We start from the raw sequence: 110,048 nt of genomic DNA on the forward strand, positions 1-110,048 counted from the left end.
TCAAGGAACGCCTTGAACTTGATCTCGCGGTTGCAGAGGATGTCCGGGTTCGGCGTGCGTCCGGCCTTGTACTCGGCCAAAAAGTGCTCGAACACGTTGTCCCAGTACTCGGCGGCGAAGTTGGCGGTGTGCAGCTTGATGCCAATCTTGTCGCAGACAGCCTGGGCATCCGCCAGGTCGTCCATGGCGGTGCAGTATTCCGTTCCGTCGTCTTCTTCCCAGTTCTTCATGAACAGGCCTTCCACTTCATAACCCTGCTCGATCAGCAGGAGAGCGGAAACGGAAGAGTCCACGCCGCCGGACATGCCGACAATGACGCGCTTCTTGGATGTGTCAGAAGGGGCTGGATCACGCATAGGGATTCAATGAGTGTCTTGAAAAAGGACGCGATTCTAGCAGGCTCGCGGCCTCAAGGCTAAAGAGAAGGGCGGATCAGTTCGAGGCTGAAGTGATGACCGGCCAGATAATCGTCGATGCAACGGATGATCAGCTCGCTGCGCCAGTTGTCGCGCTGGGCGATTAATTCGTCGCGGGTCAGCCACTTGGCGCCGACGATGCCGTCGTCGAGCTGGTAGTCCGCGTTGTGTTTTACCGCTTTGGCGCTGAAGCACACGCGCTGGTAAGTCACGCCGTTGCTCGGCGCGGTGTACAGGTAAATGCCGATCACGCCGGTGGGTTCAACATCCCAGCCGGTTTCTTCGAGTGTCTCGCGGATGGCAGCGTCGATCAGGGTTTCGTCCGGGTCGAGATGGCCGGCGGGCTGGTTCAGCACGTTACGTCCGGCCTTGTGTTCTTCGACCATCAGGAAACGACCGTTGTCCTCGACGATGGTGGCAACGGTGATGTGGGGGAGCCATTCCATAAAACCTTCCTCAATCTATTGGTTGAAACCCAATCCCATGTAGGAGTGAGCCTGCTCGCGATAGCGGTGTGTCAGCCGCCATTAATGTTGAATGGTATACCGCTATCGCGAGCAGGCTCACTCCTACAGGGGATTTGTGTTGTATTCAGAAACACAAACCCCGGCACAAGGCCGGGGTTTGTGATGTTCCCTTTACAACCTTAAACCAGCGCAGCAATCGCCGCGTTGAGGGTTGCGCTTGGGCGCATGGCCTTGCTGATCAGATCGGCATTGGCGTGGTAGTAACCGCCGATGTCGACTGGCTTGCCCTGAACGGCGTTGAGCTCGGCAACGATGGTTGCTTCGTTCTCGGTCAGGGTTTTGGCCAGGGTCGCGAACTGCGCTTGCAGTGCAGCGTCTTCAGTCTGGGCAGCCAGGGCCTGAGCCCAGTACATCGCCAGGTAGAAGTGGCTGCCGCGGTTGTCGATGTTGCCGACTTTGCGCGATGGCGACTTGTTGTTGTCGAGGAACTGGCCGGTAGCCTGATCCAGAGTTTTCGACAGTACCAGTGCTTTCGGGTTGTTGTAGTTCACACCCAGGTGCTCAAGGGAGGCTGCCAGTGCGAGGAACTCGCCCAGCGAATCCCAGCGCAGGAAGTTCTCTTCAACCAGTTGCTGCACGTGCTTCGGAGCCGAACCGCCGGCGCCGGTTTCGAACAGGCCACCGCCGTTCATCAGCGGCACGATCGACAGCATCTTGGCGCTGGTGCCCAGTTCCATGATCGGGAACAGGTCGGTCAGGTAGTCGCGCAGTACGTTGCCGGTCACCGAAATGGTGTCCTTGCCTTCGCGGGTGCGCTGCAGGGTGAACTTCATGGCGTCGACCGGCGCCATGATCTGGATGTCCAGACCGGTGGTGTCGTGATCCTTCAGGTAAGCCTGAACCTTCTCGATCACTACGCCATCGTGAGCGCGCATCGGGTCCAGCCAGAAGATCGCTGGAGTGCTGCTCGCGCGAGCGCGGTTGACGGCCAGTTTGACCCAGTCCTGGATCGGCGCGTCTTTGGTCTGGCACATGCGGAAGATGTCGCCGGCTTCAACAGCCTGTTCCATCAGCAGGTTGCCCTTGCTGTCGGTGACGCGAACCACGCCGTCAGCCTTGATCTGGAAGGTCTTGTCGTGCGAGCCGTACTCTTCGGCTTTCTTCGCCATCAGGCCAACGTTTGGCACGCTGCCCATGGTGGTCGGATCGAAAGCGCCATTGGCTTTGCAATCTTCGATCACGGCCTGGTAGATGGTCGCGTAGCAACGATCCGGAATCACTGCCTTGGTGTCGTGCAGCTGACCGTCGGTGCCCCACATTTTGCCGGAGTCACGGATCATTGCTGGCATCGAGGCGTCGACGATAACGTCGCTCGGCACGTGCAGGTTGGTGATGCCTTTGTCGGAGTTGACCATCGCCAGCGATGGGCGAGCAGCGTATACCGCGGCCATGTCAGCTTCGATCTGAGCTTGCTGCTCGGCCGGCAGGGCCTTGATGCGCGCGTACAGATCGCCGATGCCGTTGTTCAGGTTGAAGCCGATCTCGGCCAGCACGTCAGCGTGCTTGGTCAGGGCGTCTTTATAGAATTCGGCAACGATCTGGCCGAACATGATCGGGTCGGAGACCTTCATCATGGTCGCTTTCAGGTGAACCGAGAGCAGCACGCCTTGAGCCTTGGCGCTTTCGATTTCAGCAGCGATGAACGCGCGCAGGGCGTTTTTGCTCATCACGGCGCAGTCGAGGATCTCGCCGGCCTGAACGGTGGTTTTTTCTTTCAGAACGGTAGCGGTACCGTCCTTGGCGATCAGTTCGATTTTCACAGCGTCAGCGGCGTCGATCAGGGCGGCTTTTTCGCTGCCGTAGAAATCGCCGGTGCTCATGTGAGCGACGTGGGACTTGGAGTCTTTGGCCCAGGCGCCCATTTTGTGCGGGTGCTTGCGCGCATAGTTCTTCACCGACAGCGGTGCGCGACGGTCGGAGTTGCCTTCACGCAGAACCGGGTTCACGGCGCTGCCCTTGACCTTGTCGTAACGCGCCTTGGCGTCTTTGTCGGCGTCGCTGGTCACGGTTTCCGGGTAGTCCGGCAGGTTGTAACCCTGAGCTTGCAGCTCTTTGATCGCGGCTTGCAGCTGTGGCACCGAAGCGCTGATGTTCGGCAGCTTGATGATGTTGGCTTCAGGCGTAACGGCCAGGTCGCCCAGTTCGGCGAGATGGTCGGCTACGGCTTTGTCGCCCAGTTGCTCGGGGAAGCTGGCCAGAATGCGCGCTGCAAGAGAGATATCGCGGGTTTCCACGGCGATATCGGCCGAGGCGGTGTAAGCCTCGATGATCGGCAGCAGGGAATAGGTGGCGAGGGCTGGAGCTTCGTCGGTGAAGGTATAGATGATCTTCGAGCGGGTGGGCATATTCGGATTAACTCTCTCTTCTTTGCTAAAGCGTGCGCAGAAACTCGAGGGGCGCCGGGTAAGCGCGTTCGTTCAAAGTCATCCATGAACCGAATGTCGAGAATCTTCGCGGTGATGTTGGGTGCATCAGTAGAGCGTCAAGCAGTCGGACTGCGGTAACAACCCGACCAATCAGGCGGAAAGTCTCGTGCTAGAGAGGCCAGCCGTCGTGACCCTGTGGTCAGCGGGCGGCATTATACATAGGTAGCTGGCAATCTGCCGATGGTTCATATGCAACGATTCTCGTCCATTGGTCTAAAGGTCGCAGGGCAGGGTGGGGCGTAGAGTCGTCGCGAATGCTTGAGTTTGGCGCTTTTCCCTTTGCTTTCAGGCTTGTACGAAACGAGATGTAGCCGCGCCACGAACAGAGGGTTTGCGTGTTGATTTAACTGGGTTACGCTCGAACCAAGCCAGATGTTCAATCCAAACAATGGAGTTCAGCATGGGTTACAAGAAGATTCAGGTTCCAGCCGTCGGCGACAAAATCACCGTCAATGCAGACCATTCTCTCAATGTTCCTGATAACCCGATCATCCCCTTCATCGAAGGTGACGGCATTGGTGTCGACATCAGTCCGGTGATGATCAAGGTTGTCGATGCTGCAGTTCAAAAGGCATACGGCGGTAAACGCAAGATTTCCTGGATGGAAGTCTACGCCGGGGAAAAAGCCACTCAGGTTTACGATCAGGACACCTGGCTGCCTCAGGAAACCCTGGACGCAGTCAAGGATTACGTGGTTTCCATCAAAGGCCCGCTGACCACCCCGGTCGGTGGCGGCATCCGTTCGCTGAACGTGGCCCTGCGTCAGCAACTCGACCTGTACGTCTGCCTGCGCCCGGTGCGCTGGTTCGAAGGCGTGCCAAGCCCGGTGAAAAAGCCTGGCGACGTCGACATGACTATCTTTCGCGAGAACTCCGAAGACATCTATGCCGGCATTGAGTGGAAGGCCGGTTCGCCGGAAGCCACCAAGGTCATCAAATTCCTTAAAGAAGAAATGGGCGTCACCAAGATCCGTTTCGATGAAAACTGCGGCATTGGCGTCAAGCCGGTTTCGCTGGAAGGCACCAAGCGTCTGGCACGCAAGGCCCTGCAATATGTGGTCGACAATGACCGCGATTCGCTGACCATCGTGCACAAAGGCAACATCATGAAGTTCACCGAAGGTGCCTTCAAAGAGTGGGCCTACGAAGTGGCCGCCGAAGAATTCGGTGCGACCCTGCTCGACGGCGGCCCGTGGATGCAGTTCAAGAACCCGAAAACCGGCAAGAACGTTGTGGTCAAAGATGCCATCGCCGACGCCATGCTCCAGCAGATCCTGCTGCGCCCGGCCGAATACGATGTGATCGCGACCCTGAACCTGAACGGCGACTACCTTTCTGACGCCCTGGCGGCGGAAGTGGGTGGTATCGGTATCGCACCGGGCGCCAACCTGTCCGACACCGTGGCGATGTTCGAAGCGACTCACGGTACTGCGCCGAAGTACGCCGGCAAGGATCAGGTCAACCCGGGTTCGCTGATTCTCTCGGCCGAGATGATGCTGCGGCACATGGGCTGGACTGAAGCGGCGGATCTGATCATCAAGGGCACCAACGGCGCCATTGGTGCCAAGACCGTGACTTATGACTTCGAACGTCTGATGGAGGGGGCCAAGCTGGTTTCGTCTTCGGGCTTCGGCGATGCGTTGATTTCGCATATGTAAAACGCGGGCACATAAAAACCGCCTGACTCGATGAATTGAGTCAGGCGGTTTTTTATGGCCGGGTGTCTTGGGCGAGGTTGCTCAGCTCACGACTGCAGCGTGGTTGATGCCACTGGTTGCGGCGGCAGCGGCTCCTGCTGCACCCACAGCTTCATCCACTGTGTTTTTGTCCTGAATCGCGATTGCGTGCAGGCCTTTGGGGCCTTGAAGGAGTTCGAAGTACACCTCTTGGCCTGCCTTCAGGGTTTTATAGCCTTCCATCTGGATAGCCGAGTAGTGGGCAAACAGGTCTTCTGTCTGGCCGTTCTCGATAATGAATCCAAAACCCTTGGCATTGTTGAACCATTTCACCTTGCCGACAGCCATGCTCAAATCCCTCTGCAACAGACTCCATCGCTGGAGTATCATCCAATTCATCCGCAATCTTATTCGTTAAAAGAATTGACTCCGCGGATCTTTTTTACCCACTGTGGGTTCTATTGGTTGTAACACCGTTTTCCCGATAGTCAAGGTGACCGGGCAGTCGGAGTTGAAAACGTGGACAGCCGCCCCCACCACTGTATTTGCACAACTGACGAACCTTTCTTTCCATGCATGCAATCAGCCAGATTCGACTAACATTCAATCAGGATCGCCCGCTTCTCCAAAAGGATCTTCCACAGGAGCACGACGACGATTCGGCAGGCGTTGCTGTTCAGGAAGCAAAGCCTGCGTTACAGGCGCCGCCGATGTACAAGGTGGTTTTGTTCAACGATGACTACACACCGATGGATTTCGTCGTCGAAGTGCTCGAGGTGTTTTTTAACCTGAATCGCGAGCTGGCGACCAAGGTCATGCTGGCCGTCCACACAGAAGGACGGGCAGTATGTGGAGTGTTTACCCGCGACATCGCCGAGACAAAGGCCATGCAGGTCAACCAGTACGCCAGGGAAAGCCAGCATCCGCTACTCTGTGAAATCGAGAAGGACGGTTAATCGCCGACCACTTGGGTATGAGGTGAAGCTATGTTAAACCGCGAGCTCGAAGTCACCCTCAATCTAGCCTTCAAGGAGGCTCGTTCGAAACGTCATGAATTCATGACCGTCGAACACCTTTTGCTGGCCCTATTGGACAATGAGGCTGCCGCCACCGTTTTGCGTGCCTGTGGCGCAAACCTCGACAAACTCAAGCACGACCTGCAGGAGTTCATCGACTCCACCACGCCATTGATCCCCGTTCATGACGAAGATCGCGAAACCCAGCCAACCCTGGGCTTCCAGCGTGTACTGCAACGTGCTGTTTTCCACGTACAGAGCTCGGGCAAGCGCGAAGTAACCGGCGCTAACGTGCTGGTTGCCATCTTCAGTGAGCAAGAGAGTCAGGCAGTGTTCCTGCTGAAACAGCAGAGCGTTGCGCGCATCGATGTCGTCAATTACATCGCACACGGCATTTCGAAAGTGCCGGGGCATGGCGATCACTCTGAAGGTGAACAAGATATGCAGGACGATGAGGGCGGTGAGTCTTCTTCTTCAGGCAATCCTCTGGATGCTTATGCCAGCAACCTCAACGAACTCGCGCGCCAGGGTCGCATTGATCCGCTGGTCGGCCGCGAATCGGAAGTCGAGCGTGTCGCGCAGATTCTCGCGCGCCGGCGTAAAAACAATCCGCTGCTGGTCGGTGAAGCAGGCGTGGGTAAAACCGCAATTGCCGAAGGCCTGGCCAAGCGCATTGTCGACAACCAGGTGCCGGATCTGCTGGCCAACAGCGTTGTTTACTCGCTTGACCTTGGCGCTCTGCTCGCAGGCACCAAATATCGCGGTGATTTCGAGAAGCGCTTCAAGGCGCTGCTCAATGAACTGAAAAAACGTCCGCAGGCGATCCTGTTCATCGACGAGATCCACACCATCATCGGTGCCGGCGCTGCGTCCGGTGGCGTGATGGATGCCTCGAACCTGCTCAAGCCGCTGCTGTCGTCTGGCGACATTCGCTGCATCGGCTCGACCACGTTCCAGGAGTTTCGCGGCATCTTCGAAAAGGATCGTGCCTTGGCGCGTCGCTTCCAGAAGGTTGATGTCGTCGAGCCGTCGGTGGAAGACACCATCGGTATCCTGCGCGGCCTGAAAGGGCGTTTCGAGCAGCATCACAACATCGAATACAGCGATGAGTCGTTGCGCGCTGCTGCTGAACTGGCCTCGCGCTACATCAATGACCGGCATATGCCGGACAAGGCCATCGACGTGATCGACGAGGCGGGCGCCTACCAGCGTCTGCAACCGGTCGAAAAACGTGTGAAGCGCATTGAAGTGCCACAGGTCGAAGACATCGTCGCGAAAATCGCGCGGATTCCGCCGAAACACGTCACCAGTTCCGACAAGGAATTGCTGCGTAACCTGGAGCGTGACCTGAAGCTGACGGTGTTTGGTCAGGACGCAGCGATCGATTCGCTGTCGACTGCGATCAAGCTGTCGCGTGCCGGCTTGAAGTCGCCTGACAAGCCAGTTGGTTCGTTCCTGTTCGCAGGTCCGACCGGTGTTGGTAAAACCGAGGCTGCGCGGCAATTGGCCAAGGCGTTGGGGATCGAGCTGGTTCGCTTCGACATGTCCGAATACATGGAGCGTCACACCGTATCGCGTCTGATCGGTGCGCCTCCAGGCTATGTCGGTTTCGACCAGGGCGGTCTGTTGACCGAGGCGATCACCAAGCAGCCGCACTGCGTATTGCTGCTCGATGAAATCGAGAAGGCGCATCCGGAAGTCTTCAACCTGCTGTTGCAGGTGATGGACCACGGTACGCTGACCGACAACAACGGGCGCAAAGCGGACTTCCGCAATGTGATCGTGATCATGACCACTAACGCCGGTGCCGAAACGGCCGCGCGGGCTTCGATCGGTTTCACCCATCAGGACCACTCGTCTGATGCGATGGAAGTGATCAAGAAGAGCTTTACGCCGGAGTTCCGTAACCGTCTGGACACCATTATCCAGTTTGGTCGCCTCAGCCATGAGGTCATCAAAAGTGTGGTGGACAAGTTCCTTACCGAGCTTCAGGCGCAGCTGGAAGACAAGCGTGTGCTGCTTGAGGTCACTGATGCCGCGCGGAGTTGGCTGGCGGCGGGTGGTTATGACTCGGCGATGGGCGCACGTCCGATGGCGCGTCTGATCCAGGACAAGATCAAGCGTCCGTTGGCGGAGGAGATTCTGTTTGGCGAGCTGGCCGAGCATGGCGGTGTGGTTCACATCGACATCAAGGATGGTGAGTTGACGTTTGACTTTGAGACTACGGCAGAAATGGCCTGATGGCCTTGGATCAAGAGGGCGCCTTCGGGCGCCTTTTTGTTATTGGTCGTTTGGGGTTTTTGGGTGAATATCCGTTGCTGCGGTGATGGCTGATTAGGGTTTCGCCCTTACGGCGACTCACTTTTTTTCAAACGCCAAAAAAAGTAAGCAAAAAACGCTTGCTCCTACGTGCGGCCCGCTCGCTGGGGCTCGGGGTTCCTTCGCTGCGGGTTCGATCCGGGCGCAGCGCCTACGGTTTGCTTCGCTGCACCTCCTCTCGCTGTGTTTGGCTGCGCCAAACGGTCGCTGCGCTCCCACGCCCGGATCAATCCCTCCACTCAGCCTTCCGACGTCGCCTTACAGATCAAAAGCTGCAGCCGAGCTAACGCTCATCCTGTTGAGTGGTGAAGAGCAACAGCGTGTTCGGCTTTGGTTTTGTGGTGGATTCGCCCCTCACCCCAGCCCTCTCCCGAGGGAGAGGGAGCCGATTTGTGGGCTTTTCAAAGCCTGAGTTCAACGCGGTATCGCACGTCGGCGTACTTCTGCCAAACACCTCGATCAGTCCCCTCTCCCTCCGGGAGAGGGCTAGGGTGAGGGGCTTTTGATCTGATTCAGAATCTGAGTTCGGCTCGGTATTTCACGTCGGCGCACCTCTCCCAAACACCGCGATCAGTCCCCTCTCCCTCTGGGAGAGGGCTAGGGTGAGGGGCTCTTGATCTGGCTTTTGATTTGGCTTGTGATCTTGCTTTGGCTTTTGATCTTTTGCCCCATCGGCAGGCCGAGCGTAGGTGTTCATCCGGGGGTAGGCGCGCAGCGCCGTGCGGCGAAGCCGCATTCATCGAGAGGAGGTGCAGCGAAGCAAACCGTAGGCGATGCCCCCGGATGGACACCGTAGCGAGGGAACACTGAGCCTAGGCGAAGTGCCGTACGCCAGGGGCAAAGCCTTTTGGTTCCTTTTTGGCGTTTGAAAAAGGGACTCGCTGTAAGAGCGAAACCGCCAGCGGCCGCACCCGAAAAAACGGATATGCCCCCAAACCCCAAACCCAAACCCCCAAAACGCAGACAAACAAAACGCAGACAAACAAAAACGCCCGGCATAAACCGGGCGTTCTGTATTGACTTGATTAACGAGCGCGGTAAGTAATGCGCCCTTTGCTCAAGTCATAGGGCGTCAGCTCGACGCGCACTTTGTCACCGGTAAGAATACGAATGTAGTTCTTGCGCATCTTGCCGGAAATATGCGCGGTTACGACGTGCCCATTTTCCAACTCCACACGAAACATGGTGTTGGGCAGGGTGTCGACGACAGTGCCTTCCATTTCGAAGCTGTCTTCTTTCGACATGCAGTAAAGCCCTCGGTATCCAATGAATGGCCCGGTGCAACTGCGCCAGGCAAAAGCGGCGTGCATTGTGCCCGAAAAATGGTGTTTACGCCAAGGGGTTTACGGCTTGGGTTTAGTTGAGGATGACCCAGCGCTGATTAATCAGCAATTCGATGGGTCGGTATTGCGTCTTGTAGCTCATCTTTTTGCAGTTCTTGATCCAGTACCCGAGGTACACCGCCTCAAGCCCGAGGTGCTGTGCCTCGGCGATTTGCCAGAGGATGGCAAATCGGCCAAGGCTGCGACGCTCTTCGTCGGGTTCGTAGAAGGTGTATACGGCGGACAAACCGTTCGGCAGTAAATCGGTCACCGCCACGGCGAGCAACCGTCCGTCGAGTCGGAACTCGTAAAACCGCGAGAAGGGCAGATCGCGTACCAGAAAAGTCGAGAATTGATCACGGCTCGGCGGGTACATGTCACCGTCGGCGTGGCGTTGTTCGATATAGCGCTGGTACAGATCGAAATATTCTTCGCTGAACTGCGGCTTGGCCGGGCGCACCTGCAAATCCGTGTTGCGCTTGAAAATCCGCTTTTGCTGACGATTAGGCGTGAACTGCGCCACCGGAATGCGCGCAGGCACGCACGCATTGCAGTTCTGGCAATGCGGGCGGTACAGATGATCGCCGCTGCGACGAAAGCCCATTTCCGACAGGTCTGCGTAGACATGCACATCCATGGGCTGGCTCGGATCGAGAAACAGGGTTGTGGCCTGCTCCTCGGGCAGATAACTGCAAGAGTGAGGCTGAGTGGCATAAAACTTCAAACGCGCCAACTCGGTCATGATCAACCCTCGGGATAAGCTGGTGAGATAAGTGTAAGCCAAGCGCGCAAAAGTCGCTCAGCAAACCCAGGTGGCACGATTGGGTTGATCCAAGTGATGAGCCAGGTATTCGGCGAATTGCTGGCGAGGAATCGCCCGCGCGCCGAGGCTGTGCAGATGATCGGTGGGCATTTGACAGTCGATCAGCACGAATCCCGAGTCTTTCAGATGGCGCACCAGGGTGGCAAAGCCGAATTTGGAAGCATTGTCGGCGCGGCTGAACATTGATTCGCCGAAAAACAGTTGGCCCATTGCCAGGCCATACAGTCCGCCGACCAGCTCGCCCTGATCCCAGACTTCCACGGAATGGGCGAAGCCGCGGCGATGCAATTCAATGTAGGCATCCTGCATGGCTTCGGTGATCCAGGTGCCGTCGGCGTAATCCCGGGGTGCAGCACAGGCGCGGATCACGGCGTCGAAGTCCTGATCGAAGGTCACTTGATAGCGTTTCTGACGCAGCAGTTTGCCGAGGCTGCGCGAGACATGCAGTTCGTCGGGAAACAACACTGTGCGCGGATCCGGTGACCACCAGAGAATCGGTTGGCCCTCGGAAAACCACGGAAAACAGCCATGACGATAAGCCTCGATCAAACGATCGGCGGACAGATCGCCACCGGCGGCGAGCAATCCGTTGGGGTCGCGCATGGCCTTTTCCAGCGGTGGAAAGGTCAGGGAGTTACGTTGTAACCAAGTCAGCATGGCATCCGGGCTTGCAGAAGGGGTGGGCGGGGCGAGCTGTTGGGCTCGCGGTAAAGTGTGCCGCTAAACGTTGCGAATGTCGTCTCGATCCTGCGCGACGTTCGCCGCATTGCAACTTGGCGAGACGGACGCGGTCGTAACCGAGCGCTGGCCCGGTGCCTGGCCGGCATGGCGAGCGCTCAGCGACAGTTCAGAAGGTCTGGATGGCAATGCTTCGCTACGTTCATCAAATACACCTCATAAGCCTTTGTCACAAAAGACAATGCGTGCTCAAATTGAAGCGCAGGTTTTATGCGCTTGGCTATGCTCAATGCTGGGGTTTGAAGCATGGCATCCGACGCACAAACCCGTACAATACCGGGCTGTTACAGAATATTCGCCGGGCACTGTTTTGATACCTGTGTTTATAAAAGCAGCAGCGCAGTGTTAAAAGTAGTCTCAGTTGTGCCCGTCAACTTTTTACCTGCCTGGATTGGGCAGTTTTTTATCGTCATTCAATAGATGGACGCGCCTCGGGCGCAGGAAAAGAAGCGTTTTGAAGAAATCCACCGAAGCACCAAAAACCGTCGTTCCGCTCTGGCGCCAACAGTTGCACTACCGGCTCAAGGAAGGTGCATTGATCGCCATCGGTGCCTTGTGCCTGTTCCTGATGATGGCTTTGCTGACCTACGGCAAGGACGATCCGGGCTGGAGCCACAACAGCAAGATCGACGACGTGCAAAATTTTGGCGGCCCGGCGGGCTCCTACAGCGCCGACATCCTGTTCATGGTGCTGGGTTACTTCGCCTACATCTTCCCGTTGCTGCTGGCGGTCAAGGCCTACCAGATCTTCCGTCAGCGCCACGAGCCGTGGCAGTGGAGCGGCTGGCTGTTCTCCTGGCGTCTGATCGGTCTGGTGTTTCTGGTGCTGTCCGGCGCTGCGCTGGCGCATCTGCACTTTCACGCGGCCTCGGGTCTGCCGGCGGGTGCCGGTGGTGCGCTGGGCGAAAGCCTCGGCAATCTGGCAAAGAACGCGCTGAACATTCAGGGCAGCACGTTGCTGTTCATCGCGTTGTTCCTGTTTGGCCTTACAGTATTTACCGACCTGTCGTGGTTCAAGGTGATGGACATCACCGGCAAAATCACTCTCGACCTGTTCGAACTGTTCCAAGGTGCGCTCAATCGCTGGTGGTCGGCACGTACCGAACGCAAACAACTGGTCGCGCAACTGCGTGAAGTCGACGATCGCGTGCATGACGTGGTCGCGCCGACGGTCACCGACAAGCGTGAGCAAGCCAAAGTCAAAGAACGCCTGATCGAACGTGAGCAAGCCCTGAGCAAGCACATGTCCGAACGCGAGAAACAAGTGCCGCCGGTTATCGCCCCGGCCCCGGCCAAGGCGCCTGAGCCAAGCAAGCGCGTGCAGAAAGAGAAACAGGTGCCGTTGTTCGTCGACAGCGCCGTGGAAGGCACCTTGCCGCCGATCTCGATTCTCGATCCTGCGGAAAAGAAACAACTCAATTACTCACCGGAATCCCTGGCGGCAGTCGGCCATTTGCTGGAGATCAAGCTCAAGGAGTTCGGTGTCGAGGTTACGGTGGATTCGATCCATCCGGGCCCGGTGATTACCCGTTACGAAATCCAGCCGGCCGCCGGCGTAAAAGTCAGCCGTATCGCCAACCTCGCCAAAGACCTTGCACGTTCCCTGGCCGTGACCAGTGTGCGGGTGGTCGAGGTGATTCCGGGCAAGACCACCGTCGGTATCGAGATCCCCAACGAAGACCGGCAGATCGTGCGCTTCTCCGAAGTGCTGTCGACGCCTGAATATGACAACTTCAAATCGCCGGTCACCCTGGCACTCGGTCATGACATCGGCGGCAAACCGGTCATCACTGACCTGGCGAAGATGCCGCACCTGCTGGTGGCCGGTACCACCGGTTCCGGTAAGTCGGTGGGTGTGAACGCGATGATTCTGTCGATCCTGTTCAAGTCCGGCCCGGAAGACGCCAAGCTGATCATGATCGACCCGAAAATGCTGGAACTGTCGATCTACGAAGGCATTCCGCACCTGCTGTGCCCGGTCGTCACCGACATGAAGGACGCTGCCAACGCTCTGCGCTGGAGCGTTGCCGAGATGGAGCGCCGCTACAAGCTGATGGCAAAGATGGGCGTGCGAAACCTGTCCGGCTTCAACGCCAAGGTCAAGGAAGCCCAGGACGCCGGCGAGCCGTTGAGCGATCCGCTGTACAAGCGCGAAAGCATTCACGACGAAGCACCGCTGTTGCAGAAGCTGCCAACCATCGTTGTGGTGGTCGACGAGTTCGCCGACATGATGATGATCGTCGGCAAGAAGGTGGAAGAACTGATTGCCCGTATCGCCCAGAAGGCGCGTGCCGCCGGTATTCACTTGATCCTTGCAACCCAGCGGCCGTCGGTGGACGTGATCACCGGTCTGATCAAGGCCAACATTCCGACCCGTATGGCGTTCCAGGTGTCGAGCAAGATCGACTCGCGAACCATCATCGACCAGGGCGGCGCCGAACAATTGCTCGGCCACGGTGACATGCTCTACATGCCGCCAGGCACCAGCCTGCCGATCCGTGTTCACGGCGCGTTCGTCTCCGACGATGAAGTACACCGTGTGGTCGAAGCGTGGAAACTGCGCGGCGCACCGGAATACAACGACGACATCCTCAACGGTGTCGAAGAAGCCGGCAGCGGTTTTGAAGGCAGCAGCGGTGGCGGCGACGGCGATGATCCGGAAGCCGACGCGCTGTACGACGAAGCTGTACAGTTTGTGCTGGAAAGCCGTCGCGCCTCGATTTCCGCGGTACAGCGCAAGCTGAAGATCGGCTACAACCGCGCCGCCCGGATGATCGAAGCCATGGAAATGGCCGGGGTCGTCACCTCGATGAACACCAACGGTTCCCGTGAAGTCCTGGCTCCAGGCCCGGTACGCGACTGATTGCAAACGCAAGAGGCGGGACAATGATGTGCCGCCGCTCTCCCAACGAGTATTCAAGAGGACTCCCATGCGTCTTATCCGCATGCTGCTGCCAGTACTGGCGCTGACCACTCTCACGGCCCACGCCGATGACAAGGACGTGGCGCGTCTGACCCAATTGCTGGAAACATCCAAGACCCTGAGCGCGAACTTCTCGCAGCTGACCCTCGACGGCAGCGGCACGCAGTTGCAGGAAACCACCGGCAACATGACCCTGCAGCGTCCGGGCCTGTTCTACTGGCACACCAATGCGCCGGCCGAGCAGACCATGGTGTCTGATGGCAAGAAAGTCACCCTGTGGGACCCGGATCTGGAACAGGCGACCATCAAAAAGCTCGACGAGCGTCTGACCCAGACCCCGGCGCTGCTGCTGTCCGGTGATGTGTCGAAGATCAGCCAGAGCTTTGATATCAGCGCGAAAGAGGCGGGCGGTGTGATCGACTTCACCCTCAAGCCGAAAACCAAGGACACCCTGTTCGACAACCTGCGTCTGTCGTTCCGCAACGGTCTGCTTAACGATATGCAACTGATCGACAGCGTCGGCCAGCGCACCAATATCCTGTTTACCGGGGTCAAGGCCAACGAGCCGGTGCCAGCCTCCAAGTTCAAGTTCGACATCCCCAAGGGTGCCGACGTGATCCAGGAATAAACCCAAAGCCCTTTGTAGGAGTGAGCCTGCTCGCGATTCGATTTGTCAGTCACATCTTCATCGTCTGACCCACCGCTATCGCGAGCAGGCTCACTCCTACAGGGTCAATGATCGGCAAAATAGAGGTTTCAACGCTACGTGATGGATCTGTTTCGCAGTGCACCGATTGCCCAGCCACTGGCCGCGCGTTTGCGGGCGACCAATCTGGATGAGTACGTCGGTCAGGAGCACGTGCTCGCTCGCGGCAAGCCTCTGCGTGAGGCGCTGGAGCAGGGTGCCCTGCATTCGATGATCTTCTGGGGTCCGCCGGGCGTGGGTAAAACCACCCTGGCGCGGTTGCTCGCGGAAGTCTCCGATGCGCACTTCGAAACGGTCTCGGCAGTACTCGCCGGGGTCAAGGAGATCCGTCAGGCCGTTGAAATCGCCAAGCAGCAGGCCGGCCAGTACGGCAAGCGCACGATTTTGTTCGTCGATGAAGTGCACCGCTTCAACAAATCCCAGCAGGATGCGTTTCTGCCTTACGTTGAAGACGGCACGCTGATCTTCATCGGCGCCACCACTGAAAACCCTTCGTTCGAACTCAACAACGCCTTGTTGTCGCGTGCCCGCGTCTACGTGCTGAAAAGCCTCGACGAAGCGGCGCTGCGCAAACTGGTGCACCGCGCGCTCACCGAAGAACGCGGTCTGGGCAAGCGCAATCTGACGCTGAACGACGAAGGCTTCCAGATGTTGCTGTCCGCCGCCGATGGCGATGGCCGGCGTCTGCTCAATCTGCTGGAAAACGCCTCTGACCTGGCCGAGGACAACAGCGAAATCGGCACCGAGCTCCTGCAAAGCCTGCTCGGGGACACCCGTCGGCGTTTTGACAAGGGTGGCGAGGCGTTCTACGACCAGATCTCGGCGCTGCACAAATCGGTACGCGGCTCCAACCCCGACGGCGCGCTGTACTGGTTTGCGCGGATGATCGACGGTGGTTGCGATCCGCTGTACCTGGCCCGGCGCGTGGTGCGCATGGCCAGCGAAGACATCGGCAACGCCGATCCGCGCGCCCTTAGCCTGTGTCTTGCAGCGTGGGAAGTGCAGGAACGTCTCGGCAGCCCGGAAGGCGAGTTGGCCGTGGCTCAAGCCATCACCTATCTGGCCTGTGCGCCGAAAAGCAACGCGGTGTACATGGGCTTCAAAACCGCTCTGCGTGCCGCCGCTGAAAACGGCTCGCTGGAAGTGCCGCTGCACCTGCGCAATGCGCCAACCAAACTGATGAAACAATTGGGCTACGGTGACGAATACCGCTACGCCCACGACGAACCGGACGCCTACGCCGCCGGCGAAGACTACTTCCCGGAAGAGCTTGATCCCATCCCGTTCTACCAACCGGTGCCGCGCGGCCTGGAGTTGAAGATCGGCGAGAAGCTCAACCACCTCGCTCAACTCGACCGTTTAAGCCCTCGGCAGCGGAGAAAATAGTGCTTCCATTGATCGTTGCGGTCTCCGTCGGCGGTGTCGCCGGCACCTTGTTGCGCTTCGCCACCGGCAATTGGGTCAACGCCAATTGGCCGCGGCACTTCTATACCGCGACGCTGGCCGTTAATATCGTGGGCTGTCTGTTGATTGGCGTGTTGTACGGCCTGTTTTTGATACGCCCGGAGGTGCCGATCGAGGTGCGCGCCGGGTTGATGGTTGGCTTCCTCGGGGGGCTGACGACTTTTTCATCCTTTTCACTGGATACGGTGCGCTTGCTGGAAAGCGGGCAAGTGCTGCTGGCCCTGGGCTATGCGGCACTCAGCGTATTCGGCGGGCTGCTCGCGACGTGGGCTGGCCTGTCTTTGACCAAACTTTGATAACGAGAAACCGACATGCTCGATTCCAAACTGTTACGTAGCAACCTTCAGGACGTAGCGGACCGCCTGGCTTCCCGTGGCTTTGCCCTGGATACCGCGCGCATCGAAGCGCTGGAAGAACAGCGCAAGACCGTCCAGACCCGCACCGAAGCACTGCAGGCTGAGCGTAACGCGCGTTCCAAATCCATCGGTCAGGCCAAGCAGCGCGGCGAAGACATCGCGCCGTTGATGGCGGACGTCGAGCGCATGGCGGGCGAACTGAGCGCCGGTAAAGTCGAACTGGACGCGATTCAGACCGAACTGGATTCGATTCTGCTCGGCATCCCGAACCTGCCACACGAGTCCGTGCCGGTTGGCAAAGACGAAGACGACAACGTCGAAGTGCGCCGTTGGGGCACGCCGACTGCATTCGAATTCGAAGTGAAAGACCACGTGGCGCTGGGCGAGAAGTTCGGCTGGCTGGACTTTGAAACCGCCGCCAAACTGTCCGGCGCGCGTTTCGCCCTGTTGCGTGGACCGATCGCCCGTCTGCACCGCGCACTGGCGCAGTTCATGATCAACCTGCACGTCAACGAGCACGGCTACGAGGAGGCTTACACGCCTTATCTGGTCCAGGCCCCGGCACTGCAAGGCACCGGTCAACTGCCGAAGTTCGAAGAAGACCTGTTCAAGATCGCTCGCGAAGGCGAAGCCGATCTGTACCTGATCCCGACCGCCGAAGTGTCGCTGACCAACATCGTTGCCGGCGAGATCGTCGATTCGAAACTGCTGCCGATCAAGTTCGTTGCCCACACCCCGTGCTTCCGCAGCGAAGCCGGTGCGTCGGGTCGCGACACCCGCGGCATGATCCGTCAGCACCAGTTCGACAAGGTTGAAATGGTTCAGATCGTTGAGCCGTCGACCTCGATGGAAGCGCTGGAAGGCCTGACCGCCAACGCTGAAAAAGTCCTGCAACTGCTCGGTCTGCCTTACCGTACGCTGGCGCTGTGCACCGGCGACATGGGCTTCAGCGCGGTCAAGACTTACGATCTGGAAGTGTGGATTCCGAGCCAGGACAAGTACCGCGAAATCTCCTCGTGCTCGAACTGCGGCGACTTCCAGGCCCGTCGTATGCAAGCGCGTTTCCGCAACCCGGAAACCGGCAAGCCGGAACTGGTGCACACCTTGAACGGCTCCGGTCTGGCCGTAGGCCGTACGCTGGTTGCCGTGCTGGAAAACTACCAGCAGGCCGACGGTTCGATCCGTGTGCCGGACGTACTGAAGCCGTACATGGGTGGCCTTGAGGTCATCGGCTAAATGAAATATCTGCCGCTGTTTCACAACCTGCGCGGCAGTCGTGTGTTGGTCGTCGGTGGGGGGGAAATTGCCTTGCGCAAATCCCGCCTGCTGGCCGATGCCGGTGCGCTGCTGCGGGTGGTCGCACCTGAAATCGAAACGCAACTGCGTGAACTGGTCGTCGCCTCTGGTGGTGAATGCCTGTTGCGCGGTTACGTTGAGGCGGATCTGGACGGTTGCGGGCTGATCATTGCCGCTACCGACGATGAGATGCTCAACGCACAGGTTTCTACCGATGCTCACAAGCGCTGCGTGCCGGTCAACGTGGTCGATGCGCCTGCCTTGTGCAGCGTGATCTTCCCGGCGATCGTCGATCGTTCGCCGCTGATCATCGCGGTGTCCAGCGGCGGCGATGCGCCGGTGCTGGCGCGGTTGATTCGCGCCAAGATCGAAACCTGGATTCCGTCGACTTATGGTCAGTTGGCCGGACTCGCCGCGCGTTTCCGCAATCAGGTGAAAAGCCTGTTTCCGGATGTGCAGCAGCGTCGTGGTTTCTGGGAAGACGTGTTTCAGGGGCCGATTGCCGATCGCCAACTGGCCGGACAGGGCGCCGAGGCCGAGCGTCTGCTGCAAGCCAAGATCGATGGCGAAGCCATGGTCACCACCGGCGAGGTGTATCTGGTTGGCGCGGGCCCGGGCGATCCGGATCTGCTGACCTTCAAGGCTTTGCGTCTGATGCAGCAAGCCGACGTGGTGCTGTACGACCGCTTGGTCGCGCCAGCGATTCTTGAGCTGTGCCGTCGCGATGCCGAGCGGGTCTACGTTGGCAAGCGTCGGTCTGATCACGCCGTGCCGCAGGATCAGATCAACCAGCAACTGGTCGATCTGGCCAAGGCCGGCAAGCGCGTGGTGCGGTTGAAGGGCGGCGATCCGTTTATCTTCGGCCGTGGTGGTGAAGAGATCGAAGAACTGGCCGCTCATGGCATCCCATTTCAGGTCGTGCCGGGTATTACGGCGGCCAGTGGTTGCGCGGCATATGCCGGGATTCCGTTGACCCATCGTGATTACGCGCAGTCGGTGCGTTTTGTCACCGGGCATTTGAAGGACGGTTCCACTGATCTGCCGTGGGTCGATCTTGTCGCGCCGGCGCAGACGCTGGTGTTTTACATGGGCCTGGTCGGGTTGCCGGTTATCTGCGAACAATTGATCAAGCATGGTCGTTCAGCCGATACCCCGGCGGCGTTGATTCAGCAGGGCACCACGGTCAATCAGCGCGTCTTTACCGGCACGCTGGCTGATCTGCCGCGACTGGTGGCGGAGCATGAAGTGCATGCGCCGACACTGGTGATCGTTGGTGAAGTGGTGCAACTGCGCGAGAAACTGGCGTGGTTCGAAGGGGCTCAGGCGCAGGTCTGAGTCAGATCAAAAGATCGCAGCCTTCGGCAGCTCCTACATGAGAATGCGTTCCCTGTAGGAGCTGCCGAAGGCTGCGATCTTTTGCTTTTTGCTATTAACCCTTCAACCAAACCCCTTTCCCAGCCAGCCGCGCCCGATCATGGGCCACGGTGAAATCCTGCTCCGGCCCCTTCGGCACAACCCCCGTCGGGTTAATCGTCTTGTGACTGCCGTAGTAGTGATTCTTGATGTGCTGGAAATCCACCGTCTCGGCAATCCCCGGCAACTGATACACCTCACGCAGCCAGTTCGACAGATTCGGGTAATCGGCAATCCGCCGCAGGTTGCACTTGAAGTGCCCGTGATACACCGCGTCGAAACGAATCATCGTAGTAAACAAGCGGATGTCGGCTTCGGTCAGGTACTCACCCGACAAGTAGCGATTGGCACCCAGTACCTGCTCCAGATGATCCAGCTCGGCAAACACCTCATCGAACGCTTCTTCATAAGCCTGTTGCGACGTCGCAAAGCCTGCGCGGTACACACCGTTGTTCACGGCCGGATAGATTCGCTCGTTCAACGCGTCGATCTCGCCGCTTAATGGCGCTGGGTAGAAATCCAGATCATTGCCGGTCAGATCATCAAACGCGCTGTTGAACATGCGGATGATTTCCGCTGATTCATTGCTGACGATGCGTTTGAGCTTCTTGTCCCACAGCACCGGCACAGTAACGCGGCCGGTGTAATCAGCCGTGTCGGCGGTGTAGCGTTGGTGCATGAAGTCGAAATCATCAAGCTTGTCGCCGGTTGAGCCGAGCGCGGTGTCGAAGGTCCAGCCGTTTTCCAGCATCAACCAACTGACCACCGAGGCGTCGATCAGACTTTCCAGGCCTTTGAGCTTGCGCAGGATCAGCGTGCGATGCGCCCATGGGCAGGCGAGGGAAACGTAGAGGTGATAGCGCCCGGCTTCAGCGGCAAAACCACCTTCGCCGCTGGGACCGGGTTCGCCGTTAGCGGTGACCCAGTTGCGGCGCTTGGCCTGTTCGCGCTGGAACGCGCCGTCCTTGCTGCTTTCGTACCACTTGTCCTGCCAGTGGCCATCGACGAGTAAACCCATGATCAAGACTCCGTAAACCAATAATCGTTGGAGTCGAGTCTATTCCGATGAGTTCGAACAAAAAGCGCAAAGATCGGGCGTGAATGATCGGTTAAATCGATTTGTTCCGCGCGGCCCAGTACTGCTCGGCGGTTGCGAAGGCTTGCTCACGGTTTTGACCGAGGCCGCGCAAGGCCAAGGCCATAGTCGCAATCAAGGCCATATGCGGGTAACTGTCGACCACCTCACCACGCCACACTGCTTTCAGATGTTCAACGTCCAAAGTTGCCGGTTTGACGTGGCGTTGCGCCGACAATTGCGGCCATTCCTCGTCCCAGCTCTCGCCGCCGGTGGTGCCGTAGAGGTGACTGTCGGCATCCGGGTTGATCTCGATTTCGCCGCCATCGCCTTTGACCACAATCGCCGTGTCGCCGAGCAGGCCGCTGGCATCGCGATGCACCGCCTGATAGCCGGGGTGGAAGATGCTTTGCAGGCCGCAGCGTGCGCCCAGCGGATTGAGAATCCGCGCCAGGGAATGAATCGGCGAACGCAGGCCCAAGGTGTTGCGCAGGTCGATCATGTTCTGCAACTGCGGCGCCCAGTCCACCAGCGGCATGAACGCCAAGCCACCGTTATCCAGCGCCGTTCCGACCTGCTGCCAGGTGCGGCACAGCGGAATGTTCAACTCGCCGAGCAGTTGCTCGCTGTAGAGCCGCCCGGCCGTGTGTGCGCCGCCGCCGTGCATAAAGATGCGCACGCCGTTCTGTGCCAGGCATTTGGCCGCCAGCAGATACCACGGCAGATGGCGCTTCTTGCCGGCATAGGTCGGCCAGTCCAGATCGACGTTCAACTCGGGTGCCTGCAAGCGCTCGCGCAGGGCTTCGGTGAAACCAGCCATCTCCTCGGCACTTTCTTCCTTGTGCCGCAGCAACATAAGAAACGCGCCCAGCTGGGTGTCCTCAACTTTGTCGTCAAGGACCATGCCCATGGCTTCCCGGGCTTCTTCGCGAGTCAGGTCGCGGGCACCGCGTTTGCCCTTGCCGAGAATGCGCACGAATTGGGCGAACGGGTGTTCGGCAGGGGTTTCGAGGGTCAGTGCTGGAAAGTCGGTCATAAGCAATTCGTCGGTTTGGGCAGGCCCGCCAGTTTCGCGGCGAGTTTGGCGGGAGTGCCTTTGAACAGTCGGTTCAGGTGCAGGCTGTTGCCTTTGTCCGGGCCGAGTTTCAACGCGGTGTATTTGATCAGCGGCCGTGTGGCCGGGGACAGCTGGAATTCTTCGTAGAAGCTGCGCAACAGTTCGAGGACTTCCCAGTGTTCGGCGGTCAACTCGATCTCTTCGGCGGCGGCGAGGGCGCTGGCAACGTCGGCAGACCAGTCGCTCAGGTCGACGAGAAAGCCGTCCTTGTCCAGTTCGATGGCGCGGGCGCCGACGGTCATGGAATTCATAGCCAGCTGTTGACCTTGTCGTGGTGGATCGACAGTTCGACGAAGGCCGGGTAATCAATGGCCTCAGCCCAGTCCGGGACTTCGATGGCGCGAGCCTGTGCATCTTCGGCCAGAACGAACAATTTGATCTGGCGGCTTTGCAATGCGCTAAACGGTGCGGTGCCCGCTTGCAACGCATAGACCGCGTCGCCGGACAGCAACAAAGCATCAGCGCTGCCGATCAGACGCAGACAGCTGGTCAGGCGATCGTCGCCGAACGGGGAATGAGACAACACATGCAAAGTCGACATCAGAGGGTAATCACCTGGTCGTAACGGTCAATAAGGGCGGTGATTTGCTCGGCGGCGAGCGGCTGCGCTTCGTCCAGCGATAGAGTGCCGAGACCGCGAGTACTGGCACTCTCTGCGCAGTAGAACAACTCTTCGACACCAAACATCGGTAGCGCTTGCAGGTTAGCGCTCAAATCTTTCTGCTGCAGGACCTTGGCGTTCTGCCCGGCAGCCAGTTGCAGCACGCCATCATCGAGAAACAGCAAGCCAATGGGCAGGTCAAAGGCGCCGCCGGCCAGCACAATGTCCAGCGCTTCGCGAGCCGCCGGGCCGGACCACGGCGATTGACGGCTGATGATCAACAGGGATTTGGCCATCTCACGCACCTCCGAAGCAGATCAAGCGGTCAGCGTCTTGCACGGCGTCATGCAACTGACCGAGGCCGGACAATTCCCACGGCGCGCTGACCGAAATCGCTTCACGCTGGTAGCGCTTGGCTTCTTCGCTGTTCAGCACACCGCGACGCAGGGCGGCGGCGATGCACACCACGCCGTCCAGATTCTGCTCGCTGATGAAAGTGCGCCATTGTTTGGGCAAATCCAGTTCGTCCTGCGGAGTGACGACCGCATCCGAAGCGTTATAAACGCCGTCCTGATAGAAAAACAGCCGGACAATCTCATGCCCACCGGCCAGCGCAGCCTGTGCAAACAGCAGGGCGCGGCGCGAGGAGGGCGCATGGGCGGCGGAAAACAGCGCAATGGCGAACTTCATGACGGACTCGATCAGCAAAACTGCGGCCATGATAAAGCTTTATCGAGGCTGCCGCGAAACCCAAGTTGTACTCAGGCCCCTGTGGGAGCGAGCCTGCTCGCGAAAGCGGTGGGTCAGGCGATAAACAACATTGAATGTGCCGGCCTCTTCGCGAGCAGGCTCGCTCCCACAAGGATTTGTATAAGAGTCCATTAGCGAGGCATATAGCCCAACTGCCAGCGCCGCGGGATTTTCAGCGAGAGCAGCCCGATCATCGCGGCCAGCAACCCGCTAACGAACATCGCCTTCAGTCCCAAATGATGTTCCAGCACCGCCCCCAGAATCGCGCCGATAAACATCCCGCTCCATGGCACCAGTTGCACCCGCCAGCCACTGCGTCGTTCGCCGAGCATCCAGCGGCCCAGCCCTCGTCCGAATCGCGACAACGCGCCGGTGACATAGGTGAGTCCGACCGGTAAGCCATTCACCTCTTCGACGGCCGCATTGAGCATGCCCATTGCAACGATCGCCGCCAGCAACGCCGGCAGTTGGGTGTCGAAAGGCCAAGCAGCCGCCGCGCACAGCAGGGTGGCGATACACAGCAGCAGTGGCAACGCCCGACGTCCGCCGAAACGTGCAACGACCACCCCCAAGGCATTCCCGACGATAAAAGTTACGACGAGAATCACCAGGCGCACGGTCAGCCCGATATCGCCATCACTGATCGCCACGGCGAGTCGGGTGGTGTTGCCGCTCATGAACGAGACGAAGTCGCCGCTGGCCATAAAGCCAATGGCGTCGGTCATCCCGGCCAGCACCGAGAGGCTGGCCACCAGCGCCAGACCAATCCGCCCGCGCCACTTTTGTGTGTGCAGATGGCCGGGGCTGGCGCGGTGAGTCGAGGCGGATGGCAGCATGAGTGCGGTGTCCTTGGGCGACAGTTACGGTTCTATGCCATACAGATCGCAATACTCCAGCCAATCCATCCCGGCCATTTCCGCGACTTCACGGTGAACTTCCAGCCGCTGCGCCTGATACTCCTCAGGCGAGTCAGCCGTCAGTTGCAGGGTCAACTCCCAGGCAAACAGCCCGAGACTTTCCGCTTCGGCCTCAAACGCTTCATGCAGTCGCTCTTCACGATATTGCGCTTGAGTTTCGCCTTTGGCCTGGGCCAGCAACGGGTTGAGGTGATCGAGGGTTTCGCGCAGTTCGGGACGCGCGTCGAGAAATACTTTCAGGGCATGTTCATGTCGCTGGTCGGTAGGCGCCATGTGTTTTCCTTGTGAGGCTGATGACCTTAGGTTGCCGCAGCGGCCCGCGCGTGTCGCGCTATAAATGCAGTAAAGCAGAACGATTTCTGCTGCTGCGGTGATACAGTCCGCTTTTTTCTGAATGAGCGAATGCAATGCGAATTCTGATGGTAGCGCTGGCAGCAACGCTGCTGGCCGGTTGCGCAGGCTCGGTGATGGACGATGCTCGCACCAAAGCCCCCTATAAAGTACTGACTTCGGACAAAGCCGAGAAAGTCGTCGCCCAGTGTGTGCAGTTCGGCTGGCAGGACGAGGCGGTGTTCGGCGTGGACGCGGCGGCGTATCTGGAACCGCGCAAGTCGGGCGGGACGACGGTGTATACCCGGTCGGCTGAGTCGTTTGTCGATGTGATTACCGAGGCCTCGGGTACGACGCTGAATTACTACGCGCAGAAGGATGACTTTGTCGCCAAGCGCCGGTTGGCGGCGTTGGCGACCTGCCTCTGATCACGCGTTGACGCGGCTGTCGGCATCGCGAGCAGGTTCACTCCTACCGAGGAATGCATTCCAAATGTGGGAGCGAGCCTGCTCGCGAAGGGGTCGGTACATTCAACCTACAAGTCGCTTCTGGAAAAAGTGCCGCTTGTGCCCCGGCGGATAATCGACAATCTCCCCAAACTGGCTATACCCCAGCTTCTTGTAGAACTCTGGCGCCTGAAAGTCGAACGTGTCGAGCCATGCGCCGATGCAGCCTTTCTCACGCGCCAGCTCTTCGGCCATGTGCATCAGCTTCGAGCCAATTCCCTGGCCCCGGCCTGCTTCAGGCACTGACAGCAAATCGATGAACAACCACTGGCAGACCAGTCGGCCATAAAGTCCGCCCAGAATCTGGTCGTGATCATCGCGCACCAGCAGGGTGAGCGGCTCTGATACCGCGATCCCGGCCTTGGCCACGTTATAAGCATGCAGGGGCGCCAAAATGGCCTGGCGTTCTTCTTCTGTTGAGTTTTGCGACAGCTCGATGCGCAAGTTCATGCGTGACTTCCTTGTGGTTTGAATCCGCAGCCTATCCTGCCCGACGCCTGTCTTCCAAGCCCTTCCTCAACCCGGTGGAACTGCCGCTCTCGCGTCGGGGTCTAGCCTTTACAGCGTCACTCCAGCACGCGGTTGATGAGGATCCCCCATGAATATTTTCGAAGCCCTTCGCGAAAGCCACGACCGCCAGCGTAGCTACGCCAAAACCCTGATCGAAACCAGCGGCGATACGCCGGAGCGGGTCGAAGCCTACAAACAGCTCAAGGCAGAGCTCCAGGCCCATGAAACTGCGGAAGAGCGGCATTTCTACATTCCGTTGATGGAGCTTGATGACGGTGTCGATCTGAGCCGCCATGCCATCGCCGAACACCATGAAATGGACGAGATGATGGAAGAGCTCGATGAGACCGAGATGTCCAGCCCGGCCTGGCTGGCCATCGCGAAAAAGCTTTCTGACAAGGTTCATCACCATCTCAAGGAAGAAGAGCAGAAGTTCTTCCAGATGGCCGGCAAGTTGCTCAACGAAAAACAGAAAGAACAACTCGCCGGGCAGTACGAAAAGGAGTTCAACGCACAGTTGCCATGAGTACTGAATGGCAGCTTTTGCAGCATTGCCGTGTAATCTTTTGACCACATTTCAGGTGGGCGTTGTCGCAGAAGGCTGTATATGCATCCAGTGTTTGCGATGTTTTTACGCTTCAAGGCTGCTGACTGCGACAAAACCGCCGATGGACAAAAAATCCCTCTCCGTTAGCTTGAAGGCCTCTCCTCGGAAAGGAGAGTTCTTAAATCAACGGAGTGAAAAATCATGAATCAACCACAAACCCAACTGCGACACGGTCGTGTAATTTCCCCTGCAAGCCGCGGTGCGGTTGCCATTGAGCAAGGATTGCTCGGTGCCTGGCAGGTCAACGAAATGGAAGGCGGGAAGAATTTCCCGGCACTGGCAGCGGGGCCGTTTCCGACCCCTTACCAGTCCGACTCGGACAGTGTCACGCCACCGGCCGATGGCTACATTCTCAGCGGTGGCAAGAGCGATGCCCGCGATTGCGTGAACTTCACCAATGATGAAATGAGCAAGAAACTCGCTCGTCCGTTCACTTGGCCGCTGCTCAATGTCACCCCGGGGCAGACCCTCGAAATCAAATGGGAATACACCGCGCCGCACACCACCCGCGGCTACCGCTGGCTGATCACCAAGGATGGCTGGGACCCGAAACAACGCATCACTCGTGCGCAACTGGAAGCCCAACCGTTCTTCGAGGACTTCTACACTCAGGTGCCTTATTACAGCTACCCGAATGAATTGAAGGCCAAGGTCAATCACGCGGTGAAACTACCGGCCAACAAGAAGGGCCATCACGTGATCGTGCTGATGTGGATCGTTGCCAACACCGGTAACGCCTTCTATCAGGCTTTCGACGTCGACTTCAAATAACGGCGATATGTCGTCAAACCCACACGTTCTGAAGGATTAGAACATGTCACAAATCGATTTCTCTTTAGTGCAAAGCGCGGCGAGCGATGCCGCTTCGCTGATGCCGAGCATTGCCGGTAAAAAGATCCTCATGGGCTTCTGGCACAACTGGCCTGCGGGTCCGAGCGATGGTTACCGCCAGGGTCGCTTCGCCAGCCTCTCGCTTGAGGAGGTGCCCAAGGAGTACAACGTGGTCGCGGTGGCCTTCATGAAGGGCAGCGGGATTCCGACCTTCAAGCCGTTCAACGTTTCCGATGCCGAGTTCCGCCGCCAGGTCGGCGTGCTCAACAGCCAGGGGCGAGCAGTGTTGATTTCCCTCGGCGGCGCCGATGCGCACATCGAATTGCGCAGTGGTCAGGAACAAGCGCTGGCCAATGAAATCATCCGTCTGGTGGAAACCTACGGTTTCGACGGGCTGGACATCGATCTTGAACAGAGCGCGATTGACTTCGCTGCCAACAAGACCGTCCTGCCGGCCGCGCTGAAACGGGTCAAGGATCACTACGCAGGCCAGGGCAAGCACTTCATCATCAGCATGGCCCCGGAGTTTCCGTACCTGACCAGCACCGGCAAATACGTGAGCTACCTGCAGGCACTGGAAGGCTACTACGACTTCATCGCCCCGCAGTTCTACAACCAGGGCGGCGACGGTGTCTGGGTACCGGAAGCCAACAACGGCGCAGGTGCGTGGATCGCGCAGAACAACGATGCGCTGAAGGAGGATTTCCTCTTCTACCTGACTGAAAGCCTGGTGACCGGCACTCGCGGCTTTACGCGGATCCCGGCGGACAAGTTCGTCATCGGCCTGCCGGCCAACAACGATGCGGCTGCCACCGGTTATGTGATCGACAAAACCGTGGTCGGTAACGTCCTTAAACGCCTGGCGATCAAAGGGCTGCCGATCAAAGGCTTGATGACCTGGTCGGTGAGTTGGGACAACGGCACCAGTAAGGATGGCTTGCCGTACAACTGGGAGTTCAGTCGGCGTTATGGGCCGTTGATTCATGGAGTGAGTTCCGCCGAGTCGGATGTCGATGACAAGCTTTCGCACATCGCTCGTTAGTTGCAAATAAAGAAGCCCGGTAGCGCTGCCGGGCTTTTTTTGTTTGCGCAATTATTCGACCATGGCGGCTTATTCAGGAAACAGGATCAAGCGTCATGTCCAACACAACCGAGCGGGTCAACATCGTCGACACTCAGGTGTTGTCCCATGACTGGTATCTGCTGAAGAAAATCACCTTCGACTATCACCGCAACAACGGCGAGTGGCAGCGTCAGACTCGTGAAGTCTATGACCGAGGCAACGGTGCAGCGATTTTGTTGTTCAACCGTGAACAGCGCACGGTGGTACTGACCCGGCAGTTCCGCTTGCCGGTGTTCGTCAATGGCCATGACGGATTGCTGATCGAGGTGGCTGCCGGGTTGCTTGAAGGCGCTGCGCCGGAGCAACGGATTCGCGATGAAGCCGAAGAGGAAACCGGCTATCGCGTACACGACGTGAAGAAGGTGTTCGAGGCGTACATGAGTCCCGGTTCGGTGACCGAAAAGCTGCATTTTTTCATTGCCGAATACGACGCGGCAGCGAAGGTCAGCGACGGTGGTGGTCTGGAAGAGGAGACCGAAGAACTGGAAGTGCTGGAGTGGCGATTCGACGAAGCGTTGGCAGCGTTTCAGCGCGGTGAGATCTGCGACGCCAAGACCATCATGCTGTTGCAGTATGCGGCGATGAATAACCTGTTCGGCGCTTGATTCAGAACAGCTCGCCTGTTTTGCCAATTTGCGACCACTGCCCACCCTCCAGGGTCAGCAAGCGCTCTTTCGCCTCGAGCCCACCGGCAAACCCGGTCAGCTTCCCCGAAGCGCCGATCACCCGATGACACGGCGCGACAATGGAAATCGGGTTGCGTCCGTTCGCAGCACCCACCGCCCGCACGGCGCTGGGGCTGCCTATCTGCTCGGCAATCTGGCTGTAGGTCCGCGTCTCGCCGAATGGAATGGTCAGCAACGCCGCCCAGACCTTTTTCTGAAAGTCGGTGCCAGCGAAATCCAGTTCCAGATCAAAACAGTCCCGCGTCCCGGAAAAATATTCTTCAAGTTGTCGAGCCGTTCGAATCAGGATCGGATTGTCGGGTGCCTCGCTCATCGGTCCGAGGCGCACGCGGTTCGGTTTGTCGTTTTCCCAGAGGATGGCCGCCAGTCGTGAGCCGTTCGCGACCAGCTTCAGCTCGCCGACGGGCGAGGGCAGGGTGATGAACGTGTAAGACATGACGGCAGACTCCGGATCAGGGCGGCAACAGCGACCAGCATACTGCCTGAGCGGGGAGGCGCAATACGCAAAGCCGACCATACTGCTTGGTGCTCTTGAAGCGTTCCCCGCTCTGTTTTGCACAGACCCTGAAAACAAAAAAAGAGATCGACTCATGAAGTACGAACCTTTGGCCAAAACGCTGATAGCGACCTCACTGGCACTTAGCTGTCTCATGGCTCACGCGGCGTCAGTCGCACCGGTTGCCGCCGAAAACGGCATGGTGGTCACCGCGCAACATCTGGCCACCCATGTGGGTGTCGACGTACTGAAAAGTGGCGGTAATGCCGTCGATGCGGCAGTCGCCGTGGGTTACGCGCTGGCGGTGGTGTATCCCGCAGCAGGCAACCTCGGCGGTGGCGGCTTCATGACCATTCAACTGGCGGACGGGCGCAAGACCTTCCTCGATTTCCGCGAAAAAGCGCCGCTGGCGGCCACCGCGAACATGTACCTCGACAAGGAAGGTAACGTCATTCCCGATTTGAGTACGCGTGGTCACTTGGCGGTGGGCGTGCCCGGCACGGTCTCCGGCATGGAACTCGCGCTGAGCAAATACGGGACAAAACCGCGCAAAGAGATGATTGCCCCGGCGATCAAACTGGCGGAAGACGGCTTTGCGCTGGAGCAGGGTGACGTCGAGTTGCTGGAATACGCCACCGACGTGTTCAAGAAGGACATGCGCGATTCCGGCTCGATCTTCCTGCACAACGGTGAGCCGATGCAGGTCGGGCAGAAACTGGTGCAGAAGGATCTCGGCAAAACCCTGCGAACCATTTCCGATAAAGGCGCCGACGGCTTCTATAAAGGCTGGGTCGCGGATGCCATCGTCACCTCGAGTCAGGCCAACAAAGGCATCATTACCCAGGCTGACCTCGACAAATACAAGACCCGCGAACTGGCGCCGGTGGAGTGTGACTACCGTGGTTATCATGTGGTCTCGGCGCCACCGCCAAGCTCCGGCGGCGTGGTGATCTGCCAGATCATGAACATCCTCGAAGGCTATCCGATGAAGGATCTGGGCTTCCATTCGGCCCAAGGCATGCACTACCAGATCGAAGCGATGCGCCACGCCTATGTCGATCGCAACAGCTACCTCGGCGATCCGGATTTCGTCAAAAATCCGATCGAGCACCTGCTGGACAAGAACTACGCGACCAAACTGCGCGACGCTATCCAGCCGAACAAGGCCGGCGTGTCGGCTGAGCTCAAACCTGGCGTAGCGCCCCATGAAGGCAGCAACACCACCCACTATTCGATCGTCGACAAGTGGGGCAATGCGGTGTCGGTCACCTACACCCTCAACGATTGGTTCGGCGCTGGCGTGATGGCGAGCAAGACCGGGGTGATCCTCAACGATGAGATGGACGACTTCACCTCCAAGGTCGGCGTGCCGAACATGTACGGTCTGGTGCAGGGCGAAGCCAATGCGATAGCGCCGGGCAAGGCACCGCTGTCATCGATGAGCCCGACCATCGTCACCAAGGACGGCAAAGTGGTAATGGTGGTCGGTACACCGGGTGGCAGCCGTATCATCACGGCGACTTTGCTGACCATGCTCAACGTCATCGACTACGGCATGGGCCTTCAGGAAGCGGTCGATGCGCCACGCTTCCACCAGCAGTGGATGCCGGAGGAAACCAACCTCGAAGACTTCGCCGCCAGCCCCGATACGCGCAAGATTCTCGAGAGCTGGGGCCACAAGTTCGCCGGCCCGCAGGACGCCAACCACATCGCCGCGATTCTGGTGGGGGCACCTTCGCTGGGCGGTAAGCCCGTTGGCAAAAACCGTTTCTACGGCGCCAATGATCCGCGCCGCAACACCGGCTTGTCACTGGGTTACTGAGGGGCGTAAAAAGGGGGCGGGCTCACGTCCGCCCCTGTCTCAAGGACTGATCAAGGAAGGCTCATCATGACCACCGCATTACTGATCATCGACGTCCAGCGCGCCCTCTGCTCGGGCGAATATCAGTGCCATGATATTCACCGGGTGATCGACACCATCAACGGTCTCAGCGCCCGCGCCCGCCAGGCAGGTGTGCCAGTGGTGCTGATTCAGCACGAAGAGAAGGACAGCCCCTTGGCCCATGGTGCCGAAGGCTGGCAATTGGCCGAAGGGCTTGAGACATCGCCCAAAGACCTGCGCGTACGCAAAACCACGCCGGACTCGTTCTACCAGACAGACTTGCGCAAACTGCTGCCGAGCGAGGATTTCGAAAAACTGGTCATCTGCGGTTTGCAAACCGATTACTGCGTCAACGCCACCGTGCGTCAGGCCCATCAACTGGGTTATGACGTGGTGCTCGTTGCGGACGCCCATTCCACCGTCGACAACGGCAACATGAGCGCCGAAGACATCATCACCGAGCACAACAAGGATCTGGCGCATCTGACCGGCTCCGTGGCGCGTATCGACGTCATACCCGCAGCCGGAATCACGTTCTGACAACCCACACAAAACCTGTAGGAGTGAGCCTGCTCGCGATAGCAGTGTGTCAGTTGGCGCAGCATCGTCTGACTGGACGCTATCGCGAGCAGGCTCACTCCTACAGTGGGGATTTTCGCTGGCAGCACTGGCATACTGCGCGCCGTCCGAAGAATGGAATCTCTCGATGTTCGCGATCTCCCTGCGTCACGCCGTGCTGCTGACGTCCCTTGCGTTTGCCGCTGTCACCCAGGCCAGCAGTTTCGATTGCGCCACGGCCAACAGCAAAACTGAAAAAGCCATTTGTGGTGACCCGCAGATTTCGCTGCTCGACGAGAAGCTGGGCAAGCTGTGGCATTCGACATTGGCTAATGTCCCCGATGCCCAAGCCCTCAAGACTGACCAGCGGCAGTGGCTGAAAAATCGCAACGCCTGTGGTGAGCAGACGGCCTGTTTGCGCCGCCAGTACCTGATGCGCCTGACCGAACTTGAACACGCCACTCAGCCCTTCAGTTGGGACGCGACCTGGCAGCTTGTTCCGCCGGGGACTTCAACCTCGGCGACGGTGATAACCCAGCGCCGCGATGCTACGCACATCAGCATCGACATTACGGCAGCTGAGGGCGCCAACTCCGGTGATCTGGACGGCATCGCCACACTCAAGGACGGTAAGGCCGTTTATTCGGAAGACAAGTGCACCCTGTTGTTCACTCCCATCAACGGTGTGCTGGATATTTCGCACGTGGGTGCAGGCGGATATTGCAGTGCCGGATTGGGCGTCTATTACACCGGCCGTTTTGTCGCCTCGCAGCAACCGCTGGCGCTGGATTACGACATGCTCAGCCTGGGCTTGGCTAAAACTCCGGAAGAGAACCAGGCACTGCACACGTTGCTCAAGACTGATTATCAGACGCTGGTGGAAAAGTCCGGCTCGTTGATGACCGCTGAGCCTTCTGCTGATGTGCCGGGCAGTCAGGTCTGGGAGATGTGGATGCGCGGCCTCGGCGGTACCGGCGTCTTGATGCGGTCAACCGCTGGGCATTTCTGGGTGCTGCTGGTGACCTACGACAGTACCGGGCACTCGCGTCTGCGCTATTACACCAACGCTGCGAAATGGAAAAAACGTCTACCCGACGCCTTGCACGACTGGAACGAGCGCATGAAAGATCATCTGGAACTCCCCGTAGACTTCATGCCCTGATCTGCGCAGCACTCCTCCATCACGTCGCAAACAAAACCCCACGAATCTCGCCCACCCGCGGCGCTACGACCACGCCCTCCAGCACCATCCGGGTAATCGTCTGCGCCGCCGTTTGATAATCCTCATCCTGCGGCACTTCGCGCCCCATGATCCGGCCCATCTGCCAGCCGATGTTGGTGTACGTGCGCGTCGCCGACCAGATGAACAGCATCAAATGCTCAGGATCCACCGGCGCGAGCAAACCGCGCTCGATCCAGCTGCGCAGGCATTCAACATTGCGCCGCGCTTCGGCATGCAACAGATCGCGGCACTCATCCGGCAACTGTCGAGCACCGAGCAGCAACTCGCCACTGAACACCTTGGCAATCGCCGGATGCTCGCGGGCAATCCGGATCCGTGCGGCGACGTAGGCGCGTAGCCCCGTTAGCGGGTCATCGCTTTCACGCAGCACTGCCGAGGCTTCCAGCAGCGGTTCGACAAAACCCAGCAGCACTTTGCCGTAGAGGTTTTCCTTGGTCTGGAAGTAGTAATACAGATTGGCCTTGGGCACGCCGGCACGCGCCGCGATATCGCGGGTCTGGGTGGCGTCGAAGCCGTTGGCGGCGAACTCTTCGCTGGCGGCGGCGAGGATCAATTGCTCGTTGCGGACGCGGATGGCGCTCATGGACACACAGGTTGGCTGGATGGCATGGAAAGGTTCTGGCGATTTTGGTTTCGCAATATACAAAACTATACAGCGATGAGGCCGGCACACTTGAAGGGCAGCGCTATGCTGTTTCGATCATTTCAGTGAAAAGGAGCACAGACATGTCAATTCAGGCACTGCGGGCGAACACGACGCATCTGGACGCGCTGGCGCCGTTGTTCGATGCCTACCGAGGTTTCTACGAGCAACCGTCGAACCTTGAGCAATCGCGTACCTTCATCGCCGAGCGCATGGCCGGCGATGAATCAACGATTTCTCTCGCGCAGGATGAACACGGCGAAGCGCTGGGTTTCGTGCAGTTGTATCCGACGTTCTCGTCCATCGATGCCCACCGTACCTGGCTGCTCAGCGACCTGTTCACCGCACCCGCCGCCCGTGGGCGCGGGGTTGGCCGACTGTTGATGAACATTGCGCGGGATTTTGCATTGGAGACCGGCGCCAAAGGACTGATGCTCGAAACCGCAACCGACAACTTCACCGCGCAGGGGCTGTATGAATCATTGGGTTATGTCCGCGATACGGGTTACTACACCTATTTGCTCGACTTGCGTCAGGGCTGAACGGCCGCCATCAGCATTTGCTCGATCTGCGCCAATTCCCAGGTACTGAGCAAACTCACCGGATCGGTGCCGTAACGCTGCCAGCTCTCCAGCGCACCTTCTTGCCCATCGTCGCTGCGGGCAAATTCACAGTGGTGTAACCGCCCACCTTCAACATCCAGCAGCAGGCGCCAGCCCTCAATATCGACCGCGACCAGCCCGGCCTCGGCAGGCCGCTCGCAGACTTTGAAAGCGAGCACACCCAGCGCAGCGTCACGCAGACGCTGGCAGACCTCGCGGGCGCTCAGAAATGCAGACATGTTCAACTCAACGGTTACCGGAACGCGTCAGCATAAAGCCCGAACCCACAAGTGTCAGCGTTCACTGGCCCGATCCGCGACAATTCCGTAACATCCGCAACCCTCTTTTTCCCGAACACTTGCAGCCGCGCTCAGTGGCTGCTCGATAGGTAAGCCATGAAACCGATTCGTCTGCGCGCCGATGTCCTGGCCGGACTCACCACCTCGTTTGCCCTGTTGCCCGAATGCATTGCGTTCGCGCTGGTGGCGCACCTCAATCCACTGATGGGTCTGTATGGCGCCTTCATCATTTGTACACTGACAGCGTTGTTCGGCGGCCGGCCGGGCATGGTCTCCGGCGCGGCGGGTTCGATGGCCGTGGTCATCGTCGCGCTGGTGGTGCAACACGGCGTGCAGTATTTGCTGGCGACGGTGTTGCTTGGCGGTTTGATCATGGTGGCGTTCGGGCTGCTGCGCCTGGGCAAACTGGTGCGCATGGTGCCGCATTCGGTGATGCTCGGTTTCGTCAACGGTCTGGCGATCATCATTGCGCTGGCGCAACTCGAGCATTTCAAGAGCGGTGAGGAATGGCTCAGCGGTACGCCGCTGTACCTGATGACCGGGCTGGTGGCGCTGACCATGGCCATCGTTTACCTCTTGCCGCGTCTGACAAAAGCGGTGCCACCGGCGCTGGTGGCGATCCTCGGCGTCGGCCTGTTGGTCTACCTGTTCGGCCTGCCGACCCGCACCCTTGGCGACATGGCGCACATTGCCGGAGGCTTGCCGACTTTCGCTTTGCCGGACATCCCGTGGAATGTCGAAACCCTGCGCATCATTGCGCCTTACGCGATTTTGATGGCGCTGGTCGGTTTGCTGGAAACCCTGCTGACGTTGAACCTCACCGATGAAATCACCGAAACCCGTGGCTATCCGGATCGTGAGTGCGTGGCGCTCGGTGCGGCGAATATGGTCTCGGGTGCGTTCGGCGGTATGGGCGGTTGCGCGATGATCGGTCAGACGGTGATCAATCTTAGCTCCGGTGGGCGCGGGCGTTTGTCCGGTGTGGTCGCTGGTGTGCTGATTCTGTTGTTCATTCTGTTTCTGTCGCCGCTGATCGAGCGTATTCCGCTGGCGGCGCTGGTGGGTGTGATGTTTGTGGTGTCGCAGCAGACTTTTGCCTGGGCGTCGTTGCGGGTGGTGAACAAAGTGCCGCTTAACGATGTGCTGGTGATCATTGCTGTGACCACTATTACGGTGTTCACTGATCTGGCCACTGCTGTGCTGTGCGGCATTATCATCGCCGCGCTGAACTTTGCCTGGCAGCAGGCGCGTGAGTTGTACGCTGATGAGCATCTCGAGGCTGACGGCAGCAAGCTTTATCGTCTGCATGGCACGTTGTTTTTTGCCTCGACTGCGCCGTTTCTCAATCAGTTCGATCCGGCTAATGATCCGGCTCGGGTGACTTTGGATTGTCGGCATTTGAGTTTTGTCGATTATTCGGCGATTGCTGCTTTGAAGACTCTGCGGGAGCGATATGCCAAGGCGGGGAAGCATTTGCAGGTGTTTCATTTGTCTGAGCGGTGCAAGAAGTTGTTGAAGCGGGCGGGTGAGGAGGATCACTGATTATCTGGCTGACCGGGTACATATCCGTTGCTGCGGGTGTTGCTGATTAGGGTTCCGCCCTTACGGCGGGTCACTTTTTCCAGACGCCGAAAAAGTAACCAAAAAGGCTTGCTCCTGCGTGCGGCCCGCTCGCTGGGGCTCGGGGTTCCTTCGCTCCGGGATCCCTCCGGGCGCATCGCCTACGGTTTGCTTCGCTGCACCTCCTCTCGATGCATTTGGCTGCGCCAAACGGTCGCTGCGCTCCCACCCCCGGATCAATCCCTCCACTCAGCCTTCCGACGTTGCCCGTGGATCAAGATCAAGAGCAGGCGAGCTGACACTCGGCCTATTGAGTGGTTAGAAGCGATGCGGTGCGAGGTGGGTACTGCTTTTGCTTTTCTGTGGGAGCGAGCCTGCTCGCGAAGGCGGCCTGCCAGCCGACCAATCTCTTGCTGATGTACCCGATCCAACTGTAGGAGTGAGCCTGCTCGCGATAGCGGTGTGTCACTCAAAGATGCTTTGAATGACACACCGCTATCGCGAGCAGGTCAGCTCCAACAGGTTTTGTGTGGCCGGATTCAGATGGCCGGGAAGTCGATATCGGTCAGCGCCGCGTTGTTCAGGTAGTTGGTCAGGCTCTGCACGGCCACCAGGGCAATCACTTCGATGATCTTCAGGTCGTCGATGCCGGCAGTGCGGGCGGCGGCGATCTGTTCATCGCTCAAATGGCCGCGGCTTTCGGTCAGCTGACGGGCGAGGGTGGCGTAGGCGTTGAGTTCGCCTTGGCGGGCGGCGGCGATGTCCTGGGCCGAGAGCCCGGCCTTGCCGGCAAACAAGGTGTGGGCCGCCAGGCAGTAGTCGCAACCATTGACCTGTGAGGTGGCGAGGTACACCGCTTCTTTTTCCTGGGCGCTGAGCGAGGTTTTGCCGAGGATCGCCGAGGCTTGTACGTAGGTTTCGAGGGCTACCGGTGCTTTGGCCAGGGTGGTGAAGACGTTGGGCAGGAAACCGATTTTCCTTTTCACGCCTTCCAGCACTGGGCGGCTGGCGTCGGTGGCGGTTTCGAGGCTGATAGCGTGGATGCGGCTCATGGGGATTCTCCGAGAGTCCGGTGCGCAGTGCGCCGGGGATGGAGGTCATGTTATTGAGTGAGGCTGGTGGATTGGCGGCAAATCGTCGAGGATATGCGGCAGATCGTCCAGATATGCTCTTGGAGTCGTCCATGGATCGCCTTTCAACATTGCTCAGCCATTTCGGCGTGTCTGCCGGGACTTTTCACAGCGGCGCGTTTTGCGGCGTCGCTGTTCATGAAAATGAGCCGGTCGGCCATGTGCATCTGTTGCAGGCCGGCGAGTTGCTGCTCAAGCCGGGCAGCGAACGCGAGATCCGCCTCAGTGAGCCGTCGCTGATTTTCTTCCCCCGACCCTTTGCCCATCGCATGTTCGCCGACGAGGCGATGGACACCCAAGTAGTCTGCGCAACGTTGACGTTTGATGGCGGTTCCGGCAATGCACTGGCGGCGGCGCTGCCGGATTATCTGGTGCTGAAACTGACGGACATCCCGGAACTGGGCAACACCGTCGAATGGCTGTTCAAGGAAGCGTTCGAAGGGCATTGCGGGCGGGTGGCGGTGATGGATCGCCTGTTCGAACTGCTGGTGATTCTGCTGTTACGGCATTTGATCAGCAGTCGCGAGCAACAACCGGGGATGATCGCCGGACTGGCTGATCCACGTCTGTCGCGTGCCTTGAATCTGATGCACGAGCAACCAGAAAAACCGTGGAGCGTGGCGGATCTGGCCTCGGTCGCCAATCTGTCCCGCGCCGGATTTGCCGAGCAGTTTCGCCGCGTTGTCGGGCAGACGCCGGCCGATTATCTGCTGAGCTGGCGCGTCAGTCTGGCGCAGAAGCGCCTGCGTGAAGGCAAGCCGATTGCGCTGATTGCCGAGGAGGTCGGTTACGAAAGTCCGTCGGCGCTGGCCCGGGCGTTTCGGCGCAAGACCGGGCTCAGTCCGCGGGAGTGGAAGGCGGGCGCCTGAGGCTCATTTGGCGAATTTCTTCGCCCCGGCCACACACAGAATCACGCCCAACGTCACGGCGAGCATGCCGAGGCTGACCTGTTCATGCAGCAAGGTTGCCGCAAGCGCCAGACCAAAAAACGGCTGGAGCAATTGCAACTGACCCACTGCCGCTATCCCGCCCTGAGCCAGGCCGCGATACCAGAACACAAAGCCGATCAGCATGCTGAACAGCGACACATAGCCCAGACACAACCACGCCGACAGACTGATCGTGCTGAACGAGGCGGGCGCCAGCCACAGACTCAAAAGCGCCATGAGCGGTAGCGACAGCACCAGCGCCCAGCAAATCACCTGCCAGCCGCCGAGGGTTCGCGACAGCTTCGCGCCTTCGGCATAACCGAGGCCGCAAGCGAGAATGGCAGCGAGCATCAACAGGTCACCGGTGGGCGAGGCAGTCAGACCTTGCGCAATCGCGAAGCCGACCACCAACGCACTACCGAGAATTGAAAAAACCCAGAACACCGGTCGTGGCCGCTCACCGCCGCGCAGCACGGCAAAAATCGCCGTGGCCAGTGGCAGCAATCCGACAAACACAATCGAGTGCGCCGACGTCACGTGTTGCAGCGCCAGGGCGGTCAACAGTGGAAAGCCGAGCACTACGCCCAGCGCGACAATCAACAGCGACAGCCACTGATCGCGCGCCGGGCGCGGCTCGCGAAACAGCCACAGCAGCGCTACCGCCAATACCCCGGCGATCGCGGCGCGGACCACGGTGAGAAACACCGGATCGAACTCCAGCACCGCCAGGCGCGTGGCGGGCAGCGAGCCGCTGAAGATGACCACGCCGATAAAACCATTGATCCAGCCGCTGGTTTTTTCCACTGCCGGGGTCGTCAGATTCGAGGTTTGTTCCATAGCAGATCACGCTCAGAAGTGGGTTGCGTTGCCGTGATGCTAGAGCCGAGAATCAGCACAATCAAAAAATTGTCATGGATACATCCGGCATGCCACGTTCGCGCTACAAGACCATCGTCGATGCCTATGCGGCGGACATTCGTTCGGGGCAGTTGCCGCCGGGTACGCGGTTGCCAACTCACCGGCAACTGGCTGCTGAGGAAGGGCTGGCGCTGGTCACGGCCTCGCGGGTGTATGCGGAGCTGGAGGCCATGGGCCTGGTCAGCGGCGAAACCGGGCGCGGCACGTTTGTCCGCGAAACCTCGCTGTCGCCGGGGCAGGGCATCGATCAGAAAGACGTGGCGGTCGGCATGATCGACCTCAATTTCAATTACCCGTCGTTGCCCGGTCAGGCCGATTTGTTGCGCAGCGCGTTGCGCCAATTGGCGTTGTCGGGCGATCTGGAGGCGTTGCTGCGTTATCAGCCGCACGCCGGCCGTGCCCACGAACGTGCGTCGGTCGCTCGGCATCTGTTGACGCGCGGGGTGACTGTCGACGCTGAGCAGGTGCTGATCGTCAACGGCGCCCAGCAAGGCCTTGCGGTGACGCTGATGGCGCTGCTCAAACCCGGCGATGTGATTGCCGCCGACGCGCTGACCTATTCCGGCTTCAAGGTCTTGGCCGACGCGTTGCATCTGGAAGTCGTGGCGATCCCGTTCAACGATCAGGGGCCGGATCTCGCGGCGCTGGACAAACTCTGTCGCAGTCGCTCGGTGCGCGCCGTTTACAGCATGCCGACGCTGCACAATCCGCTGGGTTGGGTGATGCCCTTGGCGCAACGGGAGCAGTTGGTGGCGATTGCTCGTCGGCATGATCTGACGATCATCGAAGACGCGGCCTACGCGTTCCTGGTGGAAAACCCACCCCCGGCGCTGGTCGATCTGGCGCCGGAGCGCACGGTGTATGTCTCGGGTCTGTCGAAAAACATCGCCACTGGCCTGCGCGTTGGTTTCATTGCCGCCCCGACCGACGTGGTGCCAGCACTGGAACGCATCATCCGCGCCACGACCTGGAACACGCCGGGCGTCATGACCGCCATCGCCTGTGGCTGGCTCGACGACGGCACAGTGAGGTTGCTCGAGGAGCAGAAACGCAAAGATGCCAAGGCGCGGCAGGCGCTGGCGGCCGAAGTGTTGAAAGGATTGCCCAGTGTTGGCCATCCGGCGTCGTATTTCCTGTGGTTACCGTTGCCGGAGGATGTGCGCGCCGACCAGATTGTCGTCGAGCTGATGCACGAGCAGATTTCCGTCACCACCGCCGAGCCGTTTTCGGTGTCGGGTCATGCGCCGCATGCGATTCGCCTGGCGCTGGGTTCGGTAGAGATGGATGTGTTGCGCCTGGCATTGATCAAAATCAGCAGGATCATTGGCGCTTACCGGTAAAAACAAAATGCTACCCTTGCGCCGCACGATGCAGACCGACCCGGAACCCTCAATGAAAAACACCGCTGCACTGTCACTCGCCGTGATTCTTGGCACCAGCCTGTTCAGTCCATTCAGCCATGCTGCAGGCGACCCCGAAGCCGGCGCGAAAATCTTCCCGCGTCTGTGCGGCGGCTGCCATCAGGTCGGCGAATCGGCCCGCCCGGGATTCGGCCCACAACTCAATGGCATCATTGGCCGGGCTGCCGGTACCTCGGCTAATTACGTGTATTCCGATGCGATGAAGAACTCAGGAGTGACCTGGGATCGCGAAACGCTGATCGCGTATCTGAAGGATCCGAAAGGTGTAGTGCCCGGTACGCGGATGATTTTCTGGGGGTTGAGTGATGAAGAGAAACTCGACAATCTGCTGGCATACCTCCAGACCTTCACGCAATAACGGTAGGAGCTGCCGAAGTCCCTGATTGAAAATGACATGAAAAAGCTATTCGGCGTTTTTGCCGACTTCAAGGAACCCACCATGAAATCTTTGCTATTGGCAGCGCCGCTGTTGCTTGCCACCGGACTGGTCCACGCCGGCATTCCCCTGCTCAACGCTACGTGCCCGGGCAAGATCGAAGTGCACGCCGATGAGGGCGGTCCGATCTACATCAATGGCAAGGAAGGCCAGTTGAAGAAATTCAACGACAACTACTTCGAAGCCAAAGGCGCTGGCGTGATCATTTCCCTGAGCATCAATCCCGACGGTTCGCCTGCGGTGTCGTACACCGGGAAGAACAGGGCCAACGGCATTTGTGAAGTGAAGCAGGGCTGATCACGCCACCTGATTACGGCCCGCAGCTTTGGCTTGATAGAGCTGCTGATCGGCGCGTTTGATCAGCGCACTGTGGCTGTTGTCGGCCGGATCCGCCAGGCCGACGCCGATGCTCACCGTCACATTCCCGACCGCAGGGAAATCGGCCTCGGCAACCGCCGCGCGAATCTTCTCGGCGACCACTTCCGGGGTGTCGGGTTGGGCGATTTCCGGCAACAACACGGCGAACTCTTCGCCGCCATATCGGGCGACGAAATCGGTGGTGCGCAGGCTGTTCTGAATCAACTGTGCCAACTGCTGTAGTACCTCATCCCCCACCGCGTGACCGTGGGTGTCATTGATTCGCTTGAAGTGATCAGCGTCGATCAGCAGCAGGGAAAACGGACGTCCGGTGCGGCGGAACAGCAGTGTGTATTCGGTGAGTTTTTCATCGAAACGGCGACGGTTGTACACGCCGGTCAAGCCATCGTGAGTCGCCAGGCTCAACAGTTCGGCGTTGGCCTGCGTCAGCGCCGCCGTGCGTTGCGCCACGGTGGCTTCCAGCGAGGCATTGGCCTCTTGCAGTTCGCGCTCTTTACCGAGCAGCGATTGCGTCATTGCATCAATGGACTGGCCGAGCTGAGCGATTTCCAGTACCGGGTGTTGCAGCGGGAATTGCGCGCCAGGCTCTTTGTTCTGGACCTTTCGGGCCGAACGGGCGAGCTGTTCGATCGGGCGGCTCAGGTACAGCGCCAGGTAATAGGCCACCAGCCCGAACAGCACTGCTGCGGCCACACCCAGGATCAGCAATTTGTACATCAGCAGGCGCGCCGGTTGCAGCGCGGTTTGCAATGGCTGGCGCACGGCAATCGACCACGACAGCGCCGTACTCGGTGGCGTCGGTACCGTGACCATGCTGGTGAGAAAGCCGTTACCCGCGGTCCAGTCCTGCAATTTTGAATCAGTCGCCGCCAGTTGCTGGCCCATCAGTGCTTCGGGATAGAGAATCTTGCCATCGTGATCGATGATCAACGCTTCGATATCCGGCATTGAATTTTTATGCGCAAACGCCGCCGACTCAACAATGCGCGTCACCCAACTCCAATGTGCGTGGGCGCCCAGTACACCAATCACCTGACCTTCGGCGTTGTGGATCGGCGCGGCGAAATCGATGAAACGCAGTGGCTCACCGTTCGGCAGCCCCGGCAGCATTTTCGCCAGCAGCACCGCTTCATGAGGGTCGCCGGTGTACTCACTGCGTAAGCCGGCCTGGAACCACGGCCGCTGTTGCACCGATAGGCCGACCAGCAAGCCGTTCACCGCCTGATGCACTTTGCCCTCGGCATCGGTGACGCCCATCCACGCGTACTCGGCGCGCGCTTGGGTGCGCAGCTGCATCGATTTGAGAATGGCCGGGTTGTCCAGATCGCCACGCTCCAGATGCGGCGCGCGGCTGAGCAGATAAACCTCCAACTGGCGTTCGCGCAGTTGTTCACCCAGCAACGATGCCGCCGAGCGCGCCGTGTTGAGCAGCGCATTGCCGCTGGCCTGCTTCATTTGTTCAGTGGCGATGTGACCCACATAGAAGCCCACGCTGAGCAGCGTCAGCAGAGATAAACCGGCAAACCAAAGGGTGAGGTGGCTACGCAGACTGGCTTTGAGCATGGGCAGGCGAGGTCTGTTTTGGAGTTGTGGCCGCATGGTATGCGCAATGGGCGGTGGGTGACCAGTCGGGGAATGGATGGTTGCGGGCAGGAAAAAGCCCGGCTGATCAGGCCGGGCTTTTCAGGGGATTGCAGTGAAGCCAGTGACTTATGCGACGCGGCGTTCGATCAGACGATCGGAACCACCCTCGGCAACACGGCGTTCGATCAGACGATCAGAACCACCTTCAGCAACGCGGCGCTCGATCAGACGATCAGATCCACCTTCGGCAACGCGGCGTTCGATCAGGCGATCGGAACCGCCTTCGGCAACACGGCGTTCGAGCAGACGATCGGAACCGCCCTCAGCTACACGACTTTCAATCAACTTGTCCGAGCCGCCCTCTGCGACCTGGGTGTGTGCCGGGGTGGCGGCAAAAGCGTTAATGGCGAAAACCGAGAAAGCGATGCTGAGAAGGGTCTGGCGTTTCATGATCGTGTGCTCCGGGGTGTTGTTGGTTGGTATGGAGCTGATGTTACGCCGTGGATTTTTTATGAGAACTTCATTGCCGTGATGGTGAACATCGACCGCAATGATGGTTCACCAATCCCCTGTAGGAGCTGCCGCAGGCTGCGATCTTTTGGTCTGGCCGTTTCTCAGCGCGAGTTCGCCGCCCGCACACACAACTCACCGGTCGCCCGTGTCAGGGCCAGTTCATGCAGCGCATCGTGGGTCAGGCCACTGCGCGCCTTGGCCAGCCACACCGGGCAATTCGAATCATGGCGATACGGCGTGAAGTCAGCGTATTGCTGCAAGAGCCGGGTTTGCAGTTCATCCAGACGCGGGCGGATCTGCTTGCCGAGGTCGGGGCGCGGAGTATCCGGCGCGATACCGGCCGCTTGCCATTGCGCGAGCAAACCGTACTGCACCAGTTTGTTCGCCTCCATTTGCGCAGCAATCAGTTGCGCCACGTCTTCGGGGTCGAGCTGGCGCTCGGCGGCCAGCGTACGGGCATTGGCAATGACCTGTGCCTCACGCGGGCTGTCCTGAATCGGCTTGCCGCTGTCCCATTTGGTCAGTGCGACGAGGTCGCCGATGTTCAGGCGTTCGTTGAGTGTTTCCAGCAACGGCTTCAAGGTTTCGCCGGGCGCGGCGGCGTGAGCGCTGCTGGCGAGCAGAGCGAGGAGGGTGCCGGTCAACAGATTGGCAAAGGGCGGCATGAACAGAGCCTCAATGGGAGCAATGGGAGTGGGCAGTTGTTTACCACAGCGCTGAACCGACACCTACAGATCCGTGCCAATTACACAGGCGTAGGCACCGGCAATAAACACCGATTTGAAATGTTAATTGCGCCCCGCGTGCAACTCGCCGAAGCTATCCTCCATCAGCCCTCCCGCCGTTCGAGATGGACCTCTATTCAATGCAAGCTGCCGCTCAACGCCCACTCTGGCACACCTACCTGCTGTTCCTCGCACCGATGGTGCTTTCCAATTTTCTGCAGTCGATGTCGGGCACGGTCAACAGCATCTACATCGGCCAGATGCTCGGCACCCAGGCGCTGGCGGCGGTGTCGGGGATGTTTCCCGTGGTGTTCTTTTTTATCGCCCTGGTGATCGGCCTCGGCGCGGGCGCCGGTGTGTTGATCGGTCAGGCGTGGGGCGCACGTGAGCCGCACATGGTCAAGGCGATTGCCGGGGCGACGCTGTTGCTGGGCGTATTGATCGGTCTGGTGGCTGCGGTGTTGGGGAGCGTGTTCGCGCGGCAGGCGCTGACGGGGTTGGGGACGCCGGCGGATGTGCTCGACGATGCGGTGGCGTATGCCCATGTGATGATGTGGATCTTGCCGTCGCTGCTGGTGTTCGTGTTGTTTACGCAACTGTTGCGCGGGGTCAGCGATACGCTGTCGCCGCTGCTGGCACTGGTTGTGTCGACCTGTGTCGGACTGGCCCTGACCCCGGCGCTGATTCGCGGCTGGTTCGGCTTGCCACAAATGGGTATCCAGAGTGCGGCGTACGCGGGGCTGGCGGGTAATCTGGCGGCGATGGCGTGGTTGTCCTGGCGGTTGATCAGAAAGGGTCATCCGTTGGCGCCGGACCGAGAGTTCTTTGCCGCGCTGCGCCTCGACGGGGCGATTCTCGGCAAGGTCTTGCGCATCGGCCTGCCGACTGGCGTGCAGATGATTGTGCTGTCGCTGTCGGAGCTGGTGATTCTGGCGCTGGTCAACCAGCACGGCTCGCAAGCGACGGCGGCGTATGGCGCGGTGACGCAGATCGTCAACTATGTGCAGTTCCCGGCGTTGTCGATTGCGATCACTGCGTCGATTCTTGGCGCACAGGCCATTGGCGCCGGGCGGCTGGAACGCATGGGGCCGATTCTGCGCACCGGACTGTTGATCAACGTGTGCCTGACCGGCGGTTTGATTTTGCTCGGTTACCTGTTGTCGCACTGGCTGCTGGGGCTGTTCCTGACCGAGGACTCGACCCGGGCAATGGCTGAGCATCTGCTGCACATCATGTTGTGGAGCCTGTTGGTATTCGGCTTCCAGGCGATCATCGGCGGGATCATGCGCGCCAGCGGCACGGTGTTGGTGCCGGTGATCATTGCGATCATTTGTGTGGTCGGCGTGCAACTGCCGGCGGCGTACTGGCTGGACGGGCAATATGGTTTGCAGGGCGTGTGGATGGCGTTTCCGGTGGCGTATCTGGGCATGCTGGTGTTGCAGACCCTGTATTACAGACTGGTCTGGCAGCATCAGAAGATCGAGCGTCTGGTGTAAACGCTGGCGTAACAGTCGGATGTTTGCTTAAGTCAATCGAGGCCCTCGACGGCCAGCCCCGCCCGGAGAATCCCATGTCGATCCGATTGCTGCTGGCTGCCGCGTGTTCGCTGTGCGTCGTTTGTGCCGCGCAGGCTGTCGAATACACGCGGGTCAACACCACCGCCAGTCAGATCAGCTTCACCTACAACCAGATGGGCTCGCCGATGTACGGCACCTTTGGCAAGTTCGAGGCGACGCTGGACTTTGATACCGACAACCTCGCCAACGCCCGTACCACGCTGCACATTGACCTCAACAGCATCGATGCCGGCAGCGAAGACGCCAACACCGAGCTGGTAAAACCGGCGTGGTTCAACACCGAAAAATTTCCCGTGGCGGTGTTCGAATCCCGACGTTTCACCCAAGTGGCCGAGCGTCGCTATCTGATCGACGGACAACTCACCCTCAAGGGCATTACCCGCGAAGTGCAGGTGCCGGTGGAATTGAAACCGGGCAGTGCCATCGGCATTTTCGACGGTGACCTGGTGCTCAAGCGCGACGAGTTCGGACTCGGCGCGGGGGAGTGGGCGGACACGGTGGTGTCCAAGGACATCGCCATCAAATTCAAAGTGGTGGCGCCGCAGCAGTGACCTCGTCAGTCAATAAAACCGGTCCTGTTCTTTCATCGCCTGAATCTGCCAGAACGTCCTGCCGGAGATCAGCAGAAACAGCAACGCGAGCAACACACCACCGCTCATGATGTAGAAGCTCGTACGGTAACTCTGCAACTGGCTGGCAATGCAGCTTTTATCTGGCATCCACGGCGACGCCAGCAGGGTGATCGGGCCATCGACTTCATACTGGGTATGCTCGACGTAGCGTTCGTCGGCGTGTTGCCCTTCATGGGGCTGGCCTTGGGCATCCGTGTATTGATAGTGAATGACCTTGCCATTGGCGTTCATTGGAATCTCTTCCAGTGCCGTGACACTGCCACGGGTTTCCACACCGTTGAAACTCAGCGCGCCATAAAGCATGCCCGACTTGTGAGCCATTGCAGCGAGCAGCAGCACCACGCAGCAAGCAACGGTCAGCATGACGATACGGTTGTAGAGTTGATCCTTGGCAGCTTCGCGCGGGTAATACATGGCCGATCCCTGGTGGTGATTTCTGTAGGAGACCGTTACATCGGCGCTCGGAAAAGGAACTTTAGACGTCCGCCGGGCCGGTCACGGTATGATGTCGCGGTTCGTCGACCGCTGCGGTTGTCGGCAACGCTTTTTACCGTCGGAGTTCGTCATGCCACGCATCACCCATTACAAAACCCCATGCCCCGAAGGCGTCAACAGCCAGATTCTGCAACTGGTCGTCGACTACCTGACCGACATCAGCGCGGTCGGTCTCGGCCCGAGCAACCTGCTGTACAACGTCTATCAGTACGCGGTCGGCTATGAGGTGCATCTGTATCTGGAGGCGTTGAATGGCGAGAAGGGCACCGACGTCGAGTTGCTGGTCGCCACCGACGAGGATGATCCGGAGCAAGTGATCGGCTTTCTGTTGTACCTGCCGGTGCAGGGCGATTGGGAAGCGTGCAGCGTCGCCTACATCGCCGTGCGCGAAGGACATCGGCGTCAGGGTGTGGCGCGGGCGATGATCGGCGAAATGCTCGGGCGTTATCCCCACGCGGAACTGGCCTGCACGGTCGGCAAAGTCCCGTACTTCGAAGCGTTGGGCTTTGAGGTGATTGGCCAGCGTGAAACCCAGGTGTTGATGAGCACCCGGCATTACCGCAGTAATGGCCTGCGCGGATTTATCGACACCACGCCGATTTACCGGTCGCTGGAGGTGCAGCAGATCCACACCTATCTGCTGCAGAAAAACGGCAAACGCGCGATGCTCGACGCCGAGAAACAGCGCGATCGACACCTCGATCAGACCAGCCGTCATGTCGAGGAGTTTGTCCGCCAGCGTCTGACTGTGCACTGACACCTCATCAGCGAAAAAGCCCTTGCTATGGATCCCGCAGCAAGGGCTTTTTTATACGCGTCATTCAGCCGAGTTTGACGTTCATGGTGATCCGCGCCGTGAACACGTGCTTGCCCTCGGTGTCGTGAATATCCACGGTGACGATCTTGTCGCCTTCGCCCTGCCAATCCACGCCTTCACCACTGGCCACCGCCGTCACATCGGTTTTTGCCTTGGCCAGATACTCCACAGTCATGCCTTTGGGGATCCAGCGTGCGCCGGCCGGGATCGACACGTCGGTCATCATCCCGGCGGCGAGTTCTGCGGCGTTGCACATGGCAATCGCATGCACGGTGCCGAGGTGGTTGGTGATCTCACGGCGGAACGGCACTTGCACCGTCGCCGCATTCGCGCGCAACTCGGTCACCAGTGGGTTGATGCTGCTGAAGTACGGCGCGACCTGGCAGGCCATCTGGCTGAATGCTTGCGGACCTGCGCTGTTGAACATGCTGAGAAACTGACTCATGGAAAGCCTCGCGGAAAGTGATTTTGCAGAATGATGTTCCGTTACAGAATAATATTCTGTAACGGAACGGTATTCTGTCTGCGGGAAATCTGTCAACCTGTGCGTGTTTTTTCATGGGCACGACGTGTGCCTTTCAATCCCGATTTTCAGGCAGTGAGCCGCATGGACACCGCAGATCTACTTGAACGCAGTTACCCCGGCCGCCGCGCCGAACTCAAGCGCGATATCTTTCGCAAGGCGTTAAGCCTGTTCAACGAGCAGGGGATCGAGGCCACCACCATCGAGATGATTCGCGCCGAGTGCGACACCAGCGTCGGGGCGATCTATCACCATTTCGGCAACAAGGAGGGCTTGGTCGCGGCGTTGTTTTTCACCGCGCTGGAGGATCAGGCGCGCCTGCGCGATGCCTATCTGGAGGCGGCGAAAACCACCGAAGAAGGTGTGCAGGCGCTGGTGTTCAGCTACGTCGATTGGGTCGAACGTCAACCGGAGTGGGCGCGCTTCCAGTACCACGCGCGGTTTGCCGTGACCAAAGGGCCATTCAAGGACGAACTGGCCGAGCGCAACAAAACGCGCAATCTGCGTCTGCGCGACTGGTTGGCCGAATCGGGGCGCGCTGCCGAACTCAAGGCGCTGCCCGCCGAGCTGTTGCCGTCGTTGATCATTGGTCAGGCCGACAGTTATTGCCGTGCCTGGTTGGCCGGGCGGGTGAAGGGTGGACCGGCGGAATATCGCGCGTTGCTGGCGCAAGCGGCCTGGCGCTCGATTCGCGTCGATGCGCTGCCGGACTGCTGATTTACGCAGACAAAAAAAGAGCCTCAAAGCTCTTTGATGGGGAGGAAGTAGAGCCCTCGAGGCTCAAGATGCGCATGAAGCCAGACACGGGCTTGATTGGGGTTCAGAGCACCCGTGCCTACGCAGCGCTCGATAGAGCGGAGCCACTGCGTGATTCCATCCTAGGAGTGTGCAACTGGCGGCTCAAGTACCGCCAGTCGCCCGGGCGGCGGCGCGTTCGACCATGGCCAGAATGGTCGCGAACAACTCGTCGCTGGCCTCTTGCGCGCTGATTTCACCGTTGGCGGCCGCGTGCGACAGCGCTTCGGCGGCGCCGAGCATGGCGCGCAATCCAGCCTGTGTGATCTGCCCGCCGCTGGCGTGCGGTGTCAGATCACGGCGGCATTTTTCGAGGAAGATCGCCTCGTACTCGCGCTTTATCTTCTCCAGTTCCGGGGAACTCGCCAGCGCGGCGATGATCCCCGGAATTTCGTTGCCCTGCAGCATCACGCACTCAACGTACGCCGTGGCAATCACCGAAGCGATGCCGGTCAGTGTCGGTTCGCTCTGGGCGATTGCAGCGTCCATCAGCACCGTCTGTCGTGTGTCGAAATCCCGATAGAGCGCCGCGAGCAATCCGGAGCGCGTGACGAAATGGTCGTACACCACCGGCTTGGTCACCCCGGCTTTTTCCGCCAGATAGCCAAGTGTCAGGGCGTCGGTGCCTTCGGCGCGGATGATTTGCCAGGCGACATCAAGCAATTGGCGCAAGCGGTCCTCTCGCGCCAAGCGACGGCGTGGTTGCGCAGGGGCGTTTTGTTGTGAAGTTTTACCGGTTGACATGCTTATCTACCAAACGTAGCTTACTATTCGTAACTTACTCTGAGTATATAAGCCTTGGTGAGCAATCACCAACCGGAGAATTGCCATGCACGCCTTGATCGTCGTCGCGCATCACGACCCGCACTCGCTGACCCACAGCGTAGCCACACAAATTGCCGCAAGCCTTGTTCAGGCCAACCCGGCCAACGCCTTTGAAATCGCCGATCTCTACGCCGAAGGCTTCGAACCACGTTTCGGCGCTGCGGATTTCGCCGTGCATCACCGGGAGTCCGCGCCGCCTGCGGATGTGCTGGCCGAGCAGGCACGCATCGACCGCGCCGATACCTTGGTGCTGGTGTACCCGGTGTACTGGTGGTCGATGCCGGCGCTGCTCAAGGGCTGGATCGATCGGGTCTTCAGCAATGGCTGGGCCTTCGATTTCACGGGGGAGCTCAAGCATGTGAAGAAGCTCCAACGCCTGCGTGTGCATCTGGTTGGTCTCGCTGGCGCGGATTCGCGGACTTATGAGCGCCATGGTTATGGCGCGGCGATGAAAGCGCAAATCGAACACGGGATTTTCGATTACTGCGGCGCGACGGTGTTGAGTTCGACGTTGCTGCCGGAATCGGAATTGCGCGATCCGTCGGAGCAATTGGCAGTTGCAAGGGAACTCGGTAGCCAAATGCTCACATAACCCCTGTAGGAGTTGCCGAAGGCTGCGATCTTTTGATCTTGTTCTTAAAATCAAAAGATCGCAGCCTTCGGCAGCTCCTACAGTGTTTTTGCGGTGTCAGCGGGCGCCGGGCCAGCCTGAATTTTCGAGGGCTGCGAGCAGGGTTTGCACATCCAGTCCCGGTACGGAATGCCCATTACCTTCGGTGCCGTCACTGGCCAGCAACGCATTGATGATCGCTTCTTCAACCGCTTCGGTCGCGGCCAGAAAAAGCTCGCTGATATGGTCGTTATTGACCATGCACAAGCCGTCACAGGTCGGCGCGCCTTTGCCTTCGTAGGCGGCGGGCGGTACGTGATCATTACCCGTGGCAAACGCGATGAAAATGTCGCCGCTATGATCTTCGTTGCCGCCGCCGGTGCGCGCCAGGCCGAGGCTCGCGCGCTGTGCCAGACGTGTGCACTGATGCGGCAACAGCGGCGCATCTGTGGCCAGACACACAACAATCGAACCCATGCCCGGATGCGGCAACGCTGCGCGCAAGAACGGCGAATCTTTCTGTTCCATGTAGCGCCCGACCGGGTAGCCATCGACCCGTAACTCACTGCGAATGCCGTGATTGGCCTGCACGATCGCGCCGACGGTCCAGCCACCCTGAGCACGGCTCAACCGCCGCGACGAGGTGCCGATGCCGCCCTTGAATTCATGGCAGATCATGCCGCTGCCACCGCCGACCGCGCCCTCGACGACGGGGCCGTCGACGGCTGCGCTCAGCGCTTCGGCGACGTGTTCAGGCTGCACGTGAAAACCGTTGATGTCATTGAGCAAACCGTCAAAAGTTTCCAGCACTACCGGCATGTTCCAGTAGAGGCGACCGTCGTCGGGTTGCTGCTGGCGATCCAGTGCTATCAAGGCATCGCGCACTACACCGAGGCTGTGGGTGTTGGTGAAGGCAATCGGGCTGGTCAGCAGACCCGCCTCGCGAATCCACTCAAGTCCGGTGGCGTCGCCATTGCCGTTGAGCACATGCACGCCGGCAAAACACGGCTGCTGATTGGTCGAGCCCGGGCGCGGTTCGATCAGTGTGACGCCGGTGCAGATGTCGCGCCCGGCGTTGCTGCGTCCGCGCACATTGCTGTGGCCGACGCGCACGCCAGGTACATCGGTGATGGCGTTGAGCGGGCCGGGATGCAGTTGGCCGATGCGGATGTTGAGGTCACGGGCACGAGGTTTCATTGATTTCTGTCTCTCTAAAAAATGTCTGGTGAATCACAAAACCTGTAGGAGTGAGCCTGCTCGCGATAGCGGTTTGTCCGGCAAAACAGTGTTATCAGGCAGACCGCTATCGCGAGCAGGCTCACTCCTACAGGGGGAATGCGTTGTTCTTACTGGCCGTTCTTGACCTTGCTCCAGACCCGCGTGCGCACCCGTTCGGTGGCTTTGGGCAGGGGTTCAAGGGTGTATAGCGTGGCCATCGCCGTGGCCGATGGATAAACCGCCGGGTTGTCCCGAGTCGCGGCGGCCACCAGCGCTGTTGCCGCGCGATTGCCATTGGGGTACGACAGATGATCACTGACTGGCGCGATTACTTCGGGGCGCAGCAGATAGTCGATAAAGGCCAGACCCTGAGGACGATTCGGCGCGTCCTTGAGCAGCACCAGCGTGTCGAACCACACCGGCGCGCCTTCCTTGGGCAGGCTGTAGGCGATCTTCACGCCGTTGTTGGCCTGCTCGGCATTGGTCTTGGCCTCCAGCATCGCGCCCGACCAACCGACCGCCACGCAAATGTTGCCGTTGGACAGGTCGCTGATGAATTTTGACGAGTTGAAGTAAGCGATGTGCGGGCGCAGTTTCAGCAGCAGCGCCTCGGCTTTTTTATAGTCATCAGGATCGGTGCTGTTCGGTGGCAGCCCCAGATAATGCAGGGCGACCGGCAGCATCTCCGACGGCGAATCGAGCATCGCTACACCGCACTGGCCGAGTTTGGCGAGGTTGTCTGCGTTGAACACCAGATCCCACGAGTCCACCGGCGCCTTGTCGCCGAGCGCCGCGCGCACTTTGTCGATGTTGTAGCCGATGCCGTTGGTGCCCCACAGATACGGCACGGCGTATTGATTGCCGGGATCGTTGTTGGCCAGTTTCGCCAGCAGGTCGCTGTCGAGATTCTTCCAGCCCGGCAGTTGCTCGCGCGGCAGCGGGGCGAGGGCGCCGGCCTTGATCAGCGTCGGCAGGCTGAAATTGCTCGCCACCACCACGTCGTAGCCGCTGCGGCTGGTCATCAGTTTGCCTTCGAGGACTTCGGCACTGTCGAAGGTGTCGTAGACCGGCTGGATACCGCTGTCGCGCTGGAAATCGTGGAGGGTGTTCGGACCGATATAGTCGTACCAGTTGTAGACGTGCACGCTCGGTGCGTCGGCGGCCATGGCAATTGAGCTGGCGCTGAGACCGGCCAGCAGGCCCAGTTTTATGCTGAGGTTGATACAGCCACGGTGACGACGCATGATGCGGCACTCCTGGCCTGTGCAGGCCGGTGATGAACAGGAGTGCTCAGCCTATCGGGCCGGTCACGCCTGACCCATTCCCATCATGGGTTACTCAAAAGGGGTAGTGCGTGGACGCGTTGTTGCAGGAACTGCCGGTGCATCAAAGCCTGGCGCGGGTATTTGCCAGTGTCGGTCAGGACGGTTTCTGGCGTGCGCTGGTGGACACGTTACGGCTGTTGGTGCCGCTGGACAACGCGCTGGTGGCGCTGATGCAAGCCGGGCAGGCGCCGCAGTTGCTGATCGACTTCGACAGCAAGGGCCGCCCCGACGAGCAGGAAGAACTGGCCGGTTACAGTGCCGGCATGTACCTGCTCGATCCGTTCTATCAAAGCGCATCGACCGGCATTGCCGACGGCTTGCACAGCCTCGCCTCGGTCGCGCCGGACCAGTTTCTGCACAGCGAGTACTACCAAAGCTATTTTCGTTCAGTGGTCGGCGAGGACGAGTTGCAGTTCATGATCAACGTCGAGGGCGGCGTGCTCGGTTTGTCACTGGGGCGCTCGACGCCATTCGATATGGCCGAGCAGGGCCGGTTGCTGTGCGTGCGCGATTGGGTGCTGGCGGCGATGCGTCGGCATGTGCATTTGCTGCCGCCGCAGGGCGCGGTGGCGCAAACGGTGGTCGGTGATCTGGCGACGTTGCTTGACCGTTTCGATGCGCGGCTGACGGTGCGCGAGGTCGACACGGCACGGCTGATTTTGCAGGGTTTCTCCAGCAAGGCGATGGCCCAGCAGATGGGTATTTCGCCGGAGACGGTCAAGGTGCATCGGCGCAATCTGTATCACAAGCTCAATGTCACCGGGCATGGCGAGTTGTTTGCGCTGGTGTTGCGCCCACCAACTCCCTGACCCAACACAATCCCCCTGTAGGAGTGAGCCTGCTCGCGATAGCGGTGTGTCAGATATCACCTATTTGACTGATAGACCGCTATCGCGAGCAGGCTCACTCCTACAAGGGATCTTCTGGGTGTCAGATAGTGCGCTGGAAGACCAATGCCTTGAGTCCGCTTTCTGGATCAATGTCCGGAAACTCCGGCGGGTTCTCCAGCCGCTCTACAAAGCGCAGGCTCGGCGCTTCCTGCGTCACGCCATCAATCAGAAAGTCCGAACCGAACGCCGGATCATTCATGCACGCCAGCACGGTGCCGTTGGCCGTGAGCAGTTCCGGCAAACGACGCAGCACGCGCTGGTAATCCTTGGTCAGCAGGAAACTGCCTTTCTGGAACGACGGCGGGTCGATGATCACCAGATCATACGGGCCACTGTTGATCACCTTGCCCCAGGACTTGAACAGGTCGTGGCCAAGGAAACTGACTTTGCTCAAGTCATGGCCATTCAAACGATGGTTGTCACGGCCACGGCTCAGGGCGGCGCGGGACATGTCCAGGTTGACCACATGGCTGGCACCACCCTCGATGGCCGCCACGGAAAAACCGCAGGTGTAGGCAAACAGATTCAACACGCGTTTGCCGTCGGCCTGTTCGCGCACCCAATTGCGCCCGTAACGCATGTCGAGAAACAGCCCGGTGTTCTGCTTGCGACCGAGGTCGACGCGGTACTGCAAACCGTCCTCGACGATGCTCATTTCGTCGATTTCATCGCCCTGCAACCATTCGGCAGTGCTTTGCGGCAAGTAGCGATGCTGGATCAGCAACGTGTGCGCGCCGGACTGTTTCCATTCGGCGGAACCGGTGAGTTCCAGCAGCAGCACCTTGAGATTGTCCAGCTGCTCAGGCGCTGGTTCCTTGAACAGCGACACCAGCACCACGCCTTGCAGCCAGTCCACGGTCAACTGCTCCAGCCCCGGCCAGCAGCGTCCGCGCCCGTGGAACAGGCGACGGGTTTCGCTCGGCGCTGCCGCGAGGGCCGGCAGCAGATGGGCATAGAGGGTGGCGAGGGCTTCAGGGTTCATCGGTCAGGATCGGCAAGCAAAAGGGCCGGCATTTTAACCACAAATACGCCGTCACGAACGATTGCCTGCGACGGGCAAAAATGGCCTTTCGCAAAAGACCTGTATCAAAAATGAATTTCTGCAGAGCCCGCTGCTCATACCAGTTAAGCAGCGGATTCAAGCCGCTAAATCGTTAATGCAATTCAGGGAGTGCAGTTCCATGTGCCCAACACCGACGGCGGACGCGCACCTTCCTGGCGGGTTGATTCTGGTAGTCGAGGACGATCCGTTGATTCTGGAGTTTCTTTGCGAAATTCTTCAGGAGGAAGGTTTCAAGGTCGAGCCGCACACCAGCGCCGACGCCGCATCGCAATATCTCGAGCAACACGCGCCGGAAGTGGCGCTGCTGCTGACCGACATCACCATGCCCGGCACCCTCAATGGTGCTGATCTGGCCAACCTGGTCGGCGACCGCTGGCCGGACAAGCCGGTGATGGTCATGTCCGGCTACGAGACGCCCGAGACCTCCGGGGTCAAGCATTCGGTGGCGTTCATCAAGAAGCCCTGGGCCATCGGTCAATTGCTCGACTGCGTCGACAGTGCTTTCAAGTCCAAGGCACCGCGTCTGCACTGATAGGCTGGGTGGATCGAGCGGGCAAGTGCTACATTGCCCGCCCGGTCTTTTGCCAGAGGATGCGACCCTTTGTCTGCTCACACTTGTGTATTCGATCGCGCATTTGGCGCGTTTCTGTTCGACATGGACGGTACCGTACTTAACTCCATTGCTGCCGCCGAGCGGATCTGGGCGGCCTGGGCCGTGCGCCATGGTGTCGATGTGGAAACCTTTTTGCCGACCATTCATGGCGCGCGTGCCATCGACACGATCAATCGCCTGAACCTGCCGGGCGTGGATGCCGAGGCGCAAGCGGCGTTCATCACCGAGGCGGAAATCGCAGACGTTGAAGGCATTGTCGAGATTCCCGGCGCGGCGAAGTTTCTCAACAGCCTGCCCAGAGATCGTTGGGCGATGGTGACGTCGGCACCACGGGATCTGGCCTTGCGGCGCATGGCGGCGGCGGGGATTCCAGAGCCTGCGCTGATGATCACGGCTGAAGATGTGCAGGCCGGCAAACCTGATCCGGCCGGCTATTTACTGGCTGCGAAACGTCTTGGCCAGGAGCCGCATGATTGCCTGATCTTCGAAGACGCCACCGTCGGTATTCAGGCTGCCGAAGCGGCTGGCGCGGCGTTGATGATCATCACCACGACGCATCAGCATCCGCTGGAAACGGCGCACGCGACGTTGGCCAGTTACGTTGGCATCCGCGTTGCAGTCGACAGCGACGGCCTGCACCTGCAACGCAACTGACAAACACAATCCCTTGTAGGAGTGAGCCTGCTCGCGATAGCGGTCTGTCAGACACATGGATTTGACTGACCCACCGCTATCGCGAGCAGGCTCACTCCTACAGGGGGACGGTGTTCGCAAATCAATAAACCCCAGGCAGCAACCGCCAACTCCGCGCGCAATAGGCGTCATACTCCGCCCCAAACTGCGCCCGCAGCAGCGCTTCCTCCGAATGAATCCGGGCAATCAACGGGATCAGCGTCAGCGCCGCCAGCAACAGCCCGACCACCGAACGAAACGCCAGCGCCCAACCCACAGCATTGACCACCAGCCCCAGATAGCTCGGATTGCGCAGGTGTTGATAGATGCCATCCGTCACCAATCGGTGCCCCGGCTGAATCGCCACCAACCCACTGAACCGCCGCCCCAGCACAAACACCGGCCACAGTCGCAGCGCGCCGCCGATGATAAACAGCAAAGCGCCGAGCCAGCGCACGCCTTCACCACCAAACGTCCAGAAGTTCACCCGGTCGCAGTAGGCCGGCAGAAAACCACTGACCAGCCCGATCACACCGAACGCCGGAATCACCCAGCGATTGGCGCGGTCTTCACGCTCGCCAGCACTCAGGTTGACCTCACTGAACAGTGAAGCAATCACCATCGCCACCGTCGCCAGTGCGACGATCACCAGCGAGCCATGGGAAAAGAACATCGCCACACCGCCAATGCCCCACACCGCCAGACCCAGCCAGGCGAGGGTGGCGAGTACCGCGACGACGGTCATTTGCGCAGACATTTTCATGGCGATCTCACGGCTGGGTGCTGATCCGTTGAGTGTAGATCCGCCACAAAACTGTGGGAGCGAGCCTGCTCGCGAAAGCGTTGGGTCAGTCAAATTCGATGTTGGATGTGCCGGCCCCTTCGCGAGCAGGCTCGCTCCCACAGGGATCGGCGTCGTACATAAAATGCGAGATCACCTTCTGAAACTGTGGGAGCGAGCTTGCTCGCGAAGGGGCCATGTCAGTCAGCAGATACCTTGTCGTCAGTCAGGACTTTGCGGAACGTCTCCACCAATGGCCGCAAATTGATCCGGTGCCACGCCGCCCACAATGGCGTAGTCAGCGTCAGCCACGGCAGTTCACGCAACACCACACCCGGCGGTGCGTTATGGCTCAAGCCTTTCTGGATCATCGCAATCCCCAGCCCCGACGCTACCAAGCCCAGCGCGGTAAAAGGCTCGGTCGCCTGCATGCGCACATCCGGAGTGAACCCTGCGCGGATGCACGCGCTGACAAACTCATCGTTGGCATCCTGACGCGGCTGCACGCCGATCCATTCCTGCTCGGCCAGATCCTGCGGACTCAACGAGGCCTGTCGGGCTAAAGGATGATGCTCCGGCAACGCCAGCAGCATCGGCTCATCCAGCACCTGAAAGCCCAGCAGATCCGGATCGTCGTCGGTCGGCGGTTCACTCACCAAGGCAATATCGAGACTACGCTGTCGCAGGCCTTCCAACTGCTCGGCGGAACTGAGGTTGTACAACGCGACATGCACATTCGGCCGATCGGCGCGCAACACGCGCAAGGCATTGGGCAGAACCCCGGCGTGCATGGCGTTTTCGATATAGCCGATGCACAGGCCGCCTTCTTCGCCGCGACCCAGACGTTTGCCGAGGGATTCCAGGCGATTGGCGTGGGTCAGCAGGGCGCGGGTTTCGGCGAGGAAGGTCTGACCGTCGCGGGTCAGACGAATGCGTTGCTGGCTGCGCTCGAACAGGGTCAGGCCCAAGCGCTCTTCGAGCTGGGCGATCTGTCGGCTCAGCGGTGACTGGGAAATGTGCAGCCGTTCGGCGGCGCGGCCGACGTGTTCTTCCTCGGCGACTACAACGAAGTAGCGCAATTGGCGGATGTCGATCATGTCAGACCTATAGGGACTCAAGTGCTGCGCATTATGTCTTGGACGGTCTAGGTGTCGCAATCTAGGATCTGCTCAACGGTCACACCGACTCAGAACCTACGAGGAAAATCCAATGAGTTTGAAAGACAAACTGCCCGGCCAACTGGGCTTCGGCACCGCGCCACTGGGCAACATGTTCCGCGCCATCCCGGAAGCCGAAGCGCAAGCGACCGTGCATGCTGCGTGGGAGGCCGGCGTGCGTTACTTCGACACCGCGCCGTTTTACGGCTCCGGTCTATCGGAAATCCGCCTCGGCGAAGTACTGAAGCAATATAAGCGCGACGACTATGTGCTGAGCAGCAAGGTCGGCCGGGTGATTCTCGATGAAATCGAAGACGCCGCCGCCCGCGATCTCGGCGAGAAGAGTGGGGTGTTCGAACACGGTCGCCCGAACAAGATCGTCAATGACTACAGCGCCGACGCGACTATGCGGTCAATTGAAGACAGCCTCAAGCGCCTGCAAACCGATCGCCTCGACATCGTCTGGGTGCACGACATCGCTCAGGATTTCTACGGCGATCAATGGCTGGAATACTTCAATCAGGCCCGCACTGGCGCATTCAAAGTGCTGACCCGCTTGCGCGAAGAAGGCGTGATCAACGGCTGGGGCCTGGGCGTGAACAAAGTCGAGCCGTGCGAACTGACCCTCGACCTCAGCGAAGCGCAGCCGGATGGCTTCCTGTTGGCCGGTCGCTACACGCTGCTCGACCACGAACGCCCGCTGCAACGCCTGATGGATGCAGCGCTGGCGCAGAACGTTGAGATCGTCGTCGGCGGCCCTTATAGCTCAGGAATTCTGGCGGGTGGCTCGCACTTCGAATACCAGCAGGCCAGCCCTGAGATCATCGCCAAGGTCGAACAGATCAAACGCATCGCCGCCGCTTACAACGTCGATATCAAAGCTGCTGCGCTACAGTTCTCGCTGGCCAATCCAGCGGTTGCGGCGGTGATTCCCGGCGCCAGCAAACCCGGCCGAATTGCTGAAGACGTCGCCGCATTGTCAGCCGTTATTCCTGCCGGTTTCTGGCAGGCGATGCGTGACGCCAGACTGGTTTCCGAGCGTGCACCATTGCCAATCGATGAGGTGAAAGCATGAAGATTGATCTGAGTGGAAAACTGGCCATCGTCAGCGGCAGCACCGCTGGCATCGGTCTGGGCATCAGCCAGTCGCTGGCCGAGTCCGGCGCCACCGTGGTGGTGATCGGCCGCGACACGGCCAAGGTCGAGCAGGCGCTGGCGAGCATTCGGCAGAAAGTGCCGGGGGCGCAGTTGCGTGGTTTGACCGCGGATCTGGGCACCGCTGAAGGTGCGCAAAAACTGTTCGCCGCTGAACCGCGTGCCGACATTCTGGTGAACAACCTCGGCATCTTTAATGATGTGGATTTCTTCGAAGCGCCGGACAGCGAGTGGACGCGTTTCTATGAGGTCAACGTGATTTCCGGCGTGCGTCTGGCGCGGAATTATGTGCCGGCAATGGTCGAGCAGGGCTGGGGTCGGGTGATCTTCCTGTCCTCCGAGTCTGGCGTGGCCACGCCAGCGGACATGATCAATTACGGTGTGACCAAAAGCGCCAATCTTGCGGTGTCCCACGGTCTGGCCAAACGTCTGGCTGGCACCGGGGTGACGGTCAATGCGATCCTGCCGGGGCCGACCTTTACCGATGGCCTGGAAGACATGCTCAAGGATGCCGCCGCCGAATCCGGGCGTAACCTGCGCGATGAAGCCGACGCCTTTGTACGCAAGGCCCGCCCGACCTCGATCATCCAGCGCGTAGCGGATGTCGAAGAGGTCGCGCATCTGGTGACCTACATTGCTTCGCCGCTGTCGTCGGCCACCACCGGCGCCGCGTTGCGCGTCGATGGCGGCGTGGTCGACAGCCTCACGATCTGAATTCCCGAGAGAGACATTTATCTATGCCAACAGCATCTGCAACCATCGACATCCCGGCCTCGGCCGATCAGGTCTGGCAATTGATCGGCGGCTTCAACACGCTGCCCGATTGGCTGCCGTTCATTCCCAACAGTGAACTGAGCGACGGCGGCCGCGTGCGCACCTTGCAAACCGCTGACGGCGCTGTGGTGGTCGAGCGTCTGCAAGTGTTCGATAACGCGGCGAAGACTTACAGCTATTCGATCGAACAGGCACCGTTCCCGGCGACTGATTATCTGGCGACGATCAAGGTTGAAGCCCAAGGGCAGGGCGCCCGGGTGACGTGGTCGGGGCGCTTTAATGCCAAAGGCGTGAGTGATGAGGAAGTGGTGGCGCTGTTCAGCAGCATCTACCAGGGTGGCCTCGAGGCACTCAGAGCCAATTACCCAACCTGAGTTGATGATTGTTCCCACGCTCTGCGTGGGAATGCAGCCCGGGACGCTCCGCGTCCCTTTCGCAAGCTGGAACGCGGAGCGTCCCTTGAGGCATTCACACGCAGAGCGTGGGAACGATCATGTCGGGAATCAGGAATTCTCGATCAGGCTCTGCCGGCAATCGAGCACCAGTTTCGCCCCACCCAGATCACTGCTGCCGACTTCAAGACTGAAGCCATGCAAGCTGACAATCGCCGCGACAATCGATAATCCAAGGCCAAAGCCACCCTGCGGCTGCCCACCCTCGGCACGATAAAAGCGCTGGAACACCGCCTCACGTTCAGTCTCGGGAATCCCCGGCCCTGAGTCGTGCACTTCAATCCGCGTCTGCCCACCCGCGTTCACCCCACGCAACATCACCGTGCCGCCGACCGGGGTGAACTTGATCGAGTTGCTGAGCAGATTCGCCAATGCCTCGAACAGCAATGCCCGATCACCGTTCAGCGCCGGTAATGTTTCCGGCATGTTCAAGTCGAAACGCAGCTCGCCTTCCTCGGCCAGTGGCAGATAAAACTCATGCAGTTCTTCCAGCAGTTGCACCGGGTCGAGTTCGACAAAACCCGAGCGCCGCTGACGATCCTCCAGTTCGGAAATCCGCAACAACCCGCGAAAGCGCGCCATCAGCGTATCCGCTTCCGCCAGCACCAGATCCAGCTGCGCCGCTTCCTGCGAGCCTTCGCCAGCCTGCTGCTGCATGCGATACAACTGCGCGCGCAGGCGCGTCAGCGGGGTGCGCAAATCATGGGCGATGTTGTCGCAGACGCCTTTGACTTCATTCATCAAACGCTCGATGCGTTCGAGCATGGCGTTGACGATCGCGGCGAGCATGTCCAGTTCATCGCGGCGATTGGACAGGGGCAAACGGTGGGTCAGGTCGCCGGCAACAATTGCCTGGGCGCTGTCCTGAATCGCCCGGATGCGCCGCAACGGCCGACGGCGCAGCAAATGCCAGCCGGCAATGCCCGGCAGAATTGTCAGCGACACTCCCCAGAACAACGCATGCAAAATGATCCGCGTCACGGCGAACAGCGAACCGTTGTCGCGCAGCAACACCAGCCAGCGGCCATCGCGGGTTTGCGTGGCGACCGCGTCGCAGCTGTCATTGGGCAGGGTCGGGTCGTCGGAGTCGGCGCATTCGGCGAGCATGTGGATCTTGCCGTCCAGCGGCAGGCCTTCGGGGATCTGCTGCAACGCGCCGCTGAGGTAAACGCCGTCAGCATCGAACAAGCCATAAGCGTCGATGCCGCGAATATCGAAAGTCATGCTGGCGGCGAGCGCGTCTTCCAGTTGCTCACCGCGAAAGTGCGAAAACAGGTGCTGACGTTGCATCAGCGAGTGTTTGGCGAGGTTGTCGAGGTAGCCGGAGACCTCGTAATACATGACTCCCATGAGGATCGCGCTCCAGGCCACGAACAGCGAACTGTACAGCGCCAGCAAACGGCTGCTGGAGGAGCGCCAGCCGTCAGACGGGTTCGGCAATGACATAACCCGAGCCCCGTACCGTGCGGATCAGCGGCACATGGCCGGCGGCGTCGATCTTCTTGCGCAGACGGCCAATGTGCACGTCGATCAGGTTGGTGCCGGGGTCGAAGTGATAACCCCAGACCTCTTCGAAAATCATCATCCGCGAAAGGATCTGGCCGCTGTTGCGCATGAGGAATTCGAGCAACTTGTATTCGGTCGGCAATAGCGTCAGCACCTGTTCGGCACGGCGCGCTTCGTGGCTGATCAAGTCGAGTTCCAGGTCGGCCACCTGCAAGGTTGTCGCCTGAGTCGCGCCGCTGTTCTGTCGGCGCAGCAACACTTCGACCCGTGCGGCCATCTCGTCGGTGGCGAACGGTTTGGTCAGGTAATCATCACCGCCAGCGCGCAAGCCGCGTACGCGTTCATCGACATCGGAGAGGGCGCTGATCATCAGAATCGGTGTGGCCACGCCCATGGTGCGCAGGGTGGTGACGATGGCCAGGCCATCGAGTTCGGGCAACATGCGGTCGAGGGTGATCAGGTCGTAGTTGCCGCTCACGGCGCGGTCGAGGCCTTCGCGGCCATTGTCGACCCAGTCGACGTCGAGTCCGTGGCTGCTCAGTTCGGCGACGATTTCCCGCGCGGTCACGGCGTCGTCTTCGATGGTCAAGATACGAGTCATAGGCAGACCTGCTGATCGGTTCAAACGGAATGGCAGCATTTTGCCAAGAAAATCCGCTGACGCTTTAAATTAACTTTCATGTTCACCTGTCACAAACGCAGATTTCGAGCGCGATGGGTATTCGAGGCCAATGCATAAAACCCGCTGTTATCCGGCCCTTGTTGCAATTTGCAAGGTTTTAGGAAGTTCATTCTTTATAACAGCTTGAAATTAAACGACTTATTTAATTCTCGCGACTGGCACGGTCACTGCAATTCCTCTGATGACGAGTTGTAACACCATTTTTCATGCCTGGAGCAGAACAAAAATGAATAGATCCCCTGATGGGTTTTATCCCGCCGTTGAAGAGTCGAGCAGCGTTTCGGGCGTCTCCTGGGGCGCGATCTTCGCCGGTGCGGCGGCTGCCGCTGCACTGTCGATGATTCTGGTCCTGCTCGGTTTCGGTTTGGGTTTCTCTGCCGTTTCACCGTGGGCCGGAGAGGGCGTCAGCGCCAAGGGCCTGGGCATTTCAACGATAGTCTGGCTGGCGGCGACGCAAATCATCGCTTCCGGCATGGGTGGTTACATCGCCGGTCGCCTGCGGGTGAAGTGGGCGAACATGCACGGTGACGAGGTGTATTTCCGCGACACCGCGCACGGCTTCCTTGCCTGGTGTGTGGCTACGTTGGTTACCGCAGTGCTGGTGGTCGGTTCGGTCAGCAGCGTCATCAGTGGTGGTGTGCAGGCCGGTGCCAGTGTGGCTGGCGGTGCTGCCAGCGCGATGACCCAAGCGGCCGGCTCTGCTGCAGCGAACACCGACAGCAACCAGTACGGTTACTACATCGACAGCCTGTTCCGCGATGACCGTCCAGCTTCGGTCAGCGATGACGCCGCGCATGGCGCCGTGGCCCGTATCTTTGCGCAAAGTCTGGCCAATGGTCAGCTGAGCGCCGAAGACCGAACCTACCTGGCGCAACTGGTCGCCCAACGGACCAACCTGACTCAGGCCGATGCCGAGCGCCGCGTCGATGAGATCTACGCCCGCACTCAGAAAGCCCTGGCCGACGCCAAGCTGAAAGCTCAACAAGCCGCCGACACCGCTGCGAAAGTCGCTGCCTGGACCTCGCTGTGGATGTTCATCTCGCTGCTGGCCGGTGCGTTCTTCGCCAGCCTCGCCGCTACCTATGGCGGTCGTCGTCGGGATGCCGTCGAGTACGTTGAAGTCGACACCTACACCACGACCACTCCAGTCCGTTAAACAAGGAGCATGACCATGCGCTCACTACTGCTGTTTTTCCTAGGCGTACCGATCCCGATCATCATCCTGATCGCCCTGTTCGTGCACTGAATGCTCCATTGAGGCCCATGCCTCGGCCGCTTCGACCTTCGGGTGGAAGCGGCTTTTTGCTTTCTGGCGGGCAACAAGGGGAGAATCCGCGTCGGCAACGGGGCGGCCGTTGCGCACACGTTTAAGGATGAATACGTTGAACAAGCAAGCAATCAAACGAAAAGTCGTCGAAATGCTCGATAGCGGGCATTCCAGAACCGAAACTTTCAAGGCGCTTTCGGGTGGCAAGGTCAAGGATCGAGTGCTGGCGGGCTGGATCGGGGCGCATCCGGATCCCGCCCTGAGAAAACGACACGCCGTTAAAGTCAACATACTGGTCGCGCTGATGGGTATCTGGGGACTTCTCGGGGGGATAGCCGGGCTTCTTCAAATCAATGACGGCGGCATCGCTATGGCATTGACCATGGTGTTGATCATTGGCGTTATTCCGCTCGTGTTTGCGTGGGGCTTTTACAAGGGGATCGCGCTGGTTTACACAATCTATGTCACCTTCACGATCAGCCAGATTCCTCGTGAATTTTACGGCTTCAGTGAAGAGCCCGTGTCGACTCTGCTCGGCGTGGCGTTCATTTTGGCCATGGTGTTCTATGCCGCCTGGATCAAATCCCTGCTGTTCCCGGACTTGGGCTTCATCGGCGCAAAAAAGATCAAAGGGCAGTTCGTCTTCTCCAATTGATCGTTGGACAATCCAACCGCTTTCACTGGCCTGGATCAATATTTCGAGCGGCGAGATCGCCTAACGTAAATGATCCCGGCCTTTGCTGAGGTATGAACTACAGTGCTTCACGCGCACCTTGTTGCGCTGACGGAGTACGCGTCGACGCCCCAATCACCGCAACAATAAACGCGTCGACACGCTGTAGTGCAGCAAGGAGCTGACACCACCTCAACCGAACCTTCACGGATGAACATCGCAATGCACTGCCAAGAAAGAACTTTCGATATCCAGCCGTTGGCACAGGCGGATATGACAGTCCACATCAACGGTCAAGCGGTCACCGCCGCCATCGGCGAAACCGTCCTCAGCGTTATTCAATCACTCGGCGTACGCCAGATTGCCCGCAACGATCACGACCAGATCACCGGCGCCTATTGCGGCATGGGCGTGTGCCAGTGCTGCCTGGTGAAAATCAACGGCCGGCACAAACGCCGTGCCTGCCAGACCGTGGTGCGTGACGGCATGCACATCGAAACCCAGGTCAACCGCATCACCGCGCAGGAGGTGGTCGTATGAACCTGCAACCGGTCATCGTCGGCGGCGGCCCGGCGGGGATGGCGGCGGCCATCGAACTGGCGCGCCACGGCGTGCGCTGCACCTTGCTCGAAGAAGCTTCACGGCTTGGCGGTGTGGTCTATCGCGGGCCGCTGCGTGACGGCGTGCAACTGGATTATCTCGGCCCGCGTTACTCCGAAGCGCTGGGCAAACTGCACGGTGATTTTCAGGAGCAGGCCGGGCTGATCGACGTGCGCCTCAACCATCGCGTGGTCGGCGCCGAAGGCACCCGCGCCTTGGTGGTGCTGGATGGCGACGAGCAACTGCACGAAATTGAGTACCCGCAATTGCTGTTGGCCGCCGGTTGCCACGAACGCAGCGTGCCGTTTCCCGGCTGGACCTTGCCGGGGGTGATCATGCTCGGCGGTCTGCAACTGCAAATCAAAAGTGGCGTGGTCAAGCCGCAAGGGCCGGTGATTATCGCCGGCACCGGGCCGCTGCTGCCGCTGGTGGCGACACAACTGCATGCCGCGGGCGTCAGCGTTGCGGGCGTGTATGAGGCCTGTGCGTTCGGCAAGATCGCCCGTGAAAGTCTGGCGCTGCTTAATAAACCGCAGCTGTTTCTCGACGGTTTGAGCATGCTCGCCTACCTGAAACTGCACGGTATCTCGATGAACTACGGCTGGGGCGTGGTTGAGGCTCATGGCGAGGGCGAGCTGAAAAGCGTCAGCGTCGCGCCATATTCGGCCACTTGGGAACCGGACATGAGCCGCGTCGAGCGTTTCGAAGCCAAGACCCTCGCGGTCGGTTACGGCTTTATTCCGCGCACGCAACTGAGTCAGCAGATGGGCCTGGATCACGGCTTCAGCGACGACGGTTACCTGCGCGCCAACGCCAATGTCTGGCAGCAAAGCAACGAACCGCACGTGCATCTGGCCGGCGACATGGGCGGGATTCGCGGCGGTGAGGCGGCGATGCTTGCCGGCAAGATCGCGGCGACCTCGATTCTGCTGCAACGCGGTGTGCTTGAAGAGGAACTGGCTCGCGTGCGCCGCGACCGCTACCTGAGCAAACTCAAAGCCATCGTGCGTTTCCGCGCTGCCGTGGATCGCTACACCGAACGCGGCGTCGGCCAGACTGCATTGCCCGCCGCCGACACGGTGATCTGTCGCTGTGAACACGCGACCCGTGCCGACATCGACCTGGCGCTGGAGCAGGGCGTGCAAGACATCGCCAGCCTGAAAATGCGCACCCGGGTGAGCATGGGCGATTGCCAGGGGCGCATGTGCGTCGGCTATTGCAGCGATCGACTGCGCCAGGCTACCGGGCGCAAGGACGTCGGTTGGCTGCGCCCGCGTTTCCCGATCGATCCGATTCCTTTTTCTGCGTTCCAGTCTGTCGGCACGGAGGCCGCTGCCCATGAGTAAGTTCTATGACGTGGTCATTGCCGGTGGCGGCGTGATCGGGGCGTCCTGCGCCTATCAATTGTCCAAACGCAAAAACCTCAAGGTCGCGCTGATCGATGCCAAGCGACCGGGCAACGCGACGCGTGCTTCGGCCGGTGGTTTGTGGGCGATCGGCGAGTCGGTCGGCCTCGGCTGCGGGGTGATTTTCTTCCGCATGATGTCAGCCAACCGCAAGCGCGAAACCCAAGGCGCGGCGGTGGCGGTGGACGCGAGCACGCCGCATATCCTGCCGGAGTCGTTTTTCGATTTTGCCCTGCAGTCCAACGCGTTGTACCCGGCGTTGCACCGTGAGCTGAAAGACAACCACGGCATGGATTTCAAGTTCGAAAAGACCGGGCTGAAATTCGTCATCTACGACGACGAAGACCGGCTCTACGCCGAGCACATCGTCGGCTGCATCCCACACCTGGCCGATCAGGTGCGCTGGCTCGATCAGGCGGCGCTGCGCGAGGCTGAGCCGAGCGTCAGCCATGAAGCACGCGGGGCGCTGGAGTTTCTCTGCGACCATCAGGTCAGCCCGTTCCGCCTCGCCGATGCCTACATGGAAGGCGCGCGGCAGAACGGCGTCGACATCTTCGTCAACACCAACGTCACCGGCGTGTTGCATCACGGCAGCCGCGTCACCGGTGTGCAAACGGCCGAGGAGGGCGTGTTCCACTGCAAGACGCTGATCAATGCCGGTGGTGCCTGGGCGGCGGACTTGAGTGAATGGGCCACGGGCATTCGCATTCCGGTGAAGCCGGTGAAAGGCCAGATCCTGCTGACCGAGCGCATGCCGAAAATCCTCAACGGCTGCCTGACCACCAGCGACTGCTACGTGGCGCAAAAGGACAATGGCGAGATCCTGATCGGCAGCACCACCGAAGACAAAGGCTTCGACGTCACCACCACCTACCCGGAAATCGCCGGGTTGGTGCAGGGCGCGGTGCGCTGCCTGCCGGAGCTCAAGGATGTCAATCTGAAGCGCACGTGGGCGGGGCTGCGTCCGGGCTCGCCGGATGAATTGCCGATTCTCGGGCCGATGCGTGGGGTGGAAGGGTATTTGAATGCCTGCGGGCATTTCCGCACCGGGATTCTGACCTCGGCGATTACTGGCGTGCTGCTGGATAAGCTGGTCAACGATGAACCGCTGCCGCTGGACATCACGCCGTTTCTGGCGGATCGGTTTGCAGCAGCCCCGGTCAAGCAGGAGCGCACGCTAGAGCCGGCCTGACAAAGATCCCCTGTAGGAGTGAGCCTGCTCGCGATAGCAATCTGTCAGTAATGAATAAGTCGACTGACACACCGCCATCGCGAGCAGGCTCACTCCTACATTTGGTTTCTGGCAAGGCTCAGGATTTGCGGGATTCTTCTTCGAGTTGGTCGGATTCGAACAACCGCGCCAGTTCCGCCCGGGCTTCCTGGGCGGTTTGCAGGACTTTGGCGGCGTCGTCGTAGATCGCGTGCTGTGCCTCCAGCACCTGTTCGTCGTGATGCTTGAAGCGCTTGATCCGCGCATCGGCCTGGGCCTGGGTCAAACCGAGGCCGACCAAGGTGCGCCGGCTCATCTCCAGACTTGAGTAATACGTTTCACGAATCGCCTCCGCGCCAACGTCAACCAAGCGGTGTACGTGCTGACGGTTACGCGCCCGGGCGATGATCTTCATGTGCGGATACAGCTTGCGCACCACCTCGGCAGTCTTGATGTTGGTCTCCGGATCATCCGTGGCAATCACGAAATATTCCGCCTCGCCGACCTTGGCCGCATTGAGGATTTCCGGACGCATCGGGTCGCCGTAGAACACCGGCACACCGCCGAAACTGCGCGACAGTTCGATGGTTTCCACCGAGGTGTCCAGCGCGACGAATTTGATGTTCTGCGCACGCAGAATCCGCGCGACGATCTGGCCCATCCGGCCCATGCCGGCGATCACCACCCGAGGGGTGTCGGTGTCGATCTCACGGTATTTTTCCGGCACTTCCACCGGCTGCACTTTCGGGCTGACCAGCCGCGCGCAGAGCAACAGCAACAACGGCGTCACCGCCATCGACAGCGTGATGGTCAGCACCAGCAAGTCATACAGGCGTGGTTCGAACAGGCCCTGATCGCGACCGATCTTGAACACCACAAAGGCGAATTCACCACCGGCCGCCAAGACGATACCGAGGCGTATTGCACTGACCTTGTTCAAGCCACCCGCCAGACGCCCGACGACAAACAGCAGCGGAAGCTTCAGCCCGATCAACAGCAGCGTCAGCCCCAAAACGGTGATCGGCGCACTCAGCAGCAAGCTGAGGTTAGCGCCCATGCCCACGCTAATGAAAAACAGCCCGAGCAGCAGACCTTTGAACGGCTCGATCTGCGCTTCCAGTTCATGGCGATATTCCGAATCCGCCAACAGCAAACCGGCGAGGAACGCCCCCAGCGCCATCGACACACCGACCAGATCCATCAACCACGCCGTGCCGATCACCACCAGCAACGCCGTGGCCGTCGACACTTCCGGCAAACCGGTTTTCGCCACCACGCGGAACACCGGACGCAACAGATAGCGCCCACCGACCACGACCACGGCGATACCGCCGAGCACTTGCAAGGCGTGATTCAGGCCCTCGGCATTGCTGGTGTCCTGAGCACCACCGGCAAGCATCGGCACCAGCGCAATCAGCGGTATCGCCGCGATGTCCTGGAACAGCAAAATCGCAAACGCCAGCCGCCCGTGGGGGCTGGTCAGTTCCTTGCGCTCGGCCAGACTTTGCAGGCCGAATGCCGTCGAGGACAGCGCCAGACCAAGGCCAAGCACAATCGCACTGTTCAACGGTTGGCCAAACACCGACAGGGCCAGCACGCCAATCACCGAAGCCGTCAGCAACACCTGCGCCAGACCGACGCCGAACACCGATTTGCGCATCACCCACAAGCGTCGCGGCGACAGCTCAAGACCAATGATGAACAGCAGCAACACCACGCCCAGTTCGGAAATATGCGCGACGCTTTGCGGATTGCCGATCAGGCCCAACACCGACGGGCCGATAATCACGCCGGCAAACAGATAACCGAGCACGGCGCCCAATTGCAGACGTTTGGCCAAAGGCACGGTGAGCACGGCCGCGAACAGAAACACGACGGCGGCTTGCAACAGATTGCCTTCATGGGGCATGGGGGTTACTCCTGACAACGGTACGGCGGGGGCGACAAGGATAAGGGCTGAGTTCCTGTCACACCACTGGCACTTTCGGGTGGCGATTTTCGATTAACGTCTTTTGATGGGCGTAAAAGGCCTTGCGCTGAAGAGTGTCAGGCGCCTTGGGATTGCTTTGCGGACAAAGGCGCTTCGCCAATTATCTGGTTGGGTAAAGTTATACTTTGGTCTTGGAAGTCAGCGTGTGATATTGCCGAGCCATTGCGCGATAACTCGATAATCGCTGGCGATGGGCGAAGTTTTTAATTGGAGATTCATTCATATGTCATCGGCGAGTGTGCGGGTGGTCGATAATGCAAAGCTCGAAATGCCCGTATTACACCAGGCAGTTGCGTGAACTGGATAGTTCATAGTGTGCGACCTGTGATTAAATGTTTGTTACAACGATTGACAAGCTGAAGGCTCCGAATCTACTATTTTTCACCCGAGATGCTGGCTGTATATAACGGCTGTAATAAAGCGACCAGGATGGTCGCGAGAAGTTTTCACAAGGAATTGAAACTTTGTATCTGGACTCCATTGGATCGGAATCTCTACGCTTTCAGCGCGCTCCCTATATAGGTTTCAGCGTGGCGCAAGATCATGCGTCGGCTGAAATTCCGGCGTCATTATTGCGTCGCCAAATTCACGGCAGTCACTCGATAGGGTCCCGGGAAACCGCGGGTTCAGACGAGTTTATCTTCTTGAAAAATCGAAAACCCCTTTGCGGATTGTTTGCTTGCCAAACCGCAGGTAACGCGTTTTTGAACGGTTCTTAACGACGACTTCAAATCAGTCTGATCGAGGCGAGCATTCATGTGCTTGTCAATCCGTCACACTGCTCAGGTTTTCAGTCTTAAGTTGTACTCGCTATCAAGATAAGTACAGCTTTTAAAGTAAAGATTTCATAAGGATTTGAAGTTTTGTACTTGGATTAGTGTCGCGCCTTTTAACGAACATACAAACAAATTGATCGGCTCTCAATAAGTCGCGGAGCCGTGCGAGTGCGTTTTATGTGTGCGCTAACCAAGTGCTGATATCTCCCGGATCTTCGTCGAGTCGTGATCGTACGTTTCGATGCAACCTCTGCTGTAGTGCGCAAATAAGCACATTAAATCTGAAGTTTTCATAAGGACTTGAAACTGTGTACTTGGATTCCATTGATTCAGCGCGTCAACGCCTGCAACCGGACAAACTCGCGACTGCTGAGGCTCAGGCGACATTGTCGCGAATCGAGCGGTATGACAGTCGCTCGATGTACTGCCGGGAACACGCACTGCCCAACGAGCGGATCTTTTTGAGTGGTCAGCAGGCGCTGGTGAGGTTGCTGCTGTCGCAGGCCGAACTGGATCGATCCAACGGCATTCGCACGGCGGGGTTCGTCAGTGGCTACCGGGGTTCACCGCTGGGTGGTGTCGACCGCGAACTGGTCAAGGCCAAGGCTGTTCTGGCGAGTGCGAATATCCGTTTTCTGCCCGCGATCAATGAAGATCTGGCAGCCACGGCCCTGATCGGCACGCAGCGCGTCGAAAGTGATCCGCAGCGTCTGTATGACGGCGTATTCGGCATGTGGTACGGCAAGGGGCCCGGGGTCGACCGCTCCGGTGACGCGATCAAGCACGGCAGTTCCTATGGCTCCTCGCCCAACGGTGGTGTTCTGGTGGTCACTGGCGACGATCACGGTTGCGTGTCGTCATCGATGTCGCATCAATCCGACCGCACGCTGATCGCCTGGGGTTTGCCGGTGATTCATCCGGCAGGCCTTGATGACTACGAGCGCTGCGGTCTGTGGGGGTGGGCGCTGTCGCGCGTTTCGGGATTGTGGGTGGGGTTCAAGGCTATCACCGAAACCGTCGAGGCGACGGCCTCCGTTGAATCGATCCCGCTACCCGAGTTCGTCACCCCCGAGATCAATCCGGGACCGGACGGTCTGCATTGGCGCTGGCCGGACCTGCCGGGCATGCAGATCGAGCGCCGGACCGCGTTCAAATTCGACGCCGCCCGCGCCTTTGCCCTGGCGAACCCGATCGATACCGCGGTCACCGCGCCCGCCCGGCCAACGTTAGTGATCGGCGCGGTGGGCAAGGCGTATGGCGATGTGCGCCAGGCCTTGCAGCAATGTGGCATCTCCCTCGAACAACTGGAAAACGCCGGCGTTGCGCTGCTCAAGATCAACCTGGTCTATCCGCTGTCTCCTGTTCTGGAGGCCTGGACCCTGCGCGCCGGCAAAGTACTGATCATCGAAGAGAAGCAGGCGATCGTCGAAGAACAGCTCAAACAGAAGTACTACAACGCGGCGCATGACCAGCGTGCGGTGATCATCGGCAAGACCGACGAATACGGCCAACCGCTGATCTCGGATCACGAAGAGCTGCGACCGTCGCGCATCGCCGCACTGCTCAATCAGCGTCTGCAAGGTCTGGGCATTGATCTCGGTGTTCCCGATTTCTGGCGCCTGCCCAGCGTCTCGCGGGTGGACGACTGGATCCGGCGCACGCCTTACCTGTGTTCCGGTTGCCCGCACAACACCTCCACTCAGGTGCCCAAGGGCAGTGAAGCGCGGCTCGGTATCGGTTGCCATGCAATGGCCGCGCGCATGCCTGAGCGTTCGACTACAGGCAGCGTGCAGATGGGCGGAGAAGGGGTCGACTGGCTGGGCCAGGCACCGTTCGTGCAGACCCCGCACATCTTCCAGAACATCGGCGACGGGACCTTTTTTCACTCCGGATTCCTCGCGGTGCGTCAGGCCATCGCGGCCGGTGCGACCATCACCTACAAGCTGCTCTACAACGACGCCGTTGCCATGACCGGTGGCCAGCCGATCGACGGCAAGCTCACGGTGAAGAAAGCCGTTGAGCTGCTCAAGGCCGAAGGCGCGCAACGAATCGTGGTGGTGGCGGACGACCTGCAGCGTTATCAGGCGCATGACAGTCTGCCCCAGGGCATCGAAGTCTTTCACCGTGAAAAGCTCGAAGAAGTGCAGTTGCAACTGCGCGACACCCGTGGCGTCAGCGTGCTGATTTTCGATCAGGTCTGCGCCGTCGAGGGTCGTCGACGCAAGAAGCAATTGCCGGCCCCGCTGGTGAAGACTGAAGTGGTCATCAACGAAGCTGTCTGTGAAGGTTGCGGCGACTGCCAGGTCAAATCCAACTGCCTGTCGGTGATCCCGGTGCAAACGCCGTTCGGCGCCAAGCGTCGCATCGATCCGCATTCGTGCAACACCGATCTGTCGTGCATCAAGGGCTTCTGCCCAAGCTTTGTGACGGTGACCGGCAAGCCGCGGCAACGGCCGCGCAAACTCGCCGACAGCGCCCAGGTGCTGGCGCGGGCCGAAGCGCTGGCGCTGCCGCACGTAGCGCGTTCGCTCGACCTGCCGTATGAAATGCTGCTGGTGGGTGTTGGCGGCACCGGTGTGGTGACCGTGGCGCGGGCGATTGCCATGGCCGCTCACCTCGACGGACGCGCGGTCAGCGTGCTCGACTTTACCGGTTTTGCGCAAAAGGGCGGCGCCGTATTGAGCCACATACGTCTGGCCGGTGACGCCGATGCGTTGCACCAGCACCGCATCGACATCGGCGGTGCCGACCTGCTGCTTGCTGCCGATCTGGTGGTGGCCAGTGAAGACGATGCGCTGGCAACGCTGCGACCGGACAAAACCGTGGTCATCGCCAACAGTGCTCTGACCCAGACTGGCGCAATGCTGCGCAATACCGGACTGGGTATAGAAACCGACGCGATTCAAACGTTTCTGAAGCAAAAGGTCGGCGCCGAACAGTTCCACAGCCTGGATGCCGGTGAGTTGGCGAACAGTCTGGTCAGCCCGATGCAAGCCAACATGCTGTTGCTCGGTTACGCGTGGCAGAAGGGCACGATACCGGTGTCGCTGCCGGCGCTGAAAAAAGCCATTGATCTGGCCGGCAGCGCCGCGACCAACCATTTGGCTTTCGCCTGGGGCCGGTTGTGGGCGCAGGATTCGGCTTTTGTCGCGCCTTACCTGGAGCAACCCGTGGCTGCCGTGTCGACAATTGCGATCCGCGACATCAGCGACATGCGCGGCCGCCGCGAAAGCCTCGAACAACTGATCAACCATCGCAGCGAATTCCTCAGCGGCTACCAGAATGCAACGTATGCGGCGCGTTACCGCAAGGTCATCGAGCAACTGCGAGCGCTGCCGGCGGCCGGTGATGACAGCGCGCTGACCCAGGAAGTGGCACGCAACCTCTTCAAGCTGATGGCTTACAAGGACGAGTACGAGGTTGCACGGCTGCTCACCACGCGCAGTTTCACCGACTCGCTGAAGGCCCGCTTCGACGGCGGCATTCGTCTGAAATTCCACTTTGCCTTGCCGCTGCTGCGCAAGAACCAGGCGAGCACCGGCGAGCCGAAAAAGATCGCGTTTTCCGGCTGGATCCTGCCGCTGTTGAAGGTCCTGGCCAAGGGCCGGGTGTTGCGCAACACCCGGTTCGATCCGCTGGGCTTCTCTGCCGAGCGCCGCGAAGAGCGTCGCTTGCTCAATGACTACGAGCAAACCCTGCAACGCCTGTTGCCGAAATTGAACTCGGAGAATCTGTCGGCGTTCGTCGCCTGGGCAAATCTGCCGGATTCGATTCGCGGCTACGGCCACGTCAAGCAGCGCTCGATCGCGGCGGCGCGTCTGCGCGAGAAAGAACTCATCGAACAGATTCTGGCGGACAAGCCGGTCATTCACGGTGTCGAGTCATGGCAGCCATCCACCGTCATCGCCAGGCAACTGAGCGAGGAAGAGCGTGACGTGATGGAAGCCTCTTGACCGAAGGCTACGCCAGCCCCGCAGAACAACAAATACAACAACTACCGAGATGAGCTGATAACGATGAATAACGACAGCATTGCGCCCGACCTCCTGCACAAAGGTTCGGCTGACGACGTTTTGATTGGCGCCCCCAGAGACGCGCTGCCGCTGTATATGAACGAAACACTGATCGAGGCCAACGGGCATAACCCGTTGGTAGGCAATTACGCTGCAGGCGCCAACCAGCCACGCCGCTTCGAGATTGCGCCGCAGCTGCAGAAAAACAGCCGAATGGGTGCCGACGATGAATGGAATCGACTGAGGGCGCTGCCGTACCAGATCGTCGCCGCACAGCTGGAGGCCGCTGGAATCCTCAGCGACAGCCTGGAAACCAGCGTGGCCGCGCTGTGCGAATCGATTCCGGCGATCCGCCGCGCCAGTTCGTTCCGCTTCATCAATAACGCCGACAATTATTTCTTCTATCGCAAGGCGCACGAACATGTGCCGGGGACGATGTTCATCGAGGCGGCGCGGCAAGCGGTTTATCACCATCTGTATCACCACACCGACCATGCGCGCGGCGCTGTCACCGTCAGCGTCAATGAGCTGAACGCGAGTTTTTTCGCTTACGCAGAGCTGATGTATCCGATCGAACTGGTGGTCGACAACATGACCCCGAGCGATGCCACGTCGCCGAAGAAAATCCATCTGCGCGTTGCGTTCTATCAACGCCAGACCCTGTTCGCCACCGTCGACACCAAAGCCACCGTGATCGACATGCCGCTGTTCGAAAAGACCCGCAATATCTTCATCTACTGCAACGACTGGTTTGCACCGCTGCAACCGTTGAAGCTGACCTGCACGATCAGCGACGCGCAGGGGCGCAAGGTTGCGGTGCAGCTATTGGGCCTGGGCAAGAGCGGTTGCGTGACGACAACGGCGGATATGTCCGAGCCGGTCACTCTGCACATCGTCTATGAAGGCAAATTGAGTTTTACCGCCGGCATCCGCCGCGTCGGGCAGGGCAAGCATTCTTCGTGGCAATTCGCCGAGGTAGATTTCAAGGTCTTGCAAGTGATCAGCGACATGATCAAACGCGGCTTTGTCCACCTCGATGAGCCGGCCCTTGCGGCCTTGCAGCAATGATCGTGGCAAACCCCACTTTCCAGGCGGCCACCCAAACACTGCATTTCGGCACGCAGGCAGTGGCGAAGAATCGACTGTATTTTTCCTCGCTCGGCATGGATCTGTGTGACGAACACGGCTTCCCGCAACCGGCGTTTTTCTCGGTCTATCAAGCTTTGATGGACGGCGGCGCCGGGTTTGGTTTTCTCGGCAATGCCAGCGTCGACGCTGATGCACGCTACAACAGCCGTGGTCTGCGCCTGACCTCCGCGGCCCACGCGCAGGCCCTGCGGCCGCTGTTTGAAGCAGCGCGGGCGCGTGGCTTCCCGTTGGGCGTGCAATTGCAGCATTACGGGCCGCAGTCACTGCCGTCGAAGCAGGGAATCATTCTGACCCCCAGCGCCATCGCGTCGCCGACCATCCTCAGCGCGTACCCCGAGGCACGGGCGGTGGCGATGAGCGAGGCACAGATCCAGCGCTGCATCGAGCAGTTCTGTGTCGCCGCCCGCTATGCGCAACAGGCCGGCGCCACGTTGATCCAGCTACAGGCGTCCAACGGTTATTTGATCAGCAGCTTCCTTTCGCCAAAGACCAATCGGCGCGTGGATGACTGGGGCGGCACGCCGCTCAAGCGCGCCAGGCTGTTGCTTTCGATTGTCGACGGGATCCGCCAGGCCACCGATCACAAGGTCGCGGTCACTGTGCGCCTGGGCATGGATGACGGCCTCGGTGCAGAGGGCCAGCACGCCGCGCTGTTGGGTGACGTCGTCGCCGCGCTGGAGGCCAGTGGGGTCGCAGCGATTACCTGTTCGCTGGGCATCAGCGAGACCTTCCGTTTCTTTTTCAAAAATACCGGGCAAGCCCTGGCCATGTCGCGGGAAGGCTGCCGCTATCTGAAGCGTTTCGTGCGGATTCCGCTGGGCTTTACCGGTTCGGTCGCGGACGTGGCGCAAGCCGATGAAATCATCGCCAGTGGCGATGCCGATTTCGTCGGGTTCGGCCGCGCCATGCTCGCCGACAGCGACTTCGTCGCCAAGCAACTGGCGGGGCGAGCGGATCAGCTCAACCGATGCCGTGGCGACGCGTTTTGTTTCCGCGACAAAAAAGAGCCCATGGCCGAGCGCGTGTATTGCTGCGTCAATCCTGCCTACCGCCGGCCAGAACAACTCCAACAGCACTACGAGGAAAACCTGAAATGAATTTCACCGCCAAGATCGCTCTCGTTGTCGGGGGCACACGTGGGATCGGCTTTGATGTCAGCCAGAAGCTGATCGAAGCCGGCTGCATCTGTTACATCACCGGCCGCAACGAAGATGATGGCCTGACCGCGCAAAGTCGTCTCGGCGAAAACTGCACGTTCATCCGCAGCGACGTCACCGACGAAGCCTCGGTGGTCGAGCTGTTCCGCCTCATCAACGACAGGCACGGTCGACTCGATCTGGCCGTCAACAATGCCGGCGTCACCTCAAAACACGCGCCGATTCGCGACCTGGATTTCGCTGACTGGAAGCGCGTACTGGAGATCAATCTGCTGGGCCCGCTGCTGTTGCTCAAGCACGAAACCAACCTGATCTCCAAACACGCCGGCGGTTCGATCGTCAACGTCTCGTCCTGCGCCGGTCTACTCGGGGTTGCTAAACAAAGCGCCTATTCCACCAGCAAGGCTGCGCTGAACATGCTGACTCAGGTCTGCGCGATTGAATGCGCTGAAGAAGCCCTGCCTGAGCGGCATTCGATTCGCGTCAACGCCGTATGCCCCGGGCCGACATTGGGCGGCATGAACTCGGAAGAACGCCTGAAAGCCAACCCGGAGTCCACCCGGCACAAGCTGCAAGTGACGGCGATGAAGCGCTTCGCCAACCCTGGCGAGATTTCCGCCGCCATTCTCTGGCTGCTGAGTGACGCGTCTTCGTTTGTCACCGGCACCGTGATGCCGGTCGATGGCGGCTTTTCGGCCGGTAAATTCTGATGCACACCGTAAAGCGTAACCCCACTGCAGGTGTTCGCGAAAAGGCCAGCCACCGGGTGTTTATCACGGGCGTGAGCAGCGGCATCGGCGAGGCGCTGGCGCTGCTGCATTTGCAAAACGGGCATACGGTTTTCGGCACTTCGCGTCGTCAGCCCTATGGCCTGATGGACTATCCGGACTTCCATTTTCGGCCGTTCGATCTGTCCCGGCCGAGCGCGATGGACGAGCTGTTCGAGGACAACTTTGCCAGCGTTCTGGAACAGGGCGTCGACAGGGTTTTCCTGAATGCCGGGGTCAGCGGCAACGTACCAGGGCGTGCTGCGGAATTCTCGCTGGATGAGCTGCAGCATGTGCTCAACGTCAACGTGCTGGCCAATAAAGCCATGCTTGACCTCGTGCTGTCGTCTTCCCGACGCCCGACGACATGCGTGCTGTCAGCCTCGATGGCGGGCGTACGCTTTCGCGCGGGCACGCTGCCATACAGCCTGTCGAAAGCCGCGCTGGCGGCATTGGGCGGTGTTTACGCCGAGGAAAATCCGCAGGTCTTCTTCGCGGTGCTCGGTCTGTGCAACGTCGATACCGGTCTGTCCCGGCAGGTGAGCTTCAGTCAGCGCACTGCCGACTTCGCCGACCTCAAGTCGCTGCAGCAACGAGCCCTGGCGCCCGGTTACATGGTGTCGCCTGCACAACGCGCGAAGGACATGCTGGCGGTGATTGACGCGCCCGATGCCTACGGCATCAAGAGCGGGATATTCGTCGACATGCGCACGGCGCTGGCCGATCACCAGAAAGCGCAGCCGCCATTGTCTCAAGCGTAGTGAACGCAGGGACCTGCATCAGCCAATAAAGGAATGTTGGAATGTTCAATCAAGTCAAAGCGCTGACCGAGTCAGCCGTTCGGCAACAGGATCTGTTGCTGTGCACCCCGATCGATTTGTCCCGTGGCGAAGACAGCCGCCTTTACGGCGTGGACGGCAGCATCGATTCCCTGACCCTGGTCTCGATCATTGTCGATGTCGAGGAAAAACTGCGCAGCCAGCTGGGCGTTGAGGTGCGTCTGGCCGATACCACCGACCTGCCCGAAACCGCCACGCCGTTTGCCACACTGGGCACGCTGATCGCCTACATCATGGACCGGTTGTCTGCGGCGCAAGCGCCCGTTCAGGCCGTTTGACCGATCGAGGGGTTGGGTATGCAAGTAGCAGCATTTTTGGCTCATCTGAAAAACGCTGGCAGCCAACTGGCAATCGTCAGCGATGAGGGCCGCTTTACCTATGACCAGTTGCACGCGCAAATAACCGCGTACAGCGCGGAGCTGACGGCAAAATCCGTCAGCGATTCCTGCGTGCTGCTGGTCGACAACTACAGCTTCAACAGCGTCTGCATGCTGTTCGCGTTGTGGCTGCACAACAACGTGGTGGCGTTGTCTGTGCCCAAGGGCGAGGAACAGCTCGCGCAGTTGGCGGGCGCGGCGGGCGCGAGGTTTTCCGTCATTGGCGGGACGCCGGAGTTTGCGCTTGTCCAGCACGCCAACCCTGTCGTGCCACCGACCGTAGACGGACTGCTGTCGCGGCGTCAGGCCGGCTTCATTGTGTTTTCTTCAGGCTCGACAGGTCCTGCCAAAGGCGTGGTGCACAGCATTGCGCCGTTCTTCGAGCGCTACCTGAGTGCCGAACACTGCGGCGCGATTCTGGCGTTTCTGCTATTCGATCACATCGGTGGGCTGGTCACGGTTCTGCAGGCGCTGGCAACCCATGGCACGCTGATCCTGCCCAAGGAGCGCTCGCCGCAAGAGGTCGGGCGCTGTATCGAATCGTTCAACGTACAAACCCTGCACGTCTCGCCGACGCTACTGAACCTGGCAACGATCACCGGGGTCTTCCAGAAGTGGGACACGAGCAGTCTGCAGCGCATCTATTTCGGCTCCGAACCGAGTTCGCCGGAATCCATCCAGCGCATTGCCAATGTCATGCCGCAGGTGCAATTGCAGCAGTTGTACGGGATGTCGGAAATCGGCGTGCTGCCGTGCCGCAGCAAGGCCGGCGACAGCACGTGGATGAAGATCGAAGACCCGAACTACAGCCTGCGGGTGGTCGACGGCATTTTGCACGTGCGCGGCGCAACCAACATGCTTGGCTACCTGGCCAGCGCTGGTGACCTGGCGAGCGACGGCTACCTGATCACCCATGATCTGGTCGAGGAGCACGAGGGCTATTTCCGGGTCACGGGGCGGGCGGTCGATCTGATCAATGTCGGTGGCAAAAAGGTCTTTCCGTCGCACGTGGAAAGTGTGCTGATGGGCCTGGAAAACGTCGCAGATGTGGTCGTTTACGCGCAGCCCAACCCACTGCTCGGGCAAATCGTCGCCGCGCGTTTCACGCTGTTCGAGCCGGAAAGCCTGGACGCGTTGAAGGTCCGCTTGTATGCACACGTTCGCGGCGTATTGGCGCAGGAACAACTGCCGCGGGTGGTCTCCATCGCCGAGACTCCGCTGTACACCAGCCGCTTCAAGAAAATGCGTCACCCCGGCGCTCTCGCCCAGTCGTGAGACCGCTTTACTCATCACGTTATAAGGAAATGACCAATGGTTGATCTGGTAAAAATGCGTGCAAGCATCGCTGAAATCCTGCTCATCCCGGTGGCTGAACTGCACGGTGAGACGCGGCTGGAAAACAGCGATAACTGGGACTCGATGGCGCGAATCGGGATTGTCGCCCTGGTGTTCGAACAAACCGGTGTGAACGTGTCGGGCGAGGAGATCGACGGTGTAGTCACGGTGCAGGATCTGTTCGATCTGATCGACCGGAAAATCGAGGTCGCCGCATGAGTCTGCTGACCATTGAGGGCGTCGCAATTCGGGCGGTCACGGCGGCGCTGCCCGAGCGTCGTGTGACTGAAGAGGACTTTGCCGAACTGTTCGGTGCCAAGGAAGTTGCGCGCATCACCAAGAGCACCGGCATCCAGTCGATCCGCGAAACCAGAACCCTGCACACCTCCGATCTGATCATCGCCGCGTGCCGCAACCTGCTCGATCAAGGGCATGCGGCGCCACAGGAAATCGACGGCCTGATCGTGGTGACCCAGACGCCCGATTCGTGGGTGCCCGGCGTCGGCTTCATGGTGCAGCAGGCCCTCGGTCTGCCGCAGCATTGCCTGGTACTGAATGTGGCTGCAGGTTGCTCCGGCTATATCTCTGCGCTGGTTCAGGCGGGCGCGCTGATTTCATCCGGGGCCTGCAGGAAAATCCTCCTGTGCACCGGGGACGTGACCACGCGAATCCTCGACGAACGCGACCGCCACGTGAAGATGCTGTTTGGTGACGCTGCGTCGGCAACCTTGCTGGAGCCGGGTGCAGGCAAGTTCGAGTTCATCTGCGGCGCCGATGGCAGCGGCGGCGCGGCGCTGCAGTCCGACATCACCTACGCGCGGGAGGCGGGCAGCCACGATTGCGCGACCATCCAGCGTTTGCAGATGGATGGCACGGCGGTGATGAATTTTGCCCTGAGCCGGGTCCCGCAGACCGTCAAGGCTTTGCTTGAGGCCACGGGATCAAGTCCTGCTGCGCTGGACTTGCTGGTACTGCACCAGGCGAACGCGTTCATGCTCAATTACCTGCGACGGATGATTGGCGTGGCGGCGGAAAAGATGCCGGTCGACATCGATGGCGTCGGCAACACCAGCTCCACCTCGATTCCGATCGTGTTGTCGCGCCATGCCGCGATCGGCACGCCGCAGGCCGAGCACGTTGTGCTGTGCGGTTTCGGCGCCGGGCTGTCGTGGGGCGCGTTGAAGGTCGATCTGCGGCTCACGACCGCTGTGGCACCTTGCGAAGTGCCGGAGAAAACCGTTCTGGCGGACGAACCGGCCCTGGCTCCGAGTGAGCGTTTACAGGCCTGACCGCTACGCAACGGCATGATATGGCACCCTTGCGGCGATCCTCGGATCGACCTCAAAGGTGCCACGCCTTGGTTCAAATCGTCTGATCACGGGACAGCTGTTTCATGAAGCGAAAATTCTGCAACGCACTGGGTATCATCGGCCGCCAGGCCAATCTGACGTGGGAATATCCTTCGCCTTTTCTGCCGCTGTTCCAGTTTCACGAGCGGCATGAGTCGGGTGCGATCCGTGCGCAGTCCGAGGACATCATCGCCGCCGTTTGCGCGTTGGACATGCGTGAAGACCGCATCGTCGATTCGCTGTTATCCCTGCGCGAGTTGCCGGGGAAAATAATGCAAAGATTGGCTGGCGGAGCTTCGCAGCCGCAAACCGCACCCTTCGGTTTTGACGCTTTCACGCTACTGGAACGCACCCCGACAGAAGTGTCTCTGGGTCTGGCGGGACGCTTCTGGCGCCCGGACCTGAAGACTGGCCATATCGCTGATGCTCAAGCCTTCAAGGCGCTGGATGATCCAAGCGCGGCGAAACTGGTGCTGCGTTTTCAGGTCATCGAACATCCACAAGGCATGCGCACGCTGCGCACCGAAACCTTTGTGTATTGCACCACCACGCGCAGCAAAATGCTCTTCACCCCGTACTGGCTGGTGATTCGTCTGGCCAGCGGCTGGATTCGCCGGCGCAATCTTGCTGCTATCCAGCGGCAATTCTCGACAGAACGGGTGGTGTAAAAAAGCGCATCAATTGGTTACATTGATAGCCTCTGCGAATCAATCTCCCGAGTCCCGCCATGGCCATCAACTTCGACCTCAACGACCTGCAAGCCTTTCGCGCCGTGGTCGAGCAGGGCAGTTTCCGCAAGGCTGCCGACACCGTGCGCCTGTCGCAACCGGCGCTGAGCCGGCGCATCGAAAAGCTTGAAGACGCCCTCGGCGTCAAACTCTTCGAGCGCACCACACGCAAGGTCAGCCTGACCCAGGCCGGGCGCGGTTTCATGCCCAGCGTTGAGCGTTTGCTCGATGATCTGGATGTCGCGTTGCTGGGCATCAGCGAAGTCGCTTCGACCCGTTTGGGTCACGTCACCGTCGCTTGCGTGCCTTCGGCGGCGTACTACTTCATGCCCCGCGTGGTCGCGCGCTATCACCAGCAATTCCCGCGCATCAAAGTCAAAGTGCTCGACTCCAGCGCGCACGATGTCTTGAGTGCGGTGGTCAATGGCGAGGCGGATTTCGGTTTGAGTTTTCTCGGCACGCAGGATGCCAAAGTCGAGTTCGAACCGCTTGTGCAGGAGTGCTACGTCGTCGCTTGTCGCCGCGATCATCCGTTGGCCGAACGCAGCAGTGTGAGCTGGGACGAGTTCTATCAGCAGGATTACATCTCGCTGGACAAGACCTCCGGCAACCGCTTTCTGCTCGATCAGGCGTTGAGCACGGTGGTGCCGCAGCGTTCGAGCATCTGCGAAACCCGGCATGTGACGACGATGATCGGTCTGGTGGAGGCGGGGTTGGGCGTGGCGGCGGTGCCGCTGATGGCGATGCCCGGACCGGACCATCCGATCCTGACGCGGGTGCCGCTGACCGATCCGCAGGTGATGCGCAGTGTCGGCATCATCAAGCGCCGGGGTCGCACGCTGACCCCGGCGGCACTGGAACTGGAGCGGCTGGTGATAGAAATGAAAGTCCAGCCGCCTACGATCAGCGCTTGACCGAATCCAGTCCGGTGGCTTGCACGTCAGCTTGCGCGGCCGGCGCGGCGAGATAAGCGAGCAGCGCTTTGGCTTCTTTCGGATGCTGTGCGCCGACCGGAATCCCGGCGGCAAAACGCGTCACCGACTGCACCGATTCCGGAATCTTCGCGACAAAACTTACGCCCGGCACCGGCAGCAATTCGCTGACCTGTTGGAAGCCCAGTTGATAGTCGCCGGTGGCAACCACCGAACCGACCGGTACTTTCGGGATCATTTTTGCCTTCGGTTTCAGCTGATCTTCGATGCCCAGTTTCTTGAACAACTGCTGCTCGATGTACACGCCGCTGGCGCTGTCGGAGTAGGCCACCGACTGTGCGTCGAGCAAGGTTTTCTTCAAGGCGTCGACGCTGCTGATATCCGGTTTCGGCGCGCCTTCACGCACCACCAGGCCAATTCGCGAATCTGCCAGCTCAACGCGCGAGGCCGGGTCGACCTTGCCTTGTTTGATCAAGTCGTCGAGGGCGTAGCCGACCATGATCACCACGTCGGCGTGCTCACCGCGCGCGAGGCGATTGGGGATCGCCTCCGGCGCCTTGCCCATCGACGGGCCGAGGCTGGTGGTCAGTGTGTTGCCGCTGCTGGCAGCGAATTTCGGCCCGAGAATCTTGTAGGCGGCAGTGAAGCCGCCGGAGGTCATCACGCTCAATTCTTCGGCCTGGGCCGCGAGGTTGAACGCGAGACCGGCGAGCAGGGCGGTGACAGTAAACAGTTTTTTCATGGCGAGTTTTCCTCAGGCCGCGACAGGTTGCAGACGACCACCGGCACGGCGGTACAGATAAAGAGTGGCGCACAGGGCACACAGCGCACCGATGCTCATCCAGTAACCCGGCGCGGCTTTGTCGCCGGTGTACTGAATCAGGAAGGTCGACATCGCCGGGGTGAAGCCACCGAAAATGGCGGTGGCCAGGCTGTAGGCGAGGGAGAAACCGGCAACGCGAACCTCGACCGGCATGATCTCGGTGAGCGCCGGAATCATTGCGCCGTTGTACAAGCCGTAGATAAACGACAACCACAACAGCGACAGCAGCATGTGGCTGAAGCTCGGCGCCTGCACCAGATACGACAGCGCCGGATAGGTGGTGGCCAAGGCCAGCAGCGACATGGCGATCAGCACCGGACGACGACCGATGCGATCCGACAACATGCCGCCAATCGGCAGCCAGAAGAAGTTCGACACACCGACCAGCAACGTCACCAACAGCGCGTCCGAAGTACTCAGATGCAGCACGGTTTTACCGAAGGTCGGCGCGTACACGGTGATCAGGTAAAACGCGGTGGTGGTCAGCGCGACCATCAGCATGCCGCCAAGTACCACGCCCCAGTTCTGGCCGAGGGTGCGGAACACTTCGCCCATGCTCGGGCGGTGTTTGCGTGCGGCGAACTCTTCGGTTTCCGCCAGGTTACGGCGCAGGAAAAAGATGAACGGCACGATCATGCAGCCGACGAAAAACGGAATCCGCCAGCCCCAATCGGCCACCACCTCCGGCGCCATCCACGCGTTTAGCGCATAGCCCAACGCGGCGGCGACGATGATCGCCACTTGCTGACTGGCCGACTGCCAAGCGGTGAAGAAACCTTTGCGACCCGGGGTGGCGATCTCGGCGAGATACACCGACACACCACCCAATTCCGCACCGGCCGAGAAGCCTTGCAGCAAACGTCCGATTAACACCAGCGCCGGCGCGAACAGCCCAATGCTTTCGTAGCCGGGCACCAGCACAATCAATATCGTGCCGCTGGCCATGATCGACAGGGTGACGATCAAACCTTTGCGCCGGCCGACATCATCGATGTACGCACCGAGCACAATGGCGCCCAGCGGACGCATCAAAAAGCCTGCGCCGAACACGGCAAAGGTCATCATCAGGGAAGCGAACTCACTGCTCGCCGGAAAGAACACCGCCGCGATCTGCGTGGCGTAGAAGCCGAACAGAAAGAAGTCGAACTGTTCGAGGAAGTTGCCCGAGGTCACCCGGAAAATGGCGCCGGCCCGCGAGCCGTTGTGTGGGATTGAGGCTGTCATAGAAAAGTACTCCACCGCTTTTATGACGTGCGCGACGGGAGGGCGGCGCACGGTTTTTATTGAGGCGGATGGTGGCTCAGGTGTAACAGGATGTTAATTGCATTGTTGGCATGGATTGATGTGCAGAGTGGATCAATTCGTCTATGTCGATACCGCGGACCATTGTGGGAGCGAGCCTGCTCGCGAAAGCGGTGGCCCAAACAATGAAGATGTTGAATTTGCCGGCCCCTTCGCGAGCAGGCTCGCTCCCACAGGTTTTGTCGCACCTGCAAACTCAGGACATTGCAACTTCATGGTGAGCAGTGTCACGGGTGCTGTTAGCCATTTCGGCGTGTGCGGCAAGCAATGGTGGCAGCGGGCAGTCGAGCAAGTCCGCGACGGCGCGAAACAGTTCTGCTTCAGCCACGGTGATCACGCCATCGTGCATCACGCAGCGGGTCATGGCATCGAGCAATGCCGGACGCTCCTCTGGCATGAGATGGCGCAGGCGCTTGATCGCCGCTTCCAGCCCCACCAGATCTTCAAGTTCGGCGCGCATTTCCTCGGGCTGTTCGAACGCAAGACCTTGCCAGGCAAACTGAATGGCCTGCGACGCTGCCGATAGATTGTCCTGTCCGGCTCGGGCCATTGCGGTTAACAGTGCCATGAGTTCTTCGGCGCACTGGAACAGTCCGAATTTGAATTGCACCGGTGTCGCGCCTTCAACATTGCGCTCGACGATGCGCAACAGCGTCCACTCCAGCAACTCTGTTTCGTTGTCCGCTTCGATCAGCAAATTCAGGTTGTGCTTGACCTTTGCAAAGGATTTTTTGCCAAGCTCTCGCAGACTCGGGATGGCCAGATCCAGCAACGGCAGGCGCAGGCCGGGACTCAGCGACGACAGCGGTTCACGCAGCTGACTCAAATAGTCGAACACCGTTGCGTCGATTTCCGACTTCAGTAGCTCGACTTGCATGCCCAGCAGGGAGGTTGAACGCGACAGCAGCAGGCCATACACAACGGCCTCAGCGCCCTCAATATTGCGTGCTGCCATTTTGAGTTCGTGCGGAATGTCTTCCAGCACGCGGCGAGCTTCCATCAGATGTTCTGGATGCGGCGCGCCAATGGCTGCCACGGAGGCCTGGACCGCATTCATGTCGTAGAGCACCGACTTGGCCGCAGCGGGGATACCGCCGAATGCATCGGGCACCGGCAGAGCGACCGAAGGTTGTGCATCTGCGGGCGGCGCCGCCACTTTGATGAAGCTGCCATCCCATTGCGCATCGACCCGACGGATCCGCTCACTCAAATCCGGATGGGAAGCCGTCGAGTCGGTGTTCGAGTAACCCGGCCCGAAATACAAATGGCTGTATTCCTCCGCGCGCGCGGAATTGATGCGTGCACCCAGTTCATAACCGCCAATTTTCTTCAACGCACCGGCGATGCTTTGCGGGTTGCGGGTGTATTGCACCGCCGTTGCATCGGCGAGGAATTCACGCTGTCGACTGATTGCAGATTTGATCATATTGCCAAAAATCGTCCCCGCGATACCCACAAACAACAGTACAAAACCAATCAACATCGGTATCGCGACGAACTTGCTGCGCTGCAGCGGGGTTTTGCCGACCTGCTCGGTGCCTTCCAGGATATAGCTGCCGGTCAACCCGAGAACCATGATCCCGTGGACGATGGCAATCAGTCGCGTGTTGAGGCGCATGTCACCGTTATAGATATGACTGAACTCATGGGCGATCACCCCTTGCAGCTCTTCACGGGTCAGCACGTTGATCGCGCCCTGAGTGACGCCGATGACGGCGTCCTGTGGCGTGAGTCCCGCCGCGAAGGCGTTGATGCCCAGATCGGGCAGCAAGTACACCGAGGGCACGGCGGTGCCGGAGGCGATGGCCATTTCTTCCACCACGTTCATCAATCGCTGCTCTTCCAGCGTTTGCGCGCTGTGGTTGATCACGCGTCCTTCGAGGCGCCGCGCAACCACTTTGCCGCCTTCTGACAACTCCATGAGTTTGGACAGACTGCCCAGCAGCACGATGCCGACGACCACGGCTGACACGGTCATGACCAGTTGCCGGTCGAGCTCCAGATCCATCAGGACTTTACCGCTGCCATCCTCGACAGGAATGGTCATCAGCACACACGACACGGCGATCAGACTGAGCACCGCCATGAACATCAAGAAAATGAGGTACACGGTGCGGCGCTTGGCCCGGCGCTGTTGTTCAAAGAAATTCATGTTGCCATCCGTTGGCTGAGGGTCAGAACGAAACCTTTGGCGCTTCCTGAATGGCCGCGCTGTCAGCGAACGTCAACGCCGAGGCATCGGCACCATGGCCGAACATCGGGGCGAGCAAGGCTGCCGGGAAACTTTGCTTGAGCGTGTTGTAGGTCATCACTGCATCGTTGTAGGCCTGGCGGGCAAAACTGACTTTGTTTTCGGTGCTGCTCAGCTCTTCACTCAGTTGCTGCATGTTTTGCGACGCTTTGAGTTCCGGGTACGCTTCAACCGTTACATTCAGCCGGCCCATGGCATTGCTCAGCGCACTGTCGGCCTGGCCCAGTTGCGCGATGTTCTGGGCATTGCCCGGCTGCGCCTGAGCGGCCTGAAGACCGGCGACGGCGTTGTTGCGCGCGGCAATCACCGCTTCCAGGGTTTCGCGCTCGTGGGCCATATAGCCCTTGGCGGTGGCCACCAGATTGGGTATCAGGTCATAACGGCGCTTGAGTTGTACTTCGAGTTGCGCGAAGGCGTTTTTGATTTGATTGCGTCGAGCGACGAGGCTGTTGAAAAGGAAGATGGCATAGAGGGCGAGGAGGCCGCCAACGACCAAAAGGATGACGAGGGTGCTGTTCACGGTGATGTCCTTGTTCACACGGTGGAATGGGGCGCGGCATGTTAGCGCAAATGCAAAAAAACAAGGAATGATTCCCGAACCCGGCAGTCCGAGTTCAGGTAGCACACATCTCAGGAGGTTCACCGATGAACAGCAAAACCCTAATCGCCAGCCTGGCCCTCGTCGCCGGCATTGCCGGGATCAGCCCACTTGTTCAAGCGGCGCAAACCTCAAATGAACAGGCTGTGCAATCGCCGACCAGCGATCGGGAGTTGAAGGTCAACGACCGTGCGCCGGAAATGTATCAGCGCAAGGACAAGGCCCTGCAAAACTGGAAAGCCAAAGGTCTGAAAGCACCGATCGAGCAGGCCCAATGGGTGCAGATCAACGACAAGTACGTGATGGTGATGATTACCAACGGGACAATTGTCGAGATGCAACCGGTCGAGCGTTAACCCCGGTCATAATTGGCCACGGATGGCCGATTGCATTCGAACGCCGTTCCTGTAAAACAGCGGACCTCTGGATAAGGGGCAAGGGATTGGACAAGAAACCGCTTTACCGCAAAATCAACACTCGCACCTGGGGTGTTCGCCGCAATGATTTGGTCGCCCGTTACCGCGATCAACGCAATACCAAAACCGCAAGCCGCAGCGAAACCACGCGAAGTTCGATGCATCCAGGCAAGCAATACGGAAGAGACTACACCCCGCTTTTTCGCTTCTTGTTGTCTCGCGTTGGCGGTCAATGGGATTCCATTTTCAGCGAGGCTGTCGCGCGACTTGATCAATCGGCCCCAGTGTTCTGGATGGTTGCCATCGATGAAGAAGATCGTCAGGAAATCGTGCGATTGGGTGAATCCAGTTATTTCAGTGGGCTGTATGTCGACGAGCAGAATCGCCTGCAAATGGTCAATCCGAATCTGAAGGCGCAGGACATGACGCCGCGTTGCGAGTGCTGTACGCATACATTCAACGGTGTTGTTTTCGGCCAAACGGAAAGCTTTGGCCCACGCAAATTGCCAGGTGTCGGTGCAGAAGACTCGCCTGCATGAATCACAGCAACTCCCCCTTGTCCCACAAATGCACCAGATCCCCCGGCGCCCGATCCTCCGGCACCTTCAACACCATTTCCCCGGACTGATAGCGCACTTCTATCTGATAGAAGCGTTGATCCCCACGTCCGGATTCGCTGCTGTCCAATGGCAGGCAGCCCTCCAGCACCGAGCAGATCCTTGAACGCTGACTGATGTCGCATTGTGCAAATTCGATTTCACGTGGGCGGCTCAGGCTGTGAATCGCTGCAACGCCACCCTGGCGAGATACGCGCAAAACGGAATCGTCATCCAGCTCGGGTAGCGTTTTCATACAGCCTCCTCGAATTATTCGATGCCGACCTGCGCCCAGGCTTGCTGCACTGCCTCGGCTGCTTCGGCGCCAAAGCGCTGGCCCGCGTGATCGATGGTCAATTTTGCGAACGCGTCAAACGTTGCGTCCTGGCTCAAGCGGTCATCGCACAGCGTGTCGTACCAGATTCGTCCGGCCTTTTCCCAGGCGAAGCCGCCAAACGCTCGGGCTGCCAGATAAAATGCGCGGTTGGGAATGCCCGAATTGATATGCACGCCACCATTGTCTTCGCTGGTGATGACGAATTTGCGCATATGATCCGGTTGCGGATCCTTGCCCAACAGCGGGTCGTCATACGCCGTACCGGGGTGCGACATCGAGCGCAGGCCCTTGCCCTGGATTTTCGGCATCAGCAGGTCGGCACCGATCAACCAGTCGGCCTGTTCGGCTGTCTGGCCGAGCGTGTATTGCTTGGTCAAGACGCCGAACACATCCGAGAGCGACTCGTTCAATGCGCCGGACTGGTTGGCATAAATCAGCCCGGCCTCGCTTTCAGTAACGCCGTGGGCCAGTTCATGGCCGATGACGTCGAGAGAGCGGGTGAAGCGCTGGAAGATTTCGCCATCGCCGTCGCCAAACACCATTTGCGCGCCATTCCAGAAAGCGTTTTCGTAACCCTGGCCGTAATGCACGCTGCCGATCAGGGCAAAGCCCTGATTGTCGATCGAGTCGCGACCGAACACTTTCCAGAAGAAATCATAGCTGGCGCCCAGCGCATCGTAAGCCTCGTCGACCGCCGCATCACCACTCGGCGGCTGGCCTTCGAGGCGCACGAGCTTGCCCGGCAAGAGCATTTTGTTCTGCGCATCATGCACACTGCGTTCGGCCAGGCCGGGCTTGCTCTTCTCGGGCAGGATCGCGCGTGCCGGCGGTTGTGCGGGTGCGCCTGGATTGGGCAACAGGCTGCGTACATGGTTGAGCGTGAGCATCGCTGCCGTACGCTGCGGCGCTGAACCGTGAGCGATGATGCGGTTGAGAATGTACGGTGGAATGAAACTGCGCAGTAGTGAGTCGGTCATCAGAGCTTCCCTGGCTTAATACGATGTCGATAAACATGTGAGCGATGACGCGTGTTTCGGTTCCATGGATTGCCATTGGCAACGGATTCTGCGAAAAACGCCAACCGCGCCCGACCGGGCCAACCACAAAGAGTCCACGAACATGACAGATGAACTGCAGGTAATCGATCTTCAGGTCGGCGAAGGCAAAGCCGCCGTCAAAGGAGCACTGATCACCACCCAATACACGGGCTGGCTGGAAGACGGCAGCGAGTTCGATTCTTCCTCCAGCCGTGGCAAACCTTTTCAGTGTGTGATTGGCACGGGGCGGGTGATCAAGGGTTGGGATCAGGGCTTGATGGGCATGCAGGTGGGCGGCAAGCGCAAGTTGCTGGTGCCGGCGCATCTGGGGTATGGCGAACGGACGATGGGCAAGATCCCGCCGAATTCGAATCTGGTGTTTGAGATTGAGTTGTTGGAAGTGCTGACGCGGGAGGATTGAAATCGGGTCGTTTTTTACGCTTGGGAGTAAATGCGATGGATGTGTGGCAGGTGGTTTCACAAGTTGCCGATTGGCTGGTTGAGAGGCATGCGACTCGCAGGGGATCGACCTACAACTATATGTTGTTCGTTTCCGCTGCCGCTGCAGTTGGCAGCTGGGTAGTCGCGAAAGAACTGCTCGCCAAACGCAAGGCTCTCAAAGCAAACGTGTCTGAAGCTCTGCAAAATGAAACGTTACGTGCGTTCTCCTTTGCTCAGCAGGATGGGCGGCCGGTGAAACGCACTGCGACGTTGGTCCGACAGGCAGAAACCTTTTTCGTCACGGTCATTCGCCATGACGATGAAGAATGCGTGGAGTCATCCAGTGAAGCGTTGCACTCGCTGGACGATGTCGACGTTTACTTGCGTGACCACACACCCTTTATCCTCGCGGATTTTCGAGCGTCGTGACTCACGCGTCCGATGCAGAAAGAACGCTTTCGCGAGCAGGCTCGCTCCCACATCGGATCGGCGGCGTACTCAAATTCCATGAGCCACCGCAGATCTAGTGTGGGAGCGAGCCTGCTCGCGAAGAACGATCACGCGGTCAATCAGGCTGCGTGTGCCATCTCGGCCAGTGTGTCGGCCACGGTTTTTTGCAGTGAGGGGAACCGGCGGGTCACGCGGCGCAGTGCGGGTAGCACGGCGTCGATTTCCAGTTCATCGAGTTGGGGAAGCACGGTGACGGCGGAGGCGACGATGGTTTCGCGTTCGCTTTCGAAGAGCACCAGGCAGGCGTTCTGTGCCCAGCGTCCGTCCCGCTCGTTGAAGCCCATGGCCACCAGTGCCGCGACGACCTGTGCATCGGTTTTGTGGGTCATGGTTATTGCCTCAGGGCGGGTTCGATTTTGTCGAGGGCGCGGTTGACCGCGAGTTCGCCGAGCATGACCACTTGCTGGATGCCGAGCACGGTGTTGCGGTAGGGCGAGTCGAGCAGGGCGGCGAAGTCGCTGAGCATGACGCTGGCCGAGGCCATGGATTCGCAGGCGTGGGCCATGAGGTCTTCGGCACCGGTGTTGGGGTCGACGAGGAACATGGTGCTGGGTTTGCGCGGTGGCGATGGCGGTGTGGGTTTCAGGTAATGGTCGAGGGCGCGTTCGGCGGCTTCGTGGAGTTTTCTGGAGCCCGGTGTGGAATAGGGGGACGTTGGATTTGGATCGATTTCCGCGTCTGTTTCGGGCGGATTCGGCGTAATTTTGAACATATGCTGGGAAACCTCAATGAGGCTGACACCGTTCTGCGACTAAACATTAGGTGGCAGCTATACGCAGGTTAGTCGACCGGCATCCCAAGCATTACCGGCGCGCTCGAAAGCGCCCTGCGCACAGCCGCCATTGAGTGCAGGCATGGAAATGCCAGACTGAATAACAGCTTGCGAACTTGAGAAAACACCGAGCGACTAAACCCGATCACTGAACATTCAGTGACGCGAACCAAGTTACCGGCAGCCCCCAAGCCGCACAAGCCGGCGGATTCTGGCGTAGTTGTAGGCAAAGGCGCAAGGCGCTGTAGCCTTGTGGCTGATGTCTAAATGATACTGCGTTTTACCCGGCGCTTTCGCGAGCAAGCTCGCTCCCACAGGGGGTACGCATTTCAAAGGTGGGAGCGCGCTTGCTCGCGAAGGCGCCTTCAAAATTACCTCAGGATTCAACCCTCACGCCGCGCCCAAACCGCTCCCGATAAACCGACGGCGGCACCCCCACCACACCACGAAACGCCACACGAAAACTCTCCACCGACCGATAACCGCAACGCTCGGCAATCTGCTCGGTGTTATGCGGCGTACTCTCCAGCAACTCCCGCGCCCGCGCCAACCGTTCGTGCTGCAACCACGCCTTCGGCGACTGCCCACTGGCCTCGGTAAAACGCCGCAGAAACGTGCGCTCACTCATCGCCGCTTCACTGGCCAGATCGCGCACTTCCAGCGGTTCATGCAAACGCTCGCGCGCCCACTGCATCACCCGCGACAGATCATTGCGCGGCGTCGGGCTAACCGGTGTCGGAATGAACTGCGCCTGTCCGCCAGTACGTTGCGGCGACATCACCAGACGCCGCGCCACCGAGTTGGCGACTTGCGTGCCGAAGTCCCGCGCCACCAAATGCAGGCAGGCGTCGATTCCGGCAGCGCTGCCGGCCGAGGTGATCAACTGACCGGAATCGACATAAAGCACATCCGGATCGACGGCAATTGCCGGGAAGCGCTGCGCCAGTTCCGCCGTGTAACGCCAATGCGTGGTGGCGCCGTGGCCGTCGAGCAGGCCGGTGGCCGCCAGCACAAATACACCGGAGCAGATCGACAGCAATCGCGCGCCCCGGGCATGGGCCTGGCACAGCGCGTCGATCAATGCTGGAGGCACCGCCGCGTTGCGGTCGCGCCAGCCGGGAATGATGATGGTGCGCGCCTCGGCCAACAATTCCAGGCCGCCATCGGCCAGCACCTGAATCCCGCCCAAGGCGCGCATCGGCCCTTTATCGACCGCCGCAATGGCGTGGCTGTACCACGGGAAATCGAACTCCGGCCGGGTCAGGCCAAAGACCTCAACGGCGATGCCGAACTCGAATGTGCAGAGGCCGTCGTAGGCCAGAATCGCGACCAGACCTGGTGATGTCGGCATTTGGCGGAAAATTCCCGGTGAGTGTCTTGTGCGCCACTGTAGCCGCAAGCGACCGCTCGATAAAGTCTGTTCACACCCGTTCAGATAAAGGAGCAACACCCATGGTCAGTCTGGTTCGAGATATCCCTGCGGCGCCGTCGGCGATCGCCCTGATGCACTTCAGCAATCGTCTGACCTTTGAAACCGATTGTTCCGACGTGTTCAGCAGCCAAGAGGCTGGCGAGATTGATTTCGTCCTGGTCGACGTCCGTGGACCACTGGCCTTTGAGCGCGGGCATGTGCCGGGGGCGATCAACATTCCGAACCGTTTGCTGACGGCAACGGAACTGGCGAAATATCCGAAAACCACGCTGTTCGTGGTCTATTGCGCCGGCCCGCACTGCAACGGCGCGAACAAGGCAGCGGTGAAACTGGCGGCGCTGGGTTACCCGGTCAAGGAGATGATCGGCGGGGTTACCGGATGGCTGGATGAAGGTTTTCAACTGAGCGTTGAGCAAGCCGCCAAAACCGCCATCGGCTGCGAATGCTGATCCCCTTGTAGGAGCTGCCGCAGGCTGCGATCTTTTGATCTTGGTGTTTAAAAAGCCAGATCAAAAGATCGCAGCCTGCGGCAGCTCCTACAGGAAAATCAGCGATTTTCTGCGCTGAAAACACGCTTGTCCTACAGCCCTTGCACCACGACGGCGCACCCGTTGACCCCGGTCAATCGGTGCGCCGATCTTTCATAAGTATTTGTCGCTTAAACACAATTTACCCTGTGCGCGCCGCCATAGACTGCCGGCCACTTCGGTTTTTGTAGCCAATTGGCCATGACCGAACGCTGAATCGAAAGCTGCCAATAAAAGCCTCCGCACACAGGAGTTATAAATGAAGAAGCTAGTGATGTTCGGTGCCCTGGCACTGTCGATGTTGTCCCTGACCGCCGTGGCCGAAGACGCCAAGCCGATCCGCATCGGTATCGAAGCCGGTTACCCGCCATTCTCGATGAAAACCCCTGACGGCAAACTCGCCGGTTTCGACGTCGATATCGGCGATGCGTTGTGCGCGCAGATGAAAGTCAAATGCACTTGGGTCGAGCAGGAATTCGATGGCCTGATCCCGGCGCTGAAAGTGAAGAAGATCGACGCGATTCTGTCGTCGATGACCATCACCGACGACCGCAAGAAGAACGTCGATTTCACCATCAAGTACTACCACACCCCGGCGCGCTTCGTGATGAAGGAAGGCTCCGGTGTCAAAGACCCGCTGACTGAGCTCAAGGGCAAGAAAGTCGGCGTGCTGCGCGCCAGCACCCACGACCGTTACGCCACCGAAGTGCTGGTGCCGGCCGGGATCGACCTGGTGCGTTACGGCTCGCAGCAGGAAGCCAACCTCGACATGGTTTCCGGGCGTATCGACGCGATGCTGGCCGACTCGGTCAACCTCAGCGATGGTTTCCTGAAAACCGACGCCGGCAAAGGTTTTGAATTCGTTGGCCCGACCTACGAAGACGCCAAGTACTTCGGCGGCGGCGCCGGCATCGCGGTGCGCAAGGGCGATACCGCGCTGGCCGAGCAATTCAACAAAGCCATCACCGAGATCCGCGCCAATGGCGAGTACAAGAAAGTCCAGGACAAGTACTTCGACTTTGACGTGTACGGCCATTAATACGCCGTAGAAAAAAGTGGCCCCGTTTGTGCGGTGGCCACTTTTTTTGCGCCCATGATTTATCCTGTTTCACACATTTCCCATGTAGGAGCTGCCGAAGGCTGCGATCTTTTGACTTTGCTTGTGAAAAACAAGATCAAAAGATCGCAGCCTTCGGCAGCTCCTACAGAAACATCGGAGTCTTCCCATGCAACGCATCGACCATGTTCTGCCCTGGAGCCACTTGGGCAGCGAGCGCTCGCTCAGCGTGTTTCGCTATGGCGCGGGCACCCGCAAGGTGTACATCCAGGCCAGCCTGCACGCCGATGAACTGCCGGGCATGCGCACCGCGTGGGAACTCAAGCAACGCCTCAATGAGCTGGAACAGCAAGGCCGGTTGCAGGGCGTGATCGAGCTGGTGCCAGTGGCCAACCCGATCGGCCTTGATCAACACGTGCAAGGTGCGCACATGGGTCGCTTCGAACTCGGCAGCGGCAAGAATTTCAACCGTGCCTTCGTTGAACTCAGTGCACCGGTCGGGGCGTTGATCGGTGAGCGTCTGGGCGCGGATGCCCAAGCCAACGTCGCGCTGATCCGCCAAGCGATGGGCCAGGTGTTCGATGAATTGCCGGCACCGGTCTCGCAACTGCAAGCCTTGCATCGTCTGTTGCTGCGCCATGCCTGCGATGCCGACATCACCCTCGATCTGCATTGCGATTTCGACGCGGCGATTCATTTGTACGCGCTGCCGCAGCACTGGCCACAGTGGCAATCATTGGCGGCACGTTTGAAGGCCGGCGTGGCGCTGCTGTGTGAAGATTCCGGCGGCAGTTCGTTCGATGAGTCTTGCTCAACGCCGTGGCTGCGTCTGGCGCGGGCGTTTCCGAATGCTGCGATTCCGGCGGCGAACCTGGCGACCACGCTGGAACTGGGCAGCATGGGCGACACCCGGGTCGATCAGGCGCAGGCCAATTGTGAGGCGATCCTCGGATTCCTCGCCGAGCAGGGTTTCATCAGTGGCGAATGGCCGGCGGCGCCGAGCGAGTGCTGCGAAGGCCTGCCGTTCGAGGGCACCGAATACCTGTTCGCGCCGCACCATGGCGTGGTCAGTTTCCTGCGCAATGCCGGCGAGTGGGTGGAGAAGGGCGATGCGCTGTTTGAAGTGGTGGATCCGTTGCAGGATCGCGTCACCACTGTGCGTGCCGGCACCAGTGGCGTGCTGTTTGCGCTTGATCGCGGGCGCTATACCGAGCCAGGGATCTGGCAGGCGAAAGTGGCGGGGCGGGTGGCGTTTCGGACGGGCAAATTGACTAACGACTGACGGGATCGCCGTTGGGGCTAATGGCCTCATCGCGAGCAGGCTCACTCCTACAGGGGAACGCATTCCAAATGTAGGAGTGAGCCTGCTCGCGATGGCGGCATCAGCAACACCACCGAATTTGGATCCTTGGCCGAGGATGTTAGGCTCCCCCCGAACCCGACACTCTGTGAAGGAAGGCTCTATGTTGAAGGTCTTTGCTCTCTTGACCCTGCTGGCGTCCAGCGCCGTGCAGGCGCAAACCACGCTGCAATCCGATCTGCCGCTCAAGTACCTCGAACAGGTGCACGCCGACGCCGAAGCGCGTCCGCTGGTGATTTTCCTGCACGGCTACGGCAGCAACGAAGCCGATCTGATCGGCATGAAATTTCAGCTGCCGGCGCAATACAACTACCTGTCGGTGCAGGCACCGCTGTCATTGGGTGAAGGGCGTTTCCAGTGGTTTCGCAAGAAAGGTGAAGGCGCCTACAACGGCGAGACCGATGATCTGAAGGTCAGTGGCCAGAAGCTGCGCGACTTTATCGCGCAAGCAGCGCAGAAATATCACACCACCCCGGACAAGGTGTACCTGATCGGCTTCAGCCAGGGCGCGATGATGACCTATGAGGTCGGGCTGCGGCCGCCAGTGGCTGTCGGCGGGATCGCGGCGTTGAGCGGGCGTTTGTTGCCGGTGTTGAAGAGTGAGCTCAAGGCCGAGCAGCAGCCGTTACCGCTGAACATCTTCATCGGCCACGGTACGGCCGATGATCCCGTGCCGTACAAAAACGGCACCGAGGCCAACACGCAACTACAGAAACTCGGTTACAAACCGCAGTTCCATGCCTATCCCGGCGTCGGCCACAGTATCAGTGCGGCCGAGCTGCGCGACTTGAATGGATGGCTGCAGCAGCTCAATCCTTGAGGATGGTTTTCACCAGCGCATCGTGACCTTTCTTGTCGCTGGCGCGGGAGATCACCTGCACCAGCGCCATCTTCGTGCCGGAGCCGGCCATCAGCGTGGTGTTGAGGGTCTGGCCGCCGCCCTGGGTCGCGGTGCTGTCGACCTGACGCAGACCAAGGCCGGTGCCTTTCTGGGTCAGGCTCTTTTCGCTGAGTTTGTTGAAGTCCGGCAGGGCCTTGCGCTGGTCTTCGATGAAACTCGCCACGCTGCCATCGAGGAACTGCCCGTCGTTGTCCTTGACGTGCTGGCCTTCGGGAATCTTGTTCTCAGCGGTAATGACCACGGTTTTTGTGGCCTCGTTGGTGTACATCGTGCCCGTGGTCCCGCTCGGGCTGGTCGGCAGCGGGTCGGCGACGAAACCTTTTGGCAGCACAAACGTGAACTTGCCCTCGAGCATCGAGACTTTCTCGGTGCTGGCTTTTGCCTTGGCCGCTTGCGCGTGGAGGGCGCCGAAACCGGCGAGGGCCGCCACCAGCAGGACGACGGCTTTTTTGCTCAACAATGACATGTGAATCTCCGGTGGATGGTCGCGCGAGGCGGGCGATCATCCCATGGAGGGGGGCGGGCGTTCCAGCGCGAATCATCCGAGCGGTTACTGCGCCTGCGCTTTCGCCAACGGACGGGCCAACAGGCGTTTGGTCACGCCGAGCATGGCCACCGACACCGCGACGCCGACGGCAAATCCGCTCAGGCCCATGGTTGGCAAGGTCAATGCCGAGACCAGACAAAACGCCGAAAACGAATACATGCCGGTGGCCGTCGCCCTTAACAATGCGGCGGTAAATGCCGGGCCGCGAGTTTGTTGCGAGAACACCGCCATCACACTGCCGAGCACCGGGAATACCGCGAGCAAACCGCTCCAGCGCTCGCCGACGGTGCTGGCGAGCATCGTCACCACCAGGGTCAACGCGGCGCCGGCGATCATCCGCCAGATCAGTCTGTCCGACTTCGGCGCCGTGCCGCTGAGCACCGGTTGCACCGTGGGAAACAGATAAGGCGATGCCAGCAACGCAATCGCCGCCGCCGACACGGAAAACGGCAGTGACGCCGGAATCAGCGACAACACCCCAGCAATCACGGCCCACACCGTCAGCGACGCCGCCAGCGCCAACGGCCAGTTCGCCCGTTGCGCGACCTGCGCGTAGGTGATGCAGAACGCAATCATCGCGAACATCGCCGATAACGCCGCCACCGCCGACTGCGCGGCAAACGCCGGACCCTGCTCGATGGCGAGGAAAAACAGAATCGGCCCGACCACCACCGGCAATCCCGACAGCCACCCGGCCACGCTCGGCCCCCAGCGTTTGCCCGCCAGGGAAATCAGCAGCAGAAAACCGGGAATCAGCAGCAGTTTGAGGATCAGCACGCAGGAGTCTCCATCCGTTGAAGGTTCGCCACGTTAGCATTGTCGATCGGCGATTGCTGCCTATGTGCGCAGATTTTGTATACAAAGTACTGACGGCGATACCCGGCTATGCTTTGCCTATCAGGGCTTGCCGGAGTCGATACCGCGATGAACAGAACACCCAAGGTGTTACGGGGATGTTGCGGCATCGGCTTGTGGGCGCTATTGCTGACACCAACCTGGGCCAATTGGCAGGACGCCGTGCCCGGCGCGCAGATCATCGGTACCGGCGATTACAGTGTGTTCGGTTTCGATGTCTACAACGCGCGCCTGTGGAGTGCCGCGCGGCCCTTGGCCGAGGGCCAGCCGTTTGCGCTGGAGCTGATCTACCGCCGCAGCATTTCCCGCGACGACCTGGTCAAGGCCAGCGTTGACGAAATCAAACGCCTGGCCGGCCCCCGCGTCAGCCCGGCGCAATTGGCCGGTTGGCAGGTACAGATGCAGCAATCGTTCGTCGATGTGCAGGCCGGCACGCGGATTACCGGCGTGTATCTGCCGGGGCAGGGCGCGCGGTTTTTTGTCGGTCAGCAGTTGCAGCATGAGATCGATGACCCGCTGTTTGCCCGCGCATTTTTTGATATCTGGCTGGATCCGCGTACGCGCAGCCCCGAGTTGCGCGAGCAGTTGTTGGGGGGGAGTCGATAAGAGCAAAGATCGCAGCCTTCGGCAGCTCCTACAGGAGAGTGCATTCCAATGTAGGAGCTGCCGAAGGCTGCGATCTTTTGCGCTTCAAGGCTGTGGCGGAAACCTCTAAGCTGCGTCTTTCCGACTTGTTTCTGGATGTGTGCGTGAAATTCAGTTTGCCCAAAATCGCCACCGCGCCGTTTTGCCCGCCGGAAGTGGCTGGCAGTGTCGCGGTTGATCCCAATGCCTCATTCTTCAAACGCGTGCTGCGTTTCGCCGGCCCCGGCTTGCTGGTGTCAATCGGCTACATGGATCCCGGTAACTGGGCCACCGCCATCGAGGCCGGTTCACGCTTCGGTTACAGCCTGTTGTTCGTGGTGCTGCTGGCGAGTCTGGCGGGCATGGTCGTGCAGTGCCTGTGCTCGCGACTGGGCATCGCCACCGGGCGCGATCTGGCGCAACTGTCCCGCGAGCGCTACAGCACACCGACCGCGCGCTTGCAGTGGGTGCTGGCGGAAATCTCGATCATCGCCACCGATCTGGCCGAAGTACTCGGCTGCGCGCTGGCGTTTCACTTGTTGCTCGGTTGTTCGCTGACCTTCGGCATTGCCCTGACGGCGTTCGACACCTTGCTGGTGCTGGCCCTGCAAAATCGCGGTTTCCGCAGGCTTGAGGCGATCATGCTGGTGTTGGTCGCGACCATTGGCGTGTGTTTCTTCGTTGAACTGTTGCTGATCAAACCCTACTGGCCGGACGTCGCCCAAGGTTTCAAACCGTCGCTGGCGGCGATTGGCGAGGCGGCGCCGTTGTACCTGGCGATTGGTATTCTCGGCGCGACGGTGATGCCACATAACCTCTATCTGCACACCTCGATCGTGCAGACGCGGATGATCGGCAAGGACCTGGCGAGCAAGCAGGACGCGGTGAAACTGGCGCACATCGACACCATCGGTTCGCTGGCCCTGGCGTTGCTGGTCAACGCGGCGATCCTGATTCTCGCGGCAGCGGCGTTTCACCAGTCCGGGCACACCGAGGTGGTGGACATTCAGGACGCCTACCACCTGCTCGATCCGCTGGTCGGTGGTGCGCTGGCCAGTGTGTTGTTCGGCGTCGCGTTACTGGCGTCGGGGCAGAGTTCGACCTTCACTGGCACCATCGCCGGCCAGGTGATCATGGAGGGCTACCTGAACCTGCGGATCCCCTGCTGGCAGCGGCGCTTGATTACTCGCGGACTGGCGTTGATTCCGGCGTTTATCGGCGTGTGGCTGATGGGCGATAACGCGATTGGCAAGTTGCTGGTGTTGAGTCAGGTGGTGTTGAGTCTGCAGTTGCCGTTTGCCTTGTATCCACTCATTCGAATGACTAACGACAAACAACTGATGGGGCCGTTTGTGAATCGCTGGCCGACACGGGTGTTGGCGTGGGGGTTGTTTGTGGTGATCAGTGGTGCCAATAGCTGGTTGATTTTGCAGTGGGCGGCTTGATCCAGCATTTGCAGTGACTGGGCTGGCCTCTTCGCGAGCAGGCTCGCTCCCACAGTTTCCAAGGTGATTTCAACAGTGTGTACACCCCATAACCCTGTGGGAGCGAGCCTGCTCGCGAAGACGGACTGTCAGGCGCCAACGTCGCTGAACACTGGAATGCGCCCATTGAGCGAAGGCCTGTAGTGCCAGTTCAGGCAATTCAGATCGATGCCCTTTGCGAGTATTTCCCGCACCGTAGCTCCGGCAATACTCATCGCCAACGCTTGCCCCGGACACTCGTGCCGACCACTGCCGAAACTGAAACTGCGGCGGTTCTCGCGCTGCACCAGAAACTGCTCAGGCTGTGCGTTAAGCGCCGGATCACGATTGGCGGAGGCCAGTAAAACCAGAATCACATCACCTGCTTCGACCCGCACACCAGCAATCTCGCAGGGCGCGGCGACAAAGCGCCGGGTGTTCTGCACAGGCGGGTCGAAGCGCTGGACTTCGCCAAGCAGTGCTTCGATGGATTCGCCGCGCAACGCCGGCTGACGACGTAACGCCAACAGCGTGTTACCGATCAGACCGGCGCAGGCTTCAAACGTCTGCGAGCAGAGGCCGATCAGGTTGGCGATCAGGGTGTCTTCATCGCCGGCAAAGCGCTGTTGGATCGCGCCGAGGAAGTCGCTGGCGGGTTCGGCGAGCAGCTCGATGAAGTAGCCGCGCAGGTGTTCGGCCGCCGCGTCCGCTGCGGCCAATTGCAGGTCATTGCTCAACGGCGACAGGCAGGCGACGAAGTCCGCCGTCAGCTCGCTGACTGCCCGGGCCTGTGCCGGCGTGAATCCCAGAAGCGCCGCGACCACGCACACCGGGCCACGAAACATTGCCTTGTACACACCGTCTGCATCCGCTGTGATCAGCCGTGCGGCGACCAAAGCATTGATCGTCTCAAGCTCCAGCACTGCCAGCTCAGGCTCGATCGCCGAACGCGGGCAGCGCTGGCGTTCGCCGTCATTCATGCGCATCAATTGGCCGAAGACCTTGCCGGCCATGCCTTTTGCAATCGCCTTGGGCACCGGCTCCTGCGCCGGACGCACCTGACAATCGGCGTGGGCCAACACCGCACACACCGCACGGGCGCTGCTGGCGACCCACAGTTTCAGATCCGGATAAAACGTCAGTCCACCTGCTGCGCGCAGTTCGGCGTAGTAGGGATAAGGATCGACATGCGTTGCGGCGCTGATCGGGTTCATGGTTTGCATCCTTGTCGGCGGGGAAAGTGTTGCTACTATCTCCACTGCGCAACGACGATGATTCGTCCGGGAGCGAACTATGCACGCAGAACATCAAGACATCGGCGTATCGCAGGTGGCCGCCGCCATTGCCGAGCCGGCGCGGACAAAAATCCTCTGTTCGCTGATGGACGGCCACGCCCGCACCAGCACCGAGTTGGCGACGATCGCCGAGGTCAGTGCCTCGACCGCCAGTGTGCACCTGGCGAAACTCAAGGACCTGGCCCTGCTGCGCCTGCATGTGCAGGGCCGCCATCGCTATTACAGCCTCGCCGATCAGCGCGTGGCGCAGGCGCTGGAAGCGTTGATGGTGATTGGCCAGAACGCCGCGCCGACGTTCAAGGCGCACACCCCGGATCGCCTGCAATTCGCCCGCACTTGCTATGACCACATGGCCGGGACGCTGGCGGTGTTGCTGCATGACCGTTTGATCGCAGGCGGTTGGCTGGTGCAAACCGACGAGCAGGCGTATCGCCTGAGTGACACCGGCGAGGCGTTGTTTCTCGGGCTGGGCATCGACGTGCAGGATTTGACCACCCTGCGCCGCAAGTTTGCCTGTCCGTGCCTGGACTGGAGCATGCGCCGGCCGCATCTCGGTGGCTCGCTGGGGGCGGCGCTGTTGCAGACCGCGTTGAAGCGCAAGTGGGTGACACAGGATCTGGACAGTCGAGCGTTGGCTTTGACGGCGGTGGGGCGCAAGGAGATTGGTGCGCGGTTTGGTGTTGAGTGGCCGGTAGACGGGCAGATCAAAAGATCGCAGCCTTCGGCAGCTCCTACAGGAGTTGCGTACACCCGATAAATCTCGATCCTACCCAATCCATGTAGGAGCTGCCGAAGGCTGCGATCTTTTGATTTTCAGCTTCTGACCGACGAGGGGCGCTTCTGCCACCTTGTATCACCGCGGGCGACCCTATACTGTATATGCAAACAGTATAGAGCCCGTGCCATGCAAATCATCGACAAGCTGAGCATCCTCGCCGACGCCGCCAAGTACGACGCCTCCTGCGCGAGCAGCGGCGCGCCCAAGCGCAGCTCCGAGGGCAAGAGCGGGCTGGGTTCGACCGATGGCATGGGCATTTGCCACAGCTACACGCCGGACGGCCGCTGCGTGTCGTTGCTGAAGATTCTGCTGACCAATTTCTGCCTTTACGATTGCCAGTACTGCGTCAACCGCCGTTCCAGCGATGTCCCGCGTGCCCGGTTCACCCCCGAGGAAGTCGTGGCGCTGACCATGGATTTCTACCGGCGCAACTGCGTCAGCGGGCTGTTTCTCAGTTCGGGGATCATTCGCTCGGCGGACTACACCATGGAGCAACTGGTGCGGGTGGCGAAGCTGCTGCGCGAAGAGCATGAGTTTCGCGGGTACATCCATCTCAAAACCATTCCCGAAGCCGATCCGGCATTGATCGAAGAAGCAGGGCGCTATGCCGATCGCCTGAGCGTCAATATCGAACTGCCGACCGATGCCAGCCTGCAAGTGCTGGCGCCGGAGAAGGACATCGCTTCGATCAAACAGGCGATGAGCACCATCTACACCGGCGTGCAGACCGTTTTGAACGAACCGCGCTCGGCGAAGTTCGCCCCGGCCGGGCAGAGCACGCAGTTGATTGTCGGCGCTGACGACACCGATGACAGCACCATCCTCCACAGCGCCCAGGCCTTGTACGGCAACTTCCGACTGCGGCGGGTTTACTATTCGGCCTTCAGCCCGATCCCCGACAGCCCGAAAAGCGTACCGCTGGCCGCTCCGCCGCTGATGCGCGAACACCGTTTGTATCAGGCTGATTTTCTCTTGCGCAGTTATGGCTACAGCGCCGATGAATTGCTCAAGGGGCCGGGCAATCTGGCGCTGGACATCGACCCGAAACTGGCCTGGGCGTTGCAGAATCGTGAAGTGTTCCCGCTCGATCTGAACCGCGCTGAAGCGTCGTTGATTGCGCGTATTCCCGGCATCGGACTGCGCACCACCGAACGTCTGGTGGAGTTGCGCCGACAGCGGCGCATTCGTTACGAAGACGTCGCGCGCATGCGCTGTGTGCTGGCCAAGGCCAAGCCGTTCATCATCACCAGCGACTATCACCCGCAGCAGGCTGAGGTCACCAGCCATTTGCTCTATCAGCAACTGCGCGACCGGCCAATGCCGCAGCAAATGGGGCTGTGGGGATGATCAATCTCGATTGCGATGATCTGTTCGACACGTGGCGCCAGCAGGCGCGCTGGCTGCTGAGCCATCAAGTCGACCCGAGTCTGGTGAGCTGGGCTTCGCAAGGCGTGGCTGATCTGTTTGCCAGTGATGAGCCGGTGCCTGAAGGGCAGGGGCCGTTTCAGGCACGTATTCCGCGAGCGCTGCTCGACACGCTGGAGCAAGCCTCGCGCTATCGTGGTGATCAACGCTGGAGCCTGCTCTATGAGGTGTTGTGGCGCGTCAGCCACGGTGATCGTACGGCGATGATGGCCGGGGACAAACTCGGCAGCGAACTACAGCGACGGATCAAACAAGTGCATCGGGAAGCCCATCATCTGCATGCGTTTGTGCGTTTCATCGAGCGCCCATCATCCAGCGCGGGCCCGCAATATGTGGCTTGGCACGAACCGGCCCATGACATTTTGCACAGCGCCAGTGAGCATTTCATCGGGCGAATGGGCCGACATCGCTGGTTGATCGCCACGCCGCGCGACGGGGTTTATTACGATGGCGAGCAACTGATCCATCAGCGGCAATGCCCGCAGGAATGGCAGCAACTGGCGCAGAATGTCGACGATCCTCATGGGGATCTGTGGCTGACTTATTACAGCCACATCTTTAATCCAGCGCGGTTGAACGAGAAGGTCATGCAGGGGCATTTGCCGGCGCGGTTCTGGAAGAATCTGCCGGAAGGGGAGTTGATTCCCGGGTTGATTACGCAGGCGCGGATGGGTAAGCAGCAGAATGGGCAGGCGAGCGGGATTGCTGATCGGCTTGGTAAACGGATAACGCTGAAAAGCCCCTCACCCTAACCCTCTCCCGGAGGGAGAGGGGACTGACCGAGGTGTTTGGACTTGATCCATCGACCTGAACGATCAAGTCGAACTCACATTTTGAATACCACAAAGATCGGCCCCCTTTCCCCCTCGCCCCCCTGGGGGAGAGGGCTGGGGTGAGGGGGAAAAGATCTCCAGCCTTACACAAAAAAACCAACAACCACAATCAAAAAAGCCCCCCACCAATCACTCGGTGGAGGGCTTTTCTACATCAGCAGCCGTCAGATCAAACCTTGACGATCCAGCCCGCTGGCGCTTCGATGTCGCCGGTCTGCACGCCAGTCAGCTCTTTGTAGAGCTTCTGGGTCACAGGACCCACTTCGGTTTCGCTGTGGAACACATGCAGATGGTCGTTGTAGCTGATACCACCGATCGGGGTGATCACCGCAGCCGTACCGCAAGCGCCGGCTTCCTTGAAGTCCGACAGCTTGTCGATCAGCACGTCGCCTTCAACCACTTCCAGGCCCAGACGCGATTTCGCCAGTTCGATCAGCGACAGGCGGGTGATGCCTGGCAGAACGGACGGCGAGTTCGGGGTGATGAACTTGTTGTCGTGGGTGATCCCGAAGAAGTTGGCCGAGCCGACTTCCTCGATCTTGGTGTGGGTCATCGGGTCCAGGTAGATCGCGTCGGCGAAGTTGGCTTTCTTGGCTTTCGAGCCCGGCATCAGGCTGGCAGCGTAGTTGCCGCCGACCTTGGCTGCGCCGGTGCCTTGTGGGGCGGCGCGGTCGTAGCTGGAGATCTGGAAGTTGTGCGGGGTCAGGCCGCCCTTGAAGTAGGCGCCGACCGGGATGCAGAAAATCGAGAAGATGAACTCGGGTGCAGTGCGCACGCCGATGTTGTCACCGACGCCGATCACGAACGGACGCAGGTACAGCGCGCCGCCGGTGCCGTATGGCGGAATGAAGCGCTCGTTGGCGCGAACCACGGCTTTGCACGCTTCGATGAACTGCTCGGTGTCGACTGTCGGCATCAGCAGACGCGCGCAGCTGCGTTGCATACGCAGGGCGTTCTGGTCCGGGCGGAACAGGTTGATCGAGCCGTCCTTGCAACGATAGGCCTTCATGCCTTCGAAGCACTGCTGGCCATAGTGAAGGGCAGTCGAGCCTTCGCTGATGTGCAGCACGTTATCTTCGGTCAGGGTGCCTTTGTCCCACTCGCCATCGCGAAAGTACGACAGATAGCGTTTGTCGGTCTTGATGTAATCAAAACCCAGCTTGTCCCAATTGATGCTTTCGTTACCCATGACACCCTCTATCACTGAACAACCGTCGAAACGGTTCAAGGCTTCTGACGTTTTTTGGATGGGCACAACAATACTTCATTCTTGAGCGGTTTCGCAGCCCGGAATTCGCTCCACTGATCGTTCCCACGCTTGATCGTTCCTACGCTCTGCGTGGGAATGCCTCATCGGACGCTCCGCGTTCGGCTTTTGGGACGCAGAGCGTCCCCGGCTGCATTCCCACGCAGAGCGTGGGAACGATCAACGCAGCTACAGGTGCAACGCATGCCCGAGGGCACGCAACGCCGCTTCCTGCACCGCTTCACCCAATGTCGGATGCGCATGAATGGTGCCGCCGATGTCTTCCAGCCGCGCGCCCATTTCCAGGCTTTGCGCAAACGCCGTCGACAATTCGGAAACCCCGACGCCCACCGCCTGCCAGCCAACAATCACATGGTTATCCCGACGAGCGACCACGCGCACGAAGCCGCTTTTCGACTCCAGCGTCATCGCCCGGCCATTGGCGGCGAACGGGAAACTGGAAACGATGCAGTCCAGCCCCGCAGCCTTGGCCTCGTCCGGGGTCTTGCCGACCACCACCAGTTCCGGGTCGGTGAAGCACACGGCGGCAATGGCAGTCGGGTTGAATTCGCGGGTTTTGCCGCTGATCAACTCGGCAACCATCTCGCCTTGGGCCATGGCGCGGTGGGCCAGCATCGGCTCGCCGCTCAGATCGCCGATGGCGTAGACGTTGCGCATGCTGGTCTGGCAGCGGCTGTCGATCTTGATCGCCGAGCCGTTCATATCCAGATTCAGCGCTTCAAGGTTCCAGCCCTGGGTATTCGGTTTGCGACCGACGGCGACCAGCACCTGATCGGTTTCCAGATTCAGGGTTTCGCCTTCCGGATCGCGCACCTGCAAGGTGCCATCGAAACCCAGCACGCTGTGCTTGAGGTACAGCTTCACGCCCAGTTGCTTCAGTGCGTCATGTACCGGTTGCGTCAGTTCCGCGTCGTAGGCTGGCAGGATGCGATCCTGCGCCTCGACCACGCTGACTTCAGCGCCAAGCTTGCGATAAGCAATGCCCAGTTCCAGACCGATGTAACCACCGCCCACCACGACCAGGCGCTTTGGCACGGATTTCGGTGCCAGCGCTTCGGTGGAGGAGATGATCGGTCCGCCAATCGGCAGGATCGGCAGATTGACGCTGGTCGAACCAGTGGCCAGCACCAAGTGCTCGCACTGGATGCGCGTGTCGCCGACATCCACGGTTTTACCGTCGATGACCTTGGCCCAGCCGTTTATGACCTGAACCTTGTTCTTCTTCAGCAGGGCTGCGACGCCAGTGGTCAGGCGATCAACGATGCCGTCCTTCCACTCGATGCTTTTAGTGATGTCGAGCGTCGGCGCCGAAACGCTGATGCCCAGCGCCGAATGCTGGCTGTGATGCTGGGTCTGGTGAAACTGTTCAGCCACATGAATCAGCGCCTTCGACGGGATGCAGCCGATGTTCAGGCAGGTGCCGCCCAGCGATTGGCCTTCGACCAGAATTGTCGGAATGCCCAGTTGTCCGGCGCGAATCGCCGTTACATAACCGCCGGGGCCGCCGCCGATGATCAGCAGCGTAGTGTTCAGAGATTGCATGCGCGCCTTACTCCACAAACAAAGTGGCAGGTTGTTCGATCAAGCCGCGAATGGCCTGGATGAAGAGTGCCGCGTCCATGCCGTCGACCACGCGGTGATCGAAGGAGCTGGAGAGGTTCATCATCTTGCGGATCACCACCTGGCCTTTGACGACCATTGGCCGTTCGACGGTTTTGTTGACGCCGACGATCGCCACTTCCGGCAGGTTCAACACCGGCGTGCTGACAATGCCGCCCAGCGCACCGAGGCTGGTCAGGGTGATGGTCGAACCGGACAATTCATCGCGGCTGGCCTTGCCATTGCGCGCAGCGTTGGCCAAACGCGAGATTTCTGTGGCGCTGTCCCACAGGCTGCGCGCCTCGGCGTGACGTACCACCGGCACCATCAGGCCAACATCGCTTTGCGTGGCGACGCCGACATGTACAGCGCCGAGGCGAGTGATGACTTGGGCTTCGTCGTCGTAACGGGCGTTCATCTGCGGGAAGTCGCGCAGGGCGACGACCAGAGCGCGAACGAGGAATGGCAGCAAGGTCAACTTGCCACGACTGGCTCCGTGTTTTTCATTCAAATGCGCGCGCAGTTCTTCGATGGCAGTGACGTCGATTTCTTCGACATAGCTGAAGTGTGCGGCACGCTGGGTAGCGTCCTGCATGCGCTGGGCGATCTTGCGGCGCATGCCGATGACTTGAATCTGTTCTTCGTCGTTACGCTGGGCGTAAGCAGCGGCAACTGGTGCCGAAGCATTTGACTGACCTTGTGCCAAATAGGCTTCAAGGTCTTCGTGCAGCACGCGACCGGCCGGGCCAGTGCCGCGTACCAGACGCAATTGAATCCCCAGATCCAGCGCGTGTTTGCGCACGGCCGGCGAGGCGAGCGGGCGTTCGTCTGCTTCGCGAGCAACCATTGGGCCTTGGCAAGCAGCCGCCGGACGCAGGGCGGCTGGAGCAGGTTTGCTCTCAACAACGGCCTCAACTTTCGGCGCAACCGGTGCTTCTTTAACAGGCGCAGGTGCGGCGGACTCTTTCAAGTTACCGGCACCTTCAACCTCAATGCTGATCAGCACACTGCCAACCGCCATCACTTCACCCGGCTGACCACCGAGGGCAATCACCTTGCCGTGTACCGGCGAGGGAATATCGACCATCGCCTTGTCGGTCATCACGTCCGCCAGCACCTGATCTTCAACGACCAGATCGCCAACCTTGACGTGCCACTGCGACAGTTCTACTTCTGCGATGCCTTCGCCGATGTCCGGCATCTTGATAACGTGCGTGCCCATTCAGACCTCCATGACCCGTTTCAACGCCGCGCCCACCCGGGACGGCCCTGGGAAATACGCCCACTCCTGCGCGTGCGGGTAGGGGGTGTCCCAACCGGTGACGCGTTCGATCGGCGCTTCCAGGTGATGGAAGCAATGCTCTTGCACCAGCGATACCAGTTCGGCGCCGAAACCGCAGGTGCGCGTGGCTTCGTGGACCACCACGCAGCGGCCGGTTTTCTTCACCGACTTGACGATGGTTTCCAGGTCCAGCGGCCACAGGCTGCGCAGGTCGATGACTTCGGCATCCACGCCGGATTCTTCGGCCGCGACTTGCGACACGTAAACGGTGGTGCCGTAAGTCAGCACGGTCACGTCCTTGCCCGGACGGGTAATCGCAGCGACGTCCAGCGGCACGGTGTAGTAGCCGTCCGGAACCTGCGCTTGCGGGTGTTTCGACCACGGCGTTACCGGGCGGTCGTGGTGGCCGTCGAACGGGCCGTTGTACAGGCGTTTCGGCTCGAGGAATATCACCGGGTCATCGTTTTCGATGGAGGCGATCAGCAGGCCTTTGGCGTCATACGGGTTGGACGGCATGACGGTGCGCAAACCGCAGACCTGAGTGAACATCGCCTCGATACTCTGGCTGTGGGTCTGACCGCCATAGATGCCGCCGCCGCAAGGCATGCGCAGGGTCATTGGTGCGGTGAACTCGCCAGCCGAGCGATAACGCAGGCGCGCCGCTTCGGAAATGATCTGGTCGGAGGCGGGGTAGACGTAGTCGGCGAACTGGATCTCGGCGACCGGACGCAGACCGTAGGCGCCCATGCCGACGGCCACGCCGACGATGCCGCTTTCCGAGATCGGTGCGTCGAATACGC

114 protein-coding genes and 1 pseudogene (2 of these 115 cut by a window edge) are annotated in these 110,048 nt (G+C 59.8%); 63 read left to right on the forward strand and 52 right to left on the reverse strand.

The window, feature by feature from the left end; all coding sequences use genetic code 11:
• The 3 genes from mnmA to CKW17_RS00495 all read right to left on the reverse strand — a co-directional run.
• Positions 1 to 356: the 5' end (the start) of a tRNA 2-thiouridine(34) synthase MnmA gene (gene mnmA, locus CKW17_RS00485; protein ID WP_095118224.1), read on the reverse strand. It extends 769 nt beyond the left edge of the window; 356 of the gene's 1,125 nt are visible here — the first part of the coding sequence; it begins with the start codon at positions 354 to 356; its stop codon lies beyond the left edge, outside the window.
• Between the two features lie 59 nt (positions 357 to 415).
• Positions 416 to 862: an NUDIX hydrolase gene (locus CKW17_RS00490; protein WP_038362629.1), complete on the reverse strand. Its 447-nt coding sequence runs from the start codon at positions 860 to 862 to the stop codon at positions 416 to 418.
• A 200-nt stretch (positions 863 to 1,062) separates the two neighbouring features.
• A complete protein-coding gene (locus tag CKW17_RS00495; RefSeq protein ID WP_095118225.1) occupies positions 1,063 to 3,288 on the reverse strand; it encodes an NADP-dependent isocitrate dehydrogenase in 2,226 nt (741 codons plus the stop codon).
• Positions 3,289 to 3,769: 481 nt separating this feature from the next.
• Here CKW17_RS00495 and icd point away from each other — a divergent pair, with 481 nt between their 5' ends.
• Entirely contained in the window at positions 3,770 to 5,026 is a 1,257-nt protein-coding gene (icd, locus tag CKW17_RS00505; RefSeq protein WP_095118226.1) for an NADP-dependent isocitrate dehydrogenase, read from the forward strand.
• 81 nt (positions 5,027 to 5,107) lie between these two features.
• On the opposite strand, the gene cspD is transcribed toward icd, so the two are convergent.
• Positions 5,108 to 5,392: a cold shock domain-containing protein CspD gene (cspD, locus tag CKW17_RS00510; RefSeq protein ID WP_141234537.1), complete on the reverse strand. Its 285-nt coding sequence runs from the start codon at positions 5,390 to 5,392 to the stop codon at positions 5,108 to 5,110.
• Between the two features lie 224 nt (positions 5,393 to 5,616).
• Between cspD and clpS the strand changes: the two genes are divergently transcribed.
• Complete coding sequence (gene clpS / locus CKW17_RS00515; RefSeq protein WP_011334948.1) at positions 5,617 to 6,000, forward strand: ATP-dependent Clp protease adapter ClpS; 384 nt, start codon at positions 5,617 to 5,619, stop codon at positions 5,998 to 6,000.
• Positions 6,001 to 6,030: 30 nt separating this feature from the next.
• The gene (gene clpA, locus CKW17_RS00520; RefSeq protein ID WP_016987404.1) at positions 6,031 to 8,301 is read left to right on the forward strand and encodes an ATP-dependent Clp protease ATP-binding subunit ClpA; all 2,271 of its coding nucleotides are present in this window, start codon (positions 6,031 to 6,033) and stop codon (positions 8,299 to 8,301) included.
• 1,103 nt (positions 8,302 to 9,404) lie between these two features.
• Here clpA and infA read toward each other — a convergent pair.
• The 3 genes from infA to aat all read right to left on the reverse strand — a co-directional run bounded on the left by infA (position 9,405) and on the right by aat (position 11,181).
• Complete coding sequence (infA, locus tag CKW17_RS00525) at positions 9,405 to 9,623, reverse strand: translation initiation factor IF-1 (protein WP_002553999.1); 219 nt, start codon at positions 9,621 to 9,623, stop codon at positions 9,405 to 9,407.
• Between the two features lie 112 nt (positions 9,624 to 9,735).
• Positions 9,736 to 10,443 (reverse strand): arginyltransferase, encoded by a 708-nt coding sequence (locus CKW17_RS00530; RefSeq protein ID WP_095118227.1) that lies wholly within the window; start codon positions 10,441 to 10,443, stop codon positions 9,736 to 9,738.
• A gap of 57 nt (positions 10,444 to 10,500) precedes the next feature.
• Complete coding sequence (aat, locus tag CKW17_RS00535) at positions 10,501 to 11,181, reverse strand: leucyl/phenylalanyl-tRNA--protein transferase (RefSeq protein WP_095118228.1); 681 nt, start codon at positions 11,179 to 11,181, stop codon at positions 10,501 to 10,503.
• 535 nt (positions 11,182 to 11,716) lie between these two features.
• On the opposite strand from aat, the gene CKW17_RS00545 reads away from it, so the two are divergent.
• The 6 genes from CKW17_RS00545 (at position 11,717) to cysG (ending at position 19,342) form a co-directional block, all read left to right on the forward strand.
• Positions 11,717 to 14,125 carry a DNA translocase FtsK gene (locus CKW17_RS00545; RefSeq protein ID WP_095118230.1) on the forward strand — a complete coding sequence of 803 codons (2,409 nt, stop codon included), beginning with the start codon at positions 11,717 to 11,719 and terminating at the stop codon, positions 14,123 to 14,125.
• Between the two features lie 67 nt (positions 14,126 to 14,192).
• Positions 14,193 to 14,813, forward strand: coding sequence for an outer membrane lipoprotein chaperone LolA (gene lolA / locus CKW17_RS00550; RefSeq protein WP_095118231.1), 621 nt, complete (start codon positions 14,193 to 14,195; stop codon positions 14,811 to 14,813).
• Positions 14,814 to 14,954: 141 nt separating this feature from the next.
• A complete protein-coding gene (locus CKW17_RS00555; protein ID WP_034155144.1) occupies positions 14,955 to 16,277 on the forward strand; it encodes a replication-associated recombination protein A in 1,323 nt (440 codons plus the stop codon).
• Positions 16,277 to 16,651 carry a fluoride efflux transporter CrcB gene (gene crcB / locus CKW17_RS00560; RefSeq protein WP_095118232.1) on the forward strand — a complete coding sequence of 125 codons (375 nt, stop codon included), beginning with the start codon at positions 16,277 to 16,279 and terminating at the stop codon, positions 16,649 to 16,651. The genes CKW17_RS00555 and crcB overlap by 1 nt, the downstream gene beginning before the upstream one ends.
• A gap of 15 nt (positions 16,652 to 16,666) precedes the next feature.
• Positions 16,667 to 17,947, forward strand: a complete 1,281-nt coding sequence (serS, locus tag CKW17_RS00565; protein WP_095118233.1) for a serine--tRNA ligase — start codon at positions 16,667 to 16,669, stop codon at positions 17,945 to 17,947.
• Positions 17,948 to 19,342, forward strand: a complete 1,395-nt coding sequence (gene cysG, locus CKW17_RS00570) for a siroheme synthase CysG (protein ID WP_095118234.1) — start codon at positions 17,948 to 17,950, stop codon at positions 19,340 to 19,342.
• A gap of 94 nt (positions 19,343 to 19,436) precedes the next feature.
• Here cysG and CKW17_RS00575 read toward each other — a convergent pair whose 3' ends face one another.
• The 8 genes from CKW17_RS00575 to CKW17_RS00610 all read right to left on the reverse strand — a co-directional run bounded on the left by CKW17_RS00575 (position 19,437) and on the right by CKW17_RS00610 (position 24,153).
• Positions 19,437 to 20,438 carry a glutathione S-transferase family protein gene (locus tag CKW17_RS00575; RefSeq protein ID WP_095118235.1) on the reverse strand — a complete coding sequence of 334 codons (1,002 nt, stop codon included), beginning with the start codon at positions 20,436 to 20,438 and terminating at the stop codon, positions 19,437 to 19,439.
• Between the two features lie 91 nt (positions 20,439 to 20,529).
• Complete coding sequence (locus CKW17_RS00580; RefSeq protein WP_095118236.1) at positions 20,530 to 21,531, reverse strand: glycosyl transferase family protein; 1,002 nt, start codon at positions 21,529 to 21,531, stop codon at positions 20,530 to 20,532.
• Positions 21,528 to 21,863, reverse strand: coding sequence for a TusE/DsrC/DsvC family sulfur relay protein (locus CKW17_RS00585; RefSeq protein WP_095118237.1), 336 nt, complete (start codon positions 21,861 to 21,863; stop codon positions 21,528 to 21,530). The genes CKW17_RS00580 and CKW17_RS00585 overlap by 4 nt, the downstream gene beginning before the upstream one ends.
• Positions 21,860 to 22,153, reverse strand: coding sequence for a sulfurtransferase complex subunit TusB (gene tusB, locus CKW17_RS00590; protein ID WP_095118238.1), 294 nt, complete (start codon positions 22,151 to 22,153; stop codon positions 21,860 to 21,862). The genes CKW17_RS00585 and tusB overlap by 4 nt, the downstream gene beginning before the upstream one ends.
• Entirely contained in the window at positions 22,153 to 22,509 is a 357-nt protein-coding gene (tusC, locus tag CKW17_RS00595; protein WP_095118239.1) for a sulfurtransferase complex subunit TusC, read from the reverse strand. The genes tusB and tusC overlap by 1 nt, the downstream gene beginning before the upstream one ends.
• Position 22,510: 1 nt before the next feature.
• Complete coding sequence (tusD, locus tag CKW17_RS00600; RefSeq protein ID WP_095119002.1) at positions 22,511 to 22,903, reverse strand: sulfurtransferase complex subunit TusD; 393 nt, start codon at positions 22,901 to 22,903, stop codon at positions 22,511 to 22,513.
• Positions 22,904 to 23,094: 191 nt separating this feature from the next.
• Positions 23,095 to 23,799 (reverse strand): YoaK family protein, encoded by a 705-nt coding sequence (locus CKW17_RS00605; RefSeq protein WP_095118240.1) that lies wholly within the window; start codon positions 23,797 to 23,799, stop codon positions 23,095 to 23,097.
• Between the two features lie 24 nt (positions 23,800 to 23,823).
• Positions 23,824 to 24,153 (reverse strand): DUF6388 family protein, encoded by a 330-nt coding sequence (locus tag CKW17_RS00610; protein ID WP_016987055.1) that lies wholly within the window; start codon positions 24,151 to 24,153, stop codon positions 23,824 to 23,826.
• Between the two features lie 134 nt (positions 24,154 to 24,287).
• On the opposite strand from CKW17_RS00610, the gene CKW17_RS00615 reads away from it, so the two are divergent.
• Positions 24,288 to 24,638 (forward strand): hypothetical protein, encoded by a 351-nt coding sequence (locus CKW17_RS00615; protein WP_077573583.1) that lies wholly within the window; start codon positions 24,288 to 24,290, stop codon positions 24,636 to 24,638.
• Between the two features lie 102 nt (positions 24,639 to 24,740).
• Here the strand turns inward: CKW17_RS00615 and CKW17_RS00620 are convergent, their stop codons facing one another.
• On the reverse strand, positions 24,741 to 25,166 hold the full coding sequence (locus CKW17_RS00620) for a GNAT family N-acetyltransferase (protein ID WP_095118241.1): 426 nt from the start codon (positions 25,164 to 25,166) through the stop codon (positions 24,741 to 24,743).
• A 148-nt stretch (positions 25,167 to 25,314) separates the two neighbouring features.
• On the opposite strand from CKW17_RS00620, the gene CKW17_RS00625 reads away from it, so the two are divergent.
• The 4 genes and pseudogenes from CKW17_RS00625 to CKW17_RS00640 all read left to right on the forward strand — a co-directional run bounded on the left by CKW17_RS00625 (position 25,315) and on the right by CKW17_RS00640 (position 28,392).
• A complete protein-coding gene (locus CKW17_RS00625) occupies positions 25,315 to 25,752 on the forward strand; it encodes a hemerythrin domain-containing protein (RefSeq protein ID WP_016987058.1) in 438 nt (145 codons plus the stop codon).
• Positions 25,753 to 25,974: 222 nt separating this feature from the next.
• Complete coding sequence (locus tag CKW17_RS00630; RefSeq protein WP_095118242.1) at positions 25,975 to 26,604, forward strand: lytic polysaccharide monooxygenase auxiliary activity family 9 protein; 630 nt, start codon at positions 25,975 to 25,977, stop codon at positions 26,602 to 26,604.
• A 43-nt stretch (positions 26,605 to 26,647) separates the two neighbouring features.
• Positions 26,648 to 27,649 (forward strand): annotated as a pseudogene (locus CKW17_RS00635) (chitinase); the annotation flags it as partial.
• A 152-nt stretch (positions 27,650 to 27,801) separates the two neighbouring features.
• Complete coding sequence (locus CKW17_RS00640; protein ID WP_095118244.1) at positions 27,802 to 28,392, forward strand: NUDIX domain-containing protein; 591 nt, start codon at positions 27,802 to 27,804, stop codon at positions 28,390 to 28,392.
• Position 28,393: 1 nt separating this feature from the next.
• Here CKW17_RS00640 and CKW17_RS00645 read toward each other — a convergent pair whose 3' ends face one another.
• On the reverse strand, positions 28,394 to 28,909 hold the full coding sequence (locus CKW17_RS00645; protein ID WP_095118245.1) for a methylated-DNA--[protein]-cysteine S-methyltransferase: 516 nt from the start codon (positions 28,907 to 28,909) through the stop codon (positions 28,394 to 28,396).
• Positions 28,910 to 29,063: 154 nt separating this feature from the next.
• On the opposite strand from CKW17_RS00645, the gene ggt reads away from it, so the two are divergent.
• From ggt to CKW17_RS00660, 3 genes are all read left to right on the forward strand, one after another.
• Complete coding sequence (gene ggt, locus CKW17_RS00650; protein WP_095118246.1) at positions 29,064 to 30,791, forward strand: gamma-glutamyltransferase; 1,728 nt, start codon at positions 29,064 to 29,066, stop codon at positions 30,789 to 30,791.
• A 66-nt stretch (positions 30,792 to 30,857) separates the two neighbouring features.
• Entirely contained in the window at positions 30,858 to 31,391 is a 534-nt protein-coding gene (locus CKW17_RS00655) for a cysteine hydrolase family protein (protein ID WP_095118247.1), read from the forward strand.
• A gap of 166 nt (positions 31,392 to 31,557) precedes the next feature.
• The gene (locus tag CKW17_RS00660) at positions 31,558 to 32,571 is read left to right on the forward strand and encodes a lysozyme inhibitor LprI family protein (RefSeq protein WP_095118248.1); all 1,014 of its coding nucleotides are present in this window, start codon (positions 31,558 to 31,560) and stop codon (positions 32,569 to 32,571) included.
• Positions 32,572 to 32,590: 19 nt separating this feature from the next.
• Here the strand turns inward: CKW17_RS00660 and CKW17_RS00665 are convergent, their stop codons facing one another.
• The gene (locus tag CKW17_RS00665) at positions 32,591 to 33,235 is read right to left on the reverse strand and encodes a TetR/AcrR family transcriptional regulator (protein ID WP_095118249.1); all 645 of its coding nucleotides are present in this window, start codon (positions 33,233 to 33,235) and stop codon (positions 32,591 to 32,593) included.
• A gap of 143 nt (positions 33,236 to 33,378) precedes the next feature.
• Here CKW17_RS00665 and CKW17_RS00670 point away from each other — a divergent pair, with 143 nt between their 5' ends.
• Positions 33,379 to 33,837, forward strand: coding sequence for an N-acetyltransferase (locus tag CKW17_RS00670; protein WP_095118250.1), 459 nt, complete (start codon positions 33,379 to 33,381; stop codon positions 33,835 to 33,837).
• On the opposite strand, the gene CKW17_RS00675 is transcribed toward CKW17_RS00670, so the two are convergent.
• Positions 33,828 to 34,136 carry a hypothetical protein gene (locus CKW17_RS00675; RefSeq protein WP_095118251.1) on the reverse strand — a complete coding sequence of 103 codons (309 nt, stop codon included), beginning with the start codon at positions 34,134 to 34,136 and terminating at the stop codon, positions 33,828 to 33,830. The two genes, CKW17_RS00670 and CKW17_RS00675, sit on opposite strands and share 10 nt — an antisense overlap.
• A 156-nt stretch (positions 34,137 to 34,292) precedes the next feature.
• On the opposite strand from CKW17_RS00675, the gene CKW17_RS00680 reads away from it, so the two are divergent.
• Positions 34,293 to 35,738, forward strand: a complete 1,446-nt coding sequence (locus CKW17_RS00680) for a SulP family inorganic anion transporter (RefSeq protein ID WP_095118252.1) — start codon at positions 34,293 to 34,295, stop codon at positions 35,736 to 35,738.
• Positions 35,739 to 36,295: 557 nt separating this feature from the next.
• On the opposite strand, the gene CKW17_RS00685 is transcribed toward CKW17_RS00680, so the two are convergent.
• Positions 36,296 to 36,808 carry a carboxymuconolactone decarboxylase family protein gene (locus CKW17_RS00685; RefSeq protein ID WP_095118253.1) on the reverse strand — a complete coding sequence of 171 codons (513 nt, stop codon included), beginning with the start codon at positions 36,806 to 36,808 and terminating at the stop codon, positions 36,296 to 36,298.
• A 131-nt stretch (positions 36,809 to 36,939) separates the two neighbouring features.
• Here CKW17_RS00685 and CKW17_RS00690 point away from each other — a divergent pair, with 131 nt between their 5' ends.
• Positions 36,940 to 37,755, forward strand: a complete 816-nt coding sequence (locus CKW17_RS00690; protein ID WP_095118254.1) for an AraC family transcriptional regulator — start codon at positions 36,940 to 36,942, stop codon at positions 37,753 to 37,755.
• 3 nt (positions 37,756 to 37,758) lie between these two features.
• On the opposite strand, the gene CKW17_RS00695 is transcribed toward CKW17_RS00690, so the two are convergent.
• Entirely contained in the window at positions 37,759 to 38,652 is an 894-nt protein-coding gene (locus CKW17_RS00695) for a DMT family transporter (RefSeq protein WP_095118255.1), read from the reverse strand.
• A gap of 89 nt (positions 38,653 to 38,741) precedes the next feature.
• Here CKW17_RS00695 and CKW17_RS00700 point away from each other — a divergent pair, with 89 nt between their 5' ends.
• The 3 genes from CKW17_RS00700 to CKW17_RS00710 all read left to right on the forward strand — a co-directional run bounded on the left by CKW17_RS00700 (position 38,742) and on the right by CKW17_RS00710 (position 40,887).
• A complete protein-coding gene (locus CKW17_RS00700; RefSeq protein ID WP_095118256.1) occupies positions 38,742 to 40,073 on the forward strand; it encodes a PLP-dependent aminotransferase family protein in 1,332 nt (443 codons plus the stop codon).
• A 52-nt stretch (positions 40,074 to 40,125) separates the two neighbouring features.
• The gene (locus CKW17_RS00705; protein WP_095118257.1) at positions 40,126 to 40,512 is read left to right on the forward strand and encodes a cytochrome c family protein; all 387 of its coding nucleotides are present in this window, start codon (positions 40,126 to 40,128) and stop codon (positions 40,510 to 40,512) included.
• An 81-nt stretch (positions 40,513 to 40,593) separates the two neighbouring features.
• Positions 40,594 to 40,887 carry a hypothetical protein gene (locus CKW17_RS00710; RefSeq protein ID WP_095119003.1) on the forward strand — a complete coding sequence of 98 codons (294 nt, stop codon included), beginning with the start codon at positions 40,594 to 40,596 and terminating at the stop codon, positions 40,885 to 40,887.
• Here the strand turns inward: CKW17_RS00710 and CKW17_RS00715 are convergent, their stop codons facing one another.
• The 3 genes from CKW17_RS00715 to CKW17_RS00725 form a co-directional block, all read right to left on the reverse strand.
• On the reverse strand, positions 40,888 to 42,531 hold the full coding sequence (locus CKW17_RS00715; protein ID WP_095118258.1) for a diguanylate cyclase: 1,644 nt from the start codon (positions 42,529 to 42,531) through the stop codon (positions 40,888 to 40,890).
• Between the two features lie 147 nt (positions 42,532 to 42,678).
• Positions 42,679 to 43,002: a hypothetical protein gene (locus tag CKW17_RS00720; protein WP_095118259.1), complete on the reverse strand. Its 324-nt coding sequence runs from the start codon at positions 43,000 to 43,002 to the stop codon at positions 42,679 to 42,681.
• A 164-nt stretch (positions 43,003 to 43,166) separates the two neighbouring features.
• The gene (locus CKW17_RS00725) at positions 43,167 to 43,730 is read right to left on the reverse strand and encodes a chorismate mutase (RefSeq protein ID WP_095118260.1); all 564 of its coding nucleotides are present in this window, start codon (positions 43,728 to 43,730) and stop codon (positions 43,167 to 43,169) included.
• A 200-nt stretch (positions 43,731 to 43,930) separates the two neighbouring features.
• Here CKW17_RS00725 and CKW17_RS00730 point away from each other — a divergent pair, with 200 nt between their 5' ends.
• Positions 43,931 to 45,286, forward strand: coding sequence for an MATE family efflux transporter (locus CKW17_RS00730; protein WP_095118261.1), 1,356 nt, complete (start codon positions 43,931 to 43,933; stop codon positions 45,284 to 45,286).
• 74 nt (positions 45,287 to 45,360) lie between these two features.
• Positions 45,361 to 45,918, forward strand: a complete 558-nt coding sequence (locus CKW17_RS00735; protein WP_095118262.1) for a YceI family protein — start codon at positions 45,361 to 45,363, stop codon at positions 45,916 to 45,918.
• Positions 45,919 to 45,927: 9 nt separating this feature from the next.
• Here the strand turns inward: CKW17_RS00735 and CKW17_RS00740 are convergent, their stop codons facing one another.
• Positions 45,928 to 46,413, reverse strand: a complete 486-nt coding sequence (locus CKW17_RS00740; RefSeq protein ID WP_095118263.1) for a hypothetical protein — start codon at positions 46,411 to 46,413, stop codon at positions 45,928 to 45,930.
• A 151-nt stretch (positions 46,414 to 46,564) separates the two neighbouring features.
• Between CKW17_RS00740 and CKW17_RS00745 the strand changes: the two genes are divergently transcribed.
• Positions 46,565 to 47,251, forward strand: a complete 687-nt coding sequence (locus CKW17_RS00745; protein WP_095119004.1) for a GNAT family N-acetyltransferase — start codon at positions 46,565 to 46,567, stop codon at positions 47,249 to 47,251.
• A 64-nt stretch (positions 47,252 to 47,315) separates the two neighbouring features.
• On the opposite strand, the gene CKW17_RS00750 is transcribed toward CKW17_RS00745, so the two are convergent.
• Positions 47,316 to 47,756, reverse strand: a complete 441-nt coding sequence (locus CKW17_RS00750; RefSeq protein ID WP_095118264.1) for a hotdog fold domain-containing protein — start codon at positions 47,754 to 47,756, stop codon at positions 47,316 to 47,318.
• A gap of 162 nt (positions 47,757 to 47,918) precedes the next feature.
• Between CKW17_RS00750 and CKW17_RS00755 the strand changes: the two genes are divergently transcribed.
• Positions 47,919 to 48,551, forward strand: a complete 633-nt coding sequence (locus CKW17_RS00755; protein ID WP_095118265.1) for a TetR/AcrR family transcriptional regulator — start codon at positions 47,919 to 47,921, stop codon at positions 48,549 to 48,551.
• A gap of 183 nt (positions 48,552 to 48,734) precedes the next feature.
• Here CKW17_RS00755 and CKW17_RS00760 read toward each other — a convergent pair whose 3' ends face one another.
• Positions 48,735 to 49,373, reverse strand: a complete 639-nt coding sequence (locus tag CKW17_RS00760) for a TetR/AcrR family transcriptional regulator (protein WP_095118266.1) — start codon at positions 49,371 to 49,373, stop codon at positions 48,735 to 48,737.
• Between the two features lie 85 nt (positions 49,374 to 49,458).
• Between CKW17_RS00760 and CKW17_RS00765 the strand changes: the two genes are divergently transcribed.
• Positions 49,459 to 50,046 carry an NAD(P)H-dependent oxidoreductase gene (locus tag CKW17_RS00765; protein WP_095118267.1) on the forward strand — a complete coding sequence of 196 codons (588 nt, stop codon included), beginning with the start codon at positions 49,459 to 49,461 and terminating at the stop codon, positions 50,044 to 50,046.
• Positions 50,047 to 50,142: 96 nt separating this feature from the next.
• Here CKW17_RS00765 and CKW17_RS00770 read toward each other — a convergent pair whose 3' ends face one another.
• Entirely contained in the window at positions 50,143 to 51,261 is a 1,119-nt protein-coding gene (locus tag CKW17_RS00770; RefSeq protein ID WP_095118268.1) for a P1 family peptidase, read from the reverse strand.
• A 149-nt stretch (positions 51,262 to 51,410) separates the two neighbouring features.
• Positions 51,411 to 52,526: an extracellular solute-binding protein gene (locus CKW17_RS00775; protein WP_095118269.1), complete on the reverse strand. Its 1,116-nt coding sequence runs from the start codon at positions 52,524 to 52,526 to the stop codon at positions 51,411 to 51,413.
• Positions 52,527 to 52,636: 110 nt separating this feature from the next.
• Between CKW17_RS00775 and CKW17_RS00780 the strand changes: the two genes are divergently transcribed.
• Complete coding sequence (locus tag CKW17_RS00780; RefSeq protein WP_095118270.1) at positions 52,637 to 53,416, forward strand: helix-turn-helix transcriptional regulator; 780 nt, start codon at positions 52,637 to 52,639, stop codon at positions 53,414 to 53,416.
• A 121-nt stretch (positions 53,417 to 53,537) separates the two neighbouring features.
• Here the strand turns inward: CKW17_RS00780 and CKW17_RS00785 are convergent, their stop codons facing one another.
• Positions 53,538 to 54,479 carry a class I SAM-dependent methyltransferase gene (locus CKW17_RS00785; RefSeq protein WP_095118271.1) on the reverse strand — a complete coding sequence of 314 codons (942 nt, stop codon included), beginning with the start codon at positions 54,477 to 54,479 and terminating at the stop codon, positions 53,538 to 53,540.
• 199 nt (positions 54,480 to 54,678) lie between these two features.
• Here CKW17_RS00785 and CKW17_RS00790 point away from each other — a divergent pair, with 199 nt between their 5' ends.
• Both CKW17_RS00790 and CKW17_RS00795 read left to right on the forward strand, forming a co-directional pair.
• Positions 54,679 to 55,092: a response regulator gene (locus CKW17_RS00790; RefSeq protein ID WP_095118272.1), complete on the forward strand. Its 414-nt coding sequence runs from the start codon at positions 54,679 to 54,681 to the stop codon at positions 55,090 to 55,092.
• 69 nt (positions 55,093 to 55,161) lie between these two features.
• Positions 55,162 to 55,827, forward strand: coding sequence for an HAD-IA family hydrolase (locus tag CKW17_RS00795; protein ID WP_095118273.1), 666 nt, complete (start codon positions 55,162 to 55,164; stop codon positions 55,825 to 55,827).
• A gap of 121 nt (positions 55,828 to 55,948) precedes the next feature.
• Here the strand turns inward: CKW17_RS00795 and CKW17_RS00800 are convergent, their stop codons facing one another.
• Positions 55,949 to 56,608 carry an isoprenylcysteine carboxylmethyltransferase family protein gene (locus tag CKW17_RS00800; protein ID WP_095118274.1) on the reverse strand — a complete coding sequence of 220 codons (660 nt, stop codon included), beginning with the start codon at positions 56,606 to 56,608 and terminating at the stop codon, positions 55,949 to 55,951.
• A gap of 218 nt (positions 56,609 to 56,826) precedes the next feature.
• A complete protein-coding gene (locus CKW17_RS00805; protein ID WP_095118275.1) occupies positions 56,827 to 57,723 on the reverse strand; it encodes a LysR substrate-binding domain-containing protein in 897 nt (298 codons plus the stop codon).
• A 112-nt stretch (positions 57,724 to 57,835) separates the two neighbouring features.
• On the opposite strand from CKW17_RS00805, the gene CKW17_RS00810 reads away from it, so the two are divergent.
• The 3 genes from CKW17_RS00810 to CKW17_RS00820 are packed head-to-tail and all read left to right on the forward strand — an operon-like array spanning position 57,836 to position 60,086.
• Positions 57,836 to 58,858 carry an aldo/keto reductase gene (locus tag CKW17_RS00810; RefSeq protein ID WP_095118276.1) on the forward strand — a complete coding sequence of 341 codons (1,023 nt, stop codon included), beginning with the start codon at positions 57,836 to 57,838 and terminating at the stop codon, positions 58,856 to 58,858.
• Positions 58,855 to 59,652: an SDR family NAD(P)-dependent oxidoreductase gene (locus tag CKW17_RS00815; RefSeq protein ID WP_095118277.1), complete on the forward strand. Its 798-nt coding sequence runs from the start codon at positions 58,855 to 58,857 to the stop codon at positions 59,650 to 59,652. The genes CKW17_RS00810 and CKW17_RS00815 overlap by 4 nt, the downstream gene beginning before the upstream one ends.
• A 23-nt stretch (positions 59,653 to 59,675) precedes the next feature.
• Complete coding sequence (locus CKW17_RS00820; protein WP_095118278.1) at positions 59,676 to 60,086, forward strand: SRPBCC family protein; 411 nt, start codon at positions 59,676 to 59,678, stop codon at positions 60,084 to 60,086.
• 129 nt (positions 60,087 to 60,215) lie between these two features.
• Here the strand turns inward: CKW17_RS00820 and CKW17_RS00825 are convergent, their stop codons facing one another.
• Together CKW17_RS00825 and CKW17_RS00830 are read right to left on the reverse strand one after the other, a co-directional pair.
• A complete protein-coding gene (locus CKW17_RS00825) occupies positions 60,216 to 61,610 on the reverse strand; it encodes a HAMP domain-containing sensor histidine kinase (RefSeq protein WP_095118279.1) in 1,395 nt (464 codons plus the stop codon).
• A complete protein-coding gene (locus CKW17_RS00830; protein ID WP_095118280.1) occupies positions 61,588 to 62,271 on the reverse strand; it encodes a response regulator transcription factor in 684 nt (227 codons plus the stop codon). The genes CKW17_RS00825 and CKW17_RS00830 overlap by 23 nt, the downstream gene beginning before the upstream one ends.
• A gap of 307 nt (positions 62,272 to 62,578) precedes the next feature.
• Between CKW17_RS00830 and CKW17_RS00835 the strand changes: the two genes are divergently transcribed.
• The gene (locus CKW17_RS00835; protein WP_007914999.1) at positions 62,579 to 63,508 is read left to right on the forward strand and encodes a membrane protein; all 930 of its coding nucleotides are present in this window, start codon (positions 62,579 to 62,581) and stop codon (positions 63,506 to 63,508) included.
• Positions 63,509 to 63,547: 39 nt separating this feature from the next.
• Here the strand turns inward: CKW17_RS00835 and CKW17_RS29495 are convergent, their stop codons facing one another.
• A complete protein-coding gene (locus CKW17_RS29495) occupies positions 63,548 to 63,742 on the reverse strand; it encodes a hypothetical protein (protein WP_141234538.1) in 195 nt (64 codons plus the stop codon).
• On the opposite strand from CKW17_RS29495, the gene CKW17_RS00840 reads away from it, so the two are divergent.
• The 4 genes from CKW17_RS00840 to hcnC all read left to right on the forward strand — a co-directional run bounded on the left by CKW17_RS00840 (position 63,726) and on the right by hcnC (position 67,490).
• The gene (locus CKW17_RS00840; protein ID WP_371850945.1) at positions 63,726 to 64,274 is read left to right on the forward strand and encodes a hypothetical protein; all 549 of its coding nucleotides are present in this window, start codon (positions 63,726 to 63,728) and stop codon (positions 64,272 to 64,274) included. The two genes, CKW17_RS29495 and CKW17_RS00840, sit on opposite strands and share 17 nt — an antisense overlap.
• Before the next feature lie 240 nt (positions 64,275 to 64,514).
• Positions 64,515 to 64,832 (forward strand): cyanide-forming glycine dehydrogenase subunit HcnA, encoded by a 318-nt coding sequence (gene hcnA / locus CKW17_RS00845; protein WP_095119005.1) that lies wholly within the window; start codon positions 64,515 to 64,517, stop codon positions 64,830 to 64,832.
• Complete coding sequence (gene hcnB / locus CKW17_RS00850; RefSeq protein ID WP_095118282.1) at positions 64,829 to 66,238, forward strand: cyanide-forming glycine dehydrogenase subunit HcnB; 1,410 nt, start codon at positions 64,829 to 64,831, stop codon at positions 66,236 to 66,238. Before hcnA ends, hcnB begins: the two co-directional genes overlap by 4 nt.
• The gene (gene hcnC / locus CKW17_RS00855) at positions 66,231 to 67,490 is read left to right on the forward strand and encodes a cyanide-forming glycine dehydrogenase subunit HcnC (protein WP_095118283.1); all 1,260 of its coding nucleotides are present in this window, start codon (positions 66,231 to 66,233) and stop codon (positions 67,488 to 67,490) included. Before hcnB ends, hcnC begins: the two co-directional genes overlap by 8 nt.
• A gap of 118 nt (positions 67,491 to 67,608) precedes the next feature.
• Here the strand turns inward: hcnC and CKW17_RS00860 are convergent, their stop codons facing one another.
• Positions 67,609 to 69,417 (reverse strand): monovalent cation:proton antiporter-2 (CPA2) family protein, encoded by a 1,809-nt coding sequence (locus CKW17_RS00860; RefSeq protein WP_095118284.1) that lies wholly within the window; start codon positions 69,415 to 69,417, stop codon positions 67,609 to 67,611.
• A 1,165-nt stretch (positions 69,418 to 70,582) separates the two neighbouring features.
• Here CKW17_RS00860 and CKW17_RS00865 point away from each other — a divergent pair.
• The 11 genes from CKW17_RS00865 (at position 70,583) to CKW17_RS00915 (ending at position 82,902) form a co-directional block, all read left to right on the forward strand.
• Complete coding sequence (locus tag CKW17_RS00865) at positions 70,583 to 74,227, forward strand: indolepyruvate ferredoxin oxidoreductase family protein (protein ID WP_095118285.1); 3,645 nt, start codon at positions 70,583 to 70,585, stop codon at positions 74,225 to 74,227.
• Positions 74,228 to 74,290: 63 nt separating this feature from the next.
• Complete coding sequence (locus CKW17_RS00870) at positions 74,291 to 75,355, forward strand: AfsA-related hotdog domain-containing protein (protein ID WP_095118286.1); 1,065 nt, start codon at positions 74,291 to 74,293, stop codon at positions 75,353 to 75,355.
• Positions 75,352 to 76,533, forward strand: a complete 1,182-nt coding sequence (locus tag CKW17_RS00875) for an NADH:flavin oxidoreductase (RefSeq protein ID WP_095118287.1) — start codon at positions 75,352 to 75,354, stop codon at positions 76,531 to 76,533. The genes CKW17_RS00870 and CKW17_RS00875 overlap by 4 nt, the downstream gene beginning before the upstream one ends.
• A complete protein-coding gene (locus tag CKW17_RS00880; RefSeq protein WP_095118288.1) occupies positions 76,530 to 77,303 on the forward strand; it encodes an SDR family NAD(P)-dependent oxidoreductase in 774 nt (257 codons plus the stop codon). The genes CKW17_RS00875 and CKW17_RS00880 overlap by 4 nt, the downstream gene beginning before the upstream one ends.
• A complete protein-coding gene (locus CKW17_RS00885) occupies positions 77,303 to 78,121 on the forward strand; it encodes an SDR family oxidoreductase (RefSeq protein ID WP_095118289.1) in 819 nt (272 codons plus the stop codon). Before CKW17_RS00880 ends, CKW17_RS00885 begins: the two co-directional genes overlap by 1 nt.
• A 41-nt stretch (positions 78,122 to 78,162) precedes the next feature.
• Positions 78,163 to 78,477 (forward strand): hypothetical protein, encoded by a 315-nt coding sequence (locus CKW17_RS00890; RefSeq protein ID WP_095118290.1) that lies wholly within the window; start codon positions 78,163 to 78,165, stop codon positions 78,475 to 78,477.
• Positions 78,478 to 78,495: 18 nt separating this feature from the next.
• On the forward strand, positions 78,496 to 79,851 hold the full coding sequence (locus tag CKW17_RS00895) for a class I adenylate-forming enzyme family protein (protein WP_095118291.1): 1,356 nt from the start codon (positions 78,496 to 78,498) through the stop codon (positions 79,849 to 79,851).
• A gap of 36 nt (positions 79,852 to 79,887) precedes the next feature.
• Positions 79,888 to 80,130: an acyl carrier protein gene (locus CKW17_RS00900; protein ID WP_095118292.1), complete on the forward strand. Its 243-nt coding sequence runs from the start codon at positions 79,888 to 79,890 to the stop codon at positions 80,128 to 80,130.
• Complete coding sequence (locus CKW17_RS00905) at positions 80,127 to 81,200, forward strand: ketoacyl-ACP synthase III (RefSeq protein ID WP_095118293.1); 1,074 nt, start codon at positions 80,127 to 80,129, stop codon at positions 81,198 to 81,200. The genes CKW17_RS00900 and CKW17_RS00905 overlap by 4 nt, the downstream gene beginning before the upstream one ends.
• Positions 81,201 to 81,304: 104 nt before the next feature.
• Positions 81,305 to 81,928, forward strand: a complete 624-nt coding sequence (locus CKW17_RS00910) for a hypothetical protein (RefSeq protein ID WP_095118294.1) — start codon at positions 81,305 to 81,307, stop codon at positions 81,926 to 81,928.
• Between the two features lie 59 nt (positions 81,929 to 81,987).
• Entirely contained in the window at positions 81,988 to 82,902 is a 915-nt protein-coding gene (locus CKW17_RS00915; protein WP_095118295.1) for a LysR family transcriptional regulator, read from the forward strand.
• Here CKW17_RS00915 and CKW17_RS00920 read toward each other — a convergent pair.
• From CKW17_RS00920 to CKW17_RS00935, 4 genes are all read right to left on the reverse strand, one after another.
• Positions 82,892 to 83,662, reverse strand: coding sequence for a substrate-binding domain-containing protein (locus CKW17_RS00920; RefSeq protein ID WP_095118296.1), 771 nt, complete (start codon positions 83,660 to 83,662; stop codon positions 82,892 to 82,894). The two genes, CKW17_RS00915 and CKW17_RS00920, sit on opposite strands and share 11 nt — an antisense overlap.
• A gap of 12 nt (positions 83,663 to 83,674) precedes the next feature.
• Positions 83,675 to 84,967: an MFS transporter gene (locus tag CKW17_RS00925; protein ID WP_095118297.1), complete on the reverse strand. Its 1,293-nt coding sequence runs from the start codon at positions 84,965 to 84,967 to the stop codon at positions 83,675 to 83,677.
• Positions 84,968 to 85,241: 274 nt separating this feature from the next.
• Positions 85,242 to 87,197, reverse strand: a complete 1,956-nt coding sequence (locus tag CKW17_RS00930; protein WP_095118298.1) for a M48 family metallopeptidase — start codon at positions 87,195 to 87,197, stop codon at positions 85,242 to 85,244.
• A 22-nt stretch (positions 87,198 to 87,219) separates the two neighbouring features.
• Positions 87,220 to 87,816: a LemA family protein gene (locus CKW17_RS00935; protein WP_176470016.1), complete on the reverse strand. Its 597-nt coding sequence runs from the start codon at positions 87,814 to 87,816 to the stop codon at positions 87,220 to 87,222.
• Between the two features lie 125 nt (positions 87,817 to 87,941).
• Here CKW17_RS00935 and CKW17_RS00940 point away from each other — a divergent pair, with 125 nt between their 5' ends.
• Both CKW17_RS00940 and CKW17_RS00945 read left to right on the forward strand, forming a co-directional pair.
• A complete protein-coding gene (locus CKW17_RS00940; RefSeq protein WP_095118299.1) occupies positions 87,942 to 88,250 on the forward strand; it encodes an RcnB family protein in 309 nt (102 codons plus the stop codon).
• Positions 88,169 to 88,849, forward strand: coding sequence for a hypothetical protein (locus CKW17_RS00945; protein ID WP_371850946.1), 681 nt, complete (start codon positions 88,169 to 88,171; stop codon positions 88,847 to 88,849). The genes CKW17_RS00940 and CKW17_RS00945 overlap by 82 nt, the downstream gene beginning before the upstream one ends.
• Before the next feature lies 1 nt (position 88,850).
• On the opposite strand, the gene CKW17_RS00950 is transcribed toward CKW17_RS00945, so the two are convergent.
• Both CKW17_RS00950 and CKW17_RS00955 read right to left on the reverse strand, forming a co-directional pair.
• Positions 88,851 to 89,162: a protealysin inhibitor emfourin gene (locus CKW17_RS00950; RefSeq protein ID WP_095118301.1), complete on the reverse strand. Its 312-nt coding sequence runs from the start codon at positions 89,160 to 89,162 to the stop codon at positions 88,851 to 88,853.
• A gap of 14 nt (positions 89,163 to 89,176) precedes the next feature.
• Positions 89,177 to 90,220 (reverse strand): M4 family metallopeptidase, encoded by a 1,044-nt coding sequence (locus CKW17_RS00955; protein ID WP_095118302.1) that lies wholly within the window; start codon positions 90,218 to 90,220, stop codon positions 89,177 to 89,179.
• A 142-nt stretch (positions 90,221 to 90,362) separates the two neighbouring features.
• Here CKW17_RS00955 and CKW17_RS00960 point away from each other — a divergent pair, with 142 nt between their 5' ends.
• The gene (locus CKW17_RS00960; RefSeq protein ID WP_095118303.1) at positions 90,363 to 90,701 is read left to right on the forward strand and encodes an FKBP-type peptidyl-prolyl cis-trans isomerase; all 339 of its coding nucleotides are present in this window, start codon (positions 90,363 to 90,365) and stop codon (positions 90,699 to 90,701) included.
• 35 nt (positions 90,702 to 90,736) lie between these two features.
• Positions 90,737 to 91,150, forward strand: a complete 414-nt coding sequence (locus CKW17_RS00965; protein ID WP_095118304.1) for a hypothetical protein — start codon at positions 90,737 to 90,739, stop codon at positions 91,148 to 91,150.
• Between the two features lie 140 nt (positions 91,151 to 91,290).
• On the opposite strand, the gene CKW17_RS00970 is transcribed toward CKW17_RS00965, so the two are convergent.
• The 3 genes from CKW17_RS00970 to ftrA form a co-directional block, all read right to left on the reverse strand.
• Positions 91,291 to 91,560, reverse strand: a complete 270-nt coding sequence (locus CKW17_RS00970; protein ID WP_095118305.1) for a hypothetical protein — start codon at positions 91,558 to 91,560, stop codon at positions 91,291 to 91,293.
• Between the two features lie 2 nt (positions 91,561 to 91,562).
• On the reverse strand, positions 91,563 to 91,943 hold the full coding sequence (locus CKW17_RS00975; RefSeq protein WP_095118306.1) for a DUF6124 family protein: 381 nt from the start codon (positions 91,941 to 91,943) through the stop codon (positions 91,563 to 91,565).
• A gap of 436 nt (positions 91,944 to 92,379) precedes the next feature.
• On the reverse strand, positions 92,380 to 93,354 hold the full coding sequence (gene ftrA / locus CKW17_RS00980; protein ID WP_095118307.1) for a transcriptional regulator FtrA: 975 nt from the start codon (positions 93,352 to 93,354) through the stop codon (positions 92,380 to 92,382).
• Between the two features lie 101 nt (positions 93,355 to 93,455).
• Here ftrA and CKW17_RS00985 point away from each other — a divergent pair, with 101 nt between their 5' ends.
• The 4 genes from CKW17_RS00985 to CKW17_RS01000 all read left to right on the forward strand — a co-directional run bounded on the left by CKW17_RS00985 (position 93,456) and on the right by CKW17_RS01000 (position 97,199).
• Positions 93,456 to 93,884, forward strand: coding sequence for a rhodanese-like domain-containing protein (locus tag CKW17_RS00985; protein WP_095118308.1), 429 nt, complete (start codon positions 93,456 to 93,458; stop codon positions 93,882 to 93,884).
• Between the two features lie 337 nt (positions 93,885 to 94,221).
• The gene (locus CKW17_RS00990) at positions 94,222 to 95,001 is read left to right on the forward strand and encodes an ABC transporter substrate-binding protein (protein WP_016984244.1); all 780 of its coding nucleotides are present in this window, start codon (positions 94,222 to 94,224) and stop codon (positions 94,999 to 95,001) included.
• 187 nt (positions 95,002 to 95,188) lie between these two features.
• A complete protein-coding gene (locus CKW17_RS00995; RefSeq protein WP_095118309.1) occupies positions 95,189 to 96,301 on the forward strand; it encodes a succinylglutamate desuccinylase/aspartoacylase family protein in 1,113 nt (370 codons plus the stop codon).
• A 181-nt stretch (positions 96,302 to 96,482) separates the two neighbouring features.
• Positions 96,483 to 97,199, forward strand: coding sequence for an alpha/beta hydrolase (locus CKW17_RS01000; RefSeq protein WP_095118310.1), 717 nt, complete (start codon positions 96,483 to 96,485; stop codon positions 97,197 to 97,199).
• Here CKW17_RS01000 and CKW17_RS01005 read toward each other — a convergent pair.
• Together CKW17_RS01005 and CKW17_RS01010 are read right to left on the reverse strand one after the other, a co-directional pair.
• The gene (locus CKW17_RS01005) at positions 97,189 to 97,746 is read right to left on the reverse strand and encodes a hypothetical protein (protein ID WP_095118311.1); all 558 of its coding nucleotides are present in this window, start codon (positions 97,744 to 97,746) and stop codon (positions 97,189 to 97,191) included. The two genes, CKW17_RS01000 and CKW17_RS01005, sit on opposite strands and share 11 nt — an antisense overlap.
• 84 nt (positions 97,747 to 97,830) lie before the next feature.
• A complete protein-coding gene (locus tag CKW17_RS01010) occupies positions 97,831 to 98,604 on the reverse strand; it encodes a hypothetical protein (protein ID WP_095118312.1) in 774 nt (257 codons plus the stop codon).
• A 147-nt stretch (positions 98,605 to 98,751) separates the two neighbouring features.
• On the opposite strand from CKW17_RS01010, the gene CKW17_RS01015 reads away from it, so the two are divergent.
• Together CKW17_RS01015 and CKW17_RS01020 are read left to right on the forward strand one after the other, a co-directional pair.
• Complete coding sequence (locus tag CKW17_RS01015; RefSeq protein ID WP_095118313.1) at positions 98,752 to 99,288, forward strand: chalcone isomerase family protein; 537 nt, start codon at positions 98,752 to 98,754, stop codon at positions 99,286 to 99,288.
• 143 nt (positions 99,289 to 99,431) lie between these two features.
• Positions 99,432 to 100,751 (forward strand): Nramp family divalent metal transporter, encoded by a 1,320-nt coding sequence (locus CKW17_RS01020; RefSeq protein WP_095119007.1) that lies wholly within the window; start codon positions 99,432 to 99,434, stop codon positions 100,749 to 100,751.
• A gap of 128 nt (positions 100,752 to 100,879) precedes the next feature.
• Here the strand turns inward: CKW17_RS01020 and CKW17_RS01025 are convergent, their stop codons facing one another.
• Entirely contained in the window at positions 100,880 to 101,983 is a 1,104-nt protein-coding gene (locus CKW17_RS01025; RefSeq protein ID WP_095118314.1) for a cytochrome P450, read from the reverse strand.
• 79 nt (positions 101,984 to 102,062) lie between these two features.
• Between CKW17_RS01025 and CKW17_RS01030 the strand changes: the two genes are divergently transcribed.
• The 3 genes from CKW17_RS01030 (at position 102,063) to CKW17_RS01040 (ending at position 105,019) form a co-directional block, all read left to right on the forward strand.
• On the forward strand, positions 102,063 to 102,821 hold the full coding sequence (locus CKW17_RS01030; protein WP_095118315.1) for a helix-turn-helix transcriptional regulator: 759 nt from the start codon (positions 102,063 to 102,065) through the stop codon (positions 102,819 to 102,821).
• A 147-nt stretch (positions 102,822 to 102,968) separates the two neighbouring features.
• A complete protein-coding gene (locus tag CKW17_RS01035) occupies positions 102,969 to 104,189 on the forward strand; it encodes a putative DNA modification/repair radical SAM protein (RefSeq protein ID WP_095118316.1) in 1,221 nt (406 codons plus the stop codon).
• Complete coding sequence (locus tag CKW17_RS01040) at positions 104,186 to 105,019, forward strand: TIGR03915 family putative DNA repair protein (RefSeq protein WP_095118317.1); 834 nt, start codon at positions 104,186 to 104,188, stop codon at positions 105,017 to 105,019. Before CKW17_RS01035 ends, CKW17_RS01040 begins: the two co-directional genes overlap by 4 nt.
• Positions 105,020 to 105,269: 250 nt before the next feature.
• Here the strand turns inward: CKW17_RS01040 and CKW17_RS01045 are convergent, their stop codons facing one another.
• From CKW17_RS01045 to CKW17_RS01060, 4 genes are all read right to left on the reverse strand, one after another.
• Positions 105,270 to 106,289 (reverse strand): branched-chain amino acid aminotransferase, encoded by a 1,020-nt coding sequence (locus CKW17_RS01045; protein ID WP_008086978.1) that lies wholly within the window; start codon positions 106,287 to 106,289, stop codon positions 105,270 to 105,272.
• Between the two features lie 246 nt (positions 106,290 to 106,535).
• Complete coding sequence (lpdA, locus tag CKW17_RS01050) at positions 106,536 to 107,909, reverse strand: dihydrolipoyl dehydrogenase (RefSeq protein WP_095118318.1); 1,374 nt, start codon at positions 107,907 to 107,909, stop codon at positions 106,536 to 106,538.
• Between the two features lie 7 nt (positions 107,910 to 107,916).
• Positions 107,917 to 109,188, reverse strand: a complete 1,272-nt coding sequence (locus CKW17_RS01055; RefSeq protein WP_095118319.1) for a dihydrolipoamide acetyltransferase family protein — start codon at positions 109,186 to 109,188, stop codon at positions 107,917 to 107,919.
• Positions 109,189 to 110,048, reverse strand: the 3' portion of a protein-coding gene (locus tag CKW17_RS01060) for an alpha-ketoacid dehydrogenase subunit beta (RefSeq protein ID WP_003224000.1). 199 nt of this gene lie beyond the right edge of the window; 860 of the gene's 1,059 nt are visible here — the last part of the coding sequence; its start codon lies off the right edge, out of view — the gene reads right to left on this strand; the stop codon is at positions 109,189 to 109,191. It lies immediately after the preceding gene.

It is taken from the genome of Pseudomonas sp. Irchel s3f10 (genome assembly GCF_900187515.1).
GTDB classification, from domain to species: domain Bacteria; phylum Pseudomonadota; class Gammaproteobacteria; order Pseudomonadales; family Pseudomonadaceae; genus Aquipseudomonas; species Aquipseudomonas tensinigenes.

What these genes read in the sequence shown, in the direction of transcription:
- CKW17_RS00820 (WP_095118278.1), top strand. Translation starts at nt 59,676, where the DNA reads ATGCCAACAGCATCTGCAACCATCGACATCCCGGCCTCGGCCGATCAG.
- CKW17_RS00610 (WP_016987055.1), bottom strand. Translation starts at nt 24,153, where the DNA reads ATGGCGCCTACCGACCAGCGACATGAACATGCCCTGAAAGTATTTCTC.
- CKW17_RS00585 (WP_095118237.1), bottom strand. Translation starts at nt 21,863, where the DNA reads ATGAATTCCATGACCGTCGGCGCCCGCGCCATCGAACTGGACAAGGAC.
- CKW17_RS00740 (WP_095118263.1), bottom strand. Translation starts at nt 46,413, where the DNA reads ATGTATTACCCGCGCGAAGCTGCCAAGGATCAACTCTACAACCGTATC.
- CKW17_RS00875 (WP_095118287.1), top strand. Translation starts at nt 75,352, where the DNA reads ATGATCGTGGCAAACCCCACTTTCCAGGCGGCCACCCAAACACTGCAT.
- CKW17_RS00770 (WP_095118268.1), bottom strand. Translation starts at nt 51,261, where the DNA reads ATGAAACCTCGTGCCCGTGACCTCAACATCCGCATCGGCCAACTGCAT.
- CKW17_RS00790 (WP_095118272.1), top strand. Translation starts at nt 54,679, where the DNA reads ATGTGCCCAACACCGACGGCGGACGCGCACCTTCCTGGCGGGTTGATT.
- CKW17_RS00970 (WP_095118305.1), bottom strand. Translation starts at nt 91,560, where the DNA reads ATGACCCACAAAACCGATGCACAGGTCGTCGCGGCACTGGTGGCCATG.
- CKW17_RS00765 (WP_095118267.1), top strand. Translation starts at nt 49,459, where the DNA reads ATGCACGCCTTGATCGTCGTCGCGCATCACGACCCGCACTCGCTGACC.
- CKW17_RS00725 (WP_095118260.1), bottom strand. Translation starts at nt 43,730, where the DNA reads ATGCCGCCCTTTGCCAATCTGTTGACCGGCACCCTCCTCGCTCTGCTC.
- CKW17_RS00555 (WP_034155144.1), top strand. Translation starts at nt 14,955, where the DNA reads ATGGATCTGTTTCGCAGTGCACCGATTGCCCAGCCACTGGCCGCGCGT.
- CKW17_RS00580 (WP_095118236.1), bottom strand. Translation starts at nt 21,531, where the DNA reads ATGACCGACTTTCCAGCACTGACCCTCGAAACCCCTGCCGAACACCCG.
- icd (WP_095118226.1), top strand. Translation starts at nt 3,770, where the DNA reads ATGGGTTACAAGAAGATTCAGGTTCCAGCCGTCGGCGACAAAATCACC.
- ftrA (WP_095118307.1), bottom strand. Translation starts at nt 93,354, where the DNA reads ATGCCGACATCACCAGGTCTGGTCGCGATTCTGGCCTACGACGGCCTC.
- CKW17_RS00890 (WP_095118290.1), top strand. Translation starts at nt 78,163, where the DNA reads ATGTTCAATCAAGTCAAAGCGCTGACCGAGTCAGCCGTTCGGCAACAG.
- CKW17_RS00885 (WP_095118289.1), top strand. Translation starts at nt 77,303, where the DNA reads ATGCACACCGTAAAGCGTAACCCCACTGCAGGTGTTCGCGAAAAGGCC.
- serS (WP_095118233.1), top strand. Translation starts at nt 16,667, where the DNA reads ATGCTCGATTCCAAACTGTTACGTAGCAACCTTCAGGACGTAGCGGAC.
- CKW17_RS00860 (WP_095118284.1), bottom strand. Translation starts at nt 69,417, where the DNA reads ATGCCCCATGAAGGCAATCTGTTGCAAGCCGCCGTCGTGTTTCTGTTC.
- CKW17_RS00825 (WP_095118279.1), bottom strand. Translation starts at nt 61,610, where the DNA reads ATGTCATTGCCGAACCCGTCTGACGGCTGGCGCTCCTCCAGCAGCCGT.
- CKW17_RS00720 (WP_095118259.1), bottom strand. Translation starts at nt 43,002, where the DNA reads ATGAAACGCCAGACCCTTCTCAGCATCGCTTTCTCGGTTTTCGCCATT.
- CKW17_RS00730 (WP_095118261.1), top strand. Translation starts at nt 43,931, where the DNA reads ATGCAAGCTGCCGCTCAACGCCCACTCTGGCACACCTACCTGCTGTTC.
- cysG (WP_095118234.1), top strand. Translation starts at nt 17,948, where the DNA reads ATGAAATATCTGCCGCTGTTTCACAACCTGCGCGGCAGTCGTGTGTTG.
- CKW17_RS00925 (WP_095118297.1), bottom strand. Translation starts at nt 84,967, where the DNA reads ATGACAGCCTCAATCCCACACAACGGCTCGCGGGCCGGCGCCATTTTC.
- CKW17_RS00805 (WP_095118275.1), bottom strand. Translation starts at nt 57,723, where the DNA reads ATGATCGACATCCGCCAATTGCGCTACTTCGTTGTAGTCGCCGAGGAA.
- CKW17_RS00665 (WP_095118249.1), bottom strand. Translation starts at nt 33,235, where the DNA reads ATGAGCGCCATCCGCGTCCGCAACGAGCAATTGATCCTCGCCGCCGCC.
- CKW17_RS00645 (WP_095118245.1), bottom strand. Translation starts at nt 28,909, where the DNA reads ATGTCTTACACGTTCATCACCCTGCCCTCGCCCGTCGGCGAGCTGAAG.
- CKW17_RS00985 (WP_095118308.1), top strand. Translation starts at nt 93,456, where the DNA reads ATGGTCAGTCTGGTTCGAGATATCCCTGCGGCGCCGTCGGCGATCGCC.
- CKW17_RS00960 (WP_095118303.1), top strand. Translation starts at nt 90,363, where the DNA reads ATGACAGATGAACTGCAGGTAATCGATCTTCAGGTCGGCGAAGGCAAA.
- CKW17_RS00945 (WP_371850946.1), top strand. Translation starts at nt 88,169, where the DNA reads ATGGGTGCAGATCAACGACAAGTACGTGATGGTGATGATTACCAACGG.
- CKW17_RS00700 (WP_095118256.1), top strand. Translation starts at nt 38,742, where the DNA reads ATGCCACGTTCGCGCTACAAGACCATCGTCGATGCCTATGCGGCGGAC.
- clpA (WP_016987404.1), top strand. Translation starts at nt 6,031, where the DNA reads ATGTTAAACCGCGAGCTCGAAGTCACCCTCAATCTAGCCTTCAAGGAG.
- lpdA (WP_095118318.1), bottom strand. Translation starts at nt 107,909, where the DNA reads ATGCAATCTCTGAACACTACGCTGCTGATCATCGGCGGCGGCCCCGGC.
- CKW17_RS00830 (WP_095118280.1), bottom strand. Translation starts at nt 62,271, where the DNA reads ATGACTCGTATCTTGACCATCGAAGACGACGCCGTGACCGCGCGGGAA.
- CKW17_RS01035 (WP_095118316.1), top strand. Translation starts at nt 102,969, where the DNA reads ATGCAAATCATCGACAAGCTGAGCATCCTCGCCGACGCCGCCAAGTAC.
- CKW17_RS01005 (WP_095118311.1), bottom strand. Translation starts at nt 97,746, where the DNA reads ATGTCATTGTTGAGCAAAAAAGCCGTCGTCCTGCTGGTGGCGGCCCTC.
- CKW17_RS00490 (WP_038362629.1), bottom strand. Translation starts at nt 862, where the DNA reads ATGGAATGGCTCCCCCACATCACCGTTGCCACCATCGTCGAGGACAAC.
- CKW17_RS00965 (WP_095118304.1), top strand. Translation starts at nt 90,737, where the DNA reads ATGGATGTGTGGCAGGTGGTTTCACAAGTTGCCGATTGGCTGGTTGAG.
- CKW17_RS00750 (WP_095118264.1), bottom strand. Translation starts at nt 47,756, where the DNA reads ATGAGTCAGTTTCTCAGCATGTTCAACAGCGCAGGTCCGCAAGCATTC.
- CKW17_RS00900 (WP_095118292.1), top strand. Translation starts at nt 79,888, where the DNA reads ATGGTTGATCTGGTAAAAATGCGTGCAAGCATCGCTGAAATCCTGCTC.
- CKW17_RS00605 (WP_095118240.1), bottom strand. Translation starts at nt 23,799, where the DNA reads ATGCTGCCATCCGCCTCGACTCACCGCGCCAGCCCCGGCCATCTGCAC.
- CKW17_RS00715 (WP_095118258.1), bottom strand. Translation starts at nt 42,531, where the DNA reads ATGCTCAAAGCCAGTCTGCGTAGCCACCTCACCCTTTGGTTTGCCGGT.
- CKW17_RS00955 (WP_095118302.1), bottom strand. Translation starts at nt 90,220, where the DNA reads ATGACCGACTCACTACTGCGCAGTTTCATTCCACCGTACATTCTCAAC.
- CKW17_RS00625 (WP_016987058.1), top strand. Translation starts at nt 25,315, where the DNA reads ATGAATATTTTCGAAGCCCTTCGCGAAAGCCACGACCGCCAGCGTAGC.
- infA (WP_002553999.1), bottom strand. Translation starts at nt 9,623, where the DNA reads ATGTCGAAAGAAGACAGCTTCGAAATGGAAGGCACTGTCGTCGACACC.
- CKW17_RS01015 (WP_095118313.1), top strand. Translation starts at nt 98,752, where the DNA reads ATGAACAGAACACCCAAGGTGTTACGGGGATGTTGCGGCATCGGCTTG.
- CKW17_RS00670 (WP_095118250.1), top strand. Translation starts at nt 33,379, where the DNA reads ATGTCAATTCAGGCACTGCGGGCGAACACGACGCATCTGGACGCGCTG.
- CKW17_RS00775 (WP_095118269.1), bottom strand. Translation starts at nt 52,526, where the DNA reads ATGCGTCGTCACCGTGGCTGTATCAACCTCAGCATAAAACTGGGCCTG.
- CKW17_RS00690 (WP_095118254.1), top strand. Translation starts at nt 36,940, where the DNA reads ATGGATCGCCTTTCAACATTGCTCAGCCATTTCGGCGTGTCTGCCGGG.
- tusC (WP_095118239.1), bottom strand. Translation starts at nt 22,509, where the DNA reads ATGGCCAAATCCCTGTTGATCATCAGCCGTCAATCGCCGTGGTCCGGC.
- hcnC (WP_095118283.1), top strand. Translation starts at nt 66,231, where the DNA reads ATGAGTAAGTTCTATGACGTGGTCATTGCCGGTGGCGGCGTGATCGGG.
- CKW17_RS00615 (WP_077573583.1), top strand. Translation starts at nt 24,288, where the DNA reads ATGCGAATTCTGATGGTAGCGCTGGCAGCAACGCTGCTGGCCGGTTGC.
- lolA (WP_095118231.1), top strand. Translation starts at nt 14,193, where the DNA reads ATGCGTCTTATCCGCATGCTGCTGCCAGTACTGGCGCTGACCACTCTC.
- CKW17_RS00800 (WP_095118274.1), bottom strand. Translation starts at nt 56,608, where the DNA reads ATGAAAATGTCTGCGCAAATGACCGTCGTCGCGGTACTCGCCACCCTC.
- tusB (WP_095118238.1), bottom strand. Translation starts at nt 22,153, where the DNA reads ATGTCGACTTTGCATGTGTTGTCTCATTCCCCGTTCGGCGACGATCGC.
- CKW17_RS00810 (WP_095118276.1), top strand. Translation starts at nt 57,836, where the DNA reads ATGAGTTTGAAAGACAAACTGCCCGGCCAACTGGGCTTCGGCACCGCG.
- cspD (WP_141234537.1), bottom strand. Translation starts at nt 5,392, where the DNA reads ATGGCTGTCGGCAAGGTGAAATGGTTCAACAATGCCAAGGGTTTTGGA.
- CKW17_RS00575 (WP_095118235.1), bottom strand. Translation starts at nt 20,438, where the DNA reads ATGGGTTTACTCGTCGATGGCCACTGGCAGGACAAGTGGTACGAAAGC.
- CKW17_RS00495 (WP_095118225.1), bottom strand. Translation starts at nt 3,288, where the DNA reads ATGCCCACCCGCTCGAAGATCATCTATACCTTCACCGACGAAGCTCCA.
- CKW17_RS01040 (WP_095118317.1), top strand. Translation starts at nt 104,186, where the DNA reads ATGATCAATCTCGATTGCGATGATCTGTTCGACACGTGGCGCCAGCAG.
- CKW17_RS00990 (WP_016984244.1), top strand. Translation starts at nt 94,222, where the DNA reads ATGAAGAAGCTAGTGATGTTCGGTGCCCTGGCACTGTCGATGTTGTCC.
- CKW17_RS00940 (WP_095118299.1), top strand. Translation starts at nt 87,942, where the DNA reads ATGAACAGCAAAACCCTAATCGCCAGCCTGGCCCTCGTCGCCGGCATT.
- CKW17_RS00920 (WP_095118296.1), bottom strand. Translation starts at nt 83,662, where the DNA reads ATGAAAAAACTGTTTACTGTCACCGCCCTGCTCGCCGGTCTCGCGTTC.
- CKW17_RS00760 (WP_095118266.1), bottom strand. Translation starts at nt 49,373, where the DNA reads ATGTCAACCGGTAAAACTTCACAACAAAACGCCCCTGCGCAACCACGC.
- CKW17_RS00840 (WP_371850945.1), top strand. Translation starts at nt 63,726, where the DNA reads ATGAATACGTTGAACAAGCAAGCAATCAAACGAAAAGTCGTCGAAATG.
- CKW17_RS00620 (WP_095118241.1), bottom strand. Translation starts at nt 25,166, where the DNA reads ATGAACTTGCGCATCGAGCTGTCGCAAAACTCAACAGAAGAAGAACGC.
- CKW17_RS00870 (WP_095118286.1), top strand. Translation starts at nt 74,291, where the DNA reads ATGAATAACGACAGCATTGCGCCCGACCTCCTGCACAAAGGTTCGGCT.
- CKW17_RS00915 (WP_095118295.1), top strand. Translation starts at nt 81,988, where the DNA reads ATGGCCATCAACTTCGACCTCAACGACCTGCAAGCCTTTCGCGCCGTG.
- tusD (WP_095119002.1), bottom strand. Translation starts at nt 22,903, where the DNA reads ATGAAGTTCGCCATTGCGCTGTTTTCCGCCGCCCATGCGCCCTCCTCG.
- CKW17_RS00895 (WP_095118291.1), top strand. Translation starts at nt 78,496, where the DNA reads ATGCAAGTAGCAGCATTTTTGGCTCATCTGAAAAACGCTGGCAGCCAA.
- CKW17_RS01025 (WP_095118314.1), bottom strand. Translation starts at nt 101,983, where the DNA reads ATGAACCCGATCAGCGCCGCAACGCATGTCGATCCTTATCCCTACTAC.
- hcnB (WP_095118282.1), top strand. Translation starts at nt 64,829, where the DNA reads ATGAACCTGCAACCGGTCATCGTCGGCGGCGGCCCGGCGGGGATGGCG.
- CKW17_RS01000 (WP_095118310.1), top strand. Translation starts at nt 96,483, where the DNA reads ATGTTGAAGGTCTTTGCTCTCTTGACCCTGCTGGCGTCCAGCGCCGTG.
- ggt (WP_095118246.1), top strand. Translation starts at nt 29,064, where the DNA reads ATGAAGTACGAACCTTTGGCCAAAACGCTGATAGCGACCTCACTGGCA.
- aat (WP_095118228.1), bottom strand. Translation starts at nt 11,181, where the DNA reads ATGCTGACTTGGTTACAACGTAACTCCCTGACCTTTCCACCGCTGGAA.
- CKW17_RS00735 (WP_095118262.1), top strand. Translation starts at nt 45,361, where the DNA reads ATGTCGATCCGATTGCTGCTGGCTGCCGCGTGTTCGCTGTGCGTCGTT.
- CKW17_RS00695 (WP_095118255.1), bottom strand. Translation starts at nt 38,652, where the DNA reads ATGGAACAAACCTCGAATCTGACGACCCCGGCAGTGGAAAAAACCAGC.
- CKW17_RS00680 (WP_095118252.1), top strand. Translation starts at nt 34,293, where the DNA reads ATGAAACCGATTCGTCTGCGCGCCGATGTCCTGGCCGGACTCACCACC.
- CKW17_RS00660 (WP_095118248.1), top strand. Translation starts at nt 31,558, where the DNA reads ATGTTCGCGATCTCCCTGCGTCACGCCGTGCTGCTGACGTCCCTTGCG.
- CKW17_RS01030 (WP_095118315.1), top strand. Translation starts at nt 102,063, where the DNA reads ATGCACGCAGAACATCAAGACATCGGCGTATCGCAGGTGGCCGCCGCC.
- CKW17_RS00975 (WP_095118306.1), bottom strand. Translation starts at nt 91,943, where the DNA reads ATGTTCAAAATTACGCCGAATCCGCCCGAAACAGACGCGGAAATCGAT.
- CKW17_RS00950 (WP_095118301.1), bottom strand. Translation starts at nt 89,162, where the DNA reads ATGAAAACGCTACCCGAGCTGGATGACGATTCCGTTTTGCGCGTATCT.
- CKW17_RS00755 (WP_095118265.1), top strand. Translation starts at nt 47,919, where the DNA reads ATGGACACCGCAGATCTACTTGAACGCAGTTACCCCGGCCGCCGCGCC.
- CKW17_RS00710 (WP_095119003.1), top strand. Translation starts at nt 40,594, where the DNA reads ATGAAATCTTTGCTATTGGCAGCGCCGCTGTTGCTTGCCACCGGACTG.
- CKW17_RS00530 (WP_095118227.1), bottom strand. Translation starts at nt 10,443, where the DNA reads ATGACCGAGTTGGCGCGTTTGAAGTTTTATGCCACTCAGCCTCACTCT.
- CKW17_RS01055 (WP_095118319.1), bottom strand. Translation starts at nt 109,188, where the DNA reads ATGGGCACGCACGTTATCAAGATGCCGGACATCGGCGAAGGCATCGCA.
- clpS (WP_011334948.1), top strand. Translation starts at nt 5,617, where the DNA reads ATGCATGCAATCAGCCAGATTCGACTAACATTCAATCAGGATCGCCCG.
- CKW17_RS00995 (WP_095118309.1), top strand. Translation starts at nt 95,189, where the DNA reads ATGCAACGCATCGACCATGTTCTGCCCTGGAGCCACTTGGGCAGCGAG.
- CKW17_RS00905 (WP_095118293.1), top strand. Translation starts at nt 80,127, where the DNA reads ATGAGTCTGCTGACCATTGAGGGCGTCGCAATTCGGGCGGTCACGGCG.
- CKW17_RS01045 (WP_008086978.1), bottom strand. Translation starts at nt 106,289, where the DNA reads ATGGGTAACGAAAGCATCAATTGGGACAAGCTGGGTTTTGATTACATC.
- CKW17_RS00910 (WP_095118294.1), top strand. Translation starts at nt 81,305, where the DNA reads ATGAAGCGAAAATTCTGCAACGCACTGGGTATCATCGGCCGCCAGGCC.
- CKW17_RS00785 (WP_095118271.1), bottom strand. Translation starts at nt 54,479, where the DNA reads ATGAACCCTGAAGCCCTCGCCACCCTCTATGCCCATCTGCTGCCGGCC.
- CKW17_RS00655 (WP_095118247.1), top strand. Translation starts at nt 30,858, where the DNA reads ATGACCACCGCATTACTGATCATCGACGTCCAGCGCGCCCTCTGCTCG.
- CKW17_RS00675 (WP_095118251.1), bottom strand. Translation starts at nt 34,136, where the DNA reads ATGTCTGCATTTCTGAGCGCCCGCGAGGTCTGCCAGCGTCTGCGTGAC.
- CKW17_RS00930 (WP_095118298.1), bottom strand. Translation starts at nt 87,197, where the DNA reads ATGAATTTCTTTGAACAACAGCGCCGGGCCAAGCGCCGCACCGTGTAC.
- CKW17_RS00705 (WP_095118257.1), top strand. Translation starts at nt 40,126, where the DNA reads ATGAAAAACACCGCTGCACTGTCACTCGCCGTGATTCTTGGCACCAGC.
- CKW17_RS00880 (WP_095118288.1), top strand. Translation starts at nt 76,530, where the DNA reads ATGAATTTCACCGCCAAGATCGCTCTCGTTGTCGGGGGCACACGTGGG.
- CKW17_RS00745 (WP_095119004.1), top strand. Translation starts at nt 46,565, where the DNA reads ATGCCACGCATCACCCATTACAAAACCCCATGCCCCGAAGGCGTCAAC.
- CKW17_RS00630 (WP_095118242.1), top strand. Translation starts at nt 25,975, where the DNA reads ATGAATCAACCACAAACCCAACTGCGACACGGTCGTGTAATTTCCCCT.
- CKW17_RS00685 (WP_095118253.1), bottom strand. Translation starts at nt 36,808, where the DNA reads ATGAGCCGCATCCACGCTATCAGCCTCGAAACCGCCACCGACGCCAGC.
- CKW17_RS00640 (WP_095118244.1), top strand. Translation starts at nt 27,802, where the DNA reads ATGTCCAACACAACCGAGCGGGTCAACATCGTCGACACTCAGGTGTTG.
- CKW17_RS00815 (WP_095118277.1), top strand. Translation starts at nt 58,855, where the DNA reads ATGAAGATTGATCTGAGTGGAAAACTGGCCATCGTCAGCGGCAGCACC.
- CKW17_RS00835 (WP_007914999.1), top strand. Translation starts at nt 62,579, where the DNA reads ATGAATAGATCCCCTGATGGGTTTTATCCCGCCGTTGAAGAGTCGAGC.
- hcnA (WP_095119005.1), top strand. Translation starts at nt 64,515, where the DNA reads ATGCACTGCCAAGAAAGAACTTTCGATATCCAGCCGTTGGCACAGGCG.